The sequence below is a fragment of the Novosphingobium marinum genome, assembly GCF_013408095.1.
Lineage (GTDB): Bacteria > Pseudomonadota > Alphaproteobacteria > Sphingomonadales > Sphingomonadaceae > Novosphingobium > Novosphingobium marinum.
The window spans coordinates 738643-847998 of sequence record NZ_JACBZF010000001.1 but is presented as its reverse complement, the minus strand read 5'-3'; the positions used below and the strand labels follow the sequence as shown (position 1 = coordinate 847998).

General features: G+C 65.9%; 117 protein-coding genes, 3 tRNA genes, 1 pseudogene and 2 riboswitches (2 of these 123 cut by a window edge). Of the genes and pseudogenes, 57 read left to right on the top strand and 64 right to left on the bottom strand.

Translation table 11 applies throughout. From position 1 onward, the window contains the following. Window positions 1-872: the 3' portion of an aromatic ring-hydroxylating oxygenase subunit alpha gene (locus FHS75_RS04080; RefSeq protein WP_179406576.1), read on the top strand. Its footprint begins 484 nt before the window's first position; only the last 872 of its 1356 coding nucleotides appear in the window; its start codon lies beyond the left edge, outside the window; its stop codon occupies window positions 870-872. Next, window positions 869-2215, top strand: a complete 1347-nt coding sequence (locus FHS75_RS04075) for an aromatic ring-hydroxylating oxygenase subunit alpha (protein WP_179406575.1) — start codon at window positions 869-871, stop codon at window positions 2213-2215. The genes FHS75_RS04080 and FHS75_RS04075 overlap by 4 nt, the downstream gene beginning before the upstream one ends. 20 nt (window positions 2216-2235) lie before the next feature. Here FHS75_RS04075 and FHS75_RS04070 read toward each other — a convergent pair whose 3' ends face one another. From FHS75_RS04070 to FHS75_RS04055, 4 genes are all read right to left on the bottom strand, one after another. Further along, window positions 2236-3414, bottom strand: coding sequence for an epoxide hydrolase family protein (locus FHS75_RS04070; protein ID WP_179406408.1), 1179 nt, complete (start codon window positions 3412-3414; stop codon window positions 2236-2238). Window position 3415: 1 nt separating this feature from the next. Continuing rightward, complete coding sequence (locus tag FHS75_RS04065; RefSeq protein ID WP_179406407.1) at window positions 3416-4171, bottom strand: SDR family oxidoreductase; 756 nt, start codon at window positions 4169-4171, stop codon at window positions 3416-3418. Window positions 4172-4209: 38 nt separating this feature from the next. Further along, the gene (locus tag FHS75_RS04060; RefSeq protein WP_179406574.1) at window positions 4210-5055 is read right to left on the bottom strand and encodes an SDR family oxidoreductase; all 846 of its coding nucleotides are present in this window, start codon (window positions 5053-5055) and stop codon (window positions 4210-4212) included. A gap of 202 nt (window positions 5056-5257) precedes the next feature. Beyond that, on the bottom strand, window positions 5258-5917 hold the full coding sequence (locus FHS75_RS04055) for a TetR/AcrR family transcriptional regulator (protein ID WP_179406406.1): 660 nt from the start codon (window positions 5915-5917) through the stop codon (window positions 5258-5260). Window positions 5918-6145: 228 nt separating this feature from the next. On the opposite strand from FHS75_RS04055, the gene FHS75_RS04050 reads away from it, so the two are divergent. After that, a complete protein-coding gene (locus FHS75_RS04050; RefSeq protein ID WP_229735484.1) occupies window positions 6146-7783 on the top strand; it encodes a class I adenylate-forming enzyme family protein in 1638 nt (545 codons plus the stop codon). 12 nt (window positions 7784-7795) lie between these two features. On the opposite strand, the gene FHS75_RS04045 is transcribed toward FHS75_RS04050, so the two are convergent. Genes FHS75_RS04045 through FHS75_RS04030 form a run of 4 tightly spaced genes read right to left on the bottom strand, consistent with a single transcriptional unit; the run spans window position 7796 to window position 11238 of the window. Then, window positions 7796-8947 carry an acetyl-CoA acetyltransferase gene (locus tag FHS75_RS04045; protein ID WP_179406405.1) on the bottom strand — a complete coding sequence of 384 codons (1152 nt, stop codon included), beginning with the start codon at window positions 8945-8947 and terminating at the stop codon, window positions 7796-7798. Continuing rightward, entirely contained in the window at window positions 8940-9311 is a 372-nt protein-coding gene (locus FHS75_RS04040; protein WP_179406404.1) for a Zn-ribbon domain-containing OB-fold protein, read from the bottom strand. Before FHS75_RS04040 ends, FHS75_RS04045 begins: the two co-directional genes overlap by 8 nt. After that, a complete protein-coding gene (locus tag FHS75_RS04035) occupies window positions 9308-10510 on the bottom strand; it encodes a CaiB/BaiF CoA transferase family protein (RefSeq protein WP_179406403.1) in 1203 nt (400 codons plus the stop codon). The genes FHS75_RS04040 and FHS75_RS04035 overlap by 4 nt, the downstream gene beginning before the upstream one ends. Before the next feature lie 41 nt (window positions 10511-10551). Further along, entirely contained in the window at window positions 10552-11238 is a 687-nt protein-coding gene (locus tag FHS75_RS04030; protein WP_229735483.1) for a TetR/AcrR family transcriptional regulator, read from the bottom strand. A gap of 217 nt (window positions 11239-11455) precedes the next feature. Between FHS75_RS04030 and FHS75_RS04025 the strand changes: the two genes are divergently transcribed. From FHS75_RS04025 to FHS75_RS04010, 4 genes are read left to right on the top strand one after another with little or no spacing between them, the layout of a single operon-like run. Then, the gene (locus FHS75_RS04025; RefSeq protein ID WP_179406402.1) at window positions 11456-12217 is read left to right on the top strand and encodes an SDR family NAD(P)-dependent oxidoreductase; all 762 of its coding nucleotides are present in this window, start codon (window positions 11456-11458) and stop codon (window positions 12215-12217) included. Then, complete coding sequence (locus tag FHS75_RS04020) at window positions 12217-13584, top strand: aromatic ring-hydroxylating oxygenase subunit alpha (RefSeq protein ID WP_229735482.1); 1368 nt, start codon at window positions 12217-12219, stop codon at window positions 13582-13584. The genes FHS75_RS04025 and FHS75_RS04020 overlap by 1 nt, the downstream gene beginning before the upstream one ends. Before the next feature lie 32 nt (window positions 13585-13616). Continuing rightward, complete coding sequence (locus FHS75_RS04015) at window positions 13617-14777, top strand: acyl-CoA dehydrogenase family protein (protein ID WP_179406401.1); 1161 nt, start codon at window positions 13617-13619, stop codon at window positions 14775-14777. A 32-nt stretch (window positions 14778-14809) separates the two neighbouring features. After that, window positions 14810-16108, top strand: a complete 1299-nt coding sequence (locus FHS75_RS04010; protein WP_179406400.1) for a spinster family MFS transporter — start codon at window positions 14810-14812, stop codon at window positions 16106-16108. On the opposite strand, the gene FHS75_RS04005 is transcribed toward FHS75_RS04010, so the two are convergent. The 9 genes from FHS75_RS04005 to FHS75_RS03965 all read right to left on the bottom strand — a co-directional run bounded on the left by FHS75_RS04005 (window position 16105) and on the right by FHS75_RS03965 (window position 23786). Continuing rightward, window positions 16105-16599, bottom strand: a complete 495-nt coding sequence (locus tag FHS75_RS04005; RefSeq protein WP_179406399.1) for a MaoC/PaaZ C-terminal domain-containing protein — start codon at window positions 16597-16599, stop codon at window positions 16105-16107. The two genes, FHS75_RS04010 and FHS75_RS04005, sit on opposite strands and share 4 nt — an antisense overlap. Further along, the gene (locus FHS75_RS04000; protein WP_229735481.1) at window positions 16596-17528 is read right to left on the bottom strand and encodes an acyl-CoA thioesterase; all 933 of its coding nucleotides are present in this window, start codon (window positions 17526-17528) and stop codon (window positions 16596-16598) included. Before FHS75_RS04000 ends, FHS75_RS04005 begins: the two co-directional genes overlap by 4 nt. A 31-nt stretch (window positions 17529-17559) precedes the next feature. Beyond that, window positions 17560-18030 (bottom strand): VOC family protein, encoded by a 471-nt coding sequence (locus FHS75_RS03995; RefSeq protein WP_179406398.1) that lies wholly within the window; start codon window positions 18028-18030, stop codon window positions 17560-17562. Further along, window positions 18027-18827: an SDR family oxidoreductase gene (locus FHS75_RS03990; protein WP_179406397.1), complete on the bottom strand. Its 801-nt coding sequence runs from the start codon at window positions 18825-18827 to the stop codon at window positions 18027-18029. Before FHS75_RS03990 ends, FHS75_RS03995 begins: the two co-directional genes overlap by 4 nt. A 36-nt stretch (window positions 18828-18863) precedes the next feature. Next, window positions 18864-20090: an aromatic ring-hydroxylating oxygenase subunit alpha gene (locus tag FHS75_RS03985; RefSeq protein WP_179406396.1), complete on the bottom strand. Its 1227-nt coding sequence runs from the start codon at window positions 20088-20090 to the stop codon at window positions 18864-18866. A gap of 101 nt (window positions 20091-20191) precedes the next feature. Further along, window positions 20192-20962 (bottom strand): enoyl-CoA hydratase/isomerase family protein, encoded by a 771-nt coding sequence (locus FHS75_RS03980; protein ID WP_179406395.1) that lies wholly within the window; start codon window positions 20960-20962, stop codon window positions 20192-20194. Window positions 20963-21018: 56 nt separating this feature from the next. Beyond that, window positions 21019-22389 carry an aromatic ring-hydroxylating oxygenase subunit alpha gene (locus FHS75_RS03975; protein ID WP_229735480.1) on the bottom strand — a complete coding sequence of 457 codons (1371 nt, stop codon included), beginning with the start codon at window positions 22387-22389 and terminating at the stop codon, window positions 21019-21021. Continuing rightward, a complete protein-coding gene (locus tag FHS75_RS03970) occupies window positions 22373-23575 on the bottom strand; it encodes an aromatic ring-hydroxylating oxygenase subunit alpha (RefSeq protein ID WP_179406394.1) in 1203 nt (400 codons plus the stop codon). Before FHS75_RS03970 ends, FHS75_RS03975 begins: the two co-directional genes overlap by 17 nt. A 134-nt stretch (window positions 23576-23709) precedes the next feature. Beyond that, a tRNA-Pro gene (locus FHS75_RS03965) sits at window positions 23710-23786 on the bottom strand. A gap of 104 nt (window positions 23787-23890) precedes the next feature. Between FHS75_RS03965 and thyA the strand changes: the two genes are divergently transcribed. From thyA to FHS75_RS03945, 4 genes are all read left to right on the top strand, one after another. Continuing rightward, window positions 23891-24847 (top strand): thymidylate synthase, encoded by a 957-nt coding sequence (gene thyA, locus FHS75_RS03960; RefSeq protein WP_179406393.1) that lies wholly within the window; start codon window positions 23891-23893, stop codon window positions 24845-24847. Between the two features lie 84 nt (window positions 24848-24931). Next, window positions 24932-26230 carry a 3-methyl-2-oxobutanoate dehydrogenase (2-methylpropanoyl-transferring) subunit alpha gene (locus FHS75_RS03955; RefSeq protein ID WP_179406392.1) on the top strand — a complete coding sequence of 433 codons (1299 nt, stop codon included), beginning with the start codon at window positions 24932-24934 and terminating at the stop codon, window positions 26228-26230. Next, the gene (locus FHS75_RS03950; RefSeq protein ID WP_179406391.1) at window positions 26227-27279 is read left to right on the top strand and encodes an alpha-ketoacid dehydrogenase subunit beta; all 1053 of its coding nucleotides are present in this window, start codon (window positions 26227-26229) and stop codon (window positions 27277-27279) included. The genes FHS75_RS03955 and FHS75_RS03950 overlap by 4 nt, the downstream gene beginning before the upstream one ends. Window positions 27280-27281: 2 nt before the next feature. Next, on the top strand, window positions 27282-28628 hold the full coding sequence (locus FHS75_RS03945; protein WP_179406390.1) for a dihydrolipoamide acetyltransferase family protein: 1347 nt from the start codon (window positions 27282-27284) through the stop codon (window positions 28626-28628). A gap of 4 nt (window positions 28629-28632) precedes the next feature. Here the strand turns inward: FHS75_RS03945 and FHS75_RS03940 are convergent, their stop codons facing one another. Continuing rightward, entirely contained in the window at window positions 28633-29073 is a 441-nt protein-coding gene (locus tag FHS75_RS03940; protein WP_179406389.1) for a hypothetical protein, read from the bottom strand. Between the two features lie 153 nt (window positions 29074-29226). Beyond that, window positions 29227-29940: a hypothetical protein gene (locus tag FHS75_RS03935; RefSeq protein ID WP_179406388.1), complete on the bottom strand. Its 714-nt coding sequence runs from the start codon at window positions 29938-29940 to the stop codon at window positions 29227-29229. A gap of 271 nt (window positions 29941-30211) precedes the next feature. Between FHS75_RS03935 and FHS75_RS03930 the strand changes: the two genes are divergently transcribed. Then, window positions 30212-30288, top strand: a tRNA-Asp gene (locus FHS75_RS03930). Between the two features lie 39 nt (window positions 30289-30327). Here the strand turns inward: FHS75_RS03930 and FHS75_RS03925 are convergent. The 4 genes from FHS75_RS03925 to FHS75_RS03910 all read right to left on the bottom strand — a co-directional run bounded on the left by FHS75_RS03925 (window position 30328) and on the right by FHS75_RS03910 (window position 31842). Continuing rightward, complete coding sequence (locus tag FHS75_RS03925; RefSeq protein WP_179406568.1) at window positions 30328-30552, bottom strand: DUF2842 domain-containing protein; 225 nt, start codon at window positions 30550-30552, stop codon at window positions 30328-30330. Window positions 30553-30557: 5 nt separating this feature from the next. Next, a complete protein-coding gene (locus FHS75_RS03920) occupies window positions 30558-31136 on the bottom strand; it encodes a 5-formyltetrahydrofolate cyclo-ligase (RefSeq protein ID WP_179406387.1) in 579 nt (192 codons plus the stop codon). Between the two features lie 212 nt (window positions 31137-31348). Then, a complete protein-coding gene (locus FHS75_RS03915) occupies window positions 31349-31660 on the bottom strand; it encodes a cell division protein ZapA (protein ID WP_179406386.1) in 312 nt (103 codons plus the stop codon). Beyond that, window positions 31657-31842 (bottom strand): hypothetical protein, encoded by a 186-nt coding sequence (locus tag FHS75_RS03910; protein WP_179406385.1) that lies wholly within the window; start codon window positions 31840-31842, stop codon window positions 31657-31659. The genes FHS75_RS03915 and FHS75_RS03910 overlap by 4 nt, the downstream gene beginning before the upstream one ends. 180 nt (window positions 31843-32022) lie before the next feature. Here FHS75_RS03910 and tkt point away from each other — a divergent pair, with 180 nt between their 5' ends. The 10 genes from tkt (at window position 32023) to FHS75_RS03860 (ending at window position 42324) form a co-directional block, all read left to right on the top strand. Next, window positions 32023-34023, top strand: a complete 2001-nt coding sequence (gene tkt / locus FHS75_RS03905; RefSeq protein ID WP_179406384.1) for a transketolase — start codon at window positions 32023-32025, stop codon at window positions 34021-34023. Between the two features lie 15 nt (window positions 34024-34038). Continuing rightward, on the top strand, window positions 34039-35046 hold the full coding sequence (gene gap, locus FHS75_RS03900; RefSeq protein WP_179406383.1) for a type I glyceraldehyde-3-phosphate dehydrogenase: 1008 nt from the start codon (window positions 34039-34041) through the stop codon (window positions 35044-35046). Between the two features lie 11 nt (window positions 35047-35057). Further along, a complete protein-coding gene (locus tag FHS75_RS03895) occupies window positions 35058-35531 on the top strand; it encodes an MOSC domain-containing protein (RefSeq protein ID WP_308420072.1) in 474 nt (157 codons plus the stop codon). Then, window positions 35528-36730: a phosphoglycerate kinase gene (locus FHS75_RS03890; protein ID WP_179406382.1), complete on the top strand. Its 1203-nt coding sequence runs from the start codon at window positions 35528-35530 to the stop codon at window positions 36728-36730. Before FHS75_RS03895 ends, FHS75_RS03890 begins: the two co-directional genes overlap by 4 nt. Before the next feature lie 85 nt (window positions 36731-36815). Further along, the gene (locus FHS75_RS03885) at window positions 36816-37724 is read left to right on the top strand and encodes a fructose bisphosphate aldolase (protein ID WP_179406381.1); all 909 of its coding nucleotides are present in this window, start codon (window positions 36816-36818) and stop codon (window positions 37722-37724) included. A 19-nt stretch (window positions 37725-37743) separates the two neighbouring features. After that, entirely contained in the window at window positions 37744-38391 is a 648-nt protein-coding gene (gene thiE / locus FHS75_RS03880; protein WP_179406380.1) for a thiamine phosphate synthase, read from the top strand. Window positions 38392-38477: 86 nt separating this feature from the next. After that, the gene (gene cysD / locus FHS75_RS03875) at window positions 38478-39401 is read left to right on the top strand and encodes a sulfate adenylyltransferase subunit CysD (RefSeq protein ID WP_179406379.1); all 924 of its coding nucleotides are present in this window, start codon (window positions 38478-38480) and stop codon (window positions 39399-39401) included. Further along, window positions 39401-41323: a sulfate adenylyltransferase subunit CysN gene (gene cysN / locus FHS75_RS03870; protein WP_179406378.1), complete on the top strand. Its 1923-nt coding sequence runs from the start codon at window positions 39401-39403 to the stop codon at window positions 41321-41323. Before cysD ends, cysN begins: the two co-directional genes overlap by 1 nt. Before the next feature lie 10 nt (window positions 41324-41333). Beyond that, window positions 41334-41582 (top strand): DUF2061 domain-containing protein, encoded by a 249-nt coding sequence (locus FHS75_RS03865; protein WP_229735479.1) that lies wholly within the window; start codon window positions 41334-41336, stop codon window positions 41580-41582. A 10-nt stretch (window positions 41583-41592) separates the two neighbouring features. Next, window positions 41593-42324: a 3'(2'),5'-bisphosphate nucleotidase CysQ gene (locus FHS75_RS03860; protein ID WP_179406377.1), complete on the top strand. Its 732-nt coding sequence runs from the start codon at window positions 41593-41595 to the stop codon at window positions 42322-42324. A gap of 16 nt (window positions 42325-42340) precedes the next feature. Here FHS75_RS03860 and FHS75_RS03855 read toward each other — a convergent pair. The 5 genes from FHS75_RS03855 to infA all read right to left on the bottom strand — a co-directional run bounded on the left by FHS75_RS03855 (window position 42341) and on the right by infA (window position 44495). Further along, window positions 42341-42416: transfer RNA gene (locus FHS75_RS03855), tRNA-Phe, on the bottom strand. Between the two features lie 101 nt (window positions 42417-42517). Beyond that, on the bottom strand, window positions 42518-42676 hold the full coding sequence (yacG, locus tag FHS75_RS03850; RefSeq protein ID WP_179406376.1) for a DNA gyrase inhibitor YacG: 159 nt from the start codon (window positions 42674-42676) through the stop codon (window positions 42518-42520). Continuing rightward, window positions 42673-43659 (bottom strand): ribonuclease E/G, encoded by a 987-nt coding sequence (locus FHS75_RS03845; protein ID WP_179406375.1) that lies wholly within the window; start codon window positions 43657-43659, stop codon window positions 42673-42675. Before FHS75_RS03845 ends, yacG begins: the two co-directional genes overlap by 4 nt. Next, window positions 43652-44245, bottom strand: a complete 594-nt coding sequence (locus FHS75_RS03840) for a Maf family protein (RefSeq protein WP_179406374.1) — start codon at window positions 44243-44245, stop codon at window positions 43652-43654. Before FHS75_RS03840 ends, FHS75_RS03845 begins: the two co-directional genes overlap by 8 nt. A gap of 4 nt (window positions 44246-44249) precedes the next feature. Further along, the gene (infA, locus tag FHS75_RS03835) at window positions 44250-44495 is read right to left on the bottom strand and encodes a translation initiation factor IF-1 (protein WP_179406373.1); all 246 of its coding nucleotides are present in this window, start codon (window positions 44493-44495) and stop codon (window positions 44250-44252) included. 220 nt (window positions 44496-44715) lie between these two features. Between infA and FHS75_RS03830 the strand changes: the two genes are divergently transcribed. The 3 genes and pseudogenes from FHS75_RS03830 to FHS75_RS18175 all read left to right on the top strand — a co-directional run. Continuing rightward, on the top strand, window positions 44716-47154 hold the full coding sequence (locus tag FHS75_RS03830) for a TonB-dependent receptor domain-containing protein (protein ID WP_179406372.1): 2439 nt from the start codon (window positions 44716-44718) through the stop codon (window positions 47152-47154). A 29-nt stretch (window positions 47155-47183) separates the two neighbouring features. Then, the gene (uvrC, locus tag FHS75_RS03825; RefSeq protein ID WP_179406371.1) at window positions 47184-49127 is read left to right on the top strand and encodes an excinuclease ABC subunit UvrC; all 1944 of its coding nucleotides are present in this window, start codon (window positions 47184-47186) and stop codon (window positions 49125-49127) included. Further along, window positions 49127-49315 (top strand): annotated as a pseudogene (locus tag FHS75_RS18175) (YkvA family protein); the annotation flags it as partial. The gene uvrC and the pseudogene FHS75_RS18175, both read left to right, overlap by 1 nt. Before the next feature lie 111 nt (window positions 49316-49426). On the opposite strand, the gene FHS75_RS03815 reads toward FHS75_RS18175, so the two are convergent. Next, window positions 49427-50518, bottom strand: a complete 1092-nt coding sequence (locus FHS75_RS03815; RefSeq protein ID WP_229735478.1) for an AI-2E family transporter — start codon at window positions 50516-50518, stop codon at window positions 49427-49429. A gap of 112 nt (window positions 50519-50630) precedes the next feature. On the opposite strand from FHS75_RS03815, the gene FHS75_RS03810 reads away from it, so the two are divergent. Further along, window positions 50631-51377, top strand: a complete 747-nt coding sequence (locus tag FHS75_RS03810) for a ZIP family metal transporter (protein ID WP_179406369.1) — start codon at window positions 50631-50633, stop codon at window positions 51375-51377. Here FHS75_RS03810 and FHS75_RS03805 read toward each other — a convergent pair whose 3' ends face one another. The 8 genes from FHS75_RS03805 to FHS75_RS03770 all read right to left on the bottom strand — a co-directional run bounded on the left by FHS75_RS03805 (window position 51378) and on the right by FHS75_RS03770 (window position 59532). Continuing rightward, the gene (locus FHS75_RS03805) at window positions 51378-52559 is read right to left on the bottom strand and encodes a GNAT family N-acetyltransferase (protein WP_179406368.1); all 1182 of its coding nucleotides are present in this window, start codon (window positions 52557-52559) and stop codon (window positions 51378-51380) included. Window positions 52560-52698: 139 nt separating this feature from the next. Next, on the bottom strand, window positions 52699-54879 hold the full coding sequence (locus FHS75_RS03800) for a sodium-translocating pyrophosphatase (RefSeq protein WP_179406367.1): 2181 nt from the start codon (window positions 54877-54879) through the stop codon (window positions 52699-52701). Between the two features lie 140 nt (window positions 54880-55019). Further along, complete coding sequence (thiL, locus tag FHS75_RS03795; RefSeq protein WP_179406366.1) at window positions 55020-55895, bottom strand: thiamine-phosphate kinase; 876 nt, start codon at window positions 55893-55895, stop codon at window positions 55020-55022. Between the two features lie 8 nt (window positions 55896-55903). Continuing rightward, entirely contained in the window at window positions 55904-56347 is a 444-nt protein-coding gene (gene nusB, locus FHS75_RS03790; RefSeq protein WP_179406365.1) for a transcription antitermination factor NusB, read from the bottom strand. Continuing rightward, the gene (gene hisD / locus FHS75_RS03785; RefSeq protein ID WP_179406364.1) at window positions 56344-57636 is read right to left on the bottom strand and encodes a histidinol dehydrogenase; all 1293 of its coding nucleotides are present in this window, start codon (window positions 57634-57636) and stop codon (window positions 56344-56346) included. Before hisD ends, nusB begins: the two co-directional genes overlap by 4 nt. Further along, complete coding sequence (hisG, locus tag FHS75_RS03780; protein ID WP_179406363.1) at window positions 57636-58307, bottom strand: ATP phosphoribosyltransferase; 672 nt, start codon at window positions 58305-58307, stop codon at window positions 57636-57638. Before hisG ends, hisD begins: the two co-directional genes overlap by 1 nt. Window positions 58308-58378: 71 nt before the next feature. Then, a complete protein-coding gene (locus tag FHS75_RS03775; RefSeq protein ID WP_179406362.1) occupies window positions 58379-59263 on the bottom strand; it encodes a pirin family protein in 885 nt (294 codons plus the stop codon). Further along, window positions 59260-59532 carry a BolA family protein gene (locus tag FHS75_RS03770; protein WP_425325954.1) on the bottom strand — a complete coding sequence of 91 codons (273 nt, stop codon included), beginning with the start codon at window positions 59530-59532 and terminating at the stop codon, window positions 59260-59262. Before FHS75_RS03770 ends, FHS75_RS03775 begins: the two co-directional genes overlap by 4 nt. A 45-nt stretch (window positions 59533-59577) precedes the next feature. On the opposite strand from FHS75_RS03770, the gene FHS75_RS03765 reads away from it, so the two are divergent. Beyond that, a complete protein-coding gene (locus tag FHS75_RS03765; protein WP_179406565.1) occupies window positions 59578-60180 on the top strand; it encodes a DnaJ domain-containing protein in 603 nt (200 codons plus the stop codon). 7 nt (window positions 60181-60187) lie between these two features. On the opposite strand, the gene FHS75_RS03760 is transcribed toward FHS75_RS03765, so the two are convergent. From FHS75_RS03760 to FHS75_RS03740, 5 genes are read right to left on the bottom strand one after another with little or no spacing between them, the layout of a single operon-like run. Then, complete coding sequence (locus FHS75_RS03760) at window positions 60188-60676, bottom strand: GFA family protein (protein WP_179406360.1); 489 nt, start codon at window positions 60674-60676, stop codon at window positions 60188-60190. Continuing rightward, window positions 60673-61299: a glutathione S-transferase family protein gene (locus FHS75_RS03755; protein WP_179406359.1), complete on the bottom strand. Its 627-nt coding sequence runs from the start codon at window positions 61297-61299 to the stop codon at window positions 60673-60675. Before FHS75_RS03755 ends, FHS75_RS03760 begins: the two co-directional genes overlap by 4 nt. Window positions 61300-61303: 4 nt before the next feature. Then, complete coding sequence (locus FHS75_RS03750; protein ID WP_179406358.1) at window positions 61304-62092, bottom strand: VOC family protein; 789 nt, start codon at window positions 62090-62092, stop codon at window positions 61304-61306. Window positions 62093-62106: 14 nt separating this feature from the next. Then, a complete protein-coding gene (locus FHS75_RS03745; RefSeq protein WP_179406357.1) occupies window positions 62107-62460 on the bottom strand; it encodes a DUF1428 domain-containing protein in 354 nt (117 codons plus the stop codon). A gap of 1 nt (window position 62461) precedes the next feature. Then, window positions 62462-63136 carry a glutathione S-transferase family protein gene (locus FHS75_RS03740; protein ID WP_179406356.1) on the bottom strand — a complete coding sequence of 225 codons (675 nt, stop codon included), beginning with the start codon at window positions 63134-63136 and terminating at the stop codon, window positions 62462-62464. A 64-nt stretch (window positions 63137-63200) separates the two neighbouring features. Between FHS75_RS03740 and FHS75_RS03735 the strand changes: the two genes are divergently transcribed. Together FHS75_RS03735 and cobS are read left to right on the top strand one after the other, a co-directional pair. Beyond that, window positions 63201-63914 carry a winged helix-turn-helix transcriptional regulator gene (locus tag FHS75_RS03735; protein WP_179406355.1) on the top strand — a complete coding sequence of 238 codons (714 nt, stop codon included), beginning with the start codon at window positions 63201-63203 and terminating at the stop codon, window positions 63912-63914. Between the two features lie 53 nt (window positions 63915-63967). Further along, entirely contained in the window at window positions 63968-64957 is a 990-nt protein-coding gene (gene cobS / locus FHS75_RS03730) for a cobaltochelatase subunit CobS (RefSeq protein ID WP_179406354.1), read from the top strand. Between the two features lie 24 nt (window positions 64958-64981). Here the strand turns inward: cobS and truA are convergent, their stop codons facing one another. Beyond that, window positions 64982-65731, bottom strand: a complete 750-nt coding sequence (truA, locus tag FHS75_RS03725) for a tRNA pseudouridine(38-40) synthase TruA (RefSeq protein WP_179406353.1) — start codon at window positions 65729-65731, stop codon at window positions 64982-64984. Window positions 65732-65739: 8 nt separating this feature from the next. Continuing rightward, window positions 65740-66645, bottom strand: coding sequence for a methionyl-tRNA formyltransferase (gene fmt, locus FHS75_RS03720; protein ID WP_179406352.1), 906 nt, complete (start codon window positions 66643-66645; stop codon window positions 65740-65742). Between the two features lie 49 nt (window positions 66646-66694). Between fmt and recR the strand changes: the two genes are divergently transcribed. The 3 genes from recR (at window position 66695) to FHS75_RS03705 (ending at window position 69387) form a co-directional block, all read left to right on the top strand. Next, complete coding sequence (recR, locus tag FHS75_RS03715) at window positions 66695-67291, top strand: recombination mediator RecR (protein ID WP_179406351.1); 597 nt, start codon at window positions 66695-66697, stop codon at window positions 67289-67291. A 64-nt stretch (window positions 67292-67355) separates the two neighbouring features. Continuing rightward, window positions 67356-67922, top strand: coding sequence for a peptide deformylase (locus FHS75_RS03710; RefSeq protein WP_179406350.1), 567 nt, complete (start codon window positions 67356-67358; stop codon window positions 67920-67922). A 67-nt stretch (window positions 67923-67989) separates the two neighbouring features. Continuing rightward, on the top strand, window positions 67990-69387 hold the full coding sequence (locus tag FHS75_RS03705; protein WP_179406349.1) for a DNA recombination protein RmuC: 1398 nt from the start codon (window positions 67990-67992) through the stop codon (window positions 69385-69387). Between the two features lie 238 nt (window positions 69388-69625). Here the strand turns inward: FHS75_RS03705 and FHS75_RS03700 are convergent, their stop codons facing one another. The 7 genes from FHS75_RS03700 to FHS75_RS03670 all read right to left on the bottom strand — a co-directional run bounded on the left by FHS75_RS03700 (window position 69626) and on the right by FHS75_RS03670 (window position 74927). Beyond that, window positions 69626-70444 (bottom strand): TrmH family RNA methyltransferase, encoded by an 819-nt coding sequence (locus FHS75_RS03700; protein WP_179406348.1) that lies wholly within the window; start codon window positions 70442-70444, stop codon window positions 69626-69628. Continuing rightward, window positions 70441-70719: an HPr family phosphocarrier protein gene (locus tag FHS75_RS03695; RefSeq protein ID WP_179406347.1), complete on the bottom strand. Its 279-nt coding sequence runs from the start codon at window positions 70717-70719 to the stop codon at window positions 70441-70443. The genes FHS75_RS03700 and FHS75_RS03695 overlap by 4 nt, the downstream gene beginning before the upstream one ends. Beyond that, window positions 70716-71120 (bottom strand): PTS sugar transporter subunit IIA, encoded by a 405-nt coding sequence (locus FHS75_RS03690; RefSeq protein WP_179406346.1) that lies wholly within the window; start codon window positions 71118-71120, stop codon window positions 70716-70718. The genes FHS75_RS03695 and FHS75_RS03690 overlap by 4 nt, the downstream gene beginning before the upstream one ends. Before the next feature lie 52 nt (window positions 71121-71172). Further along, window positions 71173-72108, bottom strand: coding sequence for an RNase adapter RapZ (rapZ, locus tag FHS75_RS03685; protein ID WP_179406345.1), 936 nt, complete (start codon window positions 72106-72108; stop codon window positions 71173-71175). A gap of 68 nt (window positions 72109-72176) precedes the next feature. Continuing rightward, on the bottom strand, window positions 72177-72602 hold the full coding sequence (locus FHS75_RS03680; protein ID WP_179406344.1) for an HPr kinase/phosphorylase: 426 nt from the start codon (window positions 72600-72602) through the stop codon (window positions 72177-72179). Next, complete coding sequence (locus FHS75_RS03675) at window positions 72599-74164, bottom strand: sensor histidine kinase (RefSeq protein WP_179406343.1); 1566 nt, start codon at window positions 74162-74164, stop codon at window positions 72599-72601. Before FHS75_RS03675 ends, FHS75_RS03680 begins: the two co-directional genes overlap by 4 nt. Continuing rightward, entirely contained in the window at window positions 74157-74927 is a 771-nt protein-coding gene (locus tag FHS75_RS03670) for a response regulator transcription factor (protein WP_179406342.1), read from the bottom strand. Before FHS75_RS03670 ends, FHS75_RS03675 begins: the two co-directional genes overlap by 8 nt. 203 nt (window positions 74928-75130) lie before the next feature. On the opposite strand from FHS75_RS03670, the gene FHS75_RS03665 reads away from it, so the two are divergent. After that, window positions 75131-76768, top strand: coding sequence for a phosphoenolpyruvate carboxykinase (locus FHS75_RS03665; protein ID WP_179406341.1), 1638 nt, complete (start codon window positions 75131-75133; stop codon window positions 76766-76768). Between the two features lie 63 nt (window positions 76769-76831). Continuing rightward, window positions 76832-77191 carry a hypothetical protein gene (locus FHS75_RS03660; protein WP_179406340.1) on the top strand — a complete coding sequence of 120 codons (360 nt, stop codon included), beginning with the start codon at window positions 76832-76834 and terminating at the stop codon, window positions 77189-77191. 16 nt (window positions 77192-77207) lie between these two features. On the opposite strand, the gene FHS75_RS03655 is transcribed toward FHS75_RS03660, so the two are convergent. Continuing rightward, a complete protein-coding gene (locus FHS75_RS03655) occupies window positions 77208-79043 on the bottom strand; it encodes a DUF885 domain-containing protein (protein WP_179406339.1) in 1836 nt (611 codons plus the stop codon). Window positions 79044-79253: 210 nt separating this feature from the next. On the opposite strand from FHS75_RS03655, the gene FHS75_RS03650 reads away from it, so the two are divergent. Further along, a complete protein-coding gene (locus FHS75_RS03650; RefSeq protein WP_373284966.1) occupies window positions 79254-79457 on the top strand; it encodes a hypothetical protein in 204 nt (67 codons plus the stop codon). Here FHS75_RS03650 and FHS75_RS03645 read toward each other — a convergent pair whose 3' ends face one another. Continuing rightward, the gene (locus tag FHS75_RS03645) at window positions 79458-80114 is read right to left on the bottom strand and encodes an alpha/beta hydrolase (protein WP_179406338.1); all 657 of its coding nucleotides are present in this window, start codon (window positions 80112-80114) and stop codon (window positions 79458-79460) included. It lies immediately after the preceding gene. A 126-nt stretch (window positions 80115-80240) separates the two neighbouring features. Here FHS75_RS03645 and FHS75_RS03640 point away from each other — a divergent pair, with 126 nt between their 5' ends. Genes FHS75_RS03640 through FHS75_RS03630 form a run of 3 tightly spaced genes read left to right on the top strand, consistent with a single transcriptional unit; the run spans window position 80241 to window position 82707 of the window. Continuing rightward, entirely contained in the window at window positions 80241-81293 is a 1053-nt protein-coding gene (locus FHS75_RS03640) for a cysteine desulfurase family protein (protein ID WP_179406337.1), read from the top strand. Then, on the top strand, window positions 81290-82369 hold the full coding sequence (locus FHS75_RS03635; RefSeq protein ID WP_179406563.1) for a cysteine desulfurase family protein: 1080 nt from the start codon (window positions 81290-81292) through the stop codon (window positions 82367-82369). The genes FHS75_RS03640 and FHS75_RS03635 overlap by 4 nt, the downstream gene beginning before the upstream one ends. A 5-nt stretch (window positions 82370-82374) precedes the next feature. Continuing rightward, a complete protein-coding gene (locus FHS75_RS03630) occupies window positions 82375-82707 on the top strand; it encodes a 2Fe-2S iron-sulfur cluster-binding protein (RefSeq protein WP_179406336.1) in 333 nt (110 codons plus the stop codon). 19 nt (window positions 82708-82726) lie between these two features. Here the strand turns inward: FHS75_RS03630 and FHS75_RS03625 are convergent, their stop codons facing one another. Continuing rightward, window positions 82727-83266, bottom strand: coding sequence for a type 1 glutamine amidotransferase domain-containing protein (locus tag FHS75_RS03625; protein WP_179406335.1), 540 nt, complete (start codon window positions 83264-83266; stop codon window positions 82727-82729). A 104-nt stretch (window positions 83267-83370) separates the two neighbouring features. Between FHS75_RS03625 and parC the strand changes: the two genes are divergently transcribed. After that, window positions 83371-85659 carry a DNA topoisomerase IV subunit A gene (gene parC, locus FHS75_RS03620; RefSeq protein ID WP_179406334.1) on the top strand — a complete coding sequence of 763 codons (2289 nt, stop codon included), beginning with the start codon at window positions 83371-83373 and terminating at the stop codon, window positions 85657-85659. Here the strand turns inward: parC and FHS75_RS03615 are convergent. The 6 genes from FHS75_RS03615 to FHS75_RS03590 are packed head-to-tail and all read right to left on the bottom strand — an operon-like array spanning window position 85656 to window position 90422. Next, window positions 85656-86306 (bottom strand): retropepsin-like aspartic protease family protein, encoded by a 651-nt coding sequence (locus FHS75_RS03615; RefSeq protein WP_179406333.1) that lies wholly within the window; start codon window positions 86304-86306, stop codon window positions 85656-85658. The genes parC and FHS75_RS03615 overlap by 4 nt on opposite strands. A 45-nt stretch (window positions 86307-86351) precedes the next feature. Further along, complete coding sequence (locus FHS75_RS03610) at window positions 86352-87518, bottom strand: CCA tRNA nucleotidyltransferase (protein ID WP_179406332.1); 1167 nt, start codon at window positions 87516-87518, stop codon at window positions 86352-86354. Then, window positions 87511-88104 carry a CoA pyrophosphatase gene (locus tag FHS75_RS03605; RefSeq protein ID WP_179406331.1) on the bottom strand — a complete coding sequence of 198 codons (594 nt, stop codon included), beginning with the start codon at window positions 88102-88104 and terminating at the stop codon, window positions 87511-87513. Before FHS75_RS03605 ends, FHS75_RS03610 begins: the two co-directional genes overlap by 8 nt. Then, window positions 88101-88649 (bottom strand): DUF1285 domain-containing protein, encoded by a 549-nt coding sequence (locus FHS75_RS03600; RefSeq protein WP_179406330.1) that lies wholly within the window; start codon window positions 88647-88649, stop codon window positions 88101-88103. Before FHS75_RS03600 ends, FHS75_RS03605 begins: the two co-directional genes overlap by 4 nt. A 22-nt stretch (window positions 88650-88671) precedes the next feature. Further along, a complete protein-coding gene (locus FHS75_RS03595; RefSeq protein ID WP_179406329.1) occupies window positions 88672-89187 on the bottom strand; it encodes a GNAT family N-acetyltransferase in 516 nt (171 codons plus the stop codon). Window positions 89188-89231: 44 nt separating this feature from the next. Continuing rightward, window positions 89232-90422: a PQQ-dependent sugar dehydrogenase gene (locus FHS75_RS03590; RefSeq protein WP_179406328.1), complete on the bottom strand. Its 1191-nt coding sequence runs from the start codon at window positions 90420-90422 to the stop codon at window positions 89232-89234. Between FHS75_RS03590 and FHS75_RS03585 the strand changes: the two genes are divergently transcribed. Further along, window positions 90421-91056, top strand: a complete 636-nt coding sequence (locus tag FHS75_RS03585; protein WP_229735477.1) for a ribonuclease HII — start codon at window positions 90421-90423, stop codon at window positions 91054-91056. The two genes, FHS75_RS03590 and FHS75_RS03585, sit on opposite strands and share 2 nt — an antisense overlap. A gap of 16 nt (window positions 91057-91072) precedes the next feature. On the opposite strand, the gene FHS75_RS03580 is transcribed toward FHS75_RS03585, so the two are convergent. Next, window positions 91073-91765 carry a sulfotransferase family protein gene (locus FHS75_RS03580; protein ID WP_179406327.1) on the bottom strand — a complete coding sequence of 231 codons (693 nt, stop codon included), beginning with the start codon at window positions 91763-91765 and terminating at the stop codon, window positions 91073-91075. 288 nt (window positions 91766-92053) lie between these two features. Between FHS75_RS03580 and FHS75_RS03575 the strand changes: the two genes are divergently transcribed. From FHS75_RS03575 to FHS75_RS03560, 4 genes are all read left to right on the top strand, one after another. Next, the gene (locus tag FHS75_RS03575) at window positions 92054-93187 is read left to right on the top strand and encodes a site-specific DNA-methyltransferase (protein WP_179406326.1); all 1134 of its coding nucleotides are present in this window, start codon (window positions 92054-92056) and stop codon (window positions 93185-93187) included. Then, complete coding sequence (gene folP / locus FHS75_RS03570; protein ID WP_179406325.1) at window positions 93184-94296, top strand: dihydropteroate synthase; 1113 nt, start codon at window positions 93184-93186, stop codon at window positions 94294-94296. The genes FHS75_RS03575 and folP overlap by 4 nt, the downstream gene beginning before the upstream one ends. 166 nt (window positions 94297-94462) lie before the next feature. After that, window positions 94463-95236 (top strand): Crp/Fnr family transcriptional regulator, encoded by a 774-nt coding sequence (locus FHS75_RS03565; RefSeq protein WP_179406324.1) that lies wholly within the window; start codon window positions 94463-94465, stop codon window positions 95234-95236. Window positions 95237-95334: 98 nt separating this feature from the next. Continuing rightward, window positions 95335-95562, top strand: a complete 228-nt coding sequence (locus FHS75_RS03560) for a hypothetical protein (protein WP_179406323.1) — start codon at window positions 95335-95337, stop codon at window positions 95560-95562. Here FHS75_RS03560 and FHS75_RS03555 read toward each other — a convergent pair whose 3' ends face one another. Beyond that, window positions 95563-96984 carry a sigma-54-dependent transcriptional regulator gene (locus FHS75_RS03555; RefSeq protein ID WP_179406561.1) on the bottom strand — a complete coding sequence of 474 codons (1422 nt, stop codon included), beginning with the start codon at window positions 96982-96984 and terminating at the stop codon, window positions 95563-95565. A gap of 157 nt (window positions 96985-97141) precedes the next feature. Here FHS75_RS03555 and FHS75_RS03550 point away from each other — a divergent pair, with 157 nt between their 5' ends. The 12 genes from FHS75_RS03550 (at window position 97142) to gcvPB (ending at window position 107953) form a co-directional block, all read left to right on the top strand. Beyond that, on the top strand, window positions 97142-97264 hold the full coding sequence (locus FHS75_RS03550) for an aa3-type cytochrome c oxidase subunit IV (RefSeq protein ID WP_179406322.1): 123 nt from the start codon (window positions 97142-97144) through the stop codon (window positions 97262-97264). Between the two features lie 6 nt (window positions 97265-97270). Beyond that, window positions 97271-98404, top strand: coding sequence for an NAD(P) transhydrogenase subunit alpha (locus FHS75_RS03545; protein WP_179406321.1), 1134 nt, complete (start codon window positions 97271-97273; stop codon window positions 98402-98404). 13 nt (window positions 98405-98417) lie between these two features. After that, window positions 98418-98723, top strand: a complete 306-nt coding sequence (locus FHS75_RS03540) for an NAD(P) transhydrogenase subunit alpha part 2 (RefSeq protein WP_179406320.1) — start codon at window positions 98418-98420, stop codon at window positions 98721-98723. Next, window positions 98723-100201, top strand: coding sequence for an NAD(P)(+) transhydrogenase (Re/Si-specific) subunit beta (locus FHS75_RS03535; RefSeq protein ID WP_179406560.1), 1479 nt, complete (start codon window positions 98723-98725; stop codon window positions 100199-100201). The genes FHS75_RS03540 and FHS75_RS03535 overlap by 1 nt, the downstream gene beginning before the upstream one ends. Next, window positions 100201-100515 carry a hypothetical protein gene (locus FHS75_RS03530; protein ID WP_179406319.1) on the top strand — a complete coding sequence of 105 codons (315 nt, stop codon included), beginning with the start codon at window positions 100201-100203 and terminating at the stop codon, window positions 100513-100515. Before FHS75_RS03535 ends, FHS75_RS03530 begins: the two co-directional genes overlap by 1 nt. A 79-nt stretch (window positions 100516-100594) precedes the next feature. Next, on the top strand, window positions 100595-101290 hold the full coding sequence (locus FHS75_RS03525; protein ID WP_179406318.1) for an aspartate/glutamate racemase family protein: 696 nt from the start codon (window positions 100595-100597) through the stop codon (window positions 101288-101290). A gap of 1 nt (window position 101291) precedes the next feature. Continuing rightward, a complete protein-coding gene (locus FHS75_RS03520; RefSeq protein WP_179406317.1) occupies window positions 101292-102452 on the top strand; it encodes a deoxyguanosinetriphosphate triphosphohydrolase in 1161 nt (386 codons plus the stop codon). Window positions 102453-102465: 13 nt separating this feature from the next. Next, window positions 102466-103155 carry an NAD(P)H-binding protein gene (locus FHS75_RS03515; protein ID WP_179406316.1) on the top strand — a complete coding sequence of 230 codons (690 nt, stop codon included), beginning with the start codon at window positions 102466-102468 and terminating at the stop codon, window positions 103153-103155. A 63-nt stretch (window positions 103156-103218) separates the two neighbouring features. After that, window positions 103219-103323: riboswitch (glycine riboswitch) on the top strand. Next, a riboswitch (glycine riboswitch) is annotated at window positions 103324-103438 on the top strand. 36 nt (window positions 103439-103474) lie between these two features. Further along, complete coding sequence (gene gcvT / locus FHS75_RS03510; RefSeq protein WP_229735476.1) at window positions 103475-104611, top strand: glycine cleavage system aminomethyltransferase GcvT; 1137 nt, start codon at window positions 103475-103477, stop codon at window positions 104609-104611. 10 nt (window positions 104612-104621) lie between these two features. Continuing rightward, window positions 104622-104993, top strand: a complete 372-nt coding sequence (gene gcvH, locus FHS75_RS03505; RefSeq protein WP_179406315.1) for a glycine cleavage system protein GcvH — start codon at window positions 104622-104624, stop codon at window positions 104991-104993. Window positions 104994-104996: 3 nt separating this feature from the next. After that, on the top strand, window positions 104997-106355 hold the full coding sequence (gene gcvPA / locus FHS75_RS03500; RefSeq protein ID WP_179406314.1) for an aminomethyl-transferring glycine dehydrogenase subunit GcvPA: 1359 nt from the start codon (window positions 104997-104999) through the stop codon (window positions 106353-106355). After that, entirely contained in the window at window positions 106352-107953 is a 1602-nt protein-coding gene (gene gcvPB / locus FHS75_RS03495; protein WP_179406313.1) for an aminomethyl-transferring glycine dehydrogenase subunit GcvPB, read from the top strand. The genes gcvPA and gcvPB overlap by 4 nt, the downstream gene beginning before the upstream one ends. Before the next feature lie 45 nt (window positions 107954-107998). On the opposite strand, the gene FHS75_RS18065 is transcribed toward gcvPB, so the two are convergent. Then, window positions 107999-108127 carry a hypothetical protein gene (locus tag FHS75_RS18065; protein ID WP_268234532.1) on the bottom strand — a complete coding sequence of 43 codons (129 nt, stop codon included), beginning with the start codon at window positions 108125-108127 and terminating at the stop codon, window positions 107999-108001. A gap of 83 nt (window positions 108128-108210) precedes the next feature. Next, entirely contained in the window at window positions 108211-109119 is a 909-nt protein-coding gene (locus FHS75_RS03490; RefSeq protein WP_179406312.1) for a DMT family transporter, read from the bottom strand. Window positions 109120-109162: 43 nt separating this feature from the next. On the opposite strand from FHS75_RS03490, the gene FHS75_RS03485 reads away from it, so the two are divergent. Beyond that, on the top strand, window positions 109163-109356 hold the 5' portion of the coding sequence (locus FHS75_RS03485) for a hypothetical protein (RefSeq protein ID WP_179406311.1). The gene runs 13 nt beyond the window's last position; the window shows 194 of its 207 coding nt (coding positions 1-194); the start codon lies at window positions 109163-109165; its stop codon lies off the right edge, out of view.

Below are 109356 nucleotides of genomic sequence, written 5' to 3'. Positions count from 1 at the left end.
TGTTCATCTCGATGGACGAGAACATCAAGCCGCTGAAGGAATTCCTCGCGCCGATCCTGCCGCAGCTCGAGCTGTACGACATCGACAAGATGTACGTCGTGCAGCATCGCAAGTCCGACTGGGGGGCGAACTGGAAAGGCGGCGTCGACGCCTTCGCCGAGATTTATCACCTGCACGCCGTTCACCCGCAGACTCAGTGCCTGATGGACGACCGCACGCAGATCGATCTGTGGGAAGGCGGCCTCAGCCGGCAGTTCGTGCCGTTCGCGCAGCCTGCCGAGCGCTACCCCGACCAAGAGACGGTCAACCCGGGCATCCAGCTCATGCTGCGCGATGCCGGGATCGATCCTGAGACTTACCAGGGAACTGCCGCCGAAACTCGCGCTGCCGTGCAGCAGGCCAAGCGCAAGCGCTCAGACGATCTCGACCTCGGCTACGAGAAGTTCAGCGACAGCCAGCTCAGCGACTCGGTAGTGTACTCGATCTTCCCGAACACGCAGATCGGGTGTCACCCCGAAGCGATCTTCCTCCATCGTTTCCTCCCGCACGAGAGCGATCCCAACCAGTTCACATACGACACCTGCATCCTCTATCGCGATGTCGATGCACCGGGATACAGCGCGCCCGCGTGGATGGGCCTTGGCCCCGAAACCGACCTTTCGGGGGAGACTCGGCCGGAGATCGTCCATACGGGCCTGGGCGAGCCGCCGGGTCTCGGCGAAGTGCTCGACCAGGATTCCGACCTGCTCCCCATCGTCCAGAAGGGCGCGCGCTCGCGCGGGTTCCGGGGGCCGCTGTGGAGCGAACAGGAGGGTCGCCTGCGCCACTTCCACGGCGAGCTCGATCGCATGATGAACCGGGGTGAATGGTGAACTACGATCCCAGAAGCTGGGCGGTTCACAAGGATTCGGAGCATCCCTTCGACCGCCATGCCGAACCGATAGACAACGGGTCCGAGCGGCCCGATCCCTCGCGGTACACCTCGAAGGAATTCTTCGATCGCGAGTGGGAAAAGGTCTTCACCAAGACCTGGCTGCTCGCCGGTCCGTCCAGCGACCTTCAGGAAGCCGGCGACTGGTTCAAGTTCGATATCGGACCCGAAAGCTTCATCGTCGTTCGCCTGAACGACGGATCGCTGGCGGCGCATTACAACGTGTGTCCGCATCGCGGCAGCCAGCTGGTCACCACCGAGATGGGAAGCCAGGACAGCTTCACCTGTCCGTTTCACAGCTGGCAGTTCGGCCTCGACGGCAGCAACATCAAAGTCACGGACGAGGAAACGTTCCGTCCCGAGGTCCTGTGCCACGGTACCGACCTTTCGACGATCCGGGCCGATGAAGCTGCCGGCCTCGTCTTCATCTGCATGTCGGACGAGGCCCCGCCGCTGAAGGAATATCTCGCCCCGATCCTGTCCCTGATCGAGACCTACGAGATTGACAAGATGCACGTGGTCCAGCATCGCCGGTCGGACTGGGCGGCGAACTGGAAGGGCGGCATCGACGCGTTCTACGAAAGCTATCACCTCCATGCGATCCATCCGCAGACGATGGGCGTGATCGACGATCGCACGCATATCGACCTCTACGAACGCGGGTTCAGCCGCCAGTTCGTGCCGATGGCGCAGCCCAACTCGCACTTCTCCGACCAGGAGGGCATCAATCCGGGCATCGCAATGCTTCTGAAGGACGCAGGAGTCGATCCGGACAGCTTCGAGGGCACTGCGCAGGAAAGCCGCGCCGCGGTAGCGCTCGCCAAGCGCAAGCGCGCGAAGGAGATGGGGCTCGACTACGACCGGTTTTCCGACGCGCAGCTCACCGACAGCACGATTTTCGGGCTGTTTCCCAACGCGCAGATCGGCTGCCACCCGGAAGCGGTTTTCCTGCACCGGTTCAAGCCCTACGAGGACGATCCGGAGAAATTCACCTACGACACGACGATCATGTACCGTCACGTCGACGCGCCCGGCTATGGCGCGCCGGGCTGGATGGGGCTGGGCGATGAGGTCGACCTGACCGGCGCTACCCGTCCCGAGATCGCGCATACCGGCCTTGGCGAGCCGCCCGGAATGGGCGAGGTGCTCGACCAGGATTCGGACCTTCTGCCCAGCGTGCAGAAGGGCGCCCGTTCGCGAGGTTTCCGTGGCCCGCTGTGGTGCGAGCAGGAAGCGCGCTTGCGCCACTTCCACGTCGAACTGGATCGCTGGCTCGAAAGCTGAGAGCGATGGCGGCCCGTCGCTCAGCGATAGGGTCGCATCGTCTCCCTGATATCCGCGACGACCGCCTCGGGCGCTTCGACATGCGCGAAGTGCCCGCCCACATTGTGCGTGCGGTCGAGCACGAGGTTGAACTGGCTCTCCAGCCCGGCTCCGAGCCCCGTGGTACCGTCATGCGTGAACCGGCTGATGCCGGTCGGAGCCTCGATTACCGGCGCGCGATCGTGCGACGGAACCCAGGGATGGCGCGCAGCCTCGGCATAGAAGCGGGCAGAGGTGACGAAACTCTCGGTCAGCCAGTAGATCATCGCGGTTGTGATGAGGAAGTCGCGGCCGAAAGCCTTGTCCAGTCCTTCGCGCGCGTCGCCCCAGGTCCTGCGCCGTTCGACCAGCCAGCCGAGCAGGGCCGCCGGCGAATCGTGCATTCCGAACGAAAGGGTCTGCGGATCGAGGACCTGCACGCAGACGTGCGAGGCGATCCGGCGTTGCCAGGCGAGAAAGGCCTCGCGCTCGTCTTCGGACAGTCCGTCCGGAGCCAGCATCCCGCCGGTGACGTCCCACGGGCGCTCGTGTCCGAACAGGCTCAGCGGCGCGACCGTGGAAATGTGGATTGCATCGACCGAAGCGGCAAACTTGTGGCCGAGCTGGCTCGTGGTGAGCGCGCCCCAGTCGCCCCCGGCAGCGAAATATCGCTCGTAGCCCAGGACGCCGGTCATCAGTTCGTGCCAGAGGTCGGCGGTCGACCAGAAGTTGATCCCGGTCCGCGTCAGCGGGGTGGAGAAGCCGAACCCCGGCATCGACGGGACGATCACGTCGAAGGCATCGGCGGGATCGCCGCCGTGCGCCGCCGGGTCGGAAAGCGGGCCGATTACCTCGTGCATGTCCCAGAACGTCCACGGCCAGCCGTGCGAAAGGATCAGCGGGCGCGGCGCGAGGCCCTTTCCCGGAGCCCGGATGAAATGGATCGGCAGTCCGTCGACCTCTACGCGGTAATGGTCGAAGCGGTTGATCGCCTTTTCCTGCGTGCGCCAGTCGTATTCGTCGCGCCAGTAGTCGACGAGTTCGCGCAGGTACGAGGTCGGCGTGCCGTACGACCAGTCCTCGTTGGCGTAGTCGTGCGGCAGCCGCGCCCGCTCCAGCCGCTGCGCAACGTCGTCGAGCGCCGCTTGCGGGATTTCGATGCGGAACGGCTGCGGCGCCACGTCAGAACGGCCGGATGGTAACCGCGTTGTCGACCACCATCTCGGCACCGTTGACGAAGCGCGATTCGTCGGACGCGAGGTAGACGATCATCGCCGCGATGTCGGATGGATGGCCCGGAGTGCCAGGCGGAAGTACGCCCTGTTCGGGTACGTCCTTCGCCTCCCGGCCCTCGGCGCTCTGTACCATCGGCGTCTCGATCGCGCCGGGGTGCACCGAGTTGCAGCGGATCTTGTACCCCTTTTCCTGGCACATCACCGCGACCGACTTGGTCAGCGACCGCACCGCGCCCTTGGCGGCGGAGTAGGCGAGGAAAATCGGGTAGCCGAGCAGCGCGCCGGTAGAGGACATGTTGATGATCGAACCGCCGTCGTTCCTGTTCATCAGCGGAATCGCGTACTTGCAGCCGAGGAATACGCCGTCGCTCATGATCGCGTTGACCCAGCGATACTGCTCGAGCGTGGTCTCCTCGACGTCGGCGACAAGCACCACGCCGGCATTGTTGACGAGGATATCGAGACGGCCGAACCGCTTCTCGATCTCGCCCATGACGGCGATCCACTGGTCTTCCTGCGCGACATCGAGCGTCAGCGCGATCGCGCCGTTGCCGATGCGGTCGGCGACGGCCTGCGCCGGCTCCAGCTTGACGTCCGTCACCACGATGGTCGCGCCCTCGCGCGCCAGCGCCTCGCAATCGGCGGCGCCGAGACCGGAGCCGCCTCCGGTTACCAGCGCGACCTTGCCTTGAACCCGGCCCATGTATCTCTCCTGCTGCTCGTTCTTTGTTCGGCGAAAGCTCAGGCGGCTCCCGATTCGTTGAAATAGTCAGGCATTCCCGCCGGCCAGATGACACCCCACTGGGCCTGTCCGCCATCGATGATGATGAGATCGCCGTTGATAAACCGTGCCGCAGGCGAGGCGAGGTAGGCGATCATCTCGGCCACGTCCCAGGCATTGCCGCGCATCTTCATCGGGTTCGCCTTGTGGAAGCGCTTGAGCGCTTCTTCGGGGTACATGCGGAAGCCCTCGGTCTCGATCACTCCGGGGCCGATGCAGTTTACCCGCACGTCCCATTGCGCCCATTCGGTGGCGAGCGTCTTCGACAGGTAGATCACGCCCGCGCGGGCCGCGCAGGTATGCGCCGCCTGCGGCATGCCACGCTCGATGTTGGCGACGATGTTGACGATGTTGCCGGGCTTGCCGTCCGCGCGCCAGCGCTTGGCCGCCTCCTGCATCATCCACCAGGTTCCGTTGAGGTTCGTGTCGATGACCGCGAGCCAGCCCTTGCGGCTGAAGTCGATCGCGTCCTGCGGGAACTGTCCGCCTGCGTTGTTAACCAGCGTGTCGAGGCCGCCGAAGTGGTCGTGCACCGTCCCGATCAGGTCCTCGACTTCCTCGGGCGAGCGGATGTTGGTCTGGACCGAAAGGATCTCCTTGCCGAGCCCGTCGCGGATCATCTCGACTGTGCTGTCCAGCTTTTCCATGGTGCGCCCGCAGATCGCGACATTGGCGCCTAGCTTGGCAGCGAGGTAGGCGGTCGCCTTGCCCATGCCGCTGCCCGCGCCGCTGATCAGCACGGTCTTTCCTTCAAGCAGGTCCTCGCGAAAGATCGTCGGCTGCGTCTTGATCGCGTCCTCGTCCATCCCGCGCTTGGGGCGACCGGGATCGCCGTCCTCCGGCTTGAAGATCTTCGGCGGCGGCACATTGGAATTGCTCAAGGTCGTCCTCTCCTGCTCCCGCGGGGCGCGTCTCGTCACCCCTCCCTTGTTTGCGCGGAGGCTAATCGCACCGATCAAAAAAGACAAACAGGTTTGATTTTTTGTACCGCGCGCCGGGCACGGCCGGTCACGCGCGATTGTCGCCGGGCATCAGCGCGCGAATCTGATCCTCGAGGTTGCGCAGGAGCGGCTCCACTTTCTCGCGACTCATCGCACCGGTCTCGACCGCGATCGCCATGCCTTCGAGGATGGTCTGCGAAAGGCTCATGGCGAGGTCGAACTCGCGCCGCGCACCTTCCCATTCGGGAAAAAGCTGCTCGGCCTGCGCATTGAACCGTTCGGTGAATTCCTCCTGCAACGGCTTCATGATCCGCGCGAGGTCGGGATCGGTCCGGGCAGCGACGGCAAGTTCGTGGAAAGCGATGAAGGCAGGCTTCTGGACCTGCCGCCAATAGGCCGCGACGAGATCGCCGACCTCATGCTGCGGCTTGTCCGCAGCCCGGCGGAACGCGCGCAGGCGACGTTCGTGCAGTGCGATCACCGTCGCCTTGACCAGCGCGGCGCTGTTTTCGAAATGATGCATCATCGCCCCGCGCGACAGGCCTGCTTCGGCGGCAACGCGCGGTGTCGTCGTCTTGGCATAGCCGTATTTGACGAGACAGCGGATCGTGGCGTCGATCAGCCTTGCACGCGTCTGCGCCGCCTTCGCCGATTGCAGCGTCCCGGCGTTGCGAGGGGCCAGCGCGACTTCGCCTTCCTTCTCGGTCTTCGTGCGGGGTAGGGCCATTGCGCCTGTCCTGTTATTGTCGCGCGCTTGCGCACCTCTCGCGCCTGTTCTTAGCGAGCGTTTGCGGTTCTGTGCAAGAATGCCCGTAATATCCGCCCGATTGTGCATCATGCCGATAAAAAAGACATGAATGATTGTCTTTTTTATCGGCATGGATAAGTTCGCCCCCAGAACACAACGATCGCTCCGTCGCGAGCGAAGGGCATGAGAAGCGAAGGCGAGAGGACAATGGGCGAAGCACAGCCGATCTACACCATGGGCGAAATGCTGCGGGCATCGGCAGCGAGATTCGCGGACCGGGATGCGATCGTCTTTCCCGACCGCAGGCTGAATTACGCCCAGTTGGAGGCATCCGCGCGCCGCTGGGCGAAGGCTTTCGTCGCGATGGGGGTTCGCCCCGGCGAGCACGTCGGCCTCTTGCTTCCGACATGCTCCGAATTCATCGAGGCATTCTACGGCATCGTGATGATCGGTGCGGTCGCCGTGCCGGTCAATGCGCGCTACCAGGCGCACGAACTGGGCTTCGTCGCGCGCGATGCCGACCTTGTCGCCATCGTGACCACCGGCAGGATCACCGACAACCTCGACTTCGGCGAAAGGCTGGCCACTGCGCTTCCTTCACTGAAGGACGCGACGGACGCGGCACACCTCAAGCTCGACGAAGCCCCCGCGCTGCGCACCATCATCTGCCTCGATGCGAGCTGCCCGTCCTACCTCGTGCCGATGAAGGACGCGCTGGCAAGGGGCGAGGGGATCGAGGATTCGGTCATCGATGCACGGATCGACGACGTCGACGCCGAAGACACCGCGATGGTGCTCTATACGTCGGGGACCACCGCGAATCCGAAGGGCGCGATGATCGCGCACCGCTCGCAGGTCGGCAACAGCCGCAACCTCGGCAAGCGCTACGAATGCACGAGCGAAGACAAGGTCTGGTCGCCGCTGCCAATCTATCACATCGCCGGAATCCTGCCGATGACGATGATCCTCGATATCGGCGGCGCCTACCTGACGGTCTCGTATTTCGATGCGGGAGTCGCTCTGGAGATGCTCGGCCGGGAGGGCGCGACGATCGCCTATCCCAGTTTCGTCACGATCATGCAGGACCTCATCACGCACGACACTTTCGACAAGACAGACCTGTCGAAGCTTCGCGTGATGAATTCGAATTTCGCGGTACAGCCCGAGTGGATCAAGAACGCGGTCGCAAAGGCGATGCCGCACACGATCCAGGTCGGGACCTATGGCCTTACCGAGGGCGCCGGAACCGTCTCGACGAGCCGCCTGTCCGACAGTTACGAGGTTCGCACGGGCAAGTGCGGCACTCCGCTCGAGGAATGGGAGATGCGCATCGTCGATCCCGAAACGGGCGAAGACTGCGCGGCAGGCAACCGCGGCGAGATCGCGTTGCGCGGGCCGAACATGCTCAAGGGATATTACAACGCGCCCGAGAAAACCGCCGAAGCGATCCGCGGCGGTTGGTTCTACACCGGCGATATCGGCTCGATCGATGCCAACGGCAACGTCATGTTCCACGGCCGGACCAAGGACATGCTCAAGGTCGGCGGAGAGAACGTCGCCGCGGCGGAGATCGAATCGATGCTGCAGACGCACGAGGCGGTCAAACTGGCGCAGGTCGTCGGCCTGCCCGACGATCGCTATTCGGAAGTGCCCGCCGCCTTCGTCGAGCTGGCACCGGGCAAGTCCGCGACCGAGCAGGAGCTTATCGAGCACTGCAAGGGCAAGATTTCCAGCTTCAAGGTCCCCCGGCACGTCCGCTTCGTGAGCGAATGGCCGATGTCGACCTCGAAGATCCAGAAGTTCAAACTGCGCCAGGACCTGATCGACGAACTCCAGCTTGCCTGACGAGTGGTCCGGCTAAACCGTTGCCGGTGAGCCGAACACTACCGTCGCCTGAGCCGAAAGCGTGCCGCCGTTCGCATGGGCAAGGGCGGTCTCGGCGCCCTCGATCTGGTTCGCAGCGATGCCGCGCATCTGGCGGATCGCCTCGGCCATGGTGAACATGCCGTACATGCCCGGATGACAGCACGACAGGCCTCCGCCGTTCGTGTTCACGGGCAGCGAGCCACCCGGCGCAATCCGACCGCCCGACACGAAATCCCCGCCTTCGCCCTTCTTGCAGAAGCCGAGGTCCTCGAGGAACAGGATCGTGTTGATCGTGAAGGCATCGTAAAGCTGGACTACGTCGATGTCGGCAGGCGTCAGCCCCGCCATGGCGAGTGCACGCGCGCCTGATTCCCTGGCCGAAGTGACAGTCAGGTCCTCGGCCTGCGTAACCGAGTTGTACCAGGTGGCTGCTGCCGCGCCGAGGATCGGCACCGGCGCGTCCTGACCCTGCCGGGCATCTTCGGTCCGGCGCAGCACAAGCGCGGCCGCACCGTCCGTCACCAGGCAGCAATCGCCGACCGAAATCGGCGTGCTGATCATGCGGGTGGCAAGGATATCCTCGACCGTGAGCGGACCCTGCGCGAACGCCTCGGGGTTCGTGTTCGCCCATTGCCGCGCGGCGACGGCGACTTCGGCAAGCTGCTCGCGCGTGGTGCCGTACCGGTGCATGTGTCGAGCCGCCGCCAGCGCATAGAGCGAAACCGGGTAGCGGGGCCTGTACGGCGCATCCCACCTGTCCGCACCTGCCGGCGTCGCAAGCTTGCCCCCGCTCGAACGCTGGTTCGATCCGTAGGCGATCACCGCGCAATCCAGGTATCCGGCATCGAGCATCGCGCAGGCGGTGACTAGATGGCTCAGAAAGGACGATCCACCATTTCGGTTGTTGTCGGTGAAGCGCGGATGGATGCCGAGATACTGCGCGAGCGACAGCGCGGAGAAGAGGTCGTCCGGAAGGCAGATGAACAGCCCGTCGACTTGCGGCAGGCTCACGCCTGCGTCGGCCATCGCCATCCTGGTGGCCTGTGCGGCAAGCTCGATCGTCGAGTAGCCCGGCGCTTCCCCGACGCCGAACGTGGCGACGCCGGCGACCGAGACCTTTCCGGTAGCGAAGGTATCACCCATGAGCGTTCTCCTTCGCGTCGAAGACGATGACCGGGCCGTCCTCGGTTTCCGCGATGCGGGCCTTCACGGGCATGCCGATGCGCAGCGCGTCCTCGTCCACGCCCTCGACGCGCGACATCATCCGCGCGCCCTCGGCCAGTTCGACGATCACGACATTGTACGCAGGTTTCGGGGGCTTTTGCTGCACCCAGGTGACCGAATAGACCTCCCCGTCGCCCGAAGCCTCGAACCATTCGAGTTTGTCGCCCGAACCCGGCGCCATGATGCGCGGCGGGAAGATCGCCTGTCCGCCCGATATCGGGCGCTGGAGAAGTATGCGGCCTTCCGCCAGTGCGGCATCCCAGTGTGCGTCTGCTCCGCTCATCCCGTTATCGCTCCCTTCGACCGCAATTTATCGATTTCCGTGTCGGTGTATCCCGCCTCCCGCAGAAGCGCGTCGTTGTCCGCCCCCAGCGCCGGCCCGGGATCCCCGATCGCGCCGGGCGTTTCCGAGAACGAGGTCGGGATGCCGGGAAAGCGCAGCGTGCCCATCGGCGTCACGCGGCGCTCCCAGAACCCGACCTCTCGCAAGTGCTCGTCGTCGAGGAGTTCGGTAAGCGAGGCGATCGCGGTCGCGGGAATTTCGGCGCGCCGGAAGATGTCCAGCCACTCGGCAGTCCTCCTGGTCTCGAGCACTTCGGCGACGCGCGAAAGGACGGTGCCGATGTTCTCGGTCCGCGTCCGCATCGATTGGAAGATGGGGTCCTTTGACCAGTCGGGATCGCCGAGCTCGCGGAAGAAGTTTCGCCAGTGCTTGTCGTTGTAGATCATCACCCCGACGTAGCCGTCCGCCGTGCGATAGGGGCGGCGCGCTTCGGACGTGGCGCGCGGATAGTGCGGAGGGCCAAGCGGGGGATCGAACAGCGAACCGCACAGGTGCTCGGTCGCGCAGAACGACACCATCGTCTCGAACATCGGGACTTCGATCTCCTGCCCTTCGCCCGTTTTCTCGCGCGCATAGAGCGCCGCCATGACCGCGTAGGCCCCGGTAAGGCCCGCCACCTTGTCGGCGATGACATTGGCGACATATGTCGGCTCACCACCGCTAAGGCTCGCCTGCAGGTCGACGATCCCCGACGCCGCCTGCACGATGTCGTCGTAGGCAGGGTGATCGCGGTAGGGACCCTTCCGGCCGTACCCGTACATGTTGCAGTAGATGATGCGCGGGTTCGCCGCCTTCAGCGCTGCGTAGTCGAGACCGAGCCGAGCGATCGCCTGCGAGCGCATGGTATGCACGAAGACGTCGGCCTTCGCTGCCAGCCGGAGCAGCGCCGCGCGTGCCTCCTCCGTCTTGAGGTTGAGGCCGAGGCTGCGCTTGCCGCGATTGACGTTTAGGAACATCGCGCCCCGGTCCGCATCGGGACCGGGCGGGATATAGCGCGTGGTGTCGCCGGAGGGGCTTTCGATCTTGACGACGTCGGCGCCGAGGTCTGCGAAAATCTGGGTCGCATAAGGCCCCATCAGGACGCTGGTCAGGTCCAGCACCGTAACGCCGGCCAGCGGGCCGGCTCCACGACCGCTCATAATCCTCTCTCCAATTCTCGATTCAGGTCCCGGTCCGGCGTTCAGACGTTGTCGTTCTTCGCGCCGGGACGCAGGGCCACGATCCTGTGTTCAAGCTCGTCGAGCAGCGGCTCCACCATCTCGGGTTCGAGCGCGCCTGTCAGCAATGCCGTCGCCGCGCCCTCGGTCAGGGTCTGGGCCAGTGCCATCGCCAGTTCGAACTGTTCGGGCCGCGATTGCCATTCGGGGAAGAGTTGCACGGCAAGCTCGTGCAGCCGCTCCCGGAATTCGACCTGCATCGGGTGCAGGATTTCGGCAAGCTCGGCATTGGTGCGGGCAGCCATCGCCAGCTCCTGGAAAGCGACGAATCCCGGTTTCTGCAGTTGCCTCCAGTAATCGCGGACCATGCCGCGGCTGTTTTCGGCATTGCGTTCCGCCGCGCGGCGGAAGGCATTGAGCCGCCGCTCGTGCAGTTCGGCGACGGTCGCCTTGATGAGCTCGCGACCGTTCTCGAAATGGTGAAGCATCGCCCCGCGCGAAAGGCCTGCCTCGTTCGCCACCTGCAATGTCGTGGTATCGGCATAGCCGTGCTTGACGATGCATTTTATGGCAGCGTCGATCAGGCGCTTGCGCGTCGCGGCGCTCTTGTTCGCCTGGTGCGAGCGCGGCTTTGCCGCCACCGTGGCCGCCTCGACCGCCTGTGCTCTTTTCGCGCTTGCTCCCACGTGCTCCTGTCCCGGTACGGCCACCCCGGCCTTTCAGAACGAGGACGGTAGACCAATAATCCCGCGAGAAAAAGCATGCGTGAATGTTTTTTATTGCGTTGCCCCCGCGCGGTCCCATAATACCGGTCGGGAGAGGAAGGCTGCAGGCGCAAGGCGTTGCCTGGAACGTCCATGCTTCGTGCAGGGCCGCCAATGGTTCGAGCCGCGATCCTCCGAAACGAAGCTGGCGAAAGGGCAAGACATGGACCTCGGACTATCGGGCAAGAAAGCGATCATCGTCGGCGGGGCACGCGGCATCGGCTATTCGGTCGCGGAAATCCTGGCGCGCGAAGGCTGCAACATCGCGCTTTGCGCCCGCAGCGAGGATTCGGTGAAGGACGCCGTCGCCGAACTCGGCAAGTACGGCACGAAGATTATCGGCAAGCCCGTCAACGCCAAGAACGCGGACGACTACAAGGCCTGGTTCGAGTGGGCGATTGAGGAGCTCGACGGGGTCGATATCCTCATCCCGATCAGTTCCGCAGGTGGCGGCCTCGGCAGCGAGAAATACTGGCACAACGCGTTCGAGGTGGACGTTCTCGGCCCGGTGCGCGCCGTCGACGCGGTGATCGAGACGATGACGGAGCAGCAGTCCGGATCGATCGTTCTCATTTCGACGACTTCGGCGCTCGAGGCGATGGGCGGACCGATGGCCTACAATGCCATGAAGGGATCGCTGCTCACATGGGGCAAGCAGCTTGCGCTCCACCACGGCAAGGACGGCATTCGCGTCAACGTCGTCTGCCCAGGACCGATCGAGTTCGAGGGGGGCAACTGGGACATGATCAAGGGCACGATGGAGAAGTTCTACAACTCCCAGCTTCGCCAGCAGCCGATGGGCCGCCTCGGCAAGCCCGAGGAAGTGGCGCGCGCGATCGTCTTCCTCGCCAGCGACGCGGCGAGCTGGTGCAACGGCTCCAACCTCGTCGTCGACGGCGGCTACACGAACCGGACGAACTTCTGATGAACAAGCACGTCATGGGCTGGGACCAGACCAGGATGGACGTCAAGCGCGTCCAGGAGGTCTGGCGCGACGATCCCGAGAAGGCCGGGAACGGCACTCCCGTGGAGAAGGCCCCCGACCCGGAACTGGGCACCGAGCTGATCCCGGCCGAGCGATACTATTCCGAAGAATTCATGAAGCTCGAATGGGATCGCATCTGGACCAAGACCTGGCTGCTTGGCGGGCGTGCCGACGATCTGAAAGAACCGGGCGACTACATCTGCACCGACATCGGCAAGGAAAGCGTGCTGCTCGTCCGCCAGAACGACGGTTCGCTGCGCTGCTTCCCGAACGTCTGTCTCCATCGCGGCAACAGGCTGCGTCCCGAGGGCATCGGCAACGTCGAGCGCTTCCAGTGCATGTACCATCACTGGACCTACGGCCTCGACGGCAATCTCGACCACATCCCCGACATGTGCACATTCCACCAGGGCGGCCCGCCGGGAATGACGCTGCCGTCGCTCCCGTGCGTCGAATGGGCCAGCTTCGTCTGGTTCTCGCTCAATCCCGATGTAGAGCCGTTCGACGATTTCATCGATCCGCTCAAGCAGCACATCGAGCCGTATCACCCCGAACGGATGGCATGGAAGCGCGACATCACGGTCGAATGGGACTGCAACTGGAAGACCTCGGTCGACGCGTTCAACGAAACCTATCACGTGCAGGGCATCCACCCGCAGCTCAAGTGGTACCTCGACGACGTCAACGTCCAGATCGACTGTTACGGCAAGCACAACCGCTACCTGATCCCGTTCGCCGCGATCAGCCCGCGCGTCGCCATGCCGAGCCAGATCCCGCCCGCGATCTACGAAATCATGGTGAACGCGGGCATGGATCCGGCGGAGTACACCGGCCGGGTCGGAGACATCCGCCGCGACGTCCAGCTGTTCAAGCGCCAAAACGGGCCGGAACAGGGCAAGGACTATTCGGAACTGCACGACGAGCAGCTGACCGACGACTATCACTACACGATTTTCCCCAACGTCTCGCTCAACGTGCACGCCGACGACATCATGATGTTCCGCCAGCGCCCGCACGCGACCGATCCGAACAAGATGTATTACGACATCTGGATGTTCGAACTCGTCCCGGACGGCGAGGAGTGGCCCGAGCGCGTGAGGCACAAGCGCTTCAAGCACGGCGACAAGACCATCGGGCAGGTGCTCGACCAGGACGCCTTCAACCTGCCGTTCGTGCAGCAGGGCATGCAGTCCGACTATTTTCCCGGCCTGTGGATCGGCGACCAGGAGCTACGCATCCGGCACTTCCACAAGGTCATCGACGATTTCATCTACGGCCCCGGCGGCAAGAAGCCGGACGACATCTGACATAGCGGCCGAAACGGGGAGGACCGACAGGAATGAATTTCCAGCTGACCGAAGATCAGCAGCAGCTGAGAGACGCCGCGCGCGAGTACGCAAGGGCCGAACTGCCCGCGATCGCTGCCGAGCTGGAACGCGACAACAAGCCGCCGAGCCGCGCGCTCGTAAAGCAGTTCGCCGAACTAGGTTTCCTCGGCATCAACGTGTCGAGCGATCTCGGCGGGCTCGGCCTCGGCAATATCGAGGCGCTCGTCGTGCTCGAGGAATTCGGCAAGATCTCGTCGGCAGTCGGTTTTCCGGTCTTCGAATCCTCGGTCGGTCCTGTGCGCGCGATCGAGCACTTCGGCTCCGATGCGCTGAAGAAGCGCGTCGTCCCGGCCGTCTGCTCGGGCGACATGGTCGTTGCCGTATCGATGTCGGAACCCGACGCCGGATCGGCGCTGACCGACCTCAAGACCAAGGGCGTAGTCAAGGGTGACAAGGTCGTCATCAACGGCACCAAGCGCTGGTGTTCGGGCGGCGGCCATGCCGATGCCTACGTCGTCTACGTGCGCCTCTCGGACGATCCGGGGGCCAAAGGCATCGGCGCGGTTCTCGTCGAGAAGGACGCGCCCGGCCTCTCTTTCGGACCCAACGAGAACCTCATGGGGTTTCGCGGCGTACCGTCCTCCGACCTCAATTTCGACGATTGCGAGATTCCGGTCGGGAACATCATCGTGCCGGCAGGCGGCTTCAAGAAGCTGATGGAGGCATTCGACCTCGAACGCTGCGGCAACGCGACCATGTCGCTGGCGCAGGCGTCGGGCGCGCTCGAGGACGTGTGCGACTATGTCCAGGAGCGCAAGCAGTTCGGCAAGGCCATCGCCGAATTCCAGGCCGTGCAGCTCAAGCTCGCCGAGATGCACATGAAGGTGGAGGCGGCGCGCCTGCTCATCTGGCGGGCGGCATCGCTTGCAGAGGACGGCCTGCCCTCGATCCTCCACAGCTCGACCGGCAAGTGCTTTGCCAACTCGATCTCGCGCGAAGTAACCGGCGATGCGCTGCAGCTCATGGGCGCATACGGTTATTCTAAGGACTTCCCGATGGAGCGGCGCCTGCGCGATTCGTGGGGCTGGGGCATCGCGGGCGGCGCGATCGACATCCAGAAGACGAATATCGCCGGCGCGATGCTGGGCCGCCGCTTCGACCAGCGCCGCTGACGGGTTTGCCTGAAACCACGCCCATCGAAAGTGTGCCGAGAGGCGTCGAGCGCGGTGCATGGACGATGGTGGCGATCCTCACCGCCGCCTACACGGTGAGCTTCATCGACCGGCAGGTGCTGAACCTGCTTGTCGAGCCGCTCAAGCTCAGCTTCGATCTGTCGGACACGCGGCTGAGCCTGTTGCAGGGGCTTGCCTTTACCGGTGCCTACGTCCTGTTCAGCCCGGTTTTCGGGCGACTGACTGACACCGGTAACCGACGCAATCTCGTTGCGCTGGGCATTGTCCTGTGGAGCGTCGGGACCGCATTCTGTGGCCTTGCGCGCAGCTACTGGCAGCTTTTCGCCGGACGCTTCACCGTCGGCGGGGCGGAGGCCAGCCTGACCCCGGCCGCATGGTCGATGATCATGGACCGGTTTCCGCCCGAAGCCACGCCGCGCGCGCTCAGCGTCTACCTGATGGGACCCTATCTCGGCGGCGGACTTGCGCTGATCTTCGGCGGCCTGATCCTCGACCTCGCGGCAGGCTCGGACATCGGTGCATTCGAACCCTGGCAGATCGTGTTCCTAGCCGCCGCCGTTCCGGGCTTCGTCCTTGCCGCGATCTGCATCGCGTTCGTGAAGGAACCGGAGCGCAGGATGCTCGCCGGCGAAACCGCCGGCGAGACCATGTCGCTTGCCGAGGTGCGCAAGCGGTTCTCGGACGAGCGGGCGTTCTACCTCAATTTCTATCTCGGCATGACCGGCATCATCTTCGTGCTCTATGCCTACCCGTCGTGGATGCCTGCGCTTCTGATGCGCAAGTTCGAGGTCGCGGCGTCTACGGTCGGACTGCACTACGGCGTGCTGGTGCTGCTGGGCGGTTCGCTCGGCGTCCTGACCGGGCCGTGGGTCGCAAGGCTCATCAAGAAGCGCGGGCGGCGCGATGCGCTGATGGTCGTGCCGGTGTTCGTCGCCGGTACGCTTGTCCTGCTTTCGGGCCTGCTGGCGCTGGCGAACAGCTATGTCGCGGTGCTCGCGATCGCGGGCGCGGCGAGCTTCGTCTACTCGCTGCCGATGGCGCTGGCATCATCGGCGCTCCAGCTGGTCACGCCCAATCGCATGCGCGGCATGTCGTCTGCGGTCTATGTCTTCATCGTCAGCGTCATCGGGCTGGGGGCAGCGCCGACGATCGTCGCGCTGATCACCGATTTCGTGTTGCAGGACGAAAGCAAGGTGGGACTGTCGGTCGCGATCGCATGCGGATTATCGTCGCTGCTGGCGGTGTTCTTCCTGCGCCGCGCGCTGGCGGCCTACGACGACATGCTCGGGCGCGGGTTCGGCTCCGCCTAGCTCCGAGCGCGGCGTTCCCGGCCTTCGCGAGTGTAGACGAGGTTGATGCTGGTGAAGGTGACGCACTCGGTCCCGTCCTCGAGCACGACGGCATAGCGGGTGAGGGCGGTGCCCCTGTCGTCACGCGACTTCGACGGATTAAGCTCCACGATCTCGCTGGTCACGTGAATGACGTCGCCTGCCCTGACCGCGCGCTTGAGGCGCAGTTCGTCCCAGCCGATCCCGCAGACGTGGTCGATGTCCCAGTTGATCTCGTGGTCCATCTGCCGCCACATGGCGAGCACGTGAATGCCGCTTGCCACGACTTCGCCGAAAACCGATTCCTTCGCGCTTTCGGGGTCGGCATGGAACCACTGGGGATCGTAGGAGCGAGCGAACTCGACGATTTCGTCCTGTGTCACGGTGCGCGGGGACGACTTGCGAAATTCGCCCACCTCGAGGTCCTCGAAGGTACGGTACGGTTCGCGTGCGACGAAGGATGTTCCGTTCATAGCGATGCCGTCCGCTTTTCCTCGAGCAATCGCGCCAGGCCCTGCTGGAGCGTCGTCGCGACCAGGCGCCCCTCGCGCGTGAAAATGCTGCCGCGCCCCAACGCGCGCGAGTTGCTCGCGGCCACGGGTTCGAGCCGGTAGATCATCCAGTCGTCGAGAACGAACGGCGCATGGAACCACATCGCGTGGTCGAGGCTGGACGGTTGCAGGTGGTCGTTGCCTGGCGCGATCCCCATCGGCTGCATGCCCGCATGAAGGACGTGGAGGTCGGACGCGTAGGCCAGCAGGCGCTGGTTGATGCGAAGGTCCCCGCCCGGCGGTTCGTAGAAGCGGAACCAGTAGTGACGCGGTCTTTCGGACTTCTCGACCTTGCGGAAATCGAACGGCTCGACGGGACGCCAGTCGACCGGATGCCGCCTCAGCCAGAAGGGACGGTGCCGCCTGACGAGGTCATCGCCCAGCCTCCCGACGATGTCGAAGATGTTCTCCAGGCCCTCGGGTTCCGGGAGATCGGTCGGCCCGGCGGGCAGGTAGTCGGCGGAATCCTCGTCGATCTGGAAGGAGGCCATGAGGTTCATCACCGGCTTGCCGCCCTGCGTCATCCGGACCTGGCGCATCGCGAAGCTGCGACCGTCGGTTTCGCGCGAAACCGCGATGTCGAGCGGCTCGTCGACAAGGCCGGGCTTGAGGAAATAGGCGTGAAGGCTGTGCGCGGACTTTTCGGGCGAGACCGTCTCCTGCGCGGCGGCAAGACACTGCGAAAGGACCATGCCGCCGTAGTGACGCAGGAGGCCGCTCGGCCATGGCTCCACGCGGAAACGGTCGGTCCCGACCGCCTCGAAATCGTAGGCCCGGCGTCGCTCGACCGCCGGATCGTCGGGGTAGGGGTTCGCGCCGCGTTGCGCGGTCATCTGTTCGGTACGGCTCACGCCTCCAGCCCTAGCGCGCCGGTGCCGGCGATCAAGCCGCGCCGACCTGCTTTTCGAAGTGGAAACCGCACTCCGGGTCGACGATCTGGAGGAGTTCGACGACGTTGCCGTCGCAATCGCGGCCATAGGTCGCGCGGGTCATTCCCGATCCGCCCGGCGGGCAATTGAACTCCATGCCAAGGTCCTTCAGCCGCTCGTACTCGGCGAAGACGTCGTCGCAGTAGAGGCACAGGTGCGTCAGTCCCCGGTCGCACATCCGTGGCCGCATGTCCTGCGGGTCGTTGCTCGAATACTCGAAGACCTCGATGTGCAGGTTGCCGAGCCGGATCATCGCGTAGCGGGCCTTGCTGTCCTTCAGGCCGACCATCGTGTCGATCCGCTCGTTGCCGGTCTCCCAGCCGCCTTCGCCCGCGCGCTCGAACCCGAACCAGCGCTCGTAATGGTCGATGAAGCGGTCGAGGTCGGGCGTCGAGATCGCGAGGTGGTGGACGCCGCGGATCATGCCTGGCTCGCCGCGCGTGCCGCCTTCACCGCCGTGCGGATTTCCCTGTTGGTCGGATTGCGGCGGAGCGTCAGCCCGCCGTTGGCCTGGATGACCTGTCCGGTCACGAAGCAGTTGTCGCCGCACAGCCATGACACCGCTTCTGCGATATCCTCGCTCGTTCCGACACGACCGAGCGGGTACTCCTTCTCGAAACTCTGCACGATGGCGGGATTGGCGGCGGCGCCCTCGGTCATCGGGGTGACCGTGAAGCCCGGCGCGACCGAGTTGGCGCGAATGCCGCGATGGCCGAACTCGTTGGCGATGCAGCGAATGACGTGATCGGCGCCCGCCTTGGTGCCCATGTAGGCGGCGTGGTCCTCGAGCATGATGGTCGCCGTTGCCGAGGTGATCTGGATCAGCGATCCGCCGTCGTTCATCGCCCGCAGCATCGCCTGGTAGAACAGGAACGCGCCCGTGAACTGGAGCGCGACCATCTTCTCGATCTCTTCCTTGGTGTTGTCGAGAAAGGGCTTGAGCAGGCCCCAGCCAGTCGCGTTCACAGCGATGTCGAGGCCGCCGAACTTGTCGACAGCCGCGTCGGTCAGGCGCTTCAGGTCCTCCTCGCTGGTCAGGTCGCAATCGGGCACCGCGACGCCGCCCAGTTCCTTTGCAAGCGCCTCGAGATGCTCGGGCTTGCGCCCCGCGACGACCAGCTTCGCGCCATCGGCGGCAAGGCGCCTGGCGATGACCTGCGCCATGTTGTCCTTGTTCGCCGCGCCCATGACGACGGCGACCTTGCCGGTAAGGTCAGCCATTTCCCGTTCCTCTCCCGATTGTCGTTGTTTTTCGCCTCAGTCCTTCTGGACCCAGGGTTCGAGCACCTGTTCGACCCGCGCATCCCCGGGCACCCGGTTTAGGCCGATGCGGCGGTCGAGTTCCTCGTGCCAGTGATAGATGCGGCGCTCCTGGTAATTGAGCGGCATGCCCTTGAAGCCGGGGCTTTCGAGCGATTCCTGAATCTGCGGTGCGAACTGCAGGTCCTCGTAGAGGATGCGCTCCCAGTTGGAGAGGCGCGTCGGCCACAGCGGGTGCGGGTTCTCCGGATCGTAGTCGGGCGCAAGCCAGCTCGACACGACGCGCGACTTCTTCGGACCCATTGGCCAGAACTGCAGGATGGGAATGCCCGTGGGCGCTGCCGGCATCACGAAGTTCGGGTAGATCTGGTAGCTGACGTTGTTCTTGGCCGGGAAGTCGTTGACCGTCGGGATTTCCGGCATGCCTTTCGTGCCCGGATCGACCCAGTCGTCGCGCCGGTTCGGGGTCGCCATGCGGCTGTGCCCGTTGGGCCAGAGCGTGGCGATCATCGCGCGGTGATCGAGGAAGCGGTCGACCGTGTCGACGTGGATCGACTTCAGGTGATAGACTTCCAGGAACGCGTCGAGGAGCACCTTGACGTTGCAGTCCACGTCGTAGCTGCGACTGTCGACAAGCCGCAGCTTCTCGAGCTGGAACTGCTCCAGCTGCTGGGCCATCGGGCCGATGTGTTCCATCAGCGGCTGCGCATCCTCGTCCTGGTTGAGGAAGATCAGCGAGCCCAGAAGTTCGCAGCGCACCGGGACGAGCGAGCGGCACGAGAAATCGAGGTCGACGAAGTCGCGCTTGTCGCGGACCGCGGTCAGCTTGCCGTCGAGGGTGTAGCTCCAGCCGTGATAACCGCACACGAAGCCGCGATCCTCGCCGGATTCCTCTTTCACGAGCGGCGCGCCGCGATGCTGGCAGGTGTTGTAGTAGGCCTTGATCTCGTCCTTGAGCGTGCGCACGACGATCACGGGCGAGCCAGTGTTGCGCGTCAGGAACCAGCTTCCCTTGTTGGGCAGCTGGTCGACATGGCCCGCGTAGAGCCACGCCTTGTCCCACATCTCCTCCTTTTCGAGGCGGAGGAACTCGGGATCGACGTAACGCTTGCCCGGAATGTCGGGCAGCTTGGGAAACCCCTCGGGCGGGTCCTTGCGTTCGCGCTCGAAATCCATGCGCGCGAAGTCGTTTTCGGGGCGCTGGTCGGTTACCAGGTCGAGCATCCTTGCGTATCTCCCTCAGGCGGTCGTCTGCTTTTGCGAGACTCTAGCAAAAAAACAATCATGTTTGAACGTTATTTTTCCGGGCGGTCGGGCATGAGGCGCTATCCGTCGCCGAATCGTGCGCCTCGCTTCTCCGCATAGGCCGCAACGCCCTCGCGGCTTGCGGTACTGTCGAGCGTGGCCTTGCCCCAGGCGTTGCCCACGGCGAGCGCCTGGTCGATGTCCATGCCGGTCGACAGCTCGTAGAGATGCCTGCCGTTGTTGATCGCCTGCCAGCTGTTTTCCAGCATCGACTGCACCACGTCGAGGGTATGCTGACGCAGCTGCTCTCCCGGCACGACTTCGGTCACGATGCCCAGTTCGTAGAGACGGCGGGCGGGAAGCAGTTCCCCGGTCATGATCATCGCCAGTGCGGTGGCGCGAGGGACCTGCTGCGCCAGCCGCTGGATGCCGCCCGCGAAGGCGAACAGGCCGCGCTTTACTTCGCTGACTCCCATGTGCGCGTGCGCGGCGGCGAAGACCATGTCGCACGCCATCATGATCTCGAACCCGCCGGCGACGGCGGTACCGTTGATCGCTGCGATCAGCGGCTTGGTTCGCTTGCGCTCGGTGATGCCCCCGAAACCGCGACCCGGGATGAGGCCGTGCCCAGCGCCGATCCGCGCCGCTTCCTTGAGGTCCATGCCGGCGCAGAAGGCGCGTTCACCGGTGCCGGTGACGATCATCGCGCCGACCGAATCGTCAGCCTCGGCCTCGGTGATCGCTGTGTCGAGCGCGTGCGAGGTTGCGGCATCGAGCGCGTTGCGCGCTTCCTCGCGGTCGATGGTCAGCACCACAACCGCGCCTTCGCGCTCGATCTTCAGTCCGGCCATCGCCCTCTCCCTTCGCGTTTTGGATTCGTCATGCGAAGGGTTCGGCCTTCGGGCGGCTATCCGTCAAGGGCGGCCATGTACCTGTCGAGCGTCGCGTGGAAGTGGCGGATCCTGCTTTCCATGTAGGTCGCAAGGTGGACCTTGCCGGTGCCGCTGGCCTTCAGACCCGACTGGACCGAGGGCATGTTGCCCATGTCCTGGTCGATCACCGCGCCCAGGATCGGGAGTTCGGTGGCATTCACCCAGGGCTCGTCCTCGCCGAGCCAGTGAACCGGAACGCCGCGCGGCTTTTCGGTGCCGGGCGGGACGGGCTTCAGGATCATCACTTCCATGATGCAGCTGTCGACGTCGCGCCCGTCGGGCAGCCAGCGGTAGACGATGTTGGGCGCAAAGCCGCCCCACGGCGCGAAGTTCGGGAAGACGTTGTAGACGATCGCGTCGAGCATCTCGGCATCGGTCGCCGCGTCGAGGTCGGTCTTCGCCGCGCGTCCGATCGCCGAACGCGCCGCTTCGCCGAGGATCTCGCGAGGGGGAAGGGCGCTGTCCTCGTCGAGGTCCGTCGCGTCGCGGCCCCACATGCCGAACATCGCCTCGACCACGGCCCTGCCCGAAGGCCGGTCGCGCAAGTGCGGGCTCGGTTCGCCGAACGCGGCGACGTTGCGGTTCACGTGCGCGTCGTAGATGTCGTATTCGGAGCCGACATCGTCGAATACCGACAGGATCTGCGGGTGCGTCGCAATGACGTGGTAGCTCTCCATGAAGGCTTCCTGCGCGACCTTCCAGTTGCACGGGATGCGGCGCGCGACGTGCACGGCCTTCCACCGCTCCTCCGGCTTCCAGCGGGCGAAATGCTCGGGAAGAACGCCAAGATAGTCCGTAAGCGGCGGTGCGTCGGGATCGGGGTTCACGAATACGAACCCGCCCCAGCGTCCGACGCGGATTTCGGGCAGCGCAAGGTCCTCGTCGCTCAGGGCCGCGAACTGCTGCCGGCAGGGCAGCGACTTCAGTTCGCCGCCCAGTTCCCAGCTCCACCCGTGGAATGTGCAGCGCAAGGCCTCGACCCTGCCGCTCTCGTCGAGCAGCTTGCGTCCCCGGTGCAGGCACGAGTTGGGATAGGCCCTGATCGTGTCCGGCCCGCAGCGCACGACGAGGATCGAGTGATCGACGACGTCGTAGACATGGACGTCGCCGACTTCGGGAATGTCCTCCTCGCGGCAGGCCATCTGCCAGACATGCGGCCAGATCGCCTTCGCCTCGCGGTCGAAGAATTCCTGCGAGATGTAGCGTTCGGCCTCGATCGGTGCCGCACCGAAGTCGCCCGGGCGCTCCGCGCGCAACCCGGCAGGGGCCTGCCGGCTGTCCGCATCAAGCAGCTTCTGGTAGGTCGCGGTCATCTGCGCGGTCGCCGTCTCAGTGTTCTTCGACATAGTCGGCCAGCACGTCAGGAAGGCGCAGGTGCGCGGGCATCGCGTCGCCGATCTTGCGGTCGAGCTCGAGGTGCCAGTGATAGATCCGCCGCTCCTGGTAGGAGAGGTGGAGGCCGGCAAATCCCTTCGCCTCTACCGAGCGCTGGATGGACGGCGCGAACTGCGTGTCCTCCTCGAGGATGCGGCCCAGGTTGGAGATGCGCGTCGGCCACATCGGGTGGCCTTCCGAACCCTCCGGACCGAACCAGTGCACGTCCACGATCATGGTTCGCTCGGTTTTCGGCCAGAACGTCAGGATCGGCATTCCGGTGTTCGACGGCGGCGTCACCAGGTTCGGGAAGATGTTGTACGAGGGGTTCTGCTCGAAGATGTCCTCCGCACCGTCGATCTCGGGCATGCCCTTCGCTCCCGGATCGCGCCAGTCGGGGTTGCGGTGTGCGGTGGTCATCATCGAGTGCCCGTGGGTCCACAGGTTCATGTACGACGAACGCGAATCGAGGAACCGGTCCACCGTGTTGGGGTGGATCGACTTCAGGTGGTAGGTCTCGAGGAAGGCGTCGATCAGCACCTTGACCTGGCAGCCGATCTCGAAGCTGTCGGACTGGATGTGCCGCATCTTCTCGACTTCGAGGTTCTCCCAGTCGTGCGGAATGCCGCCGAGGAACGCGGAAAGCGGCTCGGCCTCGGGGTCCTCGTTGATGAACACCCAGTTGCCGAACATCTCGCACCGCACGGCTTTCAGGCCGTGACAGCTCTTGTCGAAATCGGGGAAGTCGCGCAGTTCGCGAACGGCGTTGAGGTTGCCCTGCAAGTCGTAGGTCCAGCCGTGGTAGCGGCAGAAAAAGCCCTGCGCGGTGCCTTCGGTCTTCTCGACCAGCGGTGCGCCGCGGTGGCTGCAGCTGTTGTAGAACGCGCGGATGTCGCCGTCCTTGCCGCGCACGATAACGATGGGCGATCCGGTGCGGTCCCAGATGCGATAGTCGCCGGGATTGGGCAGCTCGTCGGAATGCAGCGCGTAAAGCCACGTCGCCTGCCAGAGGTGCTTCTGCTCGAGCGCCAGGAAATCCGGATCGGTGTAGCGCGCCGCCGGGATCATCGGCAGCCGGGGAAAGCCCTCGGGCGGACCGGTGCGCGCCTTTTCGGCCGCCATGCCTTCGTAAAGCGTCTGTTCGAACGTGACATCCATGCCAAATCTCCCGTTGTCGGAGACCGCATTACCGCGCAGGCGCCCTCGCAAACTTGACCTGCGTCAAGCTTCCGGAAAAAACATTCACGATTGTCTTTTTAAAGGATCCGGGCTGCGTTGACGCTGGAGAAAAATGGTCGGGGAGAGAGGATTCGAACCTCCGGCCCCTGCCTCCCGAAGACAGTGCTCTACCAGGCTGAGCTACTCCCCGACCGGTCGTCGCGGCGCGCTGGGGCGCCGGCGAGGCAGGAGCGGGCCTATAGAAGGCGATTGCCGGGGTGGCAAGCGGGCAATCGCAAGTTTAACAGGGTTGCCATGGCCACCGCATCGCCCGCGAACGATTCTGCCGACACGCCGCACTGGGAGCGGCAGTACCTCGACCTGATGCGCCGAATCTGGGAAGAGGGCGACGAGCGCGTCGACCGCACCGGCATCGGCACCCGCTCGGTGTTCGGCGCGACGCTCCGGTTCGATCTCGGCAACGACCGCGTCCCGCTCATCACCACCAAGCGCGTCTACTGGAAGACCGCCGCGCGCGAGATGCTGTGGTTCCTTTCGGGCGAGACGAACATCCGACCGCTCGTGCTGCAGGGCGTGAAGATCTGGAACGAGTGGCCGCACGCGCGCTACGTGCGAGAGACGGGCGAGGACCTCGACCTCGACGCCTTCGTCGAGCGCATCCGCGAGGACGAGGATTTCGCGCGCGAGTGGGGCGATCTCGGCCCGGTCTACGGCAAGCAGTGGGTCGACTGGCCGACGTACGAACCGGCGGGCGAGGGCCTTTACCGGCGCGGACCGGGGATCGACCAGGTCAGCGGCGTCATCGCATCGCTGCGCGACAATCCCGGCAGCCGCCGCCACATCGTCGAGGGTTGGAACGTTGCCGAGCTCGACCGCATGGCGCTGCCGCCGTGTCACAAGACCTACCAGTTCCACGTCGCGGGCGACCGGCTGTCGTGCCTGCTCTACCAGCGAAGCTGCGACGTCGCGCTGGGCTTGCCGTTCAACCTGTTCGGCGCGGCGCTGCTGACCCGGATGATCGCGCAGCAGGTCGGGCTCGAACCCGGGCACCTTGTCTGGAGCGGGGGGGACACGCACCTTTACCTCAATCACGAGCACCTGGTGACCGAGCAGCTTTCGCGGGAACCCGATGGCGAGCCGCGGCTTATCCTCCAGAGGAAACCGCCGACGATTTTCGACTACGCGATCGGGGACTTCGAAGTCGTGGATTACACGCCGCAGGCACCGATCAGGGCGCCGGTCGCGGTCTGATTGACTTCGACCAGCTTTGTAATATTATATCGCGCTAGTGGAATAATGTGCCGGCACCGCAACGGGCCGGGGAGAGCGCGAGGCATGGCAGACGGGCCGAATTCTACAGGCAAGCCGCGCGGTAACCTGCCGCCGCTGGACCTGCACGTTCCGGAACCGAAATTCCGGCCCGGCGACGAAGTCGACTATTCGCACATCCCGATCCCCGAGGCCGGAAAGCAGCCGCGGCCCGACGAGAATTGCGAGGCCGCCGAAACCTGGCCGCTGTGTACCGACCTCGTCCGGGTGCTCGACGGGGAGCACCGCGCGACAGGGCCATGGGACCCGAGGCTCGATCCCGACACTCTGCGCCGGATGCTGCGCACGATGGCGATGACCCGCGCCTTCGACGACCGGCTCCATCGCGCACAGCGGCAGGGCAAGACGAGTTTCTACATGAAGTGCCTGGGCGAGGAAGCGGTGTCGATCGCGTCAGCCTTCGCGCTCGCCGACGATGACATGGTCTTCCCCAGCTATCGCCAGCAGGGCATCCTCATCGCGCGCGGCTACCCGCTGTCCGAGATGTGCAACCAGATCTATTCGAACCGCGCGGACAAGCTGAAGGGGCGCCAGCTTCCGATCATGTACTCCTCGCGCGAGCATTCGTTCTTCACGATCTCGGGCAATCTCGCGACGCAGTACCCGCAGGCAGTGGGCTGGGCGATGGCGAGCGCGATCAAGGGCGACACGCGCATCGCGACGAGCTTCCTCGGCGAGGGATCGAGCGCCGAGGGCGATTTCCACTCCGCGCTGACCTTCGCCGCCGTCTACAACGCGCCGGTGGTCTTCAATATCGTCAACAACCAGTGGGCGATTTCGAGTTTCTCCGGTTTCGCCGGAGCCGAGCGGACGACGTTCGCGGCGCGCGCCATCGGCTACGGCATTGCCGGGTTGCGGGTGGACGGCAACGACGCGCTCGCAGTCTTTGCCGCGATGCAGTGGGCGGCGAACCGCGCACGCTCCAACCAGGGGCCGACGCTGATCGAGCACTTCACCTACCGTGCCGACGCGCATTCGACCTCGGACGATCCGTCCGCCTATCGCTCGGCGCAGGAGCGCGAGGAATGGCCGCTCGGCGACCCGGTCAACCGCCTGAAGTGCCACCTCATCGCGCTTGGCGAATGGTCCGAGGAGCAGCAGGCCGACATGGACCGCGAAGTCGCCGAGGAAGTGAAGGCGGCGGCGAAGGAGGCTGAGAAGAACGGCATCCTCGGCCACGGCCTGCACCACCCGTTCCACACCATGTTCGAGGATGTCTTCGAGGACCTGCCCTGGCATCTCGAGGAGCAGGCCGACCAGGCGATCCGCGAGCGGCGCACGAAATTCCCGGACTGGAAGCAATGATCGAGGAAGAACCCGTCTCGCTGGCCGACGCGCCGGCCCGCAACCTCAACATGATCGAGGCGATCAACGACGCGCTCGACATTATTATGGAGCGCGATCACGACGTCGTTGTCATGGGCGAGGACGTCGGCTATTTCGGCGGCGTTTTCCGCGCGACCGCCGGGCTTCAGGAGAAGTACGGCAAGACCCGCGTGTTCGATACGCCGATCAGCGAATGCGGCATCATCGGCGTCGCGGTGGGCATGGGCGCATACGGCCTGCGACCGGTGCCGGAGATCCAGTTCGCCGACTACATCTACCCCGGTCTCGACCAGCTCATTTCCGAAGCCGCGCGCCTGCGCTACCGCTCGGCGGGCGAGTTCGTCGCGCCGATGACGGTGCGCTCGCCCTTCGGCGGCGGAATCTTCGGCGGGCAGACTCACAGCCAGAGCCCGGAGGCGCTCTTTACCCACGTGTCGGGCCTCAAGACGGTCATCCCCTCGACCCCGCACGATGCCAAGGGGCTGCTCATCGCCGCGATCGAGGACAACGATCCGGTCATCTTCTTCGAGCCCAAGCGGATCTACAACGGCCCGTTCGACGGCTATTACGACAGTCCCTCGAAAAGCTGGAAGAGCCATCCGGACAGCCGGGTTCCGGAAGGTTACTACTCGATCCCGCTCGGCAAGGCGCGCACGGTGCGCGAGGGTTCGGCGATGACCGTGCTCGTCTACGGCACCATGGTCCACGTCGCCGAGGCGGTGCTGAAGGAAAAGGATGTCGATGCCGAGATCATCGACCTTCGCACGCTGGTCCCCCTCGATATCGAGGCTGTGGAAAAGTCGGTGGAAAAGACCGGCAAATGCCTCGTCATACACGAGGCGACGCGAACCTCGGGCTTTGGCGCGGAACTGTCCGCGATGGTCCAGGAGCGCTGCTTCTATCACCTCGAAGCGCCGATCGAGCGCGTGACCGGGTTCGACACACCCTATCCGCACAGCCTTGAGTGGGCCTACTTCCCCGGCCCGGTGCGGATCGGCGAGGCCGTCGACCGGCTGATGGAGACCTGAAGATGGGCCGCTACACCTTCCGCCTGCCCGACATCGGCGAGGGCATCGCCGAGGCCGAGATCGTCGCCTGGCACGTCAAGGTAGGCGACGCCGTCGAGGAAGACGCGCGCATCGCCGACATGATGACCGACAAGGCGACGGTCGAGATGGAAAGCCCGGTTTCGGGCACCGTCGTCGAAGTTGCCGGCGATACGGGCGACGTGATCGCCATCGGCTCGCCGCTCGTCGTGATCGAGGTCGAGGGCGAGGGGAACGAGGCCGAACAGCCGCGCGCCCGCAAGGAGGAAACGGCAAAGGAAGAAACGCTGGAAGAGCGCGTCGACGAGGAAACGCCCGATGCGGGCGATGTCGACGAGGTGATCGCGGCAGCGGGCCAGACCGAGCCGGCTCCTGCTCCGGCACCAGCCCCGGCACCGCCTGCGCCGCCGAAGCAGAGGTCGCAGGAAACCGCGCGACCGGCGGCACCTGCGGGCGACGCCAAGGTCCTGGCCTCGCCTGCCGTTCGCAAGCGCGCGCGCGACCTCGGCATCGACCTTGGCGAAGTGCGTCCCGCCGAGGACGGCCGCATCCGGCATGCCGATCTCGATGCGTTCATCTCGTACAGCGCGGCCGGCGGCTTCCAGCCTGCGGGTACGAAGGGCAGGGACGAGGACGTCCGCGTCATCGGCCTGCGCCGCCGCATCGCCGAGAACATGGCGGCCGCCAAGCGCAACATCCCGCACTTCGCCTATGTCGAGGAATTCGACGTGACCGCGCTGGAAGAAGCGCGGGCGCAGCTGAACGAGGACCGGGGCGAGCGGCCCAAGCTGACGCTGCTGCCGTTCCTCGTTACCGCGATTTGCCGGCTGATCCCGAAATACCCGATGCTCAATGCGCGTTACGACGACGAGGCGGGGATAGTTTCACGCTCGGGCGCGGTGCACATGGGCATGGCGACGCAGACACCGGCGGGCCTAATGGTCCCGGTCATCCGCGATGCGCAGGACCGCAACCTGTGGCAGCTTGCCAACGAGATCGCCCGCCTCGCCGAAGCCGCGCGCGACGGTACGGCTAGGTCTGAGGAGCTTTCCGGCTCGACGATCACGATCACTTCGCTCGGTCCCATGGGCGGGGTCGCAACGACGCCGGTCATCAACCGGCCCGAGGTCGCGATCATCGGTCCGAACCGGATCGTCGAGCGACCGATGTTCGTACCCGACGGCATGGGCGGAGAGCGGGTCGAGAAGCGCAAGCTGATGAACATCTCGATGAGCTGCGACCACCGCGTGGTCGACGGCTACGACGCGGCGAGCTTCGCGCAGGACCTCAGGAAGCTGGTCGAGAAACCGGCGCTGCTGCTGGCAGGCTGAGGCTCTAGCGCACGATCCCGCTGTAGGCGATCTGGCCGCGACCCTGCGCCGCACGGCGCGCGGGGATGTGCCAGCGTACGTGCGTCACGTCCTCGGGCGAGGCCAGCCGCGTGCCGATGCGAAGGGTGCCGAGGCGACCCCAGGTGCGGCCGCCATCGACCGAGACCTCCTCGTAAGGCTGTCCGCTCGACTGGTATGCCACCGCCTCGGGAAGCGGATTGGTGATGGTGAAACCGCCACGGCCGTCCTGCCGCTTCCAGCGCACGATGGTGACGATGCGATCGCCCGGCGAAAGGCTGTCGACGTTTTCCAACGTTCGCATGTCGCCGCGCGATCCGCGCTCTACATAGACGGAACTGTCGGTGCTCACGCGGGCCTCGGCGACCCCTGCAAAAGCGAAGGCGGCGACAGCAAGCGAACTTGCAAGGCCTCTGGCGATCGACATGCGCAAGGCGGCTCCCCCGGTTGCTCTGTGACCCGGCGGGAATGGCACGGCGCCTGCAAAGATATGGTTAACGGCCCGCCCGGACCTGCCTGCCCAAACGAAAACGCCCCGCCGCAAGGGCAGGGCGTTTCGCGTTTCGGGATGGGCTCGCGGTCAGCCCATCGTCATGCCGGCATCGCCCATCGGCGGTCCGAACCCGCCGAAATCGATACCGTCGATTCCCAGTGCGGTCAGCAGGCCATCGGTGTCCTCGATCATGTCGAGTTCGCCTGCGGCGACCGGCAGCGTCGCCTTGTAGCCCGCGGTGCCGTCGATTTCGCCATCGGTACCGTCACCGGCCGAACCGTCGACCGACATGCCGTGCAGCACGATTTCGCGCAGGTCGAGCATCGGGTCGTCGCCCAGATCCTGCATCGGCAGGGAATAGGTCTCGGTGAACGAGATCGTTCCGTCTTCCGCCATCGGGAATGCATCCGCCATCCCGTCGTCGGTCAGGCTCAGCAGGACCGGTCCGTAGCTCGGCGCGGCTTCGAGCAGTTCGATGAAGCCGTCGCCATCGGTATCGGCGTCCATGGTCGGAAGCATCGCTTCATCCGGATCGTCGCCCATGAAGCCATGGATGTGCTGCGGATGAAGCTGGTCGGCCTCGAGGCCGTCGGCCCGGATCGATACGGTGATCGTGTCGGTGTCGTCGTCGAAGCCGATCAGCGCCACGGCGTTGACGCCTGAATCATTGAGCGCCGTGAGCGAAGTGAAATAGATTTCTTCCGCGCCCAGGAAATCGCCTTCGCCGGTAAGCCGCGTGGCATTGAATGCAAGCTGGGTCGGGCCATCCATCGTGAAGGGTGTCAGAAATAGTCGAGCCATTGGATTGATCCTCTGTTGCGAGTCGCTTTTCGTCGCTCCGACGAGGGACGGTCACACAAAGCCGTAGAATGGCAGCGACTTTCTGTTTTATTCGCCGAGCACTAGGACAACCCGCTCTGCCGATTATGGTTCCTCGCTCTGTGACAAATGCAAAATGAGCGACAGAAATTGCATTTCGCGGGCACGCTCCGAATGCTGTTGACAGCCCCAACCGGCTGCCCTAGTGGCGCGGCTCCCCAAGGGGCGCGCACCCAGCGCAACGTGTTTGGATGCGGGTGTAGCTCAGTTGGTTAGAGCGCCGGCCTGTCACGCCGGAGGTCGCGGGTTCGAGTCCCGTCACTCGCGCCACCTTGGGATGTTCCTCGAATTCAAAAGCGCGGCGCAAGGCTAAGTGTCGTGGCGCCAGCGCCCCGTTTCCATCCAGATCAGGAAGCGTCGCAGCGGCAGCAGCCATGCCACGCCGAGCAGCAGGTACACCGGCGTCTGGACAGGCACCGGCCAGTCCTGGATCGCCGGCGCGACGAGGAACGCCACCGCCAGCGCGTAGGCCGCGAGTGCGATGCACAGCGAGAGGATGCCGAACGGTATCCGCCATGTCGGTTCGGTGCGCATCGGCATCAACCCTCCGTCGTGAGATACAGCCGCGTCGGAGTGACGACGGCGTGAAGCGGGACATCGTGCGGCTCTGCCGGCAACTCGTCCACAAGCTGGCAGTCCCACGCCATTCCGACGGGTATCGCCCCTGGATTGGCCTCGAGCCAGCGATCGTAGTGTCCGCCGCCCTGGCCGAGCCGAATGCCGTCCTCGGTGAACGCGAGCAGCGGCACCATCGCAAGGTGGGGCACCGCCGTTGCGCTTCCCGCAGCCGGTTGCAGGATGCCGAACGGGCCGGTTTCGAGCGCATCCTCGTCGAACGGGTTTTCCCACGCGCGGAACTCCATCGGCGCGTCGCGGTCCTCGAACCACGGCAGCGCGAGCGTCCTGCCGTTCTCGAAGAACCACGAGGCGTAGGACAGCGTCGGCGCCTCGACCGGGTGGGCGCTGTAGAGGCCGACGGTCGAACCCTTCGCCGCCAGCTCGGCAACGGGGCCAGGCGGTCGCATGAAGAGCAGCGCGCGGACCGAGTCGGGCAGGGTGGCGACGTGATCGCGACGGGTAGCGCGCATTCGCTTTCGCAGCTCGGACTTGTCTTCCATCCCGCTCCCTCCGTCGCGCTTGTTCGGTGGGTGGCGGGCCCACCATGGGTCGTTGCCTGGAAATCCTCTGACGCCAAAACGTCAGGTGGGCGCCGTATGCATAGGACCCCAATGGAAACAGAGTGGCCCCGACAGGGACAGCTCCCTTGGATTGCTTATAGCCTCAGGGATATTCTGCGGCTCGTGCCGGGCAGGTCCCGCCGTGCAGCTATTTAGGATGCCCCGACGCCGCCCTCAAGTCGCGCCGCGAGATTTTCCAGCCTGTCCGCGAGCGCCTCGAGCTTCTCGCAATGGTCGGAAGCCGGCTCCGCCGCCGCCGCACCCGCATCCTCGTCCTTGACCTCGTCGGCGAGGAGCAGCGCTGCGAACAGCAGCATGCGAAGCTCGCTCTGGCCCTGGACGGCATCGGCCTCGCGCAGCTTGCGGTCGATCAGGCGGCCGAGGTCCGCGACGCGTTCCTCCTCGCCCTCGGCGCAGGCGACGGCGTAGTTGCGCCCGCCTATCGAGAGCGTGACGTTGCTCACCGTTCGCCGTCCGGCAGCAGGGCATCGAGCCTGCGCAGCGCATCGGCGACCGAGCCTTTCAGAGCCTCGTGTCGCCGTGCGAGTTCGTCGTCGGGCAGTGCCGGGGCGTTCGCCGCGCGCTCCAGCCGGTCCGCGGCAGCGGCGATCCTTGCCAGTGCTCTTTCGGCCCTTTGCGCATCCATGCCTTCGGGCTAACCGAATGTCATCGAACTGCAAAGGTTTGCCGCCGCAACTTTCCACCGTTTCGCCGCGCGTTTCCCTCGCATCCGGGCGGGCGGCGAACTTGACGCGACGGCGGGTTTCCCCAAAGAGGCGCGGAAACCCGATTCGTGTCCCGCCGTCCTTTCCGGAGCCTTGAAGTAATGAGCCTCAATCCCGCCCCGCTGGCGCAGATGGCAAACGCCATTCGCGCCCTTTCCATGGACGCGGTTCAGGCAGCCAACAGCGGCCATCCGGGCATGCCGATGGGCATGGCGGACGTGGCGACGGTCCTCTACTCGAAGTTCCTGAAGTTCGACCCCAAGGCGCCCGACTGGGCGGACCGCGACCGCTTCGTGCTCTCGGCAGGCCACGGCTCGATGCTCATCTATTCGCTGCTCCACCTCACCGGGTACGAGCATCCGACGATGGACGACATCCGCAATTTCCGCCAGCTGGGCAGCCCGTGCGCCGGGCACCCGGAGAACTTCCTGCTCGACGGGGTGGAATGCACCACCGGTCCGCTGGGGCAGGGGCTGGCTATGGCGGTCGGCATGGCGATGGCAGAGCGCCACCTCAACGCCGAGTTCGGCGACGACCTCGTCGACCATCGCACCTGGGTGATCGCGGGCGACGGGTGCCTGATGGAAGGCGTCAACCACGAGGCGATCGGCCTAGCCGGGCACCTCAAGCTCGGGCGGCTCAACGTCCTGTGGGACGACAACCGCATCACCATCGACGGCAGCACCGATCTTTCGACGAGCGAGGACATTCCCGCGCGCTTCCAGGCTGCGGGATGGCATGTCGCCTACTGCGACGGTCACGATTTCGTCGATATCGAGAAGGCGCTCGCCGCCGCGGCGGCTTCGGAAAAGCCGTCGCTCGTCGCGTGCCGCACCGTCATCGGCAAGGGTGCGCCGAACAAGGAAGGCTCGCACTCGGTCCACGGATCGCCGCTGGGCGACGAGGAAATCGCCGCGGCGCGCAAGGAGCTGGGCTGGGACGCGCCGCCGTTCGAGATTCCGGACGACGTTCTCGCCGCGTGGCTGAAGGTCGGCGATGCCGGCGCCGGAACGCGCGCCGCCTGGAACGAAAGTCTGTCAGGCCATCCGAAGTCGACCGAGTTCATTCGCCGCTACACCGGCGATCTGCCCGACACGGGTGCGCTGCACGATTACATCGACGGCCTGCTCAAGGAACCGCAGAAGGTCGCCACCCGCAAGGCTAGCGAAATGGCGCTCGGCGTACTGACCGAGGCGGTGCCCGAGATGGTCGGCGGCTCCGCCGACCTGACCGGTTCGAACAATACCAAGACCAGGGCCACCACCCCGTTCACCGCCGAGGACTATGCGGGCCGCTATGTCTATTACGGCATCCGCGAGTTCGGCATGGCCGCCGCGATGAACGGGATGGCGCTGCATGGCGGGATTATTCCCTATGGCGGCACCTTCATGGTGTTCACCGACTATTGCCGCCCCGCGATCCGGCTGTCCGCGCTGCAACAGGCGCGCGTCGTCTATGTGATGACGCACGACAGCATCGGACTTGGCGAGGACGGCCCGACGCACCAGCCGGTAGAACACCTGCAGAGCCTGCGCGCGATGCCCAACCTTCTCGTCATGCGGCCCGCCGACGTGGTCGAGACCGCCGAGTGCTGGGAACTGGCGCTGCGCCAGAAGGATCGCCCCACGGTCCTTGCGCTAACCCGCCAGGGCCTGCCGCAGATGCGCACCGAGAATGTCGAGAACGCGGGCGGCAACGCCTGCGCGCGCGGAGCCTATCGCCTCAAGGCCGCCGAGGCCGACCGGCGCGTCATCCTGATCGCCACCGGCTCCGAGGTCGAGGTCGCGATGAAAGTCGCGCAGGCGCTGGAGAAGAAGGGCGTCGGCGCCGACGTCGTCTCGATGCCGTGCACCGAACTGTTCGACGAGCAGGATGCCGATTATCGCGAGGACCTTCTGCCCGACGTGGGGCCGGAGAAAATCCTGCGCGTGTCGATCGAGGCGGGAACGACCTTCGGGTGGGAACGCTACACGATGGCGAACGGGCTCAACATCGGTCTCGATCGTTTCGGCGCTTCGGCTCCGGCAAAGGACCTGTTCGAGCGCTTCGGCTTCGCAGCCGATGCCATCGTTCCGAAAATCATGGAAAAAATCAGCAAGTAAGCAGGAGTTCTTCACATGGCGACCAAGGTTGCGATCAACGGTTTCGGACGTATCGGGCGCCTGGTGGCGCGTGCCATTCTCGAGCGGCCCGATTGCGGCCTGGAACTGGTGTCCATCAACGACCTCGCCGACACGAAGTCCAACGCTCTCCTGTTCCAGTTCGATTCGAGCCACGGACGCTTCCCCGGGAATGTCGAGGCCGGCGACGGCAAGATGACCGTCAACGGCAAGGACATCGCGGTCACCGCCGAACGCGATCCCGGCAAGCTTCCGCACAAGGACATGGGCGTCGAGCTCGTCCTTGAATGCACCGGCTTCTTCCAGTCCAAGGAAGCTTCGCAGCCGCACCTCGATGCCGGCGCAAGGCGCGTGCTGATCTCGGCCCCGGCCAAGGGCGTCGACAAGACCGTCGTCTACGGCGTCAACCACGACTCGCTGACCGCCGACGACATCGTCGTCTCGAACGCGAGTTGCACCACCAACTGCCTCGCGCCGGTCGCCAAGGTCTGCCACGAGGCGGTGGGGATCGAGCGCGGCTTCATGACCACGATCCACAGCTACACCAACGACCAGCGCATGCTCGACCAGATCCATAGCGACCTGCGCCGCGCCCGCGCCGGTGCGCAGAACATGATCCCGACGACTACCGGTGCCGCGCGCGCGGTCGGCCTTGTTCTTCCCGAACTCAACGGCAAGCTCGACGGCTCCTCGGTCCGCGTGCCGACGCCGAACGTCAGCCTGATCGACCTCGTCTTCACGCCGGGCCGCGACACCAACGCCGAGGAAATCAACGCGGCGCTAAAGAAGGCCGCCGAAGGGCCGATGAAGGGCGTGCTCGATTTCACCGACCAGCCGCTCGTTTCCTCGGACTTCAACCACTACCCGGCCAGCTCGACCGTCGACAGCCTCGAAACCGCGGTTCTCGAGGGCAAGCTGGTCCGCGTCGTTTCATGGTACGACAACGAGTGGGGCTTCTCGAACCGCATGCTCGACACCGCGGGCGTGATGGCGAGCTTCCTCTAAGGGAGCATGCCGTGACGACGGGACGGCTTTGCGGGATCGCGCGGCACGACCGGCCGCGCGGCCCCATGGAGACCGTCGACGCCGTCAGCGTGAGTCGCGAGGAAGGCCTCCACGGAGACTATCGCGGCACGCAGTTCTCCGGCCCGAAGAACTGGCGGCAGGGCACGCTGATCGAAGCGCGGGGCTGGGCCGACGCGATGGCAGACCTCGGGCTCGAAGAGGCGTTCGCAATCCCCTGGCAGGAGCGCCGCGCGAACCTGCTGGTCGACGGGCTGCGCCTGCCGCGCGAAGTCGGAGCGATCGTCGCGGTCGGCAAGACGCTGCGGCTCGAGATTACCGACGAATGCAACCCGTGCAGCCGCATGGATGCGATCAGGCCGGGACTGAAGGCGGCGCTGACGCCCGACTGGCGCGGCGGCGCGCTGGCGCGGGTACTGACCGGCGGCGACATTGCCGTGGGCGACGAAGTGAGGATCGAGGAATGAGCGGATTTCGCACGCTGGATGATCTTGGGGACGACCTAAGCGGCAAGGTGGCGCTCGTGCGCGTCGACCTCAACCTGCCGATGAAGGACGGCGACGTGACCGACACGACGCGGGTCCGAGCCTCGGCGCCGACGATCCTCGAACTGTCGGAGAAGGGCGCGAAAGTCCTGCTGCTCGCGCACTTCGGGCGGCCAAGGGGCGAGCGCAATTCGACCATGTCGCTCAGCCTCGTCGTCGGCGCGGTCGAGCGCGTGCTCGACAAGGAAATCATGTTCGTTCCCGAAGTCGCCGGGCCGGTCACCGGGCAGTCGGTCGGCATCCTGAGCGACGGCGACATCGCCATCCTCGAGAACACGCGGTTCTGGAAGGGCGAGGAAGCCAACGATGCCGAATTCGCGCAGGCGATCGCGGCGGTGGCCGACTTCTACGTCAACGATGCCTTTTCCGCCGCGCACCGCGCGCACGCCACGACCGAGGGCCTTGCGCACCTGCTGCCCGCCTATGCCGGACGCTCGATGCAGGCCGAGCTCGAAGCGCTGCAGAAGGCGCTGGGCACTCCCGAGCGGCCGGTCGCCGCGGTCGTCGGCGGGGCCAAGGTGTCCTCCAAGCTCGACGTGCTGCGCCACCTCGTCGGGCAGGTCGACCACCTCATCATCGGCGGCGGCATGGCGAACACCTTCCTCGCCGCGAAGGGTGTCGATGTGGGCAAGTCGCTGTGCGAGCACGACCTTACCGGCACCGCGACCGAGATCCTCGAGGCCGCGGACCGGTCGGGCTGCACCGTGCACCTGCCCTACGACGTGGTGGTAGCGAAGGAATTCGCCGCCAATCCGGAAAGCCTGCGCACCTGCAACGTGCACGAGGTCGCGGCGGAGGAAATGATCCTCGATGTCGGCCCCGCTGCGGTCGAGGCGCTGGCCGACGTTCTCAAGACCTGCCGCACGCTCGTCTGGAACGGTCCGGTGGGCGCGTTCGAGACCGAACCGTTCGATGCGGCGACGGTTTGGCTGGCAAGGACCGCCGCCGCGCTCACGCGCGAGGGATCGCTGGTCTCGGTCGCGGGCGGAGGCGACACGGTCGCCGCGCTCAACCACGCCGGGGTTGCCGAAGACTTCACCTATATCTCGACTGCGGGCGGTGCCTTCCTGGAATGGATGGAAGGCAGGGAACTGCCGGGCGTCAAGGCGCTGGGCGGCTGACCGCCCGGAACCTGCCGCCGCGCCGCCGGTTGCGAAACTACACATCGAAACAGACCATAGCCACGGGCCAGAACAGGAAGAGACGATGCAGACCTCAGAGATGACCGCCAAGATCGCCGAAGGAAACGGCTTCATCGCCGCGCTCGACCAGAGCGGGGGCTCGACCCCCAAGGCGCTGCGCGGATACGGCGTGTCCGACGACGAATGGTCGGGCGACGAGGAAATGTTCGCGAAGATCCACGAGATGCGCAGCCGCATCATCACTTCGCCCGCCTTCACCGGGGACAAGGTGATCGGCGCCATCCTGTTCGAGCGCACCATGAACGGCGAGATCGATGGCAAGCCCGTGCCCGGCGTGCTGCACGACAAGGGCATCGTCCCCTTCATCAAGATCGACAAGGGACTGGAGGAGCAGGCCAACGGCGTGCAGCTGATGAAGCCGATGCCCGGCCTCGACGACCTGCTCGACCACTCGCGCGTGCTGGGCATGTTCGGCACCAAGGAACGTTCGGTCATCCACGAGCCGAACCGCGAGGGTATCGCCGCCATCGTCGCGCAGCAGATCGAGATCGGCAGGCAGGTGCTCTCGCACGGCCTGATGCCGATCCTCGAGCCGGAAACGAACATCAAGGGCGCGAACCGCGCCGAATGCGACACGATCCTCGTCGAGGAGCTTGAAAAGCAGCTTTCCGCGATGCCCGGCGACGAGAAGGTCATGCTCAAGCTGTCGATTCCGGTGAAACCCGGTCACTACGATGCCCTCGTCGATCATCCGCGCGTGCTGCGCGTCGTTGCGCTTTCGGGCGGATACGAGCGTCCCGAGGCGTGCGAGGAACTTGCGAAGAACCGGGGCATGATCGCCAGCTTCAGCCGCGCGCTCCTGCAGGACCTGCGCGCATCGATGAGCGACGCCGAATTCGACAAGTCGCTGGGCGGCGCGATCGACCAGATCCACGCCGCCTCGACGCAGAAGACCGCCTCGGCCTCGGCGTGAGGCTGGGCACCGGCTGACGATGAAAACGCGCGACGACAGGGAGGCAGAGCGTCCGGACAGCGCGCTCTACCTGATTTCGCCGCTCGAGGTCGGCGGCGATTTCCCGGTCCGGCTCGAGCGTGCGCTCGATGCAGGGCCGGTCGCCGCGTTCCAGTTCCGCGTCAAGGATGTAGACCAGCACGCGGCTGCGGCGCTCGCCGGGCCGTTGCTGGAAATCTGCGCCGCGCGCGAGGTCGCGTTCATCGTCAACGATTCTATAGCGCTCGCCAGACGCATCGGGGCGGACGGTGTCCACCTCGGGCAGGGTGACGGCGAAGTGGCCCACGCGCGCGAGGAACTGGGGCGGGAGGCGCAGATCGGTGTCACCTGCCACGACAGCCGCCACCTTGCCATGGAAGCGGGCGAGGCCGGCGCGGACTACGTCGCGTTCGGCGCATTCTTCCCGACCACGACCAAGGAAACCCGTCACCGGCCCGGTCTCGACGTGCTCGAATGGTGGCAGTCGATCTTCGAAATCCCGTGCGTGGCGATAGGCGGGATCACGCCCGGCAATTGCATGCCGCTGGTCGAGGCGGGCGCGGATTTCCTGGCCGTATGCGGCGCGGTGTGGAACGGCGACGAGGCTGCTGCGGTGAGGGCTTTCGCCGAAAAGCTGCGCAGGCCCTGAGCGCACAACCGGAAAGTTGCCCGTGAAGCGCGCAAAGAATGTCTTGATTGTTGCCAATCCGATTATCTGACAGGGGCGACGGCACCATGCACGACGCGAACAGAAGCCTGACCCACCTCGAGCGGCTCGAGGCCGAGAGCATCCACATCATCCGAGAAGTCGTGGCCGAAGCGGAAAAGCCGGTGATGCTCTATTCGGTGGGCAAGGATTCGGCGGTCATGCTGCATCTGGCGCGCAAGGCCTTTTATCCGTCGCCGCCACCGTTTCCGCTTCTCCACGTCGATACCACCTGGAAGTTTCGCGCGATGTACGACCTGCGCAACCGCGCGGCCGGCGACGCGGGGATGGAACTGCTGGTCTACCAGAACCCGGAGGCGCAGGAACGCGGGATCAATCCGTTCGAGCACGGTCCGCTCCATACCGACATGTGGAAGACCGAGGGCCTGAAGCAGGCGCTCGACAAGTGGGGCTTCGATGCCGCGTTCGGCGGCGCGCGCCGCGACGAGGAGAAGAGCCGCGCCAAGGAGCGCATCTTTTCCTTCCGCACGGCGAGCCACGGATGGGACCCGAAGAACCAGCGCCCCGAACTCTGGAACCTCTACAACGCCCGCAAGAACAAGCGCGAGTCGATCCGCGTCTTCCCGATCTCGAACTGGACCGAGCTCGACGTCTGGCAATACATCCACCTGAACGACATCCCGATCGTGCCGCTCTACTTCGCCGCGAAGCGCCCGACCTACATCTGGGAAGGCCAGCTGTTCATGGCCGACGACATCGAGCGGATCGAGAAGGTGCTCGGTTACCGGCCCGAGATCGAGGAACGTTCGGTCCGGTTCCGCACGCTCGGTTGCTTCCCGCTCACCGGCGCGGTCGAGAGCGAGGCGGCGACGCTTCCCGAAGTCATCCAGGAAACGCTGCTGACCACGACTTCAGAAAGGCAGGGCCGCGTGATCGACAAGGACGCGGGCGGCGCGGGCATGGAGAAGAAGAAGCAGGAGGGATATTTCTGATGGAGCGGTCCGGCCAGAACGATCCCCGCTACGTGGTCGACGATCTCATCGCCGAGGACATCGACGCCTACCTCGACCAGCACCAGCACAAGACGATGCTGCGCTTTCTTACCTGCGGGAGCGTAGACGACGGCAAGTCGACGCTGATCGGCCGGCTCCTCTACGATTCGAAGATGATCTTCGAGGACCAGCTGAGCCAGCTCGAGGCGGATTCGAAGCGAGTCGGCACGCAAGGGGAGGAGATCGATTTCGCGCTCCTCGTCGACGGGCTTGCCGCCGAGCGCGAGCAGGGCATCACCATCGATGTCGCCTACAGGTTCTTCTCGACCGAGAAGCGCAAGTTCATCGTCGCCGACACGCCGGGGCACGAGCAGTACACGCGCAACATGGTGACCGGGGCGTCGACCGCCGACCTCGCCGTGATCCTGATCGATGCGCGCAAGGGCGTGCTTCCCCAGACCCGGCGGCATGCGTACCTGTGCCACCTCGTCGGCATTCGCAACGTGGTGCTCGCCGTCAACAAGATGGACCTCATCGACTACGACCGCGACAAGTTCGAGGCCATCGTCGCCGAGTTCCGCGCCTTCGCGGACGAGATCGGGATCGCGGACTTCGTTCCCATGCCCATTTCGGGTTTCAGGGGCGACAACATCACGTCGCTTTCGCAGAACACGCCCTGGTACGAAGGGCCGACGCTCGTCGATCATCTCGAAACGGTCGAGGTCGATACGAGTGTCGCGCTGCGAAAGCCATTCCGCATGCCGGTCCAGTGGGTCAATCGCCCGAACCTCGATTTCCGGGGCTTCTCGGGCCTCGTCGCCAGCGGGGGCGTTACACCGGGAGACCGCGTGCGCGTACTTCCTTCGGGCAAGACCAGCACGGTAAGCCGCATCGTGACCATGGACGGAGACCTCGACAGCGCCGTCGCGGGACAGTCGGTGACGATCTGCCTAGCCGACGAGATCGACTGCTCGCGCGGCAGTGTGATCGCGTCGGCAGACGATCCGCCGCAGACGTCGGACCAGTTCGAGGCGACCCTCGTCTGGATGAACGACGAATCGCTGCATGTCGGCCGCGCCTACTGGCTCAAGATCGGCACGCAGACCGTTTCCGCCACCGTTCAGCAGCCGAAGTACACGTTGAACGTAGGCACGCTTTCACACATGGCTGCCAAGACGCTGCAACTCAACGAGATCGGCGTGGCCGAGGTTTTTACCGACAAGCCCATCGTGTTCGAGCCCTATGCCGACAACCAGGCGCTTGGCGGGTTCATCCTGATCGACAAGATGAGCAACGCCACGGTCGCTGCGGGGATGCTCAACTTCTCGCTGCGGCGTGCGCAGAACGTGCACTGGCAGGCGATCGACATCAGCCGCAAGGCCCGCGCCGACATGAAGAACCAGGTACCCGCAGTGCTGTGGTTCACCGGGCTTTCGGGTTCGGGCAAGTCGACCATCGCCAACCTGGTCGAGAAGAAGCTCTACCGGATGAACCGGCATACTTTCCTGCTCGACGGCGACAACGTGCGGCACGGTCTCAACAAGGACCTGGGCTTCACCGAGGCCGACCGGATCGAGAATATCCGGCGCATCGGCGAAGTCGCGAAGCTCATGGCGGATGCGGGCCTGATCGCGATTACGGCGTTCATCTCGCCTTTCCGGGCTGAGCGCGATATGGTTCGCGCCATGATGCCTGAGGGGGAATTCATCGAGATCTTCGTCGATACGCCGCTTTCGGTGGCCGAAGAGCGTGACGAAAAGGGCCTCTACAAGAAGGCGCGGGCCGGCGAACTCAAGAATTTCACGGGCATAGACTCGCCCTACGAAGCGCCGGAAAGCCCCGAAATCCGCATCGACACGACCGCGATGAGCCCGCAGGAAGCAGCCGACCTGGTGGTCGACACGCTGCTGGGCGACAGGTGAGCGCGGGCTGATGCTTCTCGGGGGGCGGGAAGCACACCAGCGTTCGTTCGCCAAGGCGCTGAGCTGGCGCGTGCTTGGCAGCGTCGACACCTTCCTGCTGAGCTGGCTGTTCACCGGGAGTCCCAAGGCCGCAGGAGCGATCGCTACGACCGAGGTCATCACCAAGATGTTCCTCTATTACGGTCACGAACGGGTGTGGAGCGCCATCAAGTGGGGCGTCAAAAGCGAAGAGGCCGCTGATCCTGCGGCAAAGATCTGAAGGAAATTCGATGACCGATGCCGAACTCGCGGCGCGCGTTGCGCACGCCGCCGGCGAACTGTTGCTCGCGGTGCGCCGGTCCTCGCTTCTCGAAGGCAAGCCGCTCGGGAATGCAGGCGACGAAACGGCGAACCAGTTCATCTGCCACGCCCTGCGCCACAACCGGCCCGACGACGGCCTGCTGTCCGAGGAAAGCAAGGACACGCAGGAACGCCTTTCGAAGGAGCGTGTCTGGATCGTCGATCCGGTCGACGGCACGCGCGAATACGGCGAGGAGCGGTCCGACTGGGCGGTGCACATCGGGCTTTCCATCGGCGGAGAGGCCGCTATCGGTGCGGTGGCGCTTCCGGGGCTGGGCGTGACGCTGCGCAGCGACGCGCCCGCGCCGCTTCCGCCCACCGGGGAGCCGCTGCGCATGGTCGTCAGCCGGACGCGCCCCGCAAGCGAAGCGGTCGCGGTTGCCGAAGCGATCGGCGCCGAACTTGTCCCGATGGGGTCGGCAGGAGCGAAGGCGATGGCGATCGTCAGGGGCGAGGCAGATATTTACCTGCACTCGGGCGGCCAGTTCGAGTGGGACAATTGTGCGCCCGTGGCCGTGGCAAAGGCGCACGGGCTGCACTGCTCGCGCATCGACGGCAGCCCGCTCGTCTACAACCACCTCGATACCTACAAGCCGGACCTGCTCATCTGCCGGCCCGAACATGCCGGGATGGTGCTGGAAAGGGTCGCGGCGCTGGGCTGAAAGGCCTTGGGAAGAGTGGTGCCCGGGGGCGGAATCGAACCACCGACACTACGATTTTCAGTCGTATGCTCTACCAACTGAGCTACCCGGGCATCGCTGCGGCGACGGTCCTTTTGCGGACCGGCGAGCGGTTGGAGCAGCGCCTATGGCGAAGGCTCGCATGCATTGCAAGCCCCCAACTTCACTTAAAACGTCACTCTTCGGGCGGAGCGGGCGGACCGGGCAGCGAATAGCCGTCGTCGAGCCACTTGAGCAGGTCGCGGTCGCGGCACCGGCTCGAGCAGAAGGGAGCGTGTTCGTCGCTGCGGACCTTGCCGCAGATCGGGCATTTGCGCTGGGGCTGCTTGGTCATCGCGGCACCACTTGGGCAAGGCCGCAGCGGATCGCAAGGTCGGGCCGCGCTTCCGTGCGCACCTCGCGTCCGGTTCGGCGGGCCAGTTCCTCGATCCAGGAAGGCGAGATCGCGCAAAGCGTCGCCGGATGCGCGGCAAGCAGGATCGCGCCTGGATCGGTCAGCGCCTCGGCCTGTCGGAGGAGGAACCGCGCGGCCCATGCGGACGCATCGTAGCGTGCCCTGTGCAGCAGCGAGGGACGTGCCTGTCGCGCGACGACCTGCACGAAGCCGAAGCCGTTCATCGCGGTGCGCTCGTGCGGCCAGTCGCCCAGCGCCCCGGCCAGTGCCTCGTCGACCGTCTTGCGCTCGGCCCGGGATGCGAGCGTCGGGAAGTCGATCCCGATCGATCCGCCGAGATCGAGCAACCGGATCGCGCGCGCGACCGCCGGGACGGCTGCGAGCGCCAGTTTGGCCGGCGGCAACGTCCCGTCGATGTCGATCACGGTCATTCCCGGCGTTGGACCGAGGACAAGCGTGCCGCCGTCGAACGCGATCTCGCCGGCGCTTGCATCCGCAGCGATGTCCGACCAGCAGTCGGGCGAGAACCGGCGGACCGTTGCGACCGGCTCGTCATCGTGCGCGAGCAGCTCCGCGAGCGCCGGGGCCGGACGCAGCGCTTCGCCAGACGGACGCGCCCGCGCATGCTTGCCCCGGCCTGCCTCGGACATGGCCGCGCGTACGATTTCGAGCCGGATCGGCGCGCCTTCGCTCGCTTCCCTGGGCAGGCCCTCGACGAGCAGTTCCTCGCCGCTCGCCATCGCGGTTCCGCGCCGAGAACCGGCCGCGCGCGAGACGAGCACGGCATCGATCACTGCGCCGGGCGAGAGCCCGCCGTGCCAGTCGATTTTCGCGGCGACGGGTTCGCCGTGCCGGAACAGCACCGCGCGGTCCTCGCCGATGCCGCGCTCGACCTGCCAGCCGGTGGCGGCCCGCTCAGCCAATCGGGAAGCCTGCGGATTTCAGGAGCGCGCGGGTTTCGAACAGGGGCAATCCGACGACGCCCGAATGGCTGCCGCTGATCCACGCAATCAGGCCCTCGGCGCTGCCCTGGATGGCGTACCCGCCTGCCTTGCCGTGCCATTCGCCGGTTGCGATGTAACTGTCGATCTCCGCGTCGGAGAGCGGCTTGAAGCGCACGATCGTCTCGGACAGCCTGTCGCGCACGCGGCCATCGGGCGAAGCGAGGGCGACGGCGGAAAAGACCCGGTGACGCCGCCCCGACAGGAGCGACAGGCAGCGGCGCGCGGTGCTCTCGTCCTCAGCCTTGGGCAGGATGCGCCGTCCCAGCGCCACGACGGTATCGCCGGCAATCACGTGCGCACCGTCGCCGGCGATCGCGGCGGCTTTCTCGCGGGCCATGCGCAGGGCGTAGTCGCGCGGGACTTCGCGGTCGCGGGGTGTCTCGTCGATATCGGCCGCGATTACGCGCGCAGGCTCGATGCCGATGCGCGCCAGCAGTTCGCGCCGGCGGGGGCTGGCGGAGCCGAGGACGAGGGCGGGCGCCTGCGCGCCGCCATTCTCCGCCAAGGGATCAGTAGCCCGGAGGGCCGCCGCGTCCGGGCATGAAGCGGTAGGTGATCCGGCCCTTGGTCAGGTCGTAGGGGGTAAGCTCGACGAGCACTTCGTCTCCGACGAGCACGCGGATGCGGTTCTTGCGCATCTTCCCGGCGGTGTGGCCGAGGATCTCGTGGCCGTTTTCGAGTTCGACACGGAACATCGCGTTGGGGAGCAGTTCGACCACCTTGCCCCGCATTTCCAGGAGTTCTTCTTTCGCCATAGGCGATCTGTATCCAGTTCTTCTCTGTGTAACGTCGCGGCGCGCCATAGCTTTCGCCGCCCGAAAAGGAAAGCCTTGCCGTGCGTTGCGGCGAAGTTGCGAGAGTTGGCACGTGCCTGCGACAATTTGTTACGCCAGACTGCTTGCCGATGTCGCGGCGGGCTGGCAACCGCATGGACAGGGAAGGGTTTGTACGAATTCGGTTTCGAAAGGACCCTCCTTGCAACGAATATCCCTGCTGTCGCTTGCGCTGGTGTCCGCGCCGGCACTGGCCCAGCAAGCCCCCGCACCGGCTCCGGAAGACAACCAGATCGTCACACAGGGCGAGGACATCGTCGTCGTCGCGACGCGGCTGCGCGGCCAGGTCGATGCCCCGCAACCGCCGATCCTCACCCTGGACGAGGAGGATGTCGCGGCCTACGGCGCGGCCACCATCGACGACCTGCTCACCGCGATCAGCCCGCAGACCGGTTCGGGTCGCGGGCGGGGCGGCAGCAGGCCCGTGGTGCTCCTGAACGGCCAGCGCGTTTCCAGCTTTCGCGAACTTCGCGGCATCCCGCCCGAGGCGATCCGCAGGCTGGAAGTGCTTCCCGAGGAAGTCGCGCTGCGTTTTGGCTATGTGCCCAACCAGCGAGTCGTGAACTTCATCCTCAAGGACGATTTCTCGAGCACCACGCTTGCCGGCGAATACGACATGCCAACACGCGGCGGTTTCGCCGACTGGGAACTGGAGGGCGGCCTGCTGAGAATCGACGGGCCGAGCCGCCTCAACCTCGAGGCGGAAATCGAGAAGACGACGCTGCTGACCGAGGCCGAGCGCGGCCTTTCCGATCCCGACGAAGCGCCGACCGTGTCCGGCGATCCGGACCCTGCCGCATTCCGCAGCCTGATCGACGAATCGCGGCAGATGTCACTCAACGGAACGTGGTCGACGGGCCTGGGCGAGGAGGGCATGGCCGGCACGCTAAGCCTCAACGGCGCGATCACCCGCACCGACACGCGCGCGCTCTCGGGCCTCGACGCGGTGTTGCTGACCGGTCCCGACGGTACGAGCGAAGTGCGAACGCTGGCAGGGCCGCTCGTCCGAGACGGGCGCACGACCGCCTACCAGGCCGGATTCGCGCTCAACAAGCCGCTGGGCGCCTGGCAGCTTTCGGTTACCGGAGACGGATCGTTCGGCGATGCGCGTACGCTCGTCGATCGCGACGCGGATGTCACCGCGCTGGTCGCCGCGGCGGCGGCCGGAACGCTCGACATCGCGGGACCGCTGCCCGTCCCCGGCAGCCCGGGCCGCGATATCGCGCGCGAGAAGGATCTGGCGCTCGGTACGCTGACCACCCTGCGCGGATCGCCTTTCCGCATGCCCGCGGGCGAAGCGTCCCTGACGCTCGACGCCGGGTTCGACTACGACCGGACGCGCAGCAGCGACACCCGGACAGGGCGGACGACGCTGGTGCTCGACCGCAGCACGATATCGGGCGGCGCGAACCTGTCGCTGCCCATAGCCAGCAAGCGCGAGGACGTGCTGGCGGGCCTCGGCGACGTGACGCTCAACCTGAGCGCGGGCGTAGACCGGCTCTCGGACTTCGGGACGCTGAGCGACTGGACGACGGGCCTCACCTGGAAGCCGACCGGCACCCTCACGCTGCAGGCGACGTACATCGTCAGCGAGGCCGCACCCTCGCTCGGCCAGCTCGGCGGGCCGCAGATCGTCTCGCGCAACGTGCCGGTCTACGATTTCGTCAGCGGAGACACCGTGCTGGCGGCGATCACGACAGGCGGCAATCCCGATCTCGCCGCCGAAAAGCAGCGCGACGTGAAGCTGTCCGCCGAATGGGACCTTCCTTTCCTCGATCGCTCGAACCTCGTGGTCGAATATTTCCGCAACCGTTCGACCGACGTGACCCAGTCGTTCCCCTTGCTGACGCCTGCCATCGAAGCGGCATTCCCCTCGCGGGTCACGCGCGACGCGGCGGGCACGCTGGTCGCCATCGACCGGCGTCCGGTGACGTTCGACGAGATCGAATCGTCGCGGTTGCGCTGGGGCCTCAATCTCTCGGGCGAGATCGGCGGTGGCGACGACGAGGCGCGCGGGCAGCGTGCAGGGCGCGACCGGGGCGAGCGGCAACGCGGCCGGGGCGGTCCGGGCGGCTTCATGGGACGCGGCGGCGACAGGCCCGGACGCTGGAACCTGGCGCTCTACCACACCTGGCGCTTCACCGAGACCGCGACCATCGCGCAAGGCGGCCCGGTGCTCGACCTGCTCGGCGGCGACGCGCTGGCGGCGGGCGGCGTCGCGCGGCATTCGTTCGAGCTGGAAGGCGGCGTCTTCCACAAGGGACTGGGGGCGCGCCTGCGCGGCAACTGGACCGCACCGGTGACCGTTTCGGCCAGCGGCGCTCCGGGTAGCAGCGACCTGCGCTTCGGGAGCGTGTTCGAACTCAACGCGCGTTTCTTCGTCAGCCTCGACCGGCAGGAGAAGCTGGTCGCGAAGTACCCCTTCCTCGAAGGCACGCGCGTGTCGCTTACCGTGGACAACATCCTCGACAGTCGCCAGCGCGTGACCAACGAGGCGGGCGAGATCCCCTACGCCTACCAGCCCGCGTTCCGCGACCCGCGTGGACGCGTGATCGGGATAGACATTCGCAAGATGTTCTAAAACCGGGCGAACGCGCCTATCTGGCAGGCATGGACCGCACACCCGCAGGCAGGCCGCACGATCCGAAAGGCTCCGAGCGTTTCAACGAGACGCGCGCGACCTACACCGTGCGCGGGTCCGAGCAGCCCGACATCGAGAAGGGCGTGGCAGTGATCCGCGACACCGTGCGCACGCTTTCTCCCAAGCCGGGCGTCTACCGCATGCACGATGCGCGCGGCGACGTGCTTTACGTGGGCAAGGCGAGGGCACTGAAGAACCGGGTGGCGAACTATACGCAGGTCGATCGCCTGCCGACGCGGCTGAAACGCATGGTCAGCCAGACCCGCTCGACCACCATCGTCACGACCAATTCCGAAGCCGAGGCGCTGCTGCTCGAAGCGCAGCTCATCAAGCGCTATCGCCCGCCGTACAACGTGCTTCTGCGCGACGACAAGAGCTTCCCCTTCATCCTGCTTCGCGCCGACAACGATTTCCCGCGCATCATGAAGCATCGCGGCGCGCGCAAGGCGAAAGGCAACTATTACGGTCCGTTCGCCAGCGCCGGATCGGTCAACACCACGATCAACGCGCTGCAGAAGCTGTTCCTGCTGCGCAGCTGCACCGACAGCTTCTTCTCGCGCCGCGACCGGCCCTGCCTGCTCTACCAGATCAAGCGCTGCTCGGCCCCGTGCGTCGGGCGGATCGACAAGGACGGCTACGGCGACCTCGTGCGGCAGGCGAAGGACTTCCTCGGCGGCAAGTCCTCGGCCGTGCAGCGCGAGATCGAGGCGCAGATGGCAGAGGCGTCGGAAGCGCTCGACTTCGAGCGCGCGGCGATGCTGCGCGACCGGTTGCGCGCGGCCACATTCATCCAGGGCAGCCAGGCGATCAACGCGGGCGGCCTCGGCAATGCCGACATCTTCGCAATGGCGAGCAAGGGCGGGCAGATCGGCATCCAGGCTTTTTTCATCCGGGGTGGCCAGAACTGGGGCCACCGCGCCTTCTTCCCGACGCATACCGACGGGCTAGGCGAAGAAGAGGTATTCCAGAGCTTCCTCGCCCAGTTCTACGAGGAAGTGCCGCCCGCACGCTGCATCCTGGTAGACCGCGAGTTGCCCGAGGCCGGATTGCTATCCGAAGCCTTGCAGGAGGCGGCGGGGGGCAGGGTGGACATCTCCGTCCCGCAGCGCGGCGACCGGCGGCGGCTGATCGCGCAGGCGAGCCGCAACGCCGCCGAAGCGCTCGACCGGAGGCTTGCCGAAAGCGGCACGAAGGCGAAGATCCTGCAGGAGGTGGCCGACGTCTTCGAACTGCCCGAACCGCCGCAGCGGATCGAGATCTACGACAACAGCCACATCCAGGGCGCGAAGGCTGTCGGCGCGATGGTCGTGGCCGGGCCGGAAGGTTTCCTCAAGAACCAGTACCGCAAGTTCAACATCAAACGCGCGCAGACGAACGACGATTTCGGTATGATGCGCGAGGTCATGGAGCGCCGCTTCTCCCGCGCGCTCGAAGAAGATCCGGACCGTGACGGCGGCCTGTGGCCCGATCTCGTCCTGATCGACGGCGGCAAGGGCCAGATGAGCTCGGTTCGCGATACGCTCGAGGAGCTGGGCATCGAGGACGTGCCGCTGATCGCCGTCGCCAAGGGGCCGCATCACGGACGCGAGGGGCGCGAGGTCTTTCACTTCCCCGACGGGCGCGAAAAGACGCTGCCGACGAACTCGCCGGTGCTGTTCTACCTCCAGCGCCTGCGCGACGAGGCGCACCGCTACGTCATCGGCGCGCACCGCGCCAAGCGCAGCCGCGCGATCACGGCCAGCCCGCTCGACGAGATACCGGGCATCGGCCCGGCGAGGAAACGCGCGCTCCTTCTCCATTTCGGCACCGCCGGAAAGGTGCGCGCGGCCAGCCTCGAGGACCTGCAGCGCGCGCCGGGCATATCCGAGGCGGTGGCGCAGACCGTCTACGATTTCTACCACCCGGCAGGTTGATGCTGGCGCGGCTGCGGCATATCGCGCGCATCCTGAAGCGCGATGTGCTCGCCCTGTGGATCGCGGGGCGCGACCCGCGCGTGCCCCTCGTCGCCAAGGTGCTGGCGGCCTGCGTCGCCGCCTACGCGCTTTCGCCCGTCGACCTGATACCCGATTTCATCCCGGTGCTCGGCCTGCTCGACGACCTGCTGATCGTGCCTGCCGGCATATGGCTGGCGGTGCGCTCGATCCCCGTCCCGCTGATGGCCGAGTTCCGCGAGCGCGCGGCGGCGGTGGCAAGGCCAGCGGAACGGCGCGGGCTACTGATCGTCCTTGCGCTCTGGGTCGGAGCCGTCGCGCTTGCCCTTTTCCTCTGGCTCGAACTTGCCGACGACGTCCTCGCCAAGGACTTCGGGCAGGTAGAGGCGGCGCAGCAGCGTGAAGCCGACCACCATCAGCGCGGCTGAGAAGAACAGTCCGTAAAGCCCGGTGATCGCGCCGATCGCGATGATCGCGAACAGCGTGATCGCGGGCGGGATCGAGACCACCCGCTTCTGCACGTAGGGCGTGATGAAGTTCGTCTGGATGATCCGCACCACCGCATAGGTCGCGAACGCTCCGGCCAGCGTTCCCGGTCCTTCGGTGGCGGCGAGGCCGAGCGCGGGAATCATCGCGACGGTCGGACCGATATAGGGAATGAACTCGCTCAGCCCGGCAAGGAGGCCAAGCGCTGCGGCCGAGGGCACTCCGGCCAGCCACAGCCCGACACCGACGAGCACGCCCATGGTGGTCATCAGGATGATCTGCGCCTGCAGCCAGAGCCGCAGGTTCGATCCGGTATCGTCGAGCGCTTCGGCAAAGACCTCGCGCTTGTCCTTCGGGACGAGGTAGAGCAGGCCGCGCTCGTACGATGTCGGGTCGGCGGCGAGGAAGAACGATCCGACCACGACCAGCAGCACGTTGAGCAGGAGCGTCCCTGTGCCGGTCACCAGCCCCGAGATGTCGTTGGCGACGCGCGACCCGGCGTAGGCCTGCTCCACCGCATCGAAGATCTTCGCTCCCACCGGGGAGCCCGACATGAGTTCCTCGATCTCCGCGATGATCGTCGGAAGCTGCGTCACGAACTGGGCGATCTGCTGGCCGAACTGCACGGTGAACAGCCACACCAGGAATGCGATCGCCGCCAGCGCGCCGAGCATGCCCGCGATCACCGACGCGCGGTGCGGCAGGCCCCTCCGCTCGAAGAACCGTGCCAGGCTGCGGATCGCGATCGCGCCAAGCACCGAACCGAAGGCAAGGATCAGGATGTTGAAGGCCTGATAGAGCGCGTAGAACGCCAGGCCGATGACAATCAGGATGAGGACGCGGCGGATGAACCGCGCGTCGGACCGGTCGGGGGAAAGGCGTAGCACGCCTGAACAACGCAAAAGCGGCGGATTGGCTGCAATGGCGGGCTCCGGGCATTGCGTCGTGCGCATCAATCAGCCCGCTTGTGCATTTGCATGTCACCATGGACGTGCGCGCGTGAATCCGGGGCAGGGCCTTGTGTCGATCCTGCTGATGTCGCTCCTGCCGGGGCTGGGCAATGCGCTCGGCGTCGCTCTGGCCGAATGGCGCCAGCCTGGGCCGAAGCTGACCGGGGCCGCGCTCCACGCTGCGGCAGGACTGGCCACGGCGGTCGCCGCCATCGAGCTGATCCCGCGTGCGCAGGATCGTATCGAAAGCTGGCTGATCGCAATCGGGGTCGTCGTCGGGGCGATGGTCGCGCTCGGCATCGCGAGAGTTACGAGAAAGGTCAGCGACAAGTTCTCGCGCGGCGAGCAGCGGACCGCGATCTGGGGCGTCTACATGGTCGTCGGCGTCGACCTGCTTTCCGACGGGCTGATGACCGGGAGCGGCGGGGCCGTTTCGGCAAGTCTCGGCCTGCTCATCGCCCTGTCGCAAGTGGTCGCGAACATGCCGGGTGGTTTCGCGGTCACCGCCAACTTCCGCAAGGCCGCCGTGCCGCGCTCGCAGCGGCTGTGGATGGCGGCCGCCTATCCGATCGTTCCGCTGGTCGCCGCCGCGGCGGGCTATCTTTTCCTGCGCGAGGCGTCGGAGCAGTGGACCGGCTTCGTGCTGGCGATCCTTGCCGGCCTCCTGCTGGTCGCCACCATCGAGGACCTCGTGCCCGAGGCCGACGAGCCGGGTGCGCCCCGCAAGATTTCCAGCCCCGCTTTCGCCGGGGGCTTCGTGCTGCTCCTGCTGCTGTCCGCCTATGTGGGTGCGTGACTATCGGGCAAGCACCCTTCCGCCTTTCGCGCGGCGTGCCTCGACCGTGCCGATCGCGCTGAACAGCGATTGCCGCGCGCCGCCGCCGACGGCGACCGAGACGCTGCCGATCGCCCGCCGTTCGCGCCAGATGTGGTCGATCATCGGGTGGTCGGCCGAGGCGCAACTGTCGCTCCACGCGATGTCCTCGTTCGCCAGCACGGCAAGGTTTTCGCGCTGGAGCAGCACACCCGGCGAAAAGCGCGCATAATCCTCTGCGAAGGCGGTTTTGTACGAAAAAGCGCCGGGTGCGGCAAGAAACGTGGCCAGCATCGCAATCGGTTTCCCGTCGAGGAGAAGCGAGAGCCGTTCGAGACGCCCTCGCTCTGCGGCGCCTGCAAGCGCGTGCTCGAACAAGGCCCGCGTGCCCGGATGCGAGGCCATTGCCGATCCGGCCCTGCCTTTCCAGCCCGAAGCTTCCAGCGAGAGGAAGTCCTGCGTCCATTCCACTATGCCGTCGGAGTCGGTCCGCCCGTCGAACCGGGTATCCCCTTCTTCGCGCAGGCGTTTCGTCTGGCGGCGCAGTTCCTTGCGCTTCTTGCCGGATATCGCCGCTTCGAAATAGGCTTCCGGCGACAGATGCGAGGCCAGCAGGGCCCGTTCCTCGCACCGGACGATGGCGGCAAAGCGCGACTGTGCCCGCACCACGGCCTGCAACGCTTCGAACAGCCTCCCGCCAAGCGGCATGGCGGGCAGGTGAAGGAACAGGCTTGTGCCCGGCACCCTGTCCAGATGCTCGAGCAGCGCCTCCCAGAACGCTTCCTCGGCCCCCCTGGCGACGAGCGGCGCGCCAAGGAAGCAGTTGCCGTGCATCCACGTTGCGCGATTGGGGAGCGGGTGGCGGTAATGCCGGGCCTTGCGGACCATGGGTATCAGACCCGAAAGCCGCCCTCCGAGCGCGAAACGAACGATCTCGACGCTCCCGTCGCGATCGAGTGCGCGCAGCGAGGGCAGGAGGTACCAGGATTCGAAGAAGGGATTGGGTTCCGAGGCCGAGAGCGCAAGCGCATCCCATGCCGCGTTATCCTCGTCCAACTCCTGCCAGGGCAGCGCTTCGATGGTCTGCGTGGCGGGAGAGCCGGGGAGGGACACGCCCGCGACGTGCACGGCGCTTCCGTCCCGGCAGATCGGGCCTTCGATCATCGGTTGCAAGCTCGCGCGCGGGTCATCGCACACATGCTTAACGCCGGAGCGCCAAGGAATTGCTAACGGCGGATAAAAGAAAGCCCTGCCCGGACGGTCGGTCCGGGCAGGGCTTCATGCCTTTACGGCGCGTCCGGGGTCAGCCCGCGGCGCCCGTCGCCAGCGCGGCCAGAAGCAGCAGCGCGACGATGTTGGTGATCTTGATCATCGGGTTGACGGCCGGACCGGCGGTATCCTTGTACGGATCGCCGACGGTGTCGCCGGTCACCGCGGCCTTGTGGGCTTCCGAGCCCTTGCCGCCGTGGTTGCCGTCCTCGATGTACTTCTTGGCGTTGTCCCACGCGCCGCCGCCCGAGGTCATCGAGAGGGCGACGAACAGGCCGCCCACGATAACGCCGAGAAGGAGCGCGCCGAGCGCGGCGAAGCCGTTCTCCTGGCCACCGACGAGCGATATCACGAAGTAGACCACGATCGGCGCGAGCACCGGCAGCAGCGAGGGAACGATCATTTCCTTGATCGCCGCCTTGGTGACGAGGTCGACCGTGCGCGCGTACTTGGGCTTCGAGGTGCCTGCCATGATGCCCGGATCGTTCGCGAACTGGTCGCGCACGTCCTTCACCACGTCGCCCGCCGCGCGGCCCACCGCGGTCATGCCCATCGCTCCGAAGAGGTAGGGCAGCAGCGCGCCGAGGAGCAGCCCGACGATCACGTACGGGTTCTCCAGGCTGAAATCGACATCCAGCGTCGGGAAGAACTCGGCCAGGTCGGTCGTGTAGGCGGCGAACAGCACCAGCGCGGCGAGCCCCGCCGAACCGATCGCGTAGCCCTTGGTCACGGCCTTGGTCGTGTTGCCGACCGCGTCGAGAGCGTCGGTCTTCTCGCGAACGCTGTCATCGAGGCCCGCCATCTCGGCGATGCCGCCGGCGTTGTCGGTGACAGGGCCGTAGGCGTCGAGCGCGACGACCATGCCGGCGAGCGCCAGCATCGCGGTCGCGGCGTAGGCGATGCCGATCAGGCCGGCGAGCTGGTAGGCGATGACGATACCCGCCACGATGACGAGCGTCGGCAGCGCGGTTGCTTCGAGGCTGATGGCAAGGCCCTGGATCACGTTGGTGCCGTGGCCCGTTTCCGATGCCTTGGCGATCGACTTCACCGGGCGGTATTCGGTGCCGGTGTAGTACTCGGTGATCCAGATGATCAGGCCGGTGATGGCAAGGCCGAGCATCGAGCACCAGAACAGGTCCATGCCGGTGAACCCGCCGATCTGCGCGGCGAGGCCTTCCTCGGCAAGCGGCGCGCCCGCGTCGACATTCTGGATCTCTCCGCCGATGACCGTGTTCATGTCGCCGAGCGCGAGCTGGGTGACGAACCAGATCGCCGGGATCGAAAGGATCGCGGTGACGAGGAAGCCCTTGTACATCGCACCCATGATCGACTGCTTCGAACCGAGGCGGACGAAGTAGGTGCCGATGATGGAGGTGAGGATGCACGAGCCGCCGATCAGCAGCGGTAGCGCCATCAGGCCCGAAAGCTGCGCGACGTCGGCCAGCAGCAGCGCGGTCAGCACCATCGTGGCGCCGACGGTCACGACGTAGGTCTCGAACAGGTCGGCGGCCATGCCGGCGCAGTCGCCGACGTTGTCGCCCACGTTGTCCGCGATAACGGCGGGGTTGCGCGGATCGTCCTCGGGAATGCCCGCCTCGACCTTGCCGACGAGGTCGGCGCCGACGTCGGCGGCCTTGGTGAAGATGCCGCCGCCCAGACGCGCGAAGATGGAGATCAGCGAGGCGCCGAAGGCGAGGGCGACCAGCCCGTCGACGACGGTGCGGTCGTTGCCGCCCACGGTGTAGCCCGCAGGACCGGTCAGGACCCAGTAGAACACGGCGATGGCGAGAAGCGCGAGGCCCGCCACCAGCATGCCGGTGATGGCGCCCGCGCGGAAGGCGAGGGTGAGGCCTGCCTGCAGCCCGGTCTGCGCCGCCGCGGCGGTGCGCACGTTCGAGCGAACCGAGATGTTCATCCCGATGAAGCCGGCAACGCCCGAGAGGATCGCGCCGATGGCGAAGCCCGAAGCCGAGACCGGCGTTCCGCCGTGCGGCACGTCGAGGAAAACGTAGACGAGTATCATGACCACCACGCCGACGATGGCGATGGTGGTGTACTGCCGCTTCAGGTAGGCTTGCGCGCCTTCCTGGATGGCTCCGGCGATTTCCTGCATCGTTTCGTTGCCCGCCGCTGCGCCGAGCACCTGTCGGCTCGTGACGAAGCCGTAAACCACGGCAAGCAGGCCAAGAATTATCGCTATCGTGACTAGACTCACGTAACGCCCCCTCTCCAGTTTATCCCATGCGCGGGCGGCATTTTTCCGAACGGTGCCCGCGCCGGCAAGGGGCTAAGGCCTGATTCGCAAGAGGGCAACCTGTTTTGCCGGTTTATCCGGTACTTCGGGGGGCTGCCCGCTCAGCCGTGCTCGTAGCCGAGGCCGCTCGTCCCGCTTACGGGTTCGCCGTCGAGCACCAGCGTTTCGCCGGACGCTGCCCGCACGCTGCCGATGCGGTGGGCGGCGACGGGCAGGCGGGCATCGGCGGGTGCGGTAAAGAGGAGCTGGTAGTCGTCGCCCCAGCGCAGCGCTTCGGCGCGGCGTCCCTCGGGCGCGTCGATGGGCACCGATGCGGTCTCGATCTCGAGCGTGACGCCGCTGGCCCGGGCCAGGCGAAACGCATCAAGCAGCAGTCCGTCGGACACGTCCATCATCGCGGTGACCAGCGGGGCGAGCGCGATACCCTCGGACACCAGCGCCAGCGGGCGCAGGTAGGCAGCGCGCTCGCCGGCTCCGTCGCGGTACGCCTCGAACGCCATCATCGCGCCGCCGACAGGTCCCGTCAGGTAGAGCGTATCGCCGGGCCGCGCGCCGCCGCGAGAGGGGACGGGCGTGTGCGTGGCGCGGCCGACGGCGGTCAGACCGAGCACCTGCGCTTCACTGCCGCCCACCGTATCGCCGCCAAGCAGCGGCACGTCGTAGAACTTCAGCGCCTCGTCCAGCCCCGCGACGAAGCGCTCCTCGTCGCCGCACAGCATGTACGAAAGGAGCACCCCGACGGGCTTCGCTCCCTTGGCGGCAAGGTCCGAGAGGTTCACCGAAACCAGCTTCCAGGCGACATCGGCGGGGTCGATGCCCGACAGGTAGTGAACGCCCTCGACCATCGTGTCGTGCGTGAGGACGAGGGTTTCGGCGCCAAAAGGCAGCACGGCGCAGTCGTCCTCGAAACCGCGCGCCGCCGGGTTGCGCGCCAGCTCGCGCAGTGCCGCGATGAAGGCAAGCTCGCCGCGCGGCACGGGCGCGCCTACCGCACGTCCTTCGCGACGGCGTCGAGTACGCCGTTCACGAACTTGGCCTCGCGCGGTTCGAAGAATGCGTGGGCGACGTCGACGTATTCGCTGATCGCCGCGCCGGTCGGCACGTCCTTGCGGGCAAGCAGCTCGTAGGTGCCCGCGCGCAGGATCTGCAGCATCGTCTTGTCGAGCCGGGCGACGGTCCAGCCGCCGGCGAGCTTGCCGCCGACGATGCCGTCGATCTCCTCGGTCCGCGCGATCACGCCCTTCACGATATCGTCGAAGAACGCGACCTCGGCATCGGCGTAGACGTCCTCGTCGATCGCCGCGCCGAGGCGGTGGCGGTGGAACTCGTCGAGAAGCTGGGCTTGCGGCGTCTTTTCCATGGCATGCTGGTAAAGCGCCTGCACGGCGGCGAGGCGCGCGGCGGCGCGGGCCCTGGTCCGGGCGTTCATAGGCCGATCCTTGCACTGATTGAGCGGGCGTGCGCGGGCAGGCCCTCGGCCTCGGCCAGCGCGATGGCGGCGGGTCCGATGGCCTTGAGCGCGGCCTCGTCCGCCTCGATGAAGCTGGTGCGCTTCATGAAGTCCAGCACCGACAGGCCCGACGCGAAGCGCGCGCGGCGTCCGGTCGGCAGGACGTGGTTGGGTCCGGCGACGTAATCGCCGATCGCTTCGGGCGTATGCCGTCCGAGGAAGACCGATCCGGCATGGCGTATGGCATCGAGCATCGGCTCGGGGTCTGCGACCGCAAGCTCGACGTGTTCGGCGGCAAGCGCGTTGGCGAGGGCAGGGGCCTCGGCGAGGTCTTCGACGAGGATGATGATCCCGTGATCGTTCCAGCTGTCGCGCGCGGTCCGCTCGGTCTCCAGCATGCCCAGTTCGACGCCGACGCGGTCCGCGACGGTGTCGGCGAAGATTTCGCAATCGGTGATGAGGATCGACTGCGAGGACGGATCGTGCTCGGCCTGGCTCATCAGGTCGGCGGCGATCCACTCGGGATCGTTGTCCCTGTCGGCGATGACGAGAATTTCGCTCGGCCCCGCGACCATGTCGATGCCGACCACGCCGTAGAGCTGGCGCTTGGCCTCCGCGACCCAGGCGTTGCCCGGCCCGGTCACGACATCGACCGGAGCTATGCGCTTCGTGCCGTAGGCGAGCGCGGCGATCGCCTGCGCACCGCCGATCCGCCAGATCTCGTCGATCCCGGCGATGTGCGCGGCGGCGAGCACCAGCGTGTTAGTGGCACCACGGGGCGTCGGTGTTGCGACGACGATGCGTTCGACCCCGGCGGCGCGGGCGGGAATGGCGTTCATCAGCAGCGAGGAAGGGTAGGCTGCGCGGCCTCCCGGAACGTAGAGACCCGCCGCATCGACCGGCCGCCAGCGCGCGCCTAGCCGGACGCCGGCTTCGTCGCGATAGTCGCGGTCGGCCGGGACCTGCGCCTCGTGGTAGGCGCGGATGCGGTCTGCGGCGAGCTCGAGCGCGTCGCGCAGGTCGCGCGAAAGCGCGTCGTAGGCGGCGCGGCAGTCGTCCGCGCCGATGCGCCAGTCCTCGTCCTGCGAGAGCGAGTGTCCGTCGAAGCGCGCGGTAAATTCGGCCAGGGCCTCGTCGCCCCGCGAGCGAACCTCGCCCAGGATGCGGGAAACGGAGCGCGCGACATCCTCGTCGCTTTCTCGCCGCTCGCGCACTATGCGCGCGAACGCCTTTTCGAAGCCGGGATCGCTGCTGCGCAGGAACAGCATCAGGCGGCGGCCTTGCGGTCGACCAGCGAACGAAACGCCTCGACGAGGCGACCGACGCGCTCGTCGGTCTTGAACGCGGTGCGATTGACGATGAGGCGCGCCGAGATATCGAGGATCACGCTCGTCTCGACGAGGCCGTTCTCCTTGAGCGTGCGACCGGTCGAGACGAGATCGACGATGCGGCTTGCCAGGCCGAGGCTCGGCGCAAGTTCCATCGCGCCGTTCAGTTTCACCACTTCGGCCTGGACGCCCCGGCCCTCGAAATGGCGGCGTGTCAGGTTGGGGTACTTGCTCGCGATGCGCAGGTGGCTCGCCGGACCGGGCCGGGCCGCGTCGTCCTCTGCGGGTTCGGCGACCGAGAGGCGGCAGTGCCCGATGTCGAGGTCGACCGGCGCATAGAGGTCCGGATAGGCGAACTCCTCGACCACGTCGGAACCGACGATACCGACCTGTGCCGCGCCGTGAGCGACGAAGGTGGCGACATCGAAGGCGCGCACGCGGATGATCCGCATGTCCGAACCCTCGCAGTCGAAGGACAGCGAGCGCGATTTCCTGTCGTGGAATTCGGCCCCCGGCACGACGCCCGCGCGCTCCATCAGCGGCAGCGCCTCGTCGAGGATGCGGCCCTTGGGAACGGCGAAAGTAAGCGGTGCGGGGTCGTTATCGGACATGGCGCGGGCCTTACGGCGCACGAGGGCAAAGGGCAACTCGGAAGCTGCAATCGCGCGCGCGTCGCCGCTCCTCAGGGATAGCTTACGGTCTTGGGCTTGTCGGGCAGGGGGATGAATTCCTCCTCGTCGCCCGGAACGCTTGCGAAGCGGCCTTCGGTCCAGTCGCTCTTGGCCTGTTCGATCCGCTCGCGCGAGGAACTCACGAAGTTCCACCAGACGTGGCGTCTGGTCGCGAAGGCTTCGCCGCCCAGCAGCATGACCTTGCCGCCGCTCCCGGATGAGAGCGACATCGCATCGCCCGGCGCGAGCACGGTGAGCTCGTACAGGCCGAGGGCCGTGCCATCGACGGATGCCTCGCCGCGCACCAGCATGACCGCGCGTTCGTCCGCCCCGGCATCGAGCGGGATCGCGCCACCGGGCGCCAGGTCGATCTCGGCATAGATCGTCGCGGCGTGCTGCGTCGTCGGCGCGGTTGCGCCCCACAGCGTGCCCATCACGACCTGCGCCCGCGCGCCGCCGTCCTCGATCACGGGAAGGTTCGTGCGGCATTCGAAGGCCGGATCGATTTCCTCCTGCCCGTCGGGAAGCGCCAGCCAGGTCTGCATGCCGTAGAGCCTGGGGCCGGCCTCGCGCTCTTCGGCGGGGCTGCGTTCCGAATGGACGATGCCCGACCCGGCGGTCATCAGGTTCACCTGTCCCGGCCGGATCGTCGAGAAGCTGCCGAGGCTGTCGCGGTGATCGATCGCGCCTTCGAACAGCCAGGTGACGGTGGCAAGGTTGATGTGCGGATGCGGCCGCACGTCCATTCCCTTGCCGAGGTCGAGCTGCGCGGGGCCGAACTGGTCGACGAACAGGAACGGGCCGACCATGCGCAACGCCTTCGAGGGGATGGCGCGGCGAACCTCGAAATCGCCGAGGTCGTGGGTGACGGGAGTTACCGTCCGGACGATGCTCATACCGGTTCCCCCGGCGCGCGCGCCTTGATGGCGAGGGCGTGGACCCGCTGGCCGGGTATGTCACCCAGCGCGGCGTTGACCATGCGCTGCCGCTTCAGGCGCGATGCACCCTCGAATTCGGCGCTCTCGATCTCGACGGTGAAGTGCGATTCGCCGCTGCCGTCGTCGCCCATGTGGCCGCTGTGCTTCGCGCTGTCGTTGATGACCGCGAGGCGCGTCGGCGCGAAGGCCTGTTCGAGCAGTTGCCTGATTTCGTCGGCGATCGGCATAGGTGTCCCTTCCATTCCGGCGTGCAGCTTGCCATGTTTAAGCGGGTGAGACGAGACAGGTTCCACGGACGGCACGAAGCGGGCGGGCGAATGTGCGACTGGCCGGAGTGCGGCGAGGCGGGCGAATTCCGCGCGCCGGGCACGCGGCCCTCGGGCTTCGACGGGCCGGGCGAATTCCGCTGGTTCTGCCTCGACCACGTGCGTGCCTTCAATTCGGGCTACGACTTCTTCGAGGGCATGGACGCCGACGAGATCCTGCGCGCGCAGTCTCCGCTCGGGGGCTGGGATACCGAAACGCGCGCCTTCCGGGCAACCGGCGGAGTGGACGGAGTGCCCCGCTGGGCTGATTTCGCCGATCCGCTCGACGCCATCGGCGAGCGCGCCCGGGACTTCGTGCGCCGGCGGGAAGCGGCGTATCGTCCCGCGCAGCGCTCGGACGGGCGCCCTGTGACGCCTGCAGAGCGGCGCGCGCTCGATACGCTGGGACTGCCGCTCGACTCGAACCGCTCCGACGTGCGCCGACGCTACACCCGGCTCCTGCGGCGCTATCATCCCGATCACAACGGCGGCGACCGGAGCCTTGAGGACAGGTTGCGCCGCGTAGTGGAAGCCTACCAGCTCCTGCGGCGCGCGCCTGCCTTCAGCTGACCGGCGTTCAGCCGCGGCCGACCGCCCTGGCAAAGCGTTTGGCATTGTCCTCGCCCATGATCGCGGGAATCTCGCGGCCGGGGTAGAAGCCCTCGTAGCTCGGCATGTCGTCGGGGATCGCGACCCAGTCGACCTTGTCGGTCGTATGGATGTGGACCTGCGGAGTGACCGCGTGCGGATCGTCGAGCGCGCCCGCGCGGACGAAGCGCAGCCCGTCGCCCGCGGCGTGGTAGATGCTCCAGACAGAGGTGCCGCAATCGCTGCAGCGAAAGTTCGTCTGCCCGGCGCCGCTCGGCGTGGGGTGCTCGTGCGGAGCCGGATCGCCCTGCAACACCGTGATCGCGTCGGGCTTGACGAGGATGTTTACCGCGAAGGCGGTGCCGGTCTGGCGCTGGCACTGGCGGCAATGGCAGCAGTTGACGACGACGGGCTCGGCCTCGATCCGGAAGCGAACCGCCCCGCAATCGCAGCCGCCTTCCTTGCCGCTCAGGCTCATCCCTTCGCCGCCGAGATGAGATCGTTGTCGATCGCCTTCGCCGCCTTGTAGGCATCGCGCGCCTGGATGCGCTCGGCATAGCCGACGAAGCCCTCGTTGGGGGGAATCGTCCCGAAGTTGAGGCCCCAGTCGACCTGGCTGCCGACGTAGACGTCCGCCATCGTGAAGCGCGACCCGCAGACGAAATCGTTGACCGCAAGATGATCGTCCAGCGTCGAAATCGTGCGCTCGAAACTGCCCCAGCCGGCCATGCCCTGCTGCTCCTCGGTAGGCTCAAACTTCAGATGGCGCGAGGTGATCGCCTGCTCGACGGGGCCTGCAGCGAAGAACAGCCAGCGCAGGTAGGCGGCCATCTCGTCGTCGCTTGCCAGCAGGCCGGCCTCGGGGTGCATCTCGGCAAGGTAGGTGCAGATCGCGGCAGTTTCGGTCACCACCTTGTCACCGCTCTTGGCGTGATGGACCAGCGTCGGAACCTTGCCCATCGGGTTCGCTTCCATCAGTTCCATCGGCTTGTCGGTCCAGTCGACCAGCACCTGCCGGTAATCCGCGCCCGCCTCGTGCAGCGCCCAGCGGGCGATCTGTCCGCGCGACATCGGGTTGGTGTAGAACGTGTAGTCCGCCATCGGGTCAGCCTTTCCTCGGTGCGACGAGGCCGAATGCCGCGCCGTCGGGATCGCGCGCGACGACGACCACCTCGTCGCCCGGCACGTCCTGCGGACCCATTACCACGGTCCCGCCACCCGCTTCGACAGCCGATTTCGCCGCCTCGATGTCGGGCACGCGGAAATAGAACAGCCAGCCGGCCATGCCTTCGCCGCTGGCCTGCATCGCGCCGCCGAGGCGCGTCCCGCCAAGGTCGAGGAAGCAGTAGGGGCCGTGCTCGGGTCCCATTTCCATCCTGTCGTTCACCGCATACCCGAACATCGCGCCATAGAAATCGAGGGCATCGTCGCGCGAAGAGGACTGCAATTCGTGCCAGCCGACCATCCCGGTGTCGGCGGTATCCGACGAAAAGACCGTGCCGCCCTGGTCGGAGAAGCCGCGCATCACGTAAAAGGGAATGCCCTGAGGGTCCTTGACCAAGGCCATGCGGCCCACCCCGTTCAGGTCGAAGGCGGGCATCAGGACCGATCCGCCTGCCGCCTCTATCGCCGCGACCTTCGCGTCAACGTCCTCGACCGCGAGGTACATCAGCCAGATCGGGCGACCGCCGCCGGCGACCATCTCATCGGTCAGCTGCATCGCTCCGCCCGTCGCTCCGCCTCCGGGTCGCGAGAGGAACCAGTAGTCTGGCGCCTCCGGCATGTCCGACTGCACGAAAGTCCAGTCCACGACGCTTGCGTAGAATTTGCGGGCTTTCGGCAGGTCGGCCGCGAGCAGTTCGTACCAAACGGGCATTCCGGCTGCAGTCGCCATGACAGGGTCCTCCTTCAACGACCGTGAGTGAAGATCGGTGCAAAGCCGCCGAAGATCATGCGCTTGCCGTCGAACGGCATGTCGGGCGGCATCTGCCAGCGCTCGTCGGTTTCCATCTTCTTTGCGGCGGCATCGCAGGTTTCGCGGTCGGGCCAGATCATCCAGGAGAACACGATCTTCTCGCCGGCTTCTGCCTTGCAGGCCTTGCGAAAGTCGGTGTGCGTGCCATCGGGCACGTCCTCTTCCCAGCCCTCGACGATCTCGAGCACGCCGTATTCGCGAAACATCTCCGCGGCCTTCTCGGCCAGCGCGCGATAGTCTTCCTTCCTGCCTTCCGGCACGGGAATCAGGAAACCCTGGATGTACATGTCATGCCTCCGTCTTTTGAGCGGTCCGGTCGAATGCCGCGATCTGGTCGGCCATCGCCTGCGCGAATGCGGGGCGGGCCATCGCGCGGTCGCGATAGGCGGCGAGCGTCGGGCGCCGTTGCAGAAGATCAGTATGCTCGAGTGTGCGCAGCATCGTCGTCATGGCGATGTCGGCGATTGAAAACTGGCCTGCGAACCATTCGCGATCACCAAGACCGGCGACCAGTCCGTCTAGCCGCGCGCCGAGCATCTCGATCATCGACGGCCGGCGAAGCTTTGCCCACTCTTCCTCCGCGTTCACGAAATCGACGAGGAACATCTCGATCAGCGATGGCTCAATAGAATTGTACGCGGCGAAGAGCCAGCTCATCACTGCTCCGCGCGCCGGGTTTTCGCGCGGGAGCAGGTGAGGGTCCTTCTCGCCGATGTGCACCAGCGTCGCGCCGCTTTCGAATACGCGCGTATCGCCTTCGCGAATGACCGGGACCTGGCCCCAGGGCTGCTCGGCGAAATACCAGTCCGGCTTGTCGCGCACGTCGATGAGGCGTTCGCGATAGGGAAGGCCGATTTCCTCGCATGCCCAGCGCGGGCGGATGTCGCGAACATGTCCACGCGCCAGGTCGGGTACCCAGTCGAATGCGGTGATTTCCAGTTCGGCTTCTCGGCTGATCGGCATCCATCCCTCCATTTCGCGAGTCGTGACTTGCCGACCATCGACTTATGAGTTACTAAAAGCAACAATGAAGTTTGAAAATAAAACCGAACCGGTCGACAGGCACGGCAAGTGGTACCGGGACGCCTGCGCCGCCGCCTTTGCGATGGAACTTGTCGGAGAACGCTGGACGATACCGATCGTTCGCGAGCTTATGCTCGGCGGACGACGTTTCAGCGACATTCGCGCCAGCCTGCCCGGCATCAGCGCCAGGGTGCTGACCGAGCGACTCGCGCGCCTTCAGGACCTGGGCATCGTACTGCGCGTGGACCGGAACGACCCGGTGCCGCACCGGCTCTACCTGCTCACCGACTGGGGCAGGGGCCTGGAAGCGGTGATGGCCGAGATGGGCCGCTGGGCGGTCCGCTCGCCGCTCCACGATCCGACGCTGCCGCTCACCCCGGTGGCGCTGATGCTTTCGCTGCGCGCGATGTTCCGGCCCGCGCGCGCTCGCGACCTTCGGGTCGACGCCGGGATTGTCATCGGCGATACACGGATGCGCGCGCACATCGCGGATGGCGAGCTTGCCGTCGCGTATGCCGCACCGGACGATCCGCCCGCAGACGTTATCTTCGCCGCGCCGACCTCGCTCGACCTGCTCAAGGTGTTCTACGGCAAGGCCCCGCCGGGAGCCGAAGGCGTCGCCGTCGAAGTGAGGGGCGATGCCGGACTTGCCCGCCGCTTTGTCGATTGCGTCGAGATACCGCCGAAATGCCCCGTGCCCCCGGCTGCCGCGACTTGACCGCGTTAAAGCGTGTTGCAGCGCGGCGCGCGGCTCTGTAGGCGGGGGGCGCGATGAACGAGATTTCCAGCATGACCGACAGCCGCGACGCGACCGTGCTCGCCAGGCCCGACAAGCAGATCGATGTCCGCGAGACCTTCGGAATCGATATCGACATGAAGGTGCCCGCCTTTTCCAAGGCGGACGAGCGCGTGCCCGATCTCGACGAGAACTACGTGTTCGAACCCGACACGACGCTCGCAATCCTTGCCGGGTTCGCCTTCAATCGCCGGGTGATGGTGCAGGGCTATCACGGCACCGGCAAGTCCACGCACATCGAACAGGTCGCGGCGCGGCTCAACTGGCCGTGCATCCGCATCAACCTCGATGCCCACATCAGCCGTATCGACCTGATCGGACGCGACGCCATCGTCCTGCGCGACGGCCTGCAGGTCACCGAGTTCCGCGAGGGCCTGCTGCCGTGGGCGCTGCAGCACCCGGTCGCGCTGGTCTTCGACGAGTACGACGCGGGGCGCCCCGACGTCATGTTCGTGATCCAGCGCGTTCTCGAAACCGAGGGCAAGCTGACGCTGCTCGACCAGAACCGGGTGATCCGGCCCGATCCGCACTTCCGGCTGTTCGCGACGTCGAACACTGTCGGCCTCGGCGATACCTCGGGCCTCTACCACGGCACCCAGGCGATCAACCAGGGCCAGATGGACCGCTGGAACATCGTCGTCGGCCTCAACTACCTGCCCGCCGAGACCGAGAACGAGATCGTGCGCGCCAAGGTGCCCGACATCGATGCGAAGATGATCTCCGACATGGTGAAGGTCGCCGACCTGTCGCGCCAGGGCTTCATCAACGGCGACATCTCGACGGTCATGAGCCCGCGCACGGTCATCACCTGGGCGCAGAACACGGGCATCTTCAAGGACCCCGGCTTCGCCTTCCGTCTCTCGTTTCTTAACAAGTGCGACGAGACCGAGCGGATGCTGGTCGCCGAATACTACCAGCGCGTGTTCGGTACCGACCTGCCCGAAAGCGTGGTCTCGAAGGCGTGAATCCGGGCGCGCGGTTGACCTGACTCAATCCCGCTCCGGATACCTCGCCGCAACGAAGTAAAGCCCCTCAGGCGGCGCGTTCAGGCCGAGCGCCTGCCGGTCGCGCGCGGCGAGCGCCTCGCCGACCTGCGCTTCCTCCCAGCGTCCCATGCCGACGAGCGCGAGGCACCCGACCATCGAGCGGACCTGGTGGTGCAGGAAGCTGCGCGCCTCTGCCTCTATCAGCACGGCATCGCCCTCGCGCCGCACGGCGAGCCGGTCGAGCGTCTTGAGCGGACTTCTCGCCTGGCAATGGACAGAACGGAAGGTGGTGAAGTCCTGCTGCCCGACCAGCGCCTGCGCGGCGCGGTGCATCGTTGCGGCATCGAGCGGTTGCGCCACGTGCCAGGCGCGCCCGCGCTCGAGCGTCAGCGGAGCGCGGCGGTTGGCGATACGGTAGAGGTAGCTTCGCCCGATGCACGAAAAGCGCGCGTGCCATTCCTCCGCCACCGCCTCGCACGCGATCACCGCGACGGGATCGGGCCGCAGCAGCGCGTTGAGCGCCTCCATCAGGCGGAATGGCTCGAACGGCTTTGCGATCTCGACGTGGACCGGCATGGCGAGCGCATGGACGCCCGCGTCGGTGCGGCCCGCCGCGTGCAGCGTCACCGTCTCGCCCGTCACCGCCGTCACCGCTTCCTCGACCGCCTGCTGCACCGAAGGCCCGTGCGCCTGCCGCTGCAGGCCCATGAACGGGCCGCCGTCGAACTCGAGGGTAAGGGCGAAGCGCTGCATGCCCGCGCTCAGCGAATCTCGGTGCCCGCCGGGATCGGCTTGCCGCGCAGGAAGGCATCGGTGTCCATCGCCGGCTTGCCCGCGCGCTGGATACGTACCGGCCGGATCGCGGCATGCTCGCAGGCGATGGTGAGCTCGTCGTCGAGCGTCGTCGCGGGCTGGCCCTGCCGCCCGACGATCTCTGCCTCGAGCACCCGGTAGCGTTCGCCCTCCAGCTCGAAGAACGCGCCGGGCGAGGGGGCGAAGGCGCGCACCTGCCGCTCGACGAACTCGGCGTCGCGCAGGAAGTCGAGCCGCGCCTCGCTCTTCTCGATCTTGGGCGCGTGGGTCGCCTGCCTGTCGTCCTGCTCGACCGCGCGGTGGACGGCAAGGTCGCGCAGCGTGCCGACCATGAGCTGCGCGCCCAGCTCGGCCAGTTCCCCGGTCAGATCGCCCGCCGTCTTGCGCTCGACAGGGGTGCGCGCGGTGGCGAGCATGGGGCCGGTATCGAGGCCCTTTTCCATCTGCATGATCGTCACGCCCGTCACCGGGTCGCCCGCCAAGATCGCGCGCTGGATCGGTGCGGCGCCGCGCCAGCGCGGCAGGATCGAGGCGTGGATGTTGAGGCAGCCGCGCCGGGGCGCGCTCAGGATCGCTTCGGGCAGCAGCAGGCCATAGGCGGCGACCACGCCGATGTCGGCATCGAGCGCGGCGAATTCGGCCTGCACAACGGCATCCTTCAGCGAGGCGGGATGGCGCACCTCGATCCCCAGCACTTCGGCCTCGGCCTGCACCGGCGAGGCCTGCAGCTTCCTGCCCCGTCCGGCGCGGCGCGGGGGCTGCGTGTAGACGGCGACGATCTCGTGCCCGGCGTGGTCCAGCGCCCGAAGCGCGGGCACCGCGAAAGCGGGCGTTCCCATGAAGACGATGCGCATGGCGTGTGAAGGCTTCCTCTGAAAGGCGGCAAGCCCTATCTGCGGTGCGATGGCATCGCAAGAGATCGAGACGCTGACGCAGGCCCTGTCGCGGCTGCCGGGGCTGGGCCCGCGCAGCGCGCGCCGCGCCGTGCTGTGGCTCCTGAAACGGCGCGACGCGGCGCTCCCGCAGCTTGTCGAAGCGCTTGCCGCGGTGCAGGACACGCTGGTCGAGTGCGGTACCTGCGGCAACATCGATACGCGCGATCCGTGCGGCATCTGCGCCGATCCGCGCCGCGATGCGCGCTCGCTCTGCGTCGTCGAGGACGTTTCGGACCTCTGGGCGCTCGACCGGGCGCGGCTGTTCACCGGGCGCTACCACGTGCTCGGCGGCAGGCTTTCGGCGCTCGACGGCATCCGGCCCGAAGACCTTGCGATCGGCACGCTGATCGCGCGCGTCGCGGCGGGCGGCATCGACGAGGTCGTGCTGGCGATGAACGCCACGCTCGAGGGGCAGACCACCGCGCACTACATTGCCGAGCGGCTCGAGGATTACCCGGTCCGCATCACCCAGCTTGCCCACGGGCTGCCCGTCGGCGGCGAGCTCGACTACCTCGACGAAGGCACGCTGGCGCAGGCGCTGCGGGCGCGCCGGCCGCTGGGATAAGCGCTCAAGGCTCCCGTGCGCGCGCTCGCTTGCGCAAGCCGGTAAGGCCCACTATTTCGGGCGCATGGCTATCCGCACGATCATCGAAGCGCCCGACCCGCGCCTGAAACAGGTTTCCAAGCCCGTCGAAACGTTCGACGACGAACTGAAGACGCTCGTCGAGGACATGTTCGAGACGATGTACGACGCGCCGGGCATCGGCCTTGCCGCGATACAGGTCGGCGTGCCGCTGCGCGTGCTCGTCATCGACCTCCAGCCCGAGGACGAGGATGCCGAGCCCGAGGTGTGCAACCACGGCGGGCACGAGCATACGCACCAGCCGACCAGGCGCGAGCCGCGCGTGTTCGTCAATCCCGAGATCCTCGACCCGTCCGACGAGACGCGCCTCTACAACGAGGGTTGCCTCTCGGTGCCAGAGATCTACGCCGAAGTCGAACGCCCGGCGCGCATCCGCGCCCGCTGGCAGGACCTCGACGGGAACACGCACGAGGAGGAGATGGACGACCTCATGGCCACCTGTCTCCAGCACGAGATGGATCACCTCGAAGGCATCCTGTTCATCGACCACCTCTCGCGCCTCAAGCGCAACATGGCGCTCAAGCGGCTCGAAAAGGCGCGCAAGGCGGCCTGATCTCCTCGCTTGGGGAAAACCGGAAAGAGGGCTGGCGTTCCCGATGCGTTCCGCCTAGGCTGGCCGCATGGAAATCGCGATCTACGTCGTCGTCGCGCTCGTCATCGGCCTCCTCGCAGGCTGGTTTTTCGCGTCGCGCCCCTTATTCGACCTGAAAGCCAAGGTCGGAGCTCTTGAGGGCGAGGCCAAGGACGCCGATGCGAAATTCCTGCGCACCTTCGCGGACCTCGAAGCCGCCCGGGAACGGGCGAATGCGGCCGAAGCGCTGAAGACCGAGATTGCCGGATTGCGGCGTGAGCGTGACGCGTTCGGCTCCGAACTGGCGACGCTCAAGGCCAATGCCGAACATTTCGAGGAGCAGAAGCGCCTTCTGCTCGAATCGCAGGAAGCCTTGCGCAAGGAATTCGAGCGGACCGGCGCAAAAGCGCTCGAAGCCGCACAGGATGCCTTCCTGAAACGCGCAGCCGAACGCTTCGAAGTCGCCGAGGAACGGCACGAGGAAAAGCTGAAATCGTTGCTGGCGCCCGTCGGCGAGCGGCTGAAAAGCTATGAAAAGCAGGTAGGCGACCTAGAGGCGAAACGCGTCGATGCCTTCGGCCAGCTTACCGGCCTGATCGAGGCGATGCGCGCCGGGCAGGAGCAGGTTCGTACCGAGGCCGCACGACTGGGCAATGCGCTGACCAATGCGCCCAAGGCGCGCGGGCGCTGGGGCGAACAGCAGCTCAAGAACCTGCTCGAAACATGCGGCCTGTCCGAGCATACCGATTTCTTCCTGGAGCAATCGATCGAGACCGACGAGGGGCGCTTGCGGCCCGATGCCATCGTGCGCATTCCGGGCGGCAAGGTGCTGGTGATCGACGCCAAGGTCTCGCTCAACGCCTATCAGGAGGCCTTCCACGCCGACAGCGACGAGGCGCGGACGACTGCGCTGAAGGCGCACGTCGCCTCGATGCGCAACCACGTCCAGACGCTGGGTGCCAAGAGTTACCAGAGCCAGTTCGACGATGCGCCCGATTACGTCGTGATGTTCGTTCCGGGCGAGCATTTCGTCGCCGCCGCGCTCGAACAGGACCCCGAACTCTGGGACTTCGCCTTTCGCAACCGCGTGCTGCTCGCCACCCCGACCAACCTCGTGGCCATCGCGCGAACCGTCGCGCAGGTCTGGCGGCAGGACGCGCTCGCCGCCGAAGCGCGGGACATCGGCAAGCTGGCCTCCGACCTCTACGACCGCATCGCCATTGCGGGCGACCATCTCAAGCGGGTCGGGTCGGGCCTCGATACGGCGGTCAACAACTACAACAAGTTCGTCGGCAGCTTCGAACGCAACGTGCAATCGTCGGCGCGCAAGCTGCGCGACAAGGGAATCGAGATCGGCAAGCGCGAAGTCGACGATGTGCCGCTGATCGAGACGAGCCCGCGCTACAACGCCAAGGACGTGGAGGACATCGGGGAAGCCGCCGAATAGGCACGCGCTGTCCTACATCGCGCCGCGCCGGTAAGGTGGCGACGGCTCTTTCCAATCGTCATCCTTCCGGCGTTTTCGCGCGACAAGGTGTCAACTTGTCCGGAATGCGCGAAACTGCCCGGTTTGCGCGGGTTTGCGCGGGTTTGCGGCCGATGGGGCAGGGCGACAGGGTGTCGCCTTTGTCAACTTCGGCCAGACAACTTCGGCCAGTAAACTCCGGCCAGTAAACTCGGGCCGGTCAGCTTCCGGGACGCAGCGCAGCCAGTGCCTCGTACGCGAGCACCGCGCCCGCGACCGCGGCATTGAGGCTGTCCGCGCGGCCGAGCATCGGCATCGTCACCCGCAGGTCGCAGGCATCCTCGTAGGCCTGCGGCAGCCCCTGCGATTCGTTGCCCACCAGCAGGAAGCATGGCGCGGCGTAGGGCGCCTGCCGGTAATCGGTGGCGTCGCACAGCGAAGCCGCGACGAGTTGTCCGTCGCCCTGCCGCAGCCAGGCGATGAACTCGTCCCAGCGCGCCGTGGCGACTGCCTGCGTGAATATCGCGCCCATGCTCGCGCGCACCGCTTCGACCGAGAACGGATCGGCGCAATCGTCGATCAGGATCAGCCCGCCCGCGCCGACCGCGTCGCCCGTGCGCAGCATGGTGCCGAGGTTGCCCGGATCGCGCAGCGCCTGTGCCACCAGCCAGATCGGGGCCTTCGCCCGGTCGAGCGTGGCCAGCCGCGTGTCGAACTCGGCGAAGACTCCCGCCACCGATTGCGGGTTGTCCTTGCCCGTCACCTTTGAAAGGACGGCAGGCTCCATCTCCACGATATCGCCGCCCGCCACGTGAACGGCATCCTCGAGTGCGGTCAGCAGCGGATGCGGGTCGCGGTCGGTCGCCATCACCAGCGTCTCGGGCAGCACTCCGCATTCGCGCGCATCGGTCAGCAGCCGCAGTCCCTCGGCCAAGAAGCGCCGTTCGCGCCTGCGGTGCTTCTTGTCGCGCAGCGAGCGCAGGTACTTGACCAGCGGGTTTGAAAAGCCGGTGACCTGCCGACGGTGCGGCGCGGTCATTCCTCGTCGAAGCCGTCGCGCACCAGCTTGGCAAGCCCCGCCAGCGCCTCTTCGGCCCCGTCGCCGCTCACGCAGATGTCGATGGTGTCGCCCTTGGCCGCGCCGAGCATCATCAGGCTGAGGATCGAGCGTCCCTCGGCGTCCATGCCGTCCTTGCTGACCCGGACCGTCAGCGCCTCGTCGAGGCCGTTGACGTGGCTCACGAACTTGGCGCTCGCCCGCGCGTGCAGGCCGCGCTTGTTGACGATCCGCACCTGCTCGCAGACGCTGATCATGCGTCCTGCCCCAGGTATTCGGACGCGATGGTGATGTAGTTGCGCCCGGCCTCGCGCCCCGCCGCCGTCGCTTCCTTCACGCTCATGCAGCAGCGCGCCTTGGCGAGCCGGATCAGCATCGGCAGGTTGATCCCGGCGATGACCTCGACCTCGCCCGCCTGCATCAGCGATATGGCAAGGTTCGACGGCGTGCCGCCGAAAAGGTCGGTCAGGATGATCGCGCCTTCACCCGCGTTCACCTGCCCGATCGCGGCGGCGATCTCGCTGCGCCGCGCTTCCATGTCGTCGTTCGGGCCGATGCAAACGGTGGCGATGGCCTCCTGCTCGCCGACCACGTGCTCCATCGCGTGGACGAATTCCTCGGCGAGATTGCCGTGTGTGACCAGGATCAGGCCGATCATGCTGGAAGAGTGCTCCGAAAGTCCTGCCCGCAACCGCGGTTGTCTTGTGCCCTCATGCGCGCGACTCCTCAAGGAGGTCCGCCGCCCGCGAGCCGAGGTTGCGATGCAGCAATGTGGGCGAAAAGCCGGCGTCGTGCAAGGCCGCAGCCATGCGCTCGGCGGTGAAGACCGAACGGTGCCGTCCGCCGGTGCATCCAAAGGCGATATGGACGTAGGCCTTGCCTTGCGCGCGATAGCGGGGAAGCAGCATCAGCGACAGGTCGCGGATGCGCGTGAAGGCATCGCCGAAAGCCGGGTCCTTCTCGATATGCCGCCCCACCGCCTCGTCCCTGCCGGTGAGCGGGCGCAGTTCGTCCACCCAGTGCGGATTGTCGAGGAAACGCATGTCGAACACGAGATCTGCGACAGGCGGCATGCCGCGCGCGAAGCCGAAGCTGGAAACCGTGACCGTCATCTCCGACCCGCCCGGCCGCTCGAACCGCTCGCGCATCGCCTGCTGCAGCTCGTTGGTCGAGAACTCGGTGGTGTCGATCATCATGTCGGCCCAGCGACGCAGCGGCTCGAGCAGTTCGCGCTCGGCCGCGATGCCCGAGGAAACCGGCATGTCGGCGGCAAGCGGGTGCCGGCGGCGCGTCTCGTTGTACCGCCGTTCGAGCTCGCGCCCCGAGCAATCGAGGAACAGCGTCGTCAGCTCGAGGTCCGTGCGCTCGGCCAGCGCCTTGACCTGCTCGATGATGCGCCGTGGATCGAAGCCGCGGGTGCGCGCGTCGAAGCCGATGGCAAGCGGTGCGCGGATATCGGAGGCCGGAGCCTCGGCAGGATCGACGAGGCGGTCGAACAGGCGAATCGGAAAGTTGTCGATGGTTTCCCAGCCCAGGTCCTCGAGCACGCGCAGGGCGGTGGACTTGCCGGCGCCGAGCAGGCCGGTCACCAGCAGGATACGCTGCACCTGTCTGCCAACTGAGGCGGAGGGCGACTCCTCTTGCATAAGCCGCCCTATTGCGCCCGCCGCCGGGGAAAGGAAAGGCCCATGGCGTCGTTGTCCCTCACCGAGACTTAACCGAAGCTGAGACCGAACCGGTCGAGCGCCATTTCGGCCTTGATCGCGCCAATCGCGTCGTGTGGCGACAGGGCAAGCGCGGGCAGTTCGACGCCGAGGATGGTTTCGGTGCCCGCTTCCTCGACGAACCGCGGAGCATCGGGTGCGAGGCGCAGGACGAGTGCGACGGGAACCTCGCTGCCGGTCGGCAACTCGATCACCCCGAGGTTGCGCACCTCGATCAGTCCTCGCGTGTTGGGCGGCGGCGATGCGTAGATGCGATCTCCCTTGCGTTCCAGCGAGACGCCGTCGTCCCCGACGAGCAACGCGCCCCTGTCGATCATTGCCAGCGCCAGCTCGGACTTGCCGGCGCCCGGGGCACCCTCGACGAGGATTGCGCGCGCGCCGATGGCGATGCAGCCGGCAGGGTGGACCAGCGTCATTCGACCTCCCACGCCGGAAGGCAGACGAGCATGCGCGCCCCGGATCGGCCGTCGCTTCGCCGCTCGGCGGTGAGGCTGCCGTAATGGGCCTCGACGATGGTTCGCGCGATGGCGAGGCCGAGGCCGCTGTGGCGCTCGCCCTCGGCTTGCGATCCGCGAAACGAGTGAAAGCGCTCGAAGACCTTCTCGCGCGCGTCCTCGGGGATGCCGGGACCGTGATCGGATACCGCGATTTCGACTTGGTCGGCGGACCGCGCAAGTTCGATCTCGATGCTGCCGTCTTCGGGAGAAAACGATACCGCGTTGTCGACGAGGTTTTGAAGGACGCGCTCGAGCCGCGATGCATCGCCGGGAACGATCGTGTCGTCGATCCCCTTCTGGGCGACGACGATCCGGCACGCGCCGTCCACTCCACGGCTCTCTCGCTCGGCGACGAGCGCCTTGACGAGCTTGAGCATGTCGACGGGCTCGAAGGTCGTCCGGCTGAGTTCGGCATCGATGCGGCTCGCATCCGCAATCTCGGTAACCAGCCAGTCGATGCGCCGGACGTCGCTGCTGGCGATCGCCGTCAGCTGTTCGCGCAAACCCGGATCGTCCGTGCGCTCGAGCGATTCGAGCGCGCTGCGCAGGCTGGCGAGCGGATTCTTGAGTTCGTGCGCCACGTCCGCGGCGAAGCTTTCGACCGCATCGATGCGCTGGCGCAGTGCGGCGGTCATGTCCGAAATGGCGCGGGCGAGGAGGCCGATCTCGTCGCGGCGTTCGGGCAGGCGGGGCACGACCACCGCCCGGTCGCGGCCAAGCCGGACCCGCACCGCCGCGCGGACCAGGATGCGAAGCGGCTTCACGATCGTGCGTGCGAGGAAGAGCGAAAGCAGGGTCGAGACGATGAGTGCCGCTCCGACGATGAAGGCCAGCGTCTGCCTTGCGTCCCGGACGTTCTGCGTGATGTCGGGCGCATTGCGCGTCGTCAGCAGGACCGAGCCGCCGTCTCCCACCGGCGCTGCTGCGGTGATGACCGGCGTCCGGTCCGGGGCGAGCCTCTGCCGCACGATGGGCTCGCCGTTCGCGAGCGCTGCCTCGGCTTCCGGCCAGGCGGCGGCCCCCGGGACCTCAGGGTCGTTGTAGTCGGGAATTGGCTCCGCGCCGAGAATGAAATCCATGCCGCGGTCGAGCGCGCGGGCTGCATCCTGCAGCCATGGCTCCTGCTCCGGATCGATGAACTCGAAGGCGGGCTCGGCAAGCTCGAAATTGTCGGCCCTGATCTGTCCGTCGGGGCCGTAGAGCCGCAAGCGCAGTTTCTGTTCGTTGCCCACCATCACGAGCAGCGCATCGCGCTGGTCGGGCGGTGCGATGGCCAGAGCGTCGCCGAGTATTTCCGCCTCGGTATGGGCAAGCCGGAAACGCTCCGAAAGCAGTTCCTTGCGATAGCTGTCGAGGTAGAAGAGACTGCCCGCCAGCAGCCCGAGCGCGATGATGTTGACCGCCAGTATGCGCGCGGTCAGCGAGACGCTTTTCGACAGGGAAAGCCGATCCGGCGCGGGCAACCTCGACCTGCTAGCCATCGGCGAACGAGTATCCCGCGCCATAGAGCGTCTCGATCGCGTCGAAGTCGGAATCGATCGCCCGGAACTTTCGCCGCAACCGCTTGATGTGGCTGTCGATGGTCCGGTCATCGACGAACACGTCCTCGCTGTAAGCGGCGTCCATGAGCTGGTTTCGGCTCTTGACGACACCGGGCCTCGTTGCCAGCGCTTCAAGGATCAGGAACTCCGACACGGTGAGCGAGACCGTCCTGCCGCCCCACGTCACGCGGTGGCGCGCCGGGTCCATTTCGAGCCTGCCGCGCGTTATGGTTTCGGGCGTGTCTCCTTCCTCCGGTTCCGCCGCGTCGCTCCGGGTGAACTCGCTGCGGCGAAGGATGGCACGGATGCGTGCGACGAGGAGGCGCTGGCTGAACGGCTTGGCGATATAGTCGTCGGCACCCAGCGCAAGTCCGAGCGCCTCGTCGGGTTCCTCGTCCTTCGAGGTCAGGAAGATCACAGGCAGGGCCGATTTCTCGCGAAGCTTCTGGAGCAGTTCGAGCCCGTCCATCCGGGGCATCTTGATATCGAAGATCGCGAGGTCGGGCGGGTTGTGGCGCAGTGCCTTGAGGGCCGCCTCGCCATCGGCATAGACGCGCGTCGCGAACCCTTCGGCCTGGAGCGCGATCGACAGCGTGGTAAGGATGTTGCGGTCGTCGTCGACGAGCGCGATGCACGGTCGGGCGCCTGCCGTTGGCGGCGCACCTGCCGGCAATTCTTCCTGATCGCTTGGCGGTGGGATCATCGGCCCTTCGCGTTTTGCCGTTCGTATGCGCTGCCTGCTCGATTAGCCTTTGATATCGCGCCTGACAACGCGTCGGGTACAGTCGCGGTTCGCGACGCAAGATTTCCGGGAGAGGACAATTTAGGTAATTTGACGAAAGGTGGCCCGTCGACTATGCGCCCCCTCGATTCTTGCAAGAAATTCACATCCTGTGCCGGCCGACCATGACAGCGGTCCGCCGGCCCTACTGGAGACGCTCCTTGACTTCTTCGCTCAGCCATTCGCTCGCAAGCCAGGGCATCGAAACGCGCGCTACGATCCATGCCAATCTCGGCACGGCGCCGCTCGTCGAGCATGCGATCCGCAATGGCGAGGGCGTTCTCGCCAAGGATGGTCCGCTCGTTGTCGAAACCGGCAAGCACACGGGCCGCTCGGCCAAGGACAAGTTCATCGTCCGCGATGCCGAGACCGAGGACAGCGTCTGGTGGGGCGATGTCAATGTGCCCATGACGCCCGGGCATTTCGCCGCGCTCAAGGAAGACTTCCTCAAGGCCGTCGCCGAGAAGGAAACGCTTTACGTGGCGGACCTGTTCGGCGGGTCGCAGCCCGAACATCGCGTCAGGGTGCGCGTCATCAACCAGCTTGCCTGGCACAACCTGTTCATCCGCACCCTGCTCGTGCGTCCGACCGCAAGCGAACTCGACGGGTTCGTGCCCGAGTACACGATCATCGACCTGCCCGATTTCGTCGCCGATCCCGAACGGCACGGTTCGCGCAGCGAGACGGTGATCGCGGTCAACTTCTCCGAAAAGCTGATCCTCATCGGCGGCACGTCCTACGCCGGCGAGATGAAGAAGAGCGTCTTCGGCATCCTCAACTACCTGCTGCCGCAGAAGGGCGTGATGCCGATGCACTGCTCTGCCAACATCGGCCCGCAGGGCGATACGGCGGTGTTCTTCGGCCTGTCGGGCACCGGCAAGACGACGCTGTCCGCCGATGCGAGCCGCACGCTGATCGGCGACGACGAGCATGGCTGGTCCGATACCGCCGTCTTCAACTTCGAGGGTGGCTGCTACGCCAAGATGATCCGGCTTTCCGAGGAAGCGGAGCCGGAAATCTATGCCACGACCCGCCGCTTCGGCACCGTGCTGGAAAACGTGGTCATCGACCCAGAGACCCGCGAACTCGATTTCGACGACAACTCGCTCGCCGAGAATTCGCGCGGCGCGTATCCGATCGACTTCATCCCGAATTCGTCTGACGACAACCTTGGCCCCGTGCCGCGCAACGTCATCATGCTGACGGCCGACGCGTTCGGCGTGCTGCCCCCGATCGCGCGTCTTTCGCCCGACCAGGCGATGTACCACTTCCTGTCGGGCTATACTGCCAAGGTCGCGGGCACCGAGATCGGCGTCACCGAGCCACAGGCGACATTCTCGACCTGCTTCGGCGCGCCCTTCATGCCGCGCCACCCTTCGGTCTACGGCAACCTCCTCAAGGAACGCATCGCCAGGGGCAACGTGAAGTGCTGGCTGGTTAACACCGGCTGGTTTGGCGGCAAGGCGACCACCGACGGCATCAAGCGCATGCCGATCCAGGCAACCCGCGCGCTGCTCAACGCCGCTCTCGACGGGAGCCTCAACGACGTCCAGTTCCGCGAGGATCCGAACTTCGGCTTCGAGGTCCCCGTGTCGGTGCCGGGTGTCGACGACAACCTGCTCGACCAGCGCAGCGCCTGGGCCGATCCCGCCGAGTACGACAAGACGGCGCAGGCCCTGGTACGCAAGTTCATCGACAACTTCGGCCAGTTCGAAGCCCACGTCGACGAAGGCGTCCGCAACGCCGCGCCCGCCAGCGCCTGAGCCATTTTCCTGTCATCGAAATGGGTGCATGATCCTTCCTGACATCAGGAAGGAGATGCACGCATGTCGCTTATCGAATCCATGCTGGGTCAGGCAGGGGACAGCCCGGACCTCGTGAACCTTGCCGAAAAGGTGGGCATCGATCCCGCGATGGCCCGGAAGGCCGTGGCGGCGCTGGGAATGGCGCACCAGCAGCCCGGCGATACGGTGGAGCTTGCCTCCGCCAGGACCGGGCTCGACAGCGGCATCGTATCGCAGATCGTGAGGCATATCGGGGGCGAAGGCTCGCTCGGCGAATTCGCGCGAATGCTGCAGGACAACCCGCAGGCTGCCGGCATCCTCGACATGCTAGATCGCGACGGCGACGGGAACCCGCTCGACGATATCGCCGGAATGGCTTCGGGAATGTTCGGCAAGAAATAACGGGCGAGGCTGGTCCTCAGCCCGATGCGCTGCCAATGTACCGCTCCACATTCTTCTCGAGAACGTCGAGCGGTACATTGCCCCCGTCCACGACCGCCTGGTCGAAATCGCGCAGATCGTAGGCCTCGCCAAGTGCCGCCCTTGCGCGCGCTCGCTGGCGCAGGATTTCGCTGTGCCCCATCTTGTAGCCGCAGGCCTGTCCCGGCCACGAGCAGTAGCGGTCGACTTCGTTGACGACCTCCTCTCGCTTGTTGCCGTTTCTTTCCATGAAGAAACGGATGGCCCTTTCGCGCGGCCAGCCTTTCGCATGGAGCCCGGTATCGACGACCATTCTGCATGCCCGGAACGACAGCGCCTGCAGGCAGCCGAGGCGACCGACCGGATCGTCGTCGTAAGCGCCGAGCTCGTCGGCGAGCTGCTCGCCGTATAGCGCCCACCCCTCGGTGTAGGCACTGAACGAGAGAATCGAGCGGATCAGCGGGAGCTGGTTCGAATACTCGCCCTGCCAGACGTGGCCCGGAATCGATTCGTGGTGGACCAGCGTGGGCAGGTCGTATTTCCGGTGAAGGTCGGTCGTGCGAAGGTTGATCCACATCTTGCCGGGGATCGATCCGTCGATGGACCCCGCGCCTCCGTAGGCGGTGGGCGCGCCGGGCTCCTCGGCGAGGGGCAGGCGGCGTACTTCGACGTTTCCGGTGGCGAGCCGGCGGAAAGCGCGCGGCATCTGCGCCTTGATCCAGTCGATCCGGTCGCGAATGAAGCCGAGTATTTCCTGTCGTCCGGGATCGCCCGCGGGGAACATGAACTGCGGGTCCTGGCCGATCGCGGTCATCCTTTCGCCGACGCTGCCGCCGGTGTAGCCAAGCGAAGTGAGGATCGGGTCCATGCGTGCGTGGAGGGCTTCCAGTTCCTCGAGGCCGAGCTCGTGAATCTGGTCGGGTGCCAGTGTCGTGGTCGTCGCCGCGCGCAGGGCCCACCGGTAGAATTCGTCGCCGCCCGGTCGCTCGCCCATGCCGGGCGCCGAGGTCGCGCGGGAACGCAGCCTGCGCAGTTCTGCGAGCTGGCGGCCCATCGCGGGCGCGACTTCGCCGATGGCGATGCGCCCGGCGCGCGGCCCCCAGTCGCCGGGTATGTTGGCGGTACGGTCGACCAGCGATTCGACGAGCGCCCCGCCGCCGCGCGCGTCGGCAATCGCGGCTTCCATCTGCGCGATCGTGCGGTCGAGCAGGAAATCGGGCGGTACGAGGCCGTATTCGGCGGCGCTGCGCACCCGGGCGAGTTCGCCGTCGAGCTGTCCCGGCATCTCCGAGAGCCGCGAGAGATAAGCCTCGGCGTCGGCAGCATCGCGCACCGGGAGGTCCGAATCGAGGAAGCGCGGCGTGTCGAGGTAAGCTCCGACGTTCTGGATCACGACGTAAGGCGTGTTGCGCCAGCCGCCGACAGCGACATCGCCGTAGGGCTGGGCAAATCCCGCCAGCGCGACGCCGTAGGCACTCTTCACTACTTCGAGGCTGGTCCGCGTGGTCGGATCGGCCGCACTCGCGTCGATAGCTTCTACCCGCGCCAGATCGGCCTTGAGCAACGTCTCGGTCGCGGCAACGCCGGCCGGCGACCGATCCTCGAGATGATAGCGCAGGTCCGAATGCTCGCCTGTATCGATGCCGAGGACGGTCGCGCCTTCCGGCTTTAGCCGGAGCAGCCGCCAGGCCGCGCTTTCCAGCAGGGCATCGGGCGAATCTGTCCGCGCGGCCGAGGCGATGGGTTCGCGAACGCAGGCGGGCAGGGCGAGGAAGGTCCCGCCGACGAGGGCTGACTTGAGCGCCGAGCGGCGCGAAATTGCGGAGTGGGTCATGGCGGGAGAGTGACCGGCAGCGTGCGGCAAGTCAAACCTTGCGATCCTGTCGGAATGCGCCAATTCCTGTCCGCAAACACACGAAATCGCGAAGCGGCAGGCAGGAAAGTTTCAGGATCGCGTAATCGTCGCGTCGGTCCTCTTGGTCAGGTGGCGCTGCCATGCAAAGACGATCAGCCAAATCCCCGCCGCAGTCCGAAAGGTCACGCCTTGCTGCCCACCGTGCTCTCGCTGATGGTCCTCACCTTCTTCGCGCTCATCCTTGGCGCCTGGTACCTTTGGACCAGGCGCGGCGCACGGCGGCAGGCTGTCCTGATGCTCGTGCTCGCGGCGGTCATCGCCGCCAATGTCGCGATCTGGACCGTGCCCGATTCGGACGGCACGGCTCCGCTGGGACAGGACCTGCGCGAGTGATTACTTGATCGGGCAGTCGGGCGAGAGTCGCATGTCGAGGTAGTTGTCGACGGACTTCATCAGGTCCTCGTTCTCATTCTCGAAGAAATGGTTCGCGCGCGGAATCACGTCATGGTGGATCGTGATGTGCTTCTGGGTCCGCAGCTTGTCGACCAGCTTCTGGACGGCATTGGGAGTGACGACCGTGTCGGCGGAACCCTGGATGATGATGCCCGAAGCCGGGCAGGGCGCCAGGAAGCTGAAATCGTACATGTTCGCGGGCGGCGCGATCGAGATGAAGCCGCGAATCTCGGGCCTGCGCATCAGCAACTGCATGCCGATGAGGGCACCGAAGCTGTAGCCAGCGATCCAGGTGGTCGAAGCTTCGGCGTGGATCGATTGCACCCAGTCGAGCGCCGAGGCGGCATCCGAAAGCTCGCCGATGCCGTTGTCGAAGCTTCCCTGGCTGCGTCCCACACCGCGGAAATTGAATCGCAGGGTCGCGAATCCACGGTTGACGAAGGTCTTGTAGAGATGCTGGGTAATCCGGTCGTTCATGGTCCCGCCCGCCTGCGGATGCGGGTGCAGGATCATGGCAACGGGTGCGCGGGGACGCGGTCCGGGCTGGAAACGGCCTTCGAGGCGGCCTTCTGGACCGGGAAATATGACTGACGGCATTGCTGGCTCACTTGGCGAAATGTGCTCCCTGCGCCCGTGACGACGTTGCATCTTCGCGGCTGCAGGTAGGATACGGGGACCGACCGCTATATAGATTCACGCGCGTTAAAAACAACATTTTGAACAATGGATGAAATCAGCACATATCTCGATCACGCGGCGACGACGCCGATACTCCCCGAAGCGCGCGCCGCGATGGCCGAAGGCTTCGCGATCTGGGCCAATCCCTCGAGCCCGCATGCCTCCGGTCGCAAGGCGCGTGCGGCGCTGGAGGATGCGCGCCGACGGATGGCCGAGAGCCTTGGCTGGACGGGCGAAGTCGTCTTCGTGTCCGGGGCGAGCGAGGCCATCGCCATCGCAGTCGAGCGCTGCAGCCTCAACCTGTCCGCCGTCTCCCCCGTCGAGCACGATGCGGTGCTGCGCCATGCGGAAGGCGTCAGGCGCTTGCCGGTCGATGCGTGCGGACGGGTCGATCCCGAGGCAGCGGCTACGGGCGGCCTTGTTGCCGTCCAGCACGCGAACAGCGAAACGGGCGTGCTCCAGCCCGTCGCCGGGATCGCCGATACCGTCCGGGCAACCGGAGGACTGTTGCTTGCCGACTGCTCGCAATCCGCAGGCAAGACCGCGCTTCCCGATGCGGACATGATCGCGCTTTCGGCGCACAAGTTCGGCGGTCCGATCGGGATCGGCGCGCTGCTGGTGCGCGACGGGGCGATGCTGAAGCCCTCCGGCGGGCAGGAGCGCGGCTATCGCGCAGGGACCGAGAACCTGCCCGGAGCGATGGCGATGGCCGCCGCGCTCGAAGCCGGGTCGGAGTGGATGGACGAGGCAGGGCGGTTGCGGCAACTGCTGGAACGTGAAGTCGTCCCGCTCGGCGGAGAGGTCGTGGCAAGCGATGCGGAGCGCATACCCACGATCGGCGCGATCCGCATGCCGGGAATGGCGGCGGCGGTCCAGCTTATCCGCTTCGATGCTGCGGGCATCGCGGTTTCGGCGGGCAGCGCCTGCAGTTCCGGCTCGCTCAGGACGAGCCACGTGCTCGCAGCGATGGGGATTGACGGGAATTCGGCGTCCGAGACCATCCGCGTCAGCATCGGCCGGGAAACCGGGGAGGACGACATCGCCCGCTTCCTCGAAACGTGGAAAGACATCGCAGCGGGCAGGCGGGCAGCGGCGTGATCTACCTCGACTATCAGGCGACAACCCCGCTCGCGCCCGAGGCGCGCGATGCAATGCTGCCCTGGTTAGCCGGACCGGAGGCGCAGGGCTTCGCCAATCCGCACAGCCCGCACCGACCCGGCCGCGCTGCCGCCGCCGCCGTCGAAGCGGCGCGCGAACAGGTGGCGTCGCTGCTTCCGCCGGGGGGCACGGTCGTGTTCACCGGCTGCGCCACCGAGGCGCTGAACCTTGCGGTCCGGGGAAGCGGTGTGCGACGTGTGGCCGTTTCGGCCATCGAACATTCCGCGGTGCTCGATACTGCAAAAGCCTGTGTCGATCGTTGCGATGTCATCCCGGTAAGCCCGCAAGGACTGGTCGATGCGGATGCGGCCATTGCACCGGGCACGGGACTGGTCGCGGTGATGCAGGTGAACAACGAGATCGGGACGATCCAGCCCGTCGATGCGCTGGCCGCCGCTGCCCGCGATGCCGGCGCGCTTTTCCTGTGCGATGCGGTACAGGGTGCAGGCAAGCTTGCGCCACCTGCGCAGGCCGACATGATCGCTCTGTCGGCGCACAAGCTGCACGGGCCCAAGGGCATCGGCTGCCTGTGGATACGCGACGGGGTCGAGCTTCGCCCGCTGATCTACGGGGGAGGACAGGAGCAGGACTTGCGCTCTGGTACGCTCAGTCCGGCCCTTTGCGCAGGATTCGGAGCGGCGGCGCAACTGGCCCGCGAACGAATGCAGGACGACGCGGACCATATCGCCATGCTGGCCGGGAAGGCACGCGATATCCTCTCGCGCTGGACGCTAAACGGCTCACCGGTGGAGCGTTGGTGCGGGAACCTCAATCTCCGCCTGCACGGGCTCGACGTGGCGCGGCTGATGTCCGAGCTTCGCGACATCGCCTTCTCCGCCGGATCGGCCTGCGCCAGCGGTTCGGGCAGGACCAGTCACGTCCTGCGTGCACTCGGCCTGGGCGACCGGCAGGCGAAATGCTCTATCCGTCTGGGATTTGGTAGATATACTATGTTGCGGGAGATCGAGGATGCCTGCGCTCGAATTGATGCCGCAGCGGCGGCGCAGGGAGTCTGAGACTGTTGGTTTCGATCGTTTTCATTACGCGTGACAACGAACGCATCATTGCCGAGGCGAACGCGGGCGAAGTGCTGTTGCAGGTCGCCCAGAACGCCGGGATGCCGCTCGAGGGAACGTGCGAGGGGCAGATGGCCTGCTCTACCTGTCACGTCATCCTCGACCAGGCGTGGTTTGCAAGGCTGCCCGAGGCGCGCGAGGAGGAAGAGGACATGCTCGACCTCGCCGCCGGCGTCACGGGCACGAGCCGCCTGTCCTGCCAAATCGAGCTGACCACCGAGATGGACGGGATGGAAGTGCGCATTCCCGGCATCTCGCACGACATGCAGGTGCGATAGCCGGGAACGCATAGCCGGATCAGGCGGCGACCGTCGAGTCCTGCAGTGCCTCGATCAACGCCTTCGAAAACGCCGGAATGTCGTCCGGATTGCGACTGGTGATGAGGTTGCCGTCTACCGAGACTTCCTTGTCCACGACGTTGGCGCCCGCATTGCGCAAATCGGTGCGTACCGACGGCCAGCTCGTGACCGTCCTGCCCTTTACGACATCGGCTTCGACAAGCAGCCACGGACCGTGGCAGATTGCGGCGACCGGCTTGCCGCTACTGGCGAACTCACGCACGAGCGAGACCGCCTTTTCCTCAAGCCTGAGCTTGTCGGGATTGATCTGGCCGCTGGGGAGGACGAGCGCATCGAAATCGCTCGCGTTGACGCTGTCGAGCGTCATGTCCACCTTGACGCTTTTGCCCCAGTCGGCCTTGTCCCACCCCTTGATCTCGCCGCTCTCCGGACTGGCGACGAGAGTCTCGAAACCTGCTTCCTGCAGGTTCTTGCGCGGCTCGATGAGTTCCGACTGTTCGAAGCCGTCGGTCGCGATGATAAGCACCTTGCGTGCCATGTTCCTGTCTCCTTCGATTGATGGTTCAAGGAGATAACAAACGGCGGAAAAGTTCGGTTCCGGCAGTTCCGCACGGCCCGGCGCATTGCTAGGGCGACCGAACCATGGTCACCGCAACAGACGACGAATCCGATCCCTTCGACGCCATTGTCGATGCACCTTTCGACGCTGCGCTTTCCGAGCGCTACCTCGTCTATGCGCTCTCGACGATCACTGCCCGCTCGCTCCCGGACCTGCGCGATGGCTTGAAGCCCGTACACCGCCGCCTGCTGTGGGCGATGCGCCAGCTCAAGCTCGATCCGGCCAGCGCCTTCAAGAAATCCGCGCGGGTCGTCGGCGACGTGATCGGCAAGTACCACCCGCACGGCGATGCGTCGGTCTACGATGCCATGGTCCGCCTCGCACAGGACTTCTCGCTGCGCTATCCGCTGGTCGAGGGGCAAGGCAACTTCGGCAATATCGACGGCGATAATGCCGCGGCCTACCGCTATACCGAAGCGCGGCTGACGAAGACGGCGATCCAGCTCATGGCCGGGCTGGACGAAGGCACGGTCGACTTCATCGCGACCTACAATGGCGAGGAGGAAGAGCCCGAGATCTTCCCCGGCCTGTTCCCGAACCTGCTTGCCAATGGGGCTACCGGCATCGCCGTGGGCATGGCTACGTCGATCCCGAGCCACAACGTGGCCGAGGTCATCGACGCGACCCTGCTGCTGATCGACAATCCCGCGACCGAGCACCGCGAACTCATGGACGTGTTCAAGGGACCCGACTTCGCGACCGGCGGCCTGATCGTCGACAGCCCGGAGGCGATTTCCGCCGCATACGAAACCGGCAAGGGCGCCTTCCGGATGCGCGGGCGCTTCTCGACCGGCCGCGGCGAAGCGGGCGAGTGGGAAGAAACTGGCATCGAGAAACTCGGCGGCGGCCAGTGGCAGCTTGTCCTTTCCGAAATCCCTTACATGCTGCCCAAGGGCAAGCTGATCGAGCAGATCGCCGGCCTGATTGCCGACCGCAAGCTGCCGATCCTCGAGGATGTGCGCGACGAGAGCGAGGAGGACATCCGCATCGTCCTCCTGCCCAAGAGCCGCAACGTCGATCCCGAATTGCTCAAGGAAAGCCTGTACCGGCTGACCGACCTCGAGAGCCGCTTCTCGCTCAACCTCAACGTGCTCGACGCGCATCGCACGCCGGGCGTCCTCGGTCTCAAGCTGCTTTTGCAGGAGTGGATCTACAGCCAGATCGACATCCTGCTTCGCCGTACCCGCCACCGGCTCGACAAGATCGCGGCGCGGCTCGAACTGCTCGAAGGCTATATCATCGCCTTCCTCAACCTCGACCGGATCATCGAGATCATCCGGACCGAGGATGAGCCCAAGCCCGTGATGATGGCCGAATTCGGGCTGACCGACAGACAGGCCGAGGCGATCCTCAACATGCGGCTGCGCTCGCTGCGCAAGCTCGAGGAAATGGAACTGCGCAAGGAGCGCGACGACCTCCTCGCCGAACAGGAAGAGCTGCAGAAGCTGCTCGAAAGCCCGGCGCGCCAGCGCACGCGGCTGAAGCGCGACCTGAAGTCGCTGCGCAAGGATTACGCCGAGGATACCGCGCTCGGCCGCCGCCGGACGACCATCGCGGAAGCCGAACCGGCGGTCGAATTCAGCATGGATGCGATGATCGAGAAGGAGCCGGTCACCGTCATCCTGTCGCAGCGCGGATGGATCAAGGCGGCCAGGGGCCACGTCCCGCTCGACGGCGAATTCAAGTTCAAGGAAGGCGACGGCCCGGCCTTCGCGCTTCACGCTCAGACGACGGACAAGCTGCTGTTCGCGTGCGACAACGGGCGGTTCTATACTCTCGGAGCGGACAAGCTGCCTGGCGCGCGCGGTTTCGGAGAGCCGATCCGCACGATGGTCGACATCGATCCCGCCGCGCAGATCGTTGCGGTCGTGGTGCATCGTTCGAAGCTGCAACTGCTTCTCGCTTCGAGCACGGGCAAGGGCTTCGCCGCCCAGTCGGACGAACTGCTTGCGGAAACGCGCAAGGGCAGGGCGGTCGTCACCACCAGGCCGGGCGTCAGGCTTGCCGTGGTGCGCGAGATTCCCCCCGAGCACGATCACGTTGCCGTGGTCGGCGAAAACCGCAAGCTGGTCGTCTTCAGCCTCGAGGAATTGCCCGTCATGGCCAAGGGGCAGGGCGTAACACTGCAGCGCTATCGCGATGGCGGCCTCGCTGATGCCACCACCTTGAAGCTCGAGGAAGGCCTCAGCTGGGCGATGGGCGGCGACAGCGGCCGCACACGAACCGAGAAGGACATGATGCTCTGGAAAGTCGCGCGCGGCGCCGCCGGCCGGCTGCCGCCGCAGGGCTTTCCGCGCGACAACCGGTTCTAGATCTCGTCCCCGACCGGCTGCGGATTGTTGGGCACGAGAATTAGAGTCCTACCCTCGACCCGCCAGCTTGCAAGCCGCGAGAGGAAGTTCATGCCGAGCACGTTCGTCTCGCCGAGGCCCGGCGCGACGACCGCATCGAGATCGCGCGCGACGATGTTGCCGAACTGCAATTCACCGATCGAGGCAAGCTCGGCCCTGACCTGTCCGTTGGCCGTACGCATCAGGACGGTCTGTCGCATCGCCCGCGCAGGAACGCGCGCATCCTGCGCGGTCTGCGGCGAAATCGCGGTCAGGGTCGCTCCGGTATCGACAAGGAACCGGCGCGGCACGCCGTTGACGTTCGCCTGCAGCCAGAAGTGCCCGTCGCGATGCATGTCGACGCGCGTCTCCGCGCCCTCGACCGTCTGCTCAGGCATCCCGAGTTGCGGCAGTGCAAGGTCGCTGCCGGTGGTGAAGCGCGTGACCTGCGCGATGGTCAGCAGCAGCGCGGCGAGCAAGCCGAGATTGCCGACGCCGCGCAGGAAGCGGCCCGCGAAGGGCATCGAACCGCGGATCATCCCGCCGAGCGTGGTCACGAATATCGCCACCATCGCCAGCGCGAGCAGGGGCTGTTCGGTAAGAAAAGCAAGGATTTCGGAAAATTCCATCAAGGCCCTTCTAGCATCGCCAAGCTTGCCCTGCGCTGACCGGCATCATTCCGCGAGCGTCCGTTCGAGGAGTTCGTGCGCACGGTCTTCGTCGGGAAAACCTTCGGCGATCCAACGGTCCTCCACTCGCCGGAGAATGCGAGCGACTTCGGGGCCGGCTTTCACGCCGCGCGCCACGATTTCGCCGCCCTTGATCGGGAAAACCGGTAGTTCCCAGTCGGTTATCGGAGAAATATCGGATCCGCTCGCAAGCAGCCGGTCGATGGCTTCCTCGCGGCCCAGGCGATAGGCGAGGGCGCGCGCATCGCCGGGCTTGCCGTTGCGGGCAGCGGCCAGGGCAAGGCGTTTCTTCTGCTTGCCCGACAGGCGAAACCTTGCCGCGACCTGCTCGGCGATGCCGGTATCGGCGGGAAGCATGAGGGCGAGGCGGCGCAGCGGGTCGGGCGGCACGTCCTGGCAAGCCTCCTGGCTGATGAGAGCGCGGAGCGAAATCGGATCGGCTTCGGGCAGGAATTCGTCGAGCACGCCGAGTTCTGCCATGCGCTCCACCGTCGGGGCGGGGTCGGGCAGGGCGAGGAGATTCATGGTCTCCATCCCGATCCGCTCGCGCGACAGGCCCTTGAGCGTTGCGGCAAGTTCGGCGCAGGCATTTTCCGACTCGGCATCAGCAGGTTGAGAGCCGAACCTGGCCTGAAACCTGAAGTATCGCAGGATACGCAGGTGATCTTCGCGGATGCGCGTCCGCGCGTCGCCGATGAACCGGACCCGCCGTGCATCGAGGTCGGCAAGACCGCCGAACCAGTCGAAGATCTCATGCGTCACGGGATCGGCGTAAAGCGCGTTGATCGTGAAGTCGCGTCGTGCGGCATCCTCGCGCCAGTCGGTCGCGAAGGCCACCGTCGCGCGCCTGCCATCGGTGCTGACGTCAAGGCGGAGCGTGGTGATCTCGACCGGCCCCCCTTCGAGCACCGCGGTGACGGTGCCGTGCTCGATCCCGGTCGGTACATTGCGGATATCGGCAGTATCGAGGCGGGCTATGACCTCTTCGGGCCGGAGAGGGGTCGCGACATCGATGTCCTTGACCGGCAGGCCGAGCAGCGTGTCGCGCACCGCACCGCCAACGTACCGCGCGTTTCCGGGGCCGAGCGCATCCACGAGCGCGGCAAGGTCGCCGCGTGCGGTCCATGGCGCATCGGGAAGCCGCTCAGCCATGCCAGCGCAACCGCTTCGCAAGGTTCGAGATGATCGCGGCGGTCACGCCCCAGATCCGGTGGTTTTCCCAGTACATCTCGAGATAGGTGTATTCCCGGCCGCCGAAACGTCCGCGGCATTCCTTGTGGTTTGCGGGGTCGAGGGCGAAATCGACGGGTGCTTCGAACCATTGCGCGACTTCGGCGGGATTGGGCCTGATCTCGATGTCGGGCCTGATCGTCCCGATGACCGGCGTCACGCGGTAGCCGGATCCGGTGAGAAGCTCGTCGCTGATACCCACGATGCTGACGTCGCGCGCCTCGATGCCCAGTTCCTCGTTCGCCTCGCGCAGCGCGGCCTGCAGCGCATCCTCGCCCGGATCGATCTTGCCGCCGGGAAAGGCGACCTGTCCCGGATGCGAGCGCATGTTCGAGGGTCGGTGGAGCAGCAGGAAGCCCGGCTCCTCACGCTCCGTGATGGCAATGAGAACGGCGGCATCGCGTACGGGCTCGCCCTCGCGCCGGCGCGGATCGGTCACGAGGTCGGAAACCTCGCGCCGGTGGCCCTCTTCGAAAAGGTGCGCGACGCGTTGGAAAAGCGCGCTCATCCCGCCGGAACGAGCGAGAATTCCGCGCCTTTGCTGCTCACCGACAAGTCGTCGCTTTCGAGCGCCATTTCGGCAAGCTGGGCGTAGGTGCTGCGGTTGAGCCGGGCTTCGCACCCGTGGCGGACGGTGACGTAGATTGCCGGCGTGTCCGGATCGCCCTTGGCTCGAACCGGATTGTCGGGGCCGGCGATCACCAGGTCGTCGGTATTGAGGCGGAAGACGAGTCCGTCGCCATCGCGCTTTACGTCGGTGGCGATGAAGGCGGCATCCTCGACCTCGATCGAAAGCTTCTGGTAGGGCATCACCAGCCAGTGCTGCCCGGTATTGTCGCGCATCAGCAACGACGCGAAGGCACGCACCATTGCCGGGCGCTTCACTTCCGAACCGTCGTGAAACCAGCGCCCGTCGGCTGCGATGCGCATGTGACTGTCACCGGTATTTTCGGGTTGCCATTGCTCGACCGGCGGCAGCTTGCGCGCCGCGACGAGTTCGGCGACCTCGGTCAGTGTCAGTTCCTGCAATTCTGGCGGCGGCTCGTACGGCATGCGACAGCGTTGCCAGATCGCATCAGCCTCGCCAAGGGCCGAGCGAACCCTCGCGCGGAAGCACGGCCGGATTGTCGCACCGGACAAGGAGGCGCGCCGGGTCCCACGGGCCGGGCAGCGTCCAGCCTCCGGTATGCGCGCTGCCGAAACCCCAGAACCGGCCGTAGTACGAGGCGTCCCCGATCATCACCAGCGGCAGCGAGGCCTGTTCCGACATGCTGCCGATGCTTGCCGCCATTAGCGCCTGACCATAGCCGATCCGTTGCACCTCCGGCAGCACGGCGACCGGGCCGACCATGATCATCGGGTGTGCGCGCGCGGTCGTGTCGGTCAGCGCGACCGGCCAGCACTGGATCGTGCCCACGAGCATGTCGTTCTCGTCGAGTGCCGCGAAGCTGAGCGCCGGCAGCCAGTCCATTCCTTCGCGCACGGCATAGGCGGTTCGCCCATGGCGGTCGGGACCGAAGGCGCGGTCTAGCAGTTCCTCGACGAGGACGGGATCGACATTGTCGAGCGGGATGAGCGTGGCTTCGGCCATAGGCGCGCGCCGATAGGGCCGCCGCGCGCGCTTGTCGACAGGATTTACCTTTGCGACGGTGTCAGCTTGTAGAGACTGGCCGGACTGACGTTCTTCCCGTCCTCGACGATCCAGATCGCGCCATCGCTGTCCTGCGCCACCGCGCGGATGCGATGTTCGGTCGGGTAGCGCGCCGCCTCACGGGCATCCTCGCCGTCGATCGCGACGCGCACGATGCCTGCGGGCTTCATCGCTGCGATGATTGCCTGTCCTTTCCACTCGGGAAACAGGTTGCCATCGTAGAACACCATGTCGCCGGGTGCGATCACGGGGTCCCAGCTTGTCGCAGGCGTCTCGAATTTTGGCCGCGCCGAGTGATCGGGAATATTGCGACCATCGTAATGGACACCGTTCGAGACGACGGGCCAGCCGTAGTTCGCTCCCTTCTCGACGAGGTTGAGTTCGTCGCCGCCCTTCGGCCCGTGCTCGAGCGCCCACAGGCGGCCCTGGGTATCGAATTCCAGTCCCAGAATATTGCGATGGCCGTAGGACCAGATTTCCGCCGAAACGCCGCCCCGATCCGCGAAGGGGTTGCCCGGCGCGGGCGTTCCGTCTGGAAGCAGCCGAAGTACGGTGCCGAGGTTGTTCGAGAGGTCCTGCGCCGGTTGCTGCTTCTGGCGGTCTCCCGAGGCTATGAACAGATGTTCGCCGTCCGGCGAGAACGCCAGGCGATGCGAGTAGTGCCCGCGTCCGGTAACCTTCGGCTGCTGGCGCCAGATCACCTCGAGATTTTCCAGCTCGCAGGAGAGCTCTTCGCTGCAAACGAGGTCGGCGCGCCCGACCGCAGCGCCGCGCGTGTTGCCGTCGCCGGCTTCGGCCCAGCTGAGGTAGACACGGCGGCGGTCGAGCGTGGCGCCCGACGGTTCCGGCCCGAAGATGAAATCGCCGAGGCCTCCCTGGCCTCCGTAATCGACCCGCGGCACCCCGCTGACCGTGCCGATGCGGCCATCGGGACGCACGAACCGGATGTTGCCCTTTTTCTCGGTGACGAACAGAACGCCGGAGCCTTCGTCGAGGGCGAGGGCCCATGGCTCGTCGAACGTGGCAACCTCTTGCTTTACCCAGGGATCGCCCTCGTTTTCCGACGTTTTCGAGGGCTGCGCATTGGCAACGTTATCCCCTGTGGCGGCGCCTCCGCAGCTTGCGAGGACGAAGGCGAGGGGCGATAAGGCGGTCAGAAGAGATGGTTTTCGCATGACGCATCTAATGCACGGGAGCGGACTTGGTGCCGCAGGCTTCGACGTGCCGGTGATCGGCGTCGACGAGGCGGGACGTGGGCCGCTGGCAGGCCCTGTCGTGGCCGCAGCGGTCATCCTGTGCAAGCCGCGCCCGGTCGGGCTCGACGATTCCAAGAAGCTCAACCGTTCGCAGCGCGCCGTTCTGGAAGAGCGGATCAAGCGTCGCTGCAGATGGGCGGTCGGTGTCGTCGAAGTCGACGAAATCGACCGGCTCAACATTTTCGGTGCGACGATGCTGGCCATGACGCGGGCCGTCGCCGCCATCTGCACAAGCTCCGGATGCGAGCCGCTCGAAGTCCTCGTCGACGGGAACCTTACCCCGGCAGGTCGTTGTGCGGACTGGCGGTGGCGCGCGCGGGCGATCGTCGGCGGCGATGCGATCGAACCGTGCATTTCGGCGGCCTCGATCATCGCCAAGGAGCATCGCGACCGGCTCATGCGAGCGCTTGCGGTTACGCATCCGCATTTCGGTTGGGAGCGCAACGCCGGATACGGCACGCCCGAGCATCTGGAGGCGCTGCGCCGGCACGGTCCGACGCCGCACCACCGCCGCAGCTTCGCGCCGGTCGCGCAGTTGCAGATGCCGCTTTGAACGTAGCTGGTGAAAGCTAGGCGAAGGCCTTGGTTTTCAACTGGTCGATATAGGCGCGGCCGAACCGTTCCGCCGCTTCGGGATCCTGGGGGATGCCGCCCTCCTTGTCTGAGGCGCTCCCGAGTTCGTCCCGGCTGTTGACGCGAGGGAACTGCTCCGGCGGAACCGGCACTCCCAGGAACTCGCACAAAGGTTCCCATCCGTCCTTGGGATGGAAAAGCAGCAGCCGCTCGGGTGGAAGCATATCGACGACTTCGCGGTTACGGCGCACGAACCAGTCGGTCATGAAGGCCCGGTCACGGATATCGCCATCGAAATGCGCGAATATGGTTCCGTTCAGCATCGTCTCGATCGGGGTTCCCGCGATCGAGGCGAGCATGCGCTCGGCGAAAATGGTCTCGCTCACGGAATCGAACCAGCTATCCGGATCTCGCGTGGTGAGAATGAATTTCGCAGCCGGGTACTTTCCGGACAGTTCGCGCCAGTACGTGCATGCCGGATAGTCGGTCGTCGAGCGAAAGCCCTCGAAAATGGCGTCCCAGTCCGCCCGGCCCTGCGACGCCTCGATCCAGAGAGGAACATCCCGACGAGCCCGCGCGAAAACTTCGGACATATGGTAGCACGGGCCGAACCCGAGATGTTCGAGAGCGAACTTGAGCGAAAACGTCGCCGTCCTCCCGAGACCCGCTCCGATGACTTCGAGTGCCACTATGCTTCCCCTTCTGCATTTGCCGCGCGAGATAGCAGGGCGATCCGCACATGTCGCACCGCAATTTGCGATCGCCATATTCGACCGGGGGCGAGTCCTTCGAGTCACACCCCCGGATGTGGGGTGGTGGTGCGATCAAAAATACCAGATGCAGTAGGGGACTCGTTCCGTTCTCCTGCGGTTGAGACGATCTTAACCATGATCCCGTACGCATTCGGCGACATCGCGGCTTGACGCGGAGTCCGCGAGGAATCACCCTGTGGATAACCAAGGGGATAACGGGCAGGCATGGGTCAGACACTGGCGAGGGAACGGGCGCGCGCGACTGCGGTGCGCAAGGAGGCGAGTGCACCGCTTCCGCTTGGCACCATTCTGGGCGGAGACTGCGTTGAAGCGATGCGCGGGCTCCCGTCGGCATCGGTCGACATGGTCTTTGCCGATCCTCCCTACAACCTGCAGCTCGGCGGCGATCTCAACCGGCCCGACGGCAGCCACGTCGATGCGGTCACGGACGCCTGGGACAAGTTCGACAGCTTTGGGTCATACGATGCCTTCACGCGGGACTGGCTGACCGAAGCGCGGCGCGTCCTGAAACCCAACGGTTCGCTCTGGGTCATCGGCTCGTATCACAACATCTTCCGCGTCGGCGCGCAGTTGCAGGACCTGGGCTTCTGGATTCTCAACGATGTCGTCTGGCGCAAGTCGAACCCGATGCCGAACTTCAAGGGCACGCGTTTCACCAACGCGCACGAGACGCTCATCTGGGCCTCTATGGGCGAAAAGGCCCGCTATACTTTCAACTATCGCGCGATGAAGACGCTGAACGACGAGCTTCAGATGCGTTCCGACTGGGTGCTGCCGATCTGCGCAGGCCCGGAGCGGCTCCGCAAGGAGGGGGTCAAGGCGCACCCGACGCAAAAGCCCGAGGCATTGCTCTACCGCGTGATGCTGGCGACCACCAACAAGGGCGACGTCGTACTCGATCCCTTCTTCGGCACAGGCACGACGGGAGCGGTGGCAAAACGGCTCGGGCGCGAGTGGATCGGTTGCGAGCGCGAAGCCAGATACCGCGACATCGCGACGGAGCGGATCGAGGCGGCACTCCCGCTCGACGAGAGCGCGCTGACGACGATGCAGAGCCGCAAGGCCGCTCCGCGAGTGGCATTCGGCACGCTGGTCGAGACCGGGTGGATCGGGGCGGGCACGCCGCTGTTCGACAAGAAGCGACGTCACGTCGCAACCGTCCGCGCCGACGGCTCGATCGTTTCGGGCAGTGCCGACGGTTCGATCCACGGACTCGGCGCCAAGCTGCAAGGCGCGCCATCCTGCAATGGCTGGACATACTGGCACCTCGAGCACGAGGGCGCGACGAAGCCGCTCGATGCGATCAGGCAACTCTACCTCCTGGCTACCGAACCTTGAGCGCACGCGTCTACATCCGGCCGATCGCGCTGGCCGACAGCCCGCAAAGCGAGGAGGGCGAGGCGGTCCGCCTCGGCGGCGCGATGGTCTGGGCAAGCCGGTTCGCACTCATCGTGCGCGAGGGCGGCAAGGTGGTGTCCCGAAAGCGGCTGGGCGTTGCCGAAATAGCCAAGGCGATTGGCGCGCTGCCCGATCTGCTGGCTGCCGAAGCCGAAGCGCAGTGGGCGGCCTTTCGCCAGGTTCATGCGCCTCTCGACTGTGGCGAGCGCAAGATCAGGCTCGACCAGCCGCAGGTTCTCGGCATCCTGAATGTCACGCCCGACAGTTTCTCCGATGGCGGCGAGTTCCTCGACGATCCCGATGTCGCCAATGCGCACGCGGCCTCGATGCTCGAAGCGGGCGCGGCGATCATCGACGTGGGCGGCGAGTCCACGCGGCCCGGCGCGGCAGCGGTCTGGGAAGGGGACGAGCTCAAGCGCGTGATCCCCGCCATCGAGAGGCTGTCGGCGATGGGCGCGGCGATCAGCGTCGACACCCGGCGCCCGGCGGTGATGGAAGCTGCGCTGGCGGCAGGGGCGCACATCGTCAACGACGTTTCCGCGCTGCGCCACGATCCGCGCTCCATCGAACTCGCGGCACGGGCCGATGTGCCGGTCGTCCTGATGCACGCGCCCGGCGAAGGGCAGGATCTCCACGCCGGCGCGGACTACGAAGACGTGGTGCTCGACGTTTTCGACTGGCTGCGAGACAGGCGCGATGCGGCAATCGCGGCGGGGATCGCGCGCGACAAGATCATTCTCGATCCGGGTATCGGGTTCGGCAAGTCGCTTGCCGACAACCTTGCGCTCGTGAATGCGCTGGCGATGTTCCATGCCCTCGGCCAGCCTCTCCTGATCGGGGCAAGCCGCAAGCGGATGATCGGTGCGCTGTCGAACGAAGCGCCGGCGCACAAGCGGCTCGGCGGCTCACTAACGCTCGCCGTCAGCGCGATGGAGGCCGGCGTGCAACTCCTTCGTGTACACGACGTGGCCGAGACCGTGCAGGCAATCCATGTGTGGCGTGGACTGCGCGACGCAGCGCTGACCGATTTTGGACACCTGCCCGGCTGAATTGCCACAAATTCCAGCCTGCTCAACGGGTTGTGTGAAAAATCACACTAACCCAAGTTAATTCTTATCGTGGAATAGTGTAGCCTGCGCCCTTCGCGGCCCATGAAGCCAAGCGATGAGGGACCTGTTCTAGCTCCCGCTTTTAGCTGCGAGAGAGGAACTGCTGATGGCAGACCGACCGATGTCCGCCTTTTCCGATGAGCCCACCCTCGACGGTTACATCGCGAAACTGGAGAAGCGAAGCGAGATTTCGCCGGAAACGAAGGTGGCTTTCTGCAGCCTCAGGGCGCAGCGCATCGAACTGGCTTCGCACCAGGATTTCATCCGCGAGGGCGATGCGGTGGACCGGTGCAGCTTCGTGGAGGAAGGACTGGTCAGCCGGTACAAGACAATGCGCGACGGTGGCAGACAGATCCTGTCGTTCCACCTTCCCGGCGACATGATCGATCTGCACGCATCGCTGCTGCTGGTCGCCGATCACGGCGTTCGAACACACGTCCCGACCTCGATACTGACGGTCGCTGCGTCGGACATACTGGCCCTGGCAGCGGACTACCCGGAACTCGCCCGGGCATTCTGGTTCGACACTCTCGTCGATGCAGCCATATTCCGCGAATGGACTCTCAATGTCGGGCGCCGGTCGGCGCGCCAGCGGGTCGCGCACCTGCTGATGGAACTGGCCCATCGCTACAACCAGATCGGGGAGGGTGACGGCAGGCGCTTTCCGCTCCAGCTGATCCAGGCGGACATCGCCGACGCGACCGGGTTGAGCGCCGTCCACGTCAACCGCAGTCTCCAGTACATGCGCGGCGAGCGCCTGATCAGGACCCAGGGGCGAATGGTCGAGATAGAGGACAGGGAAGGACTGGCGAGACTGGCCGAATTCGACGACCGCTATCTCCATCCCGAAGGCCCGCGCCAGCACCCTCGCATCGACTAGCTGCAGAAAGGAACAGCGCAAAACTCCCCGCGTTCACCAAGGTTAAAGACAGCGACTTCGCGTCGCTGCATGCTGTTTGCCGTGTAAGAGGGACCGCGATGACAGAAACATACCGGCTTGTATTCGTTGATGACGGTGACGGACCGAAGACAGTGGAATTCGACGCAACGGACGCGGGCTCGGCGCTGGTAATCGCTCACGAGGAAGCGAAGCGGCGCTCGGCCGAATTGTGGCGAGGCGACGACAAGCTGTGCACGATCAAGCGCCTGCACGGCGTTTCCGGGGAAGAGTTCTGGCAGGTCGGGCCCGGCGACATCACAGGCTGATCAGGCCGCGTTGTCGATCCCGAGGTCGCTGAGCTTGCGATAGAGCGTCGAACGACCGATGCCGAGCCGGCGCGCGACTTCGGTCATGCGACCGCGATAGAGGCCGATCGCCAGCCGGATCACGTCCGCCTCGATCTCCTCGAGGGGGCGCAGGTTGCCGTCCGCGGTATAGAGCATCACCCCCGAACTCTCGTGGCCGCCGGACGCGGCAAGCGGCTGTTCTGCTCCGATCATGTCCATGAGCTGCGGAAAGTCGTGGCTGGTCAGCGCATCGCCGTCGCAGAAAACCGCGGCGCGAAACAGCACCGCCTGCAACTGGCGAACATTGCCCGGCCAGTCGTAGGCCGAGAGCAGCGAAAGCGCTCCGTCGGTGATGCCGAGCTCGCGAAGGCCGGGCTGCTCTCCGATACGGGCGAGGAAGTGTCGCGAGAGAGGTGGGATGTCGCCCGTGCGTTCGCGCAACGCGGGAAGCGAAACCGTTACGTGGGCCAGCGCCTCGTGCAGTTCGGGCAGGAAGATCCCGCCCGCCACCATGTCGCTCAGCGGAAGGTTGCTCGCCGCCACGATGCGTACGTCGACGCGAAAGCTGTGCCGCGCGCCGGTCGGTCGAACCTGCCCGGTGCGGACCGCTTCGAGCAGCCGGTCCTGCATTTCCATGGAAAGTCGGTCGATCTCGTCGATTACGAGCGTGCCGCCGTCGCAATTCTGCAACGCCCCGATCTGGCGGTCGAATGCACCGGGAAAGGCGCCTTTTTCATGGCCGAAAAGCGCGGATTCGACGGAATTCGCGGGCGTCGACCCGATGTTGACGATGCGCAGCGGAGCCTTGGCCCGCGGGCTTGCCGCATGCATCGCGCGCACCAGCATTTCCTTGCCGGTCCCGCTTTCGCCCTCGACGAGTACCGGATAATGACCACGCGCGGCTTTCGCGGCGACGGCGAGAGCAGCGCGAAACGTCGGGGTCGCTCCGATCATCGCCTCGAAGTCGGGGCTCGACGGCATCTTCTCGGTAAGCGGTGCGAGTTCGTCGCGCGGCGCTTCGAGGGTGGTGGCCATGCGCAGGGCCTGCATCAGGCGGTCGGGAGCGATCGGCTTGATGAGGTAATCCGTGGCGCCCGCGCGCATCGCCTCGACCGCGAGAAGCGGCGACGCGCTCGTGGTCAGCATCAGGATGGGAAGGGCGGGGCGGCGGCTCTTCAGTTCGGCGATCAGGCTGCAGGCGTCGTCGCCGGGAACCCACTGGTCGAGGATGATCGCGTTGAGCTGCATCCCCTGGCGGGTGCCGAGCATCGCGATCGCGGTCTCGGGATCGCCGGCGACGAGCGTGCGCCAGCCCTCTCGCGAGGCGAGCGCCGTGATCAGCCGGCACTGGGCCGGCTCGTCGTCGATCAGCATCAGTAGGCGTTCGTGCGTTTCCGCCATGGTCGGTTCGGGCAAGCCCTTCCCCTCGAAACTTGGTCAAGCGGCAATAGCGGCAACGGGTAAAGACCCTGTTAAGTGTCGCAGGGTTGAGCGCTTGCTGCGATGCAGCTAGAGGGCAGGTACGATGGCTTCGGCCCTCTTTACGGGAAGGATTGAGATGGCTTCTGGAAACGACATGAAGGCTGCCGAGAAAACCTATGGCGGTTTCACCGTGATGGTGAAGTGGGGCACGATCATCAGCGCGATCGTCGTCGTTATCGTCGTCGCACTGATCGCCTGATCCGGCATGGCGGGGGGACAGAGGATTGCCGTTCTCAAGGAGAGGACGGCAGGTGAAACCAGGGTCGCGGCAACGCCGGAGACGGTTAAGAAGCTGATCGGCCTGGGCGCGAGCGTGGCCGTGGAGCAGGGCGCGGGGCTTACCGCCTCGGTGTCCGATGCCGAGTACGCGGCGGCGGGTGCGGATGTCGTGTCCGCCGACGCGGTCGCGAAGGACGCGGACATCGTGATGGGCGTCCAGGGTCCCGATCCGGTCCAGCTTTCCGGAGCGAAGCCCGGTGCCTGGATCGTCGCCGGGCTCGATCCGTTCGGCAGGCGCGAGCGCATCGATTCCTATGCGTCGGGCGGCTACGAGGCGCTGGCGATGGAATTCATGCCGCGCATCACTCGCGCGCAGTCGATGGACATCCTCTCCTCGCAATCGAACCTTTCGGGCTACAAGGCGGTGCTTGCCGCTGCCGACACCTACGGCCGCGCCTTCCCGATGATGATGACCGCTGCCGGTACCGTGACTGCCGCGAAAGTCTTCGTGATGGGCGTCGGCGTCGCCGGGCTGCAGGCCATCGCCACCGCCAAGCGCCTCGGCGCGCAGGTTTCGGCTACCGACGTCCGCTCCGCAACCAGGGAACAGATCCAGTCGCTCGGCGCCAAGCCGATCTTCGTCGAGAACGTCGAGGGCATCGAGGGCGAGGGTTCGGGAGGCTACGCCACCGAGATGAGCGACGAATACAAGAAGGCCCAGGCCGAACTTGTATCCTCGCACATCGCCAAGCAGGACATCGTCATCACCACCGCGCTCATTCCGGGCCGGCCTGCGCCGCGTCTCATCACAGATGCGCAGATCGCGTCGATGAAGCCGGGCAGCGTGATCTTCGACCTGGCCGTTCCGCAGGGCGGCAATGTCGAGGGTTCCGTGGCCGACGAGCTGGTCGAAAAGCACGGCGTAAAGCTCATCGGCTTTTCGAACACGCCGGCACACCTGGCGGCGGACGCATCCGCGCTTTTCGCGCGCAACCTGTTCAATTTCCTGTCCGCATTCTGGGACAAGGAAGCCGGCAAGCCGATCCTCGACGAGGAAATCGGCGATGCCATTCGCCTGACGAAGGACGGCAAGGTCGTCAACGAACGGCTGCTTGGCTGAGGGGGGAAAGCCAATGGACTTCATTTCGATCCTGTCGATCTTCGTACTCGCCTGCTTCGTGGGTTACTACGTCGTCTGGTCGGTCACTCCGGCGCTGCACACGCCGCTTATGGCCGTCACCAACGCCATCTCCTCGGTCATCATCGTCGGCGCGCTGATCGCCGCTGCGGCCGCGGGCGTGCCCGCAGCCAAGTGGCTGGGCCTGATCGGTGTGGTGCTGGCCAGCGTCAACATCTTCGGCGGCTTTGCCGTGACCGAACGCATGCTTGCGATGTACAAGAAGAAAGAACGCCCGGCCAAGGAAGGGGGCAAGTCGTGATGGCGCCCGCTACCGTCGAGAGCGCCGTCGACTACGGCGCCGTCGCAGAGGCCGTGCACGCGGTGAACCCGTGGGTGGCCGTGGCCTACCTCGTTTCCGGGGTCCTGTTCATTCTCGCCTTGCGGGGCCTGTCCTCGCCCTCGACCTCGCGTCAGGGCAACCGCTTCGGCATGATCGGCATGCTGATCGCCGTTGTGACCACGCTCGTGACGCACGAGATCGCGAGCCTTCCCGAGATCCTGGTCGCGGTTGCCATCGGCGGCGGGATCGGTTTCGTGATCGCCCGCCGTATCGCGATGACGGCGATGCCGCAGCTCGTCGCGGCATTCCACAGTCTTGTCGGTTTGGCAGCAGTGCTCGTGGCCATGGCCGCGTTCTTCAATCCCGGAGCGTTCGACATCCTCGGCGCGGACGGCAACATCTTTGCGGTCAGCCGTATCGAGATGGCGCTGGGCGCAGCAATCGGCGCGATCACCTTCTCCGGTTCCGTCATCGCCTTCGCCAAGCTCAACGGCAACATGTCGGGCTCGCCGATCATGCTGCCCGCGCGCCATGTCATCAACCTCGGCACGCTTGCGGCGATCATCGTCCTGACCGGTCTGTTCGCGGCATCCGATGCTGCGGGTCCGGGCGAGAACTCGATGTTCTGGATCATCGTGATCCTCGCCTTCGTCATCGGCTTCCTGCTTATCATACCGATCGGCGGCGCGGACATGCCGGTCGTCGTCTCGATGCTGAACAGCTATTCGGGCTGGGCGGCGGCGGCGATGGGCTTCACGCTGCACAACACCGCGATGATCATCACCGGCGCACTCGTCGGTGCATCGGGCGCGATCCTTTCGTACATCATGTGTCGGGCGATGAACCGCAGCTTCATCTCGGTCATCGCCGGCGGCTTCGGAGCCGACAGCGGTGGCGGCGGTGGTGGGGCGGCGCAGACCGACCGTCCGTGGAAGCGCGGGTCCGCCGAGGACGCGGCCTTCATGATGAGCCAGGCCGAACAGGTCATCATCATCCCGGGTTACGGCATGGCTGTCGCCCAGGCGCAGCACGTGCTTCGCGAGATGACCGACCTGCTCAAGGAAAAGGGCGTGACCGTGAAGTTCGCGATCCACCCGGTCGCTGGCCGAATGCCGGGCCACATGAACGTGCTGCTTGCCGAAGCCAACGTCCCCTACGACGAGGTTTTCGAGCTGGAAGACATTAACGGCGAGTTCTCGCAGACCGACGTGGCTTTCGTCATCGGCGCGAACGACGTGGTCAATCCCGCAGCGCGCACCGACAAGTCCTCGCCGATCTACGGCATGCCGGTGTTCGACGTCGATAAGGCCAAGACGATCTTCTTCATCAAGCGCTCGATGGGCGGCGTGGGCTATGCGGGCGTCGACAACGACGTCTTCTACATGGACCAGACGATGATGCTGCTGTCCGACGCCAAGAAGATGGTCGAGGAAATCAACAAGTCGCTGGCCGACTGATGCAACGGATCATGGTCGCGGCGATGATCGCTCTCGCCGCGACCGGTTGCGTCCAGAAGATCGCCGAAAGCAGGGTGAGATCGGCGCTGGTCGATGCCGGCCTGTCCGACCGCAATGCCGACTGCATGGCCGGGCGAGTGGTGGACAGGATTTCGATCGGGCAGCTGAGAAAGCTCGAGGCGCTCGAGACGTTTGTCGGCGAACGCCGCCCGCTCGCCGATTACGTCGCTGCGGTGCGCCGTGTCGGCGATGCCGAGTTGCTCTCGGTAATCGCCAGTTCCGGCGCCTTGTGCACGACTGGATTGGCCCGCTAAGCTGGACGGGCTGCGCCGCCTTTGCAATACGGCGCCGCCAGAGGCGGGGAATCAGGGGCAAGGCGAAAGGACGTTCACGTTGCGCAAACTCGGCCTGATCGGCGGCTTGAGCTGGTATTCCACCCGTACCTACTACGAACACATCAACCGCGGTGTTCAACGGCGCGTCGACCGCAGGACCAGCGCGCCGCTGCTGATCGAGAGCCTCGATTTCTCGGGTCTGGTACGCTTGTCGAGCGCCGAGGACTGGAAGCGGGCGGGCGAGGAACTCAGTGCGTCGGCCAAGCGGCTCGAGGATGCGGGTGCCACGGCGATCATCATCGGCGCGAATTCCATGCACAAGGTCTTCGATACCGTGGCGGAGGCGGTGTCGGTTCCGATGCTGCACATCGCCGACTGCGTCGGGCGCAGAATGGCGCAGACCAAGGCTCGCCGCGCGGCGCTCGTCGGGACACGCAGCGTGATGATCGACAGCTTCTATCGCGAGCGGCTGATCGCCCACGACATCGAGCTGCTGCCGCCGCAGATGGACTTCGTCGAAACGCTCGACCGCATCATCTATGAGGAACTGATCTTCGGAAAGGCGGCGCGCCAGTCCGAGCGCGAGCTGAAGACGATCCTGACCAATCTCGCGCAGGACGGTGCCGATGCGGTCGTCCTCGGCTGTACCGAACTTGAAATGATCGTCGACGTCGATGCGAACGTGCTGCCGATATTCGACGGCACGAAGATTCACGCCGAGGCGGCGGTCGACTGGATCACGGAGCAGGCCTGACTTGGCACGCGCCGCATACGCTTCGGATCCGGCCGGATCGCGCGGGCGCGAGTTCCCGCTCGAGAACGCCGTCATGCGCGGTCCGCGCAGCGACTACCAGCGAGACCGCGACCGGATCATCCACTCGATCGCGTTCCGCCGGCTTCGCTACAAGACCCAGGTCTTCGTCGCACCCGACGGCGATCATTATCGCGTGCGCCTTACCCACAGCCTCGAAGTCGCGCAGATCGCGCGCGTCATCGCCCGCACGCTGGGCCTCGACGAGGACCTGACCGAGGCGCTGGCCCTCGCCCACGACATAGGCCACGCCCCGTTCGGGCACGCCGGGGAAGCGGCGCTGAACGATGCGATGCACCGCCACGGCGGTTTCGACCACAATGCGCACTGCCTGCGGGTGCTCATGCGGCTCGAATCGCCGTACTGCGAGCACGACGGGCTCAACCTGACCTGGGAGACGCTGGAGGGGCTTGCCAAGCACAACGGGCCGGTGGTCCGGCCCAACTGGGCGCTCGAGGCTCTCGATGCGAGCTATCCGCTCGAGTTGGAATCGTGGCCATCGCTCGAAGCGCAGATCGCCGCGCTGTCCGACGACATCGCCTACGACAATCACGACATCGACGACGGCTTGCGCGCCGGTTTCCTCGATCTCGACGAATTGCTCGCGCATGCCTTTGTCGCCGACCGCTGGCGCGAGGTAGAGCGTCGCTATCCGGGAGCGCCACGCGACCGGCAACTGCGGGAACTGATCCGCAGCCAGATCGGAATGATGGTGAACGACCTCATCGGAGAAACCCGAAAGCGCTGCGCCGGGATGGAAACGGCCGATGACGTGCGCTGCGCCGACCGGGCGACGGCTGCGTTCTCTCCGCCCCTCGAAGCCGAGGAACGGCGCTTCAAGAAATTCATGTACGACAAGCTCTACTACCATCCCGAGCAGGTTGAGACAGCCCGGCGCGCCCGCGAAGTGGTCGGCGAGCTCTATGTCGCGTACTCGCAGGAGCCGGTCCTGATGGACGAGGAATGGATCGACGGGCTGCCACGCGTCGAACCGGACCGGTCGCGCCATATTGCCGACTACATCGCCGGGATGACCGATCGGTTCGCTTTGTCCCGCCACGCCGAAATCTTCGGCACCACCCCTGCCGCGCTCAGCAACGTCTAGGCGCTTGCAGGACGTGGCTTCCGCAGGAGAACCGCTGCGCATCTGCCTTGTCGGGGCGACCGGGCTGGTCGGTTCGAGCCTTTTGCGCATTGCCGTGGGTCGCGACGATGTTCGCATCGTGGCCGTCTCCCGGCGCGAAGCGGCGCTCCCGCCGGGAGCACGCATGGAGATGCGCGTCGCTCCGCCCGAGCAGTGGTCCTCGGCCATCGCGCAAGCCGGTGCCGACGTCCTGGTGAGCGCGCTCGGAACGACCCGCCGAAAGGTGGATGGCGACGAGCAGGCATTTCGGGCGGTCGATCACGAGCTGGTTCTCGATGTTGCGCGCGCGGCTATGGAGGCGAGCGTTGATCGGATGATCGCGGTGTCCTCGGTCGGTGCCGACACTGGCTCGCGAAATTTCTACCTGCGTACGAAGGGCGATACCGACGATGCGCTCGCGAAGATGGGTTTCCGCCGGCTCGACATTCTGCGCCCCGGGCTCTTGCGCGGCCCTCGCGCGGAATCGCGCCCGCTCGAGCGAGTGGCGCGGATCGCCAGCCCGTTCACCGACCTGCTCCTTCGCGGCAATGCCAGACGGTATCGTTCGATCCCTGCGACGACCGTCGCGCTTGCGATGATCGGGCTGTCGAAGGAGCGTGCCTCCGGGCGCTTCGTGCATGAGCACGACGCCCTGATCCGGGCGGCCAGACGAGCCGGGGGGTAATTTCGCAGTCGCAGCATGGGCTCGCTTGACTTGTCCATGGGCGGCAGCCATCTTCGAAGCATCGCTGATAGCGCGGGAGAGTCCCTTCGATTCGCCGTAAACGGATCGCAGGGCGCCGAAGGAGCAACCGCCCCGGAATCTCTCAGGCAAAGGGACCGCGCCTGTCGATAGCGATACTCTGGAAAGTGCAGGAGCCCTTCGGGAATCTGCCGCCGAAGGGGTAACCCGGCCTCACTCAGGGAACCGGGGAAAGCTCTCAGGCTTCCGTGACAGAGGGGGCACCAGAAACGGTGTACCATTCCTGTCGCGGAGCCATGCCTTGAACGACAATTCCGACGAAGACATCGAACCGCAGGCGCCGCTGATGCTGCCGCTTTCTGAGTGGCATCGCCAGCGCGGCGGGCGGATGGTCGAATTCGCCGGGTACATGATGCCGGTCCAGTACGAGGGCATCATCGCCGAACACCTCTGGACGCGCGAGCACGCCGGCCTGTTCGATGTCAGCCACATGGGACAGCTCATCGTCAGCGGCGATGGCGCGGCGCAGGCTCTCGAAGCGGTCTTGCCCGGCGACATCTCCGCCCTGAAACCGGGGCGCGTGCGCTATTCTCTGCTGCTCAACGAAGAGGGCGGCATCATCGACGACCTGATGGTGACGAATGTCTCGAGCGACGACGAGGCCTCGTACTACCTCGTCGTCAATGGCGCGACCAAGTGGGACGATATCGGGCACCTGCGCGAGCATCTGCCCGACGAATTCACGCTCAACCACCTCGAAGACAGGGCGCTGCTGGCGTTGCAGGGGCCTGCGGCGCATTCCGCGCTGGATCGCGTTTTCCCCGGCGTGGCGGACCAGCTCGTGTTCATGCGCGGCACCGGGTTCGAATGGGAAGGTGTCATGGTCGGTGTCGGCCGGTCGGGTTATACCGGCGAAGACGGTTTCGAGATCGGCGTGCCGGCAAGCCACGCGGAGCGGCTCGCAGACGCGCTGGTTGCATTGCCCGAGGTAAAGCCGGTCGGGCTGGGAGCGCGCGACTCGCTCCGGCTCGAGGCGGGGCTTCCGCTCTACGGGCACGACCTGACCGAACAGAACGATCCGGTCAGTGCCGACCTTGCATTCGCCATATCGAAGCGGCGGCGCGCGGAGGGTGGCTTCCTAGGTGCCGACGCGGTGCTGCCGTTGCTGGAAAAGGGAACGCCGCGCAAACGCGTCGGCCTGCTGCTCGACGGAAAGATGGCGGCCCGCGAGGGCGCGCCGGTTCTTTCGGGGCAAGACAACGTCGGAACCGTCACGTCCGGTGGCTATTCGCCCAGCCTCGAACGGCCGATCGCGATGGCCTACGTCGATTCCGCGCTGGCGGAGGAGGGAACAGCCCTCTGCGTCGAGATGCGCGGTCGCGAGCTTAGCGCGACGGTCACACCCATGCCTTTCGTACCCCATCGCTATCATCGCTGAGGAGCAATCGATGAGCCGCTATTTCACCAAGGATCACGAGTGGATCGACGTCGACGGGGATACCGGGACCGTCGGCATTACCGACTACGCCCAGCATCAGCTCGGCGACATCACGTTTGTCGAGCTTCCCGAAGCAGGGAAAGGTGTGAAGAAAGGCGATGCGGTTTCGGTCGTCGATTCGGTCAAGGCCGCGTCCGATGTCTACACGCCCGTTACCGGCGAAGTTAGCGAGAGTAACGCCGCGCTCGAGGACCAGCCGGAGCTGGTCAATACCGACGCAGAGGCCGAAGGCTGGCTGTTCAAGGTGAAGCTCACCGAAACGGGCGAACTCGACGCGCTCATGGATCGCGAAGCCTACGACAACTACGTCGGAACGCTCTGATCAATGCGCTACCTGCCCCTGACCGAGACCGACCGTGCCGAAATGCTTGCCGCGGTGGGCGCCGGTGCGATCGATGATCTGTTCGTCGATGTGCCGAAGGACCTGCTGCTCGGCGAACCGATAGAGGGACTGCCGCTGCACGCCAGCGAAATGGCGGTCGAGCGGCACATGTCGCGGCTTGCCGGACAGAACCTCTCTGCCGGCGAGGCCCCGTTCTTCATTGGCGCGGGCGCGTATCGCCACCACGTTCCGGCAACCGTCGACCACCTGATCCAGCGCGGCGAGTTCCTTACCGCCTATACGCCCTACCAGCCGGAGATCGCTCAGGGCACGCTTCAGGTCCTTTTCGAGTTCCAGACGCAGGTCGCCCGGCTGTTCGGCACGGACATCGCGAATGCCTCGATGTACGATGGCTCGACGGCCTGCTGGGAAGCCGTGCAGATGGCCGATCGGATTACCAGGCGCGACCGGGTTGTGCTGTCGGGCGGGCTGCATCCGCATTACGTTTCGACGATCCGCACAATGGCGCGCTTCACCCGGGACGAGATCGACAGCCGTGTGCCGGTGCTCGATGCGGAACCCGACGATGCCGCCCTGATCGAGGCGATTTCCGACGAAACGGGATCGGTTGTCGTGCAATATCCCGATATCCTCGGGCGTGTACCCGACCTTGCCGCCATCTCCGACGCCGCGCATGCGAAAGGCGCCCTGCTGATCGTCGTGGTAACAGAACCCGTCGCGCTCGGCCTGATCGAGGCGCCGGGCAAGCTGGGCGCGGACATCGTGGTGGGCGAGGGGCAGTCTCTTGGCGTTGGCCTCAGTTTCGGCGGCCCCTACCTCGGGTTGTTCGGCTGCCGAGAGAAGTTCGTCCGCCAGATGCCGGGACGTGTCTGCGGGGAAACCGTCGATGCCGATGGCAAGCGCGGGTTCGTCCTGACCCTGTCTACGCGCGAGCAACATATCCGGCGCGAGAAGGCGACGAGCAATATCTGCACGAATTCAGGCCTCTGTGCGCTGGCCTTCAGTATTCACATGACCCTTCTGGGCGGAGGGGGGCTGGCGCGGCTCGCCCGTCTCAACCATGCCAGAGCGCGCAAGCTGGTGGACCGGCTCGAACGGATCGAGGGCGTTTCCTGCCTCAACCATGCCTATTTCAACGAGGTGACGATCATTCTGCCGCAGGACGCGCGCGAAACAGTCCGCGTGCTTGCCGACCGCGGTGTGCTCGCCGGGGTTTCGCTGGGACGGCTCTATCCCGATGCGAACGAACTCCATCGGGGTCTCCTCGTCACGGCGACAGAGACGGTATCGGACGAGGACATCGAAACCTTCGCATCGGCGCTTGAAGGAGTACTGGCATGACCGCGCACAACCCGTCAGGCTGGCGTCCGGCGATGGGCGAACCCGGCGAAGCGGCCAGCGTTCCGACCCGGAGCGGAGACCGGGCCCTGATGCTCGAGGAAGCGCTGAGCTTCGAGATCGGATCGCCGGAGAAATGCGGAGTCGATCTTGACGATGCCAATGTCGAGCCGATCGCCGGGCTCGGCAGGTTCCTGCGCGAAGGCGCGCCCGACCTGCCCGGCCTGACCGAGCCGGAGACGGTGCGGCACTACACGCGGCTTTCGCGGCAGAACTACGCGATCGACCTTGGCCCGTTCCCGCTGGGATCGTGTACCATGAAGCACAATCCCCGGCTCAACGAGAAGATCGCGCGCCTGCCCGGCTTTGCCGACGTGCATCCGCTCCAGCCCCAGCAGACGGTGCGCGGCGCCTACGAGGTGATCGCGCAGCTTGCCGACTGGCTGATGACGCTGACGGGCATGGCCTCGGTCGCGATGTCGCCCAAGGCAGGCGCGCACGGCGAACTCTGCGGCCTCCTGTGTATCCGGGCAGCGCACGATGCGAACGGCGAGCAACGTTCGGTCGTGCTCGTTCCCGAAAGCGCCCACGGTACGAACCCGGCCACCGCCGCCTTCGCCGGATACGAGGTCGAGGACATTGCCGCGACGCCCGAAGGCCGCGTCGATCTGGAGGCCCTGAAGGCACGCCTGGGGCCGGACATTGCGGGAGTGATGATCACCAATCCCAACACCTGCGGCCTGTTCGAACGCGACATGAGAGCAATCTGCGAGGCGGTGCATGCGGCTGGCGGGTACGTCTACTGCGATGGCGCAAATTTCAACGCGATCGTCGGCAAGGTCCGCCCCGGGGACCTTGGCATCGATGCGATGCACATCAACCTGCACAAGACGTTCTCGACCCCGCATGGCGGCGGCGGGCCGGGCTCCGGCCCGGTCGTCCTGTCCGAAGCGCTTGCTCCCTTCGCGCCGCTACCCTTCGTAATGCGCGATGCCGGAGGCGCTCCGTACCTCGTGGAGGAAGAGGACGGCGCAACAGACCATCCGCACAGTTTCGGGCGCATGGCGGCTTTCAACGGGCAGATGGGCATGTTCACGCGCGCGCTCGCCTACATGCTGAGCCACGGTGCGGATGGCTTGCGTCAGGTCGCGGAGGACGCTGTGCTCAACGCGAACTACGTCCTGCGCCGTTGCGAGGACGTTCTGCAGGCGCCCTACGCCGGCAGCGGCCCGTGCATGCATGAGGCCCTGTTCGGCGAGGCGGGGCTGGCCGAGGGTTTCTCGACCCTCGATATTGCAAAGGGCCTGATCGACGAGGGCTTTCACCCCATGACCGTCTATTTCCCGCTTGTGGTGAAGGGCGCAATGCTGGTGGAGCCCACCGAAACGGAAAGCCGCGTCGGCCTCGACCGCTTCATCGAAAGCCTGCGCTCGGTAGCCGAGCGTGCCCGGAATGGCGACGACAGCCTCAAGAGCGCGCCCCACTTTGCGCCGCGCCGCCGGCTCGACGAAACGCAGGCGGCCCGCAAGCCTGTTCTGGTCTGGAAGGGCGAACCCGGTCCGTCGGGGCAAGGCGCGCCGAGCGAGTTGGGCGGTCAGTAGGCCGGTCGGACGGGCGCGGCGAGGCCCGTCCTTCCGCAAGGCGGTTCAGATTTCCTCGTCCACCTCGTTGGCGGCGGATTCGAGGTCCTGCCCGGCACCGCGAACGGTGTTGCAGGCCGATGCCGACAGGACGATGCTTCCCGCAGCGAGCGCCAATAGGACTTTCTTGATCATCAACTGCTTCCTTTGCAACACAGCCGCATGCGGCTGCGCTCCCGGAAACGCTTCATTGGGTGCCGGGTTCCGCGCGTTGCGACTCAGTCGAGTTCCTGGGCATTCGCGACGATTGCAGCCTTGCGCAACAGGTTCTGCCGCCATGCGATTATGCCTCCCGCCACGATGATGACCGGCGCGCCCACGATCGTCCAGGGCGTCGGCAACTGGTCCCAGACCAGCCACCCCGAGAGCGTGGTCCAGATAAGCAGCGAGTAGTCCATGACGATCACGGTCGCCACCGTGCCGTAACGCAGGGCAAGCGTCATCACGAACTGGGCGAACGTGCCGACAGTGCCGACACCCATGAGGATGAGCCAGCCTTCCAGATCGTGCGCGGTGGCGTAGACCGGCAGGACCAGGGCCGTGAAAAGCGCTCCGAACACGGCGAACCAGAAGACGCAGGCGAGCGCATCGTCGCTCTGGGCGAGATCGCGAATCTGGAAACTCACCACCGCGACCAGGAAACCGGCAGCCAGTCCCGCCGCTGTGCCGAGCGGCGAGATCACTTCGGCATTCCCCGGCTGCGTGATGACAAGCACTCCGACGAAGCCGAGTATGACTGCCGCCCAGCGCCACGGCCCGACATGCTCGCGAACGAAGAGGGCGGTCAGCACGACCGCGAACAGCGGGGTCGTGAAGCCGAGGGTCGTGGCTTCCGCGAGGGGGAGCAACGTGACCGCGCCGAAACTGCAGAGCATGGCGGTCATGCCGGTCGTCGCGCGGATGGCATGGCTCGACATCCGGCGCGTCCGCAACCGGGCAATTCCGCCTGTCGCCATAAGCCAGGCGAGCAATAGCGGAACGGTCACTGCCTGTCGCCAGAACATGACCTCGGGCAATGCAATCCCGCGGTCGCCTGCCATCTTCACGAGCGTCATCAGCGAAGCGATCAGCACCATTGCGACGAGGCGGAGCACAATGCCCAGCAGCGGATGCTCTGATTCTGACACTAGACGGCTTTAACTTGACGCTCGCCGGGGGCAAGGGGCGCGCATGAACGAGTTGCCGACAGGATTCGTCACGGCGGGCATTATCGCCGCGGTCGTGGCCGTCATCGCATGGAGCGCCGACCGCCGACGCACGCGTCGTCGCAATCCCGATGCGGTGGGGTTCATGCCCTGGACGGGGATCTTCATGCTCGCGCTCCTGATCGCGAGCGTGTTCCTCGGACTTGCGGCGCGGGCGTG

What these genes read in the sequence shown, in the direction of transcription:
- FHS75_RS04065 (WP_179406407.1), bottom strand. Translation starts at nt 4,171, where the DNA reads ATGGGCCGGGTTCAAGGCAAGGTCGCGCTGGTAACCGGAGGCGGCTCC.
- FHS75_RS04060 (WP_179406574.1), bottom strand. Translation starts at nt 5,055, where the DNA reads ATGGACGAGGACGCGATCAAGACGCAGCCGACGATCTTTCGCGAGGAC.
- FHS75_RS04055 (WP_179406406.1), bottom strand. Translation starts at nt 5,917, where the DNA reads ATGGCCCTACCCCGCACGAAGACCGAGAAGGAAGGCGAAGTCGCGCTG.
- FHS75_RS04050 (WP_229735484.1), top strand. Translation starts at nt 6,146, where the DNA reads ATGGGCGAAGCACAGCCGATCTACACCATGGGCGAAATGCTGCGGGCA.
- FHS75_RS04045 (WP_179406405.1), bottom strand. Translation starts at nt 8,947, where the DNA reads ATGGGTGATACCTTCGCTACCGGAAAGGTCTCGGTCGCCGGCGTCGCC.
- FHS75_RS04040 (WP_179406404.1), bottom strand. Translation starts at nt 9,311, where the DNA reads ATGAGCGGAGCAGACGCACACTGGGATGCCGCACTGGCGGAAGGCCGC.
- FHS75_RS04035 (WP_179406403.1), bottom strand. Translation starts at nt 10,510, where the DNA reads ATGAGCGGTCGTGGAGCCGGCCCGCTGGCCGGCGTTACGGTGCTGGAC.
- FHS75_RS04025 (WP_179406402.1), top strand. Translation starts at nt 11,456, where the DNA reads ATGGACCTCGGACTATCGGGCAAGAAAGCGATCATCGTCGGCGGGGCA.
- FHS75_RS04020 (WP_229735482.1), top strand. Translation starts at nt 12,217, where the DNA reads ATGAACAAGCACGTCATGGGCTGGGACCAGACCAGGATGGACGTCAAG.
- FHS75_RS04015 (WP_179406401.1), top strand. Translation starts at nt 13,617, where the DNA reads ATGAATTTCCAGCTGACCGAAGATCAGCAGCAGCTGAGAGACGCCGCG.
- FHS75_RS04005 (WP_179406399.1), bottom strand. Translation starts at nt 16,599, where the DNA reads ATGAACGGAACATCCTTCGTCGCACGCGAACCGTACCGTACCTTCGAG.
- FHS75_RS03995 (WP_179406398.1), bottom strand. Translation starts at nt 18,030, where the DNA reads ATGATCCGCGGCGTCCACCACCTCGCGATCTCGACGCCCGACCTCGAC.
- FHS75_RS03990 (WP_179406397.1), bottom strand. Translation starts at nt 18,827, where the DNA reads ATGGCTGACCTTACCGGCAAGGTCGCCGTCGTCATGGGCGCGGCGAAC.
- FHS75_RS03985 (WP_179406396.1), bottom strand. Translation starts at nt 20,090, where the DNA reads ATGCTCGACCTGGTAACCGACCAGCGCCCCGAAAACGACTTCGCGCGC.
- FHS75_RS03980 (WP_179406395.1), bottom strand. Translation starts at nt 20,962, where the DNA reads ATGGCCGGACTGAAGATCGAGCGCGAAGGCGCGGTTGTGGTGCTGACC.
- FHS75_RS03975 (WP_229735480.1), bottom strand. Translation starts at nt 22,389, where the DNA reads ATGTCGAAGAACACTGAGACGGCGACCGCGCAGATGACCGCGACCTAC.
- FHS75_RS03970 (WP_179406394.1), bottom strand. Translation starts at nt 23,575, where the DNA reads ATGGATGTCACGTTCGAACAGACGCTTTACGAAGGCATGGCGGCCGAA.
- thyA (WP_179406393.1), top strand. Translation starts at nt 23,891, where the DNA reads ATGGCCACCGCATCGCCCGCGAACGATTCTGCCGACACGCCGCACTGG.
- FHS75_RS03955 (WP_179406392.1), top strand. Translation starts at nt 24,932, where the DNA reads ATGGCAGACGGGCCGAATTCTACAGGCAAGCCGCGCGGTAACCTGCCG.
- FHS75_RS03950 (WP_179406391.1), top strand. Translation starts at nt 26,227, where the DNA reads ATGATCGAGGAAGAACCCGTCTCGCTGGCCGACGCGCCGGCCCGCAAC.
- FHS75_RS03945 (WP_179406390.1), top strand. Translation starts at nt 27,282, where the DNA reads ATGGGCCGCTACACCTTCCGCCTGCCCGACATCGGCGAGGGCATCGCC.
- FHS75_RS03940 (WP_179406389.1), bottom strand. Translation starts at nt 29,073, where the DNA reads ATGTCGATCGCCAGAGGCCTTGCAAGTTCGCTTGCTGTCGCCGCCTTC.
- FHS75_RS03935 (WP_179406388.1), bottom strand. Translation starts at nt 29,940, where the DNA reads ATGGCTCGACTATTTCTGACACCCTTCACGATGGATGGCCCGACCCAG.
- FHS75_RS03925 (WP_179406568.1), bottom strand. Translation starts at nt 30,552, where the DNA reads ATGCGCACCGAACCGACATGGCGGATACCGTTCGGCATCCTCTCGCTG.
- FHS75_RS03920 (WP_179406387.1), bottom strand. Translation starts at nt 31,136, where the DNA reads ATGGAAGACAAGTCCGAGCTGCGAAAGCGAATGCGCGCTACCCGTCGC.
- FHS75_RS03910 (WP_179406385.1), bottom strand. Translation starts at nt 31,842, where the DNA reads ATGGATGCGCAAAGGGCCGAAAGAGCACTGGCAAGGATCGCCGCTGCC.
- tkt (WP_179406384.1), top strand. Translation starts at nt 32,023, where the DNA reads ATGAGCCTCAATCCCGCCCCGCTGGCGCAGATGGCAAACGCCATTCGC.
- gap (WP_179406383.1), top strand. Translation starts at nt 34,039, where the DNA reads ATGGCGACCAAGGTTGCGATCAACGGTTTCGGACGTATCGGGCGCCTG.
- FHS75_RS03890 (WP_179406382.1), top strand. Translation starts at nt 35,528, where the DNA reads ATGAGCGGATTTCGCACGCTGGATGATCTTGGGGACGACCTAAGCGGC.
- FHS75_RS03885 (WP_179406381.1), top strand. Translation starts at nt 36,816, where the DNA reads ATGCAGACCTCAGAGATGACCGCCAAGATCGCCGAAGGAAACGGCTTC.
- thiE (WP_179406380.1), top strand. Translation starts at nt 37,744, where the DNA reads ATGAAAACGCGCGACGACAGGGAGGCAGAGCGTCCGGACAGCGCGCTC.
- cysD (WP_179406379.1), top strand. Translation starts at nt 38,478, where the DNA reads ATGCACGACGCGAACAGAAGCCTGACCCACCTCGAGCGGCTCGAGGCC.
- cysN (WP_179406378.1), top strand. Translation starts at nt 39,401, where the DNA reads ATGGAGCGGTCCGGCCAGAACGATCCCCGCTACGTGGTCGACGATCTC.
- FHS75_RS03865 (WP_229735479.1), top strand. Translation starts at nt 41,334, where the DNA reads ATGCTTCTCGGGGGGCGGGAAGCACACCAGCGTTCGTTCGCCAAGGCG.
- FHS75_RS03860 (WP_179406377.1), top strand. Translation starts at nt 41,593, where the DNA reads ATGACCGATGCCGAACTCGCGGCGCGCGTTGCGCACGCCGCCGGCGAA.
- yacG (WP_179406376.1), bottom strand. Translation starts at nt 42,676, where the DNA reads ATGACCAAGCAGCCCCAGCGCAAATGCCCGATCTGCGGCAAGGTCCGC.
- infA (WP_179406373.1), bottom strand. Translation starts at nt 44,495, where the DNA reads ATGGCGAAAGAAGAACTCCTGGAAATGCGGGGCAAGGTGGTCGAACTG.
- uvrC (WP_179406371.1), top strand. Translation starts at nt 47,184, where the DNA reads ATGGACCGCACACCCGCAGGCAGGCCGCACGATCCGAAAGGCTCCGAG.
- FHS75_RS03805 (WP_179406368.1), bottom strand. Translation starts at nt 52,559, where the DNA reads ATGATCGAAGGCCCGATCTGCCGGGACGGAAGCGCCGTGCACGTCGCG.
- nusB (WP_179406365.1), bottom strand. Translation starts at nt 56,347, where the DNA reads ATGAACGCCCGGACCAGGGCCCGCGCCGCCGCGCGCCTCGCCGCCGTG.
- hisD (WP_179406364.1), bottom strand. Translation starts at nt 57,636, where the DNA reads ATGCTGTTCCTGCGCAGCAGCGATCCCGGCTTCGAAAAGGCGTTCGCG.
- hisG (WP_179406363.1), bottom strand. Translation starts at nt 58,307, where the DNA reads ATGTCCGATAACGACCCCGCACCGCTTACTTTCGCCGTTCCCAAGGGC.
- FHS75_RS03775 (WP_179406362.1), bottom strand. Translation starts at nt 59,263, where the DNA reads ATGAGCATCGTCCGGACGGTAACTCCCGTCACCCACGACCTCGGCGAT.
- FHS75_RS03770 (WP_425325954.1), bottom strand. Translation starts at nt 59,532, where the DNA reads ATGCCGATCGCCGACGAAATCAGGCAACTGCTCGAACAGGCCTTCGCG.
- FHS75_RS03760 (WP_179406360.1), bottom strand. Translation starts at nt 60,676, where the DNA reads ATGAGCCTGAGCGGCAAGGAAGGCGGCTGCGATTGCGGGGCGGTTCGC.
- FHS75_RS03755 (WP_179406359.1), bottom strand. Translation starts at nt 61,299, where the DNA reads ATGGCGGACTACACGTTCTACACCAACCCGATGTCGCGCGGACAGATC.
- FHS75_RS03750 (WP_179406358.1), bottom strand. Translation starts at nt 62,092, where the DNA reads ATGGCGACTGCAGCCGGAATGCCCGTTTGGTACGAACTGCTCGCGGCC.
- FHS75_RS03745 (WP_179406357.1), bottom strand. Translation starts at nt 62,460, where the DNA reads ATGTACATCCAGGGTTTCCTGATTCCCGTGCCGGAAGGCAGGAAGGAA.
- FHS75_RS03740 (WP_179406356.1), bottom strand. Translation starts at nt 63,136, where the DNA reads ATGCCGATCAGCCGAGAAGCCGAACTGGAAATCACCGCATTCGACTGG.
- FHS75_RS03735 (WP_179406355.1), top strand. Translation starts at nt 63,201, where the DNA reads ATGAAGTTTGAAAATAAAACCGAACCGGTCGACAGGCACGGCAAGTGG.
- cobS (WP_179406354.1), top strand. Translation starts at nt 63,968, where the DNA reads ATGAACGAGATTTCCAGCATGACCGACAGCCGCGACGCGACCGTGCTC.
- truA (WP_179406353.1), bottom strand. Translation starts at nt 65,731, where the DNA reads ATGCAGCGCTTCGCCCTTACCCTCGAGTTCGACGGCGGCCCGTTCATG.
- fmt (WP_179406352.1), bottom strand. Translation starts at nt 66,645, where the DNA reads ATGCGCATCGTCTTCATGGGAACGCCCGCTTTCGCGGTGCCCGCGCTT.
- recR (WP_179406351.1), top strand. Translation starts at nt 66,695, where the DNA reads ATGGCATCGCAAGAGATCGAGACGCTGACGCAGGCCCTGTCGCGGCTG.
- FHS75_RS03710 (WP_179406350.1), top strand. Translation starts at nt 67,356, where the DNA reads ATGGCTATCCGCACGATCATCGAAGCGCCCGACCCGCGCCTGAAACAG.
- FHS75_RS03705 (WP_179406349.1), top strand. Translation starts at nt 67,990, where the DNA reads ATGGAAATCGCGATCTACGTCGTCGTCGCGCTCGTCATCGGCCTCCTC.
- FHS75_RS03700 (WP_179406348.1), bottom strand. Translation starts at nt 70,444, where the DNA reads ATGACCGCGCCGCACCGTCGGCAGGTCACCGGCTTTTCAAACCCGCTG.
- FHS75_RS03695 (WP_179406347.1), bottom strand. Translation starts at nt 70,719, where the DNA reads ATGATCAGCGTCTGCGAGCAGGTGCGGATCGTCAACAAGCGCGGCCTG.
- FHS75_RS03690 (WP_179406346.1), bottom strand. Translation starts at nt 71,120, where the DNA reads ATGATCGGCCTGATCCTGGTCACACACGGCAATCTCGCCGAGGAATTC.
- rapZ (WP_179406345.1), bottom strand. Translation starts at nt 72,108, where the DNA reads ATGCAAGAGGAGTCGCCCTCCGCCTCAGTTGGCAGACAGGTGCAGCGT.
- FHS75_RS03680 (WP_179406344.1), bottom strand. Translation starts at nt 72,602, where the DNA reads ATGACGCTGGTCCACCCTGCCGGCTGCATCGCCATCGGCGCGCGCGCA.
- FHS75_RS03675 (WP_179406343.1), bottom strand. Translation starts at nt 74,164, where the DNA reads ATGGCTAGCAGGTCGAGGTTGCCCGCGCCGGATCGGCTTTCCCTGTCG.
- FHS75_RS03670 (WP_179406342.1), bottom strand. Translation starts at nt 74,927, where the DNA reads ATGATCCCACCGCCAAGCGATCAGGAAGAATTGCCGGCAGGTGCGCCG.
- FHS75_RS03665 (WP_179406341.1), top strand. Translation starts at nt 75,131, where the DNA reads ATGACAGCGGTCCGCCGGCCCTACTGGAGACGCTCCTTGACTTCTTCG.
- FHS75_RS03660 (WP_179406340.1), top strand. Translation starts at nt 76,832, where the DNA reads ATGTCGCTTATCGAATCCATGCTGGGTCAGGCAGGGGACAGCCCGGAC.
- FHS75_RS03655 (WP_179406339.1), bottom strand. Translation starts at nt 79,043, where the DNA reads ATGACCCACTCCGCAATTTCGCGCCGCTCGGCGCTCAAGTCAGCCCTC.
- FHS75_RS03645 (WP_179406338.1), bottom strand. Translation starts at nt 80,114, where the DNA reads ATGCCGTCAGTCATATTTCCCGGTCCAGAAGGCCGCCTCGAAGGCCGT.
- FHS75_RS03640 (WP_179406337.1), top strand. Translation starts at nt 80,241, where the DNA reads ATGGATGAAATCAGCACATATCTCGATCACGCGGCGACGACGCCGATA.
- FHS75_RS03625 (WP_179406335.1), bottom strand. Translation starts at nt 83,266, where the DNA reads ATGGCACGCAAGGTGCTTATCATCGCGACCGACGGCTTCGAACAGTCG.
- parC (WP_179406334.1), top strand. Translation starts at nt 83,371, where the DNA reads ATGGTCACCGCAACAGACGACGAATCCGATCCCTTCGACGCCATTGTC.
- FHS75_RS03615 (WP_179406333.1), bottom strand. Translation starts at nt 86,306, where the DNA reads ATGGAATTTTCCGAAATCCTTGCTTTTCTTACCGAACAGCCCCTGCTC.
- FHS75_RS03610 (WP_179406332.1), bottom strand. Translation starts at nt 87,518, where the DNA reads ATGGCTGAGCGGCTTCCCGATGCGCCATGGACCGCACGCGGCGACCTT.
- FHS75_RS03605 (WP_179406331.1), bottom strand. Translation starts at nt 88,104, where the DNA reads ATGAGCGCGCTTTTCCAACGCGTCGCGCACCTTTTCGAAGAGGGCCAC.
- FHS75_RS03600 (WP_179406330.1), bottom strand. Translation starts at nt 88,649, where the DNA reads ATGCCGTACGAGCCGCCGCCAGAATTGCAGGAACTGACACTGACCGAG.
- FHS75_RS03595 (WP_179406329.1), bottom strand. Translation starts at nt 89,187, where the DNA reads ATGGCCGAAGCCACGCTCATCCCGCTCGACAATGTCGATCCCGTCCTC.
- FHS75_RS03585 (WP_229735477.1), top strand. Translation starts at nt 90,421, where the DNA reads ATGACGCATCTAATGCACGGGAGCGGACTTGGTGCCGCAGGCTTCGAC.
- FHS75_RS03590 (WP_179406328.1), bottom strand. Translation starts at nt 90,422, where the DNA reads ATGCGAAAACCATCTCTTCTGACCGCCTTATCGCCCCTCGCCTTCGTC.
- FHS75_RS03575 (WP_179406326.1), top strand. Translation starts at nt 92,054, where the DNA reads ATGGGTCAGACACTGGCGAGGGAACGGGCGCGCGCGACTGCGGTGCGC.
- FHS75_RS03565 (WP_179406324.1), top strand. Translation starts at nt 94,463, where the DNA reads ATGGCAGACCGACCGATGTCCGCCTTTTCCGATGAGCCCACCCTCGAC.
- FHS75_RS03560 (WP_179406323.1), top strand. Translation starts at nt 95,335, where the DNA reads ATGACAGAAACATACCGGCTTGTATTCGTTGATGACGGTGACGGACCG.
- FHS75_RS03555 (WP_179406561.1), bottom strand. Translation starts at nt 96,984, where the DNA reads ATGGCGGAAACGCACGAACGCCTACTGATGCTGATCGACGACGAGCCG.
- FHS75_RS03550 (WP_179406322.1), top strand. Translation starts at nt 97,142, where the DNA reads ATGGCTTCTGGAAACGACATGAAGGCTGCCGAGAAAACCTATGGCGGT.
- FHS75_RS03545 (WP_179406321.1), top strand. Translation starts at nt 97,271, where the DNA reads ATGGCGGGGGGACAGAGGATTGCCGTTCTCAAGGAGAGGACGGCAGGT.
- FHS75_RS03540 (WP_179406320.1), top strand. Translation starts at nt 98,418, where the DNA reads ATGGACTTCATTTCGATCCTGTCGATCTTCGTACTCGCCTGCTTCGTG.
- FHS75_RS03535 (WP_179406560.1), top strand. Translation starts at nt 98,723, where the DNA reads ATGGCGCCCGCTACCGTCGAGAGCGCCGTCGACTACGGCGCCGTCGCA.
- FHS75_RS03530 (WP_179406319.1), top strand. Translation starts at nt 100,201, where the DNA reads ATGCAACGGATCATGGTCGCGGCGATGATCGCTCTCGCCGCGACCGGT.
- gcvH (WP_179406315.1), top strand. Translation starts at nt 104,622, where the DNA reads ATGAGCCGCTATTTCACCAAGGATCACGAGTGGATCGACGTCGACGGG.
- gcvPA (WP_179406314.1), top strand. Translation starts at nt 104,997, where the DNA reads ATGCGCTACCTGCCCCTGACCGAGACCGACCGTGCCGAAATGCTTGCC.
- gcvPB (WP_179406313.1), top strand. Translation starts at nt 106,352, where the DNA reads ATGACCGCGCACAACCCGTCAGGCTGGCGTCCGGCGATGGGCGAACCC.
- FHS75_RS18065 (WP_268234532.1), bottom strand. Translation starts at nt 108,127, where the DNA reads ATGATCAAGAAAGTCCTATTGGCGCTCGCTGCGGGAAGCATCGTCCTG.